The 115008-nt window shown below is 68.7% G+C and carries 109 protein-coding genes, 1 tRNA gene and 1 pseudogene (1 of these 111 only partly in view); 41 read left to right on the top strand and 70 right to left on the bottom strand.

Annotation, left to right across the window (positions count from 1 at the left end; translation table 11 throughout):
* Positions 1-517 carry the 3' portion of an ABC transporter permease gene (locus BS75_RS18730; RefSeq protein ID WP_034089068.1) on the top strand. It extends 275 nt beyond the left edge of the window, so 517 of the gene's 792 nt are visible here — the last part of the coding sequence; its start codon lies beyond the left edge, outside the window; the stop codon is at positions 515-517.
* Between the two features lie 131 nt (positions 518-648).
* Here BS75_RS18730 and BS75_RS18735 read toward each other — a convergent pair whose 3' ends face one another.
* Together BS75_RS18735 and BS75_RS18740 are read right to left on the bottom strand one after the other, a co-directional pair.
* Positions 649-1863 (bottom strand): hypothetical protein, encoded by a 1215-nt coding sequence (locus tag BS75_RS18735; RefSeq protein WP_034089069.1) that lies wholly within the window; start codon positions 1861-1863, stop codon positions 649-651.
* Between the two features lie 377 nt (positions 1864-2240).
* Complete coding sequence (locus tag BS75_RS18740; protein WP_034089070.1) at positions 2241-2831, bottom strand: cysteine hydrolase family protein; 591 nt, start codon at positions 2829-2831, stop codon at positions 2241-2243.
* A 139-nt stretch (positions 2832-2970) separates the two neighbouring features.
* Between BS75_RS18740 and BS75_RS18745 the strand changes: the two genes are divergently transcribed.
* Positions 2971-3954, top strand: a complete 984-nt coding sequence (locus tag BS75_RS18745) for a GlxA family transcriptional regulator (RefSeq protein ID WP_034089071.1) — start codon at positions 2971-2973, stop codon at positions 3952-3954.
* 65 nt (positions 3955-4019) lie between these two features.
* The gene (locus BS75_RS46695; RefSeq protein ID WP_081982428.1) at positions 4020-4820 is read left to right on the top strand and encodes a DUF4253 domain-containing protein; all 801 of its coding nucleotides are present in this window, start codon (positions 4020-4022) and stop codon (positions 4818-4820) included.
* Between the two features lie 155 nt (positions 4821-4975).
* On the opposite strand, the gene BS75_RS18755 is transcribed toward BS75_RS46695, so the two are convergent.
* Together BS75_RS18755 and BS75_RS18760 are read right to left on the bottom strand one after the other, a co-directional pair.
* The gene (locus BS75_RS18755; protein WP_034089072.1) at positions 4976-5944 is read right to left on the bottom strand and encodes an SMP-30/gluconolactonase/LRE family protein; all 969 of its coding nucleotides are present in this window, start codon (positions 5942-5944) and stop codon (positions 4976-4978) included.
* A 253-nt stretch (positions 5945-6197) separates the two neighbouring features.
* Positions 6198-7082, bottom strand: a complete 885-nt coding sequence (locus BS75_RS18760) for a helix-turn-helix domain-containing protein (RefSeq protein ID WP_034093319.1) — start codon at positions 7080-7082, stop codon at positions 6198-6200.
* A 163-nt stretch (positions 7083-7245) separates the two neighbouring features.
* Here BS75_RS18760 and BS75_RS18765 point away from each other — a divergent pair, with 163 nt between their 5' ends.
* The 5 genes from BS75_RS18765 to BS75_RS18780 all read left to right on the top strand — a co-directional run bounded on the left by BS75_RS18765 (position 7246) and on the right by BS75_RS18780 (position 11519).
* Positions 7246-8178 (top strand): LysR family transcriptional regulator, encoded by a 933-nt coding sequence (locus BS75_RS18765; RefSeq protein ID WP_034089073.1) that lies wholly within the window; start codon positions 7246-7248, stop codon positions 8176-8178.
* Positions 8179-8283: 105 nt separating this feature from the next.
* Entirely contained in the window at positions 8284-9012 is a 729-nt protein-coding gene (locus BS75_RS18770; RefSeq protein WP_034089074.1) for a YoaK family protein, read from the top strand.
* 356 nt (positions 9013-9368) lie between these two features.
* Complete coding sequence (locus BS75_RS48335; RefSeq protein WP_152645797.1) at positions 9369-9551, top strand: hypothetical protein; 183 nt, start codon at positions 9369-9371, stop codon at positions 9549-9551.
* Positions 9552-9630: 79 nt separating this feature from the next.
* Positions 9631-10530 carry an ABC transporter ATP-binding protein gene (locus BS75_RS18775; protein ID WP_034089075.1) on the top strand — a complete coding sequence of 300 codons (900 nt, stop codon included), beginning with the start codon at positions 9631-9633 and terminating at the stop codon, positions 10528-10530.
* Positions 10527-11519: an ABC transporter permease subunit gene (locus BS75_RS18780; RefSeq protein WP_034089076.1), complete on the top strand. Its 993-nt coding sequence runs from the start codon at positions 10527-10529 to the stop codon at positions 11517-11519. Before BS75_RS18775 ends, BS75_RS18780 begins: the two co-directional genes overlap by 4 nt.
* A 291-nt stretch (positions 11520-11810) precedes the next feature.
* Here the strand turns inward: BS75_RS18780 and BS75_RS18785 are convergent, their stop codons facing one another.
* On the bottom strand, positions 11811-12710 hold the full coding sequence (locus BS75_RS18785) for a LysR family transcriptional regulator (RefSeq protein WP_034089077.1): 900 nt from the start codon (positions 12708-12710) through the stop codon (positions 11811-11813).
* Between the two features lie 223 nt (positions 12711-12933).
* Between BS75_RS18785 and BS75_RS18790 the strand changes: the two genes are divergently transcribed.
* The 3 genes from BS75_RS18790 (at position 12934) to BS75_RS49370 (ending at position 15140) form a co-directional block, all read left to right on the top strand.
* Entirely contained in the window at positions 12934-13827 is an 894-nt protein-coding gene (locus BS75_RS18790; RefSeq protein ID WP_034089078.1) for a ketopantoate reductase family protein, read from the top strand.
* A complete protein-coding gene (locus BS75_RS50370; protein ID WP_231607825.1) occupies positions 13827-14777 on the top strand; it encodes a VOC family protein in 951 nt (316 codons plus the stop codon). Before BS75_RS18790 ends, BS75_RS50370 begins: the two co-directional genes overlap by 1 nt.
* Before the next feature lie 105 nt (positions 14778-14882).
* Positions 14883-15140 carry a hypothetical protein gene (locus BS75_RS49370; RefSeq protein WP_034089079.1) on the top strand — a complete coding sequence of 86 codons (258 nt, stop codon included), beginning with the start codon at positions 14883-14885 and terminating at the stop codon, positions 15138-15140.
* A gap of 301 nt (positions 15141-15441) precedes the next feature.
* On the opposite strand, the gene BS75_RS18810 is transcribed toward BS75_RS49370, so the two are convergent.
* The 3 genes from BS75_RS18810 to BS75_RS18820 form a co-directional block, all read right to left on the bottom strand.
* Positions 15442-18180 (bottom strand): ATP-binding protein, encoded by a 2739-nt coding sequence (locus BS75_RS18810; protein WP_160312248.1) that lies wholly within the window; start codon positions 18178-18180, stop codon positions 15442-15444.
* A gap of 123 nt (positions 18181-18303) precedes the next feature.
* Positions 18304-21015, bottom strand: a complete 2712-nt coding sequence (locus BS75_RS18815) for a DUF1156 domain-containing protein (protein WP_034093322.1) — start codon at positions 21013-21015, stop codon at positions 18304-18306.
* A 1-nt stretch (position 21016) separates the two neighbouring features.
* Positions 21017-24493, bottom strand: a complete 3477-nt coding sequence (locus BS75_RS18820; RefSeq protein WP_160312247.1) for a helicase-related protein — start codon at positions 24491-24493, stop codon at positions 21017-21019.
* A 746-nt stretch (positions 24494-25239) separates the two neighbouring features.
* Between BS75_RS18820 and BS75_RS46710 the strand changes: the two genes are divergently transcribed.
* The 3 genes from BS75_RS46710 (at position 25240) to BS75_RS46715 (ending at position 28785) form a co-directional block, all read left to right on the top strand.
* Positions 25240-26811 (top strand): AAA family ATPase, encoded by a 1572-nt coding sequence (locus BS75_RS46710; RefSeq protein ID WP_081982432.1) that lies wholly within the window; start codon positions 25240-25242, stop codon positions 26809-26811.
* Between the two features lie 86 nt (positions 26812-26897).
* Positions 26898-27644: an HNH endonuclease gene (locus tag BS75_RS48340; protein WP_152645796.1), complete on the top strand. Its 747-nt coding sequence runs from the start codon at positions 26898-26900 to the stop codon at positions 27642-27644.
* A gap of 553 nt (positions 27645-28197) precedes the next feature.
* Positions 28198-28785 (top strand): endonuclease domain-containing protein, encoded by a 588-nt coding sequence (locus tag BS75_RS46715; RefSeq protein ID WP_034089082.1) that lies wholly within the window; start codon positions 28198-28200, stop codon positions 28783-28785.
* Positions 28786-28979: 194 nt separating this feature from the next.
* Here BS75_RS46715 and BS75_RS18835 read toward each other — a convergent pair whose 3' ends face one another.
* Both BS75_RS18835 and mobF read right to left on the bottom strand, forming a co-directional pair.
* Positions 28980-29180 (bottom strand): hypothetical protein, encoded by a 201-nt coding sequence (locus BS75_RS18835; protein WP_034089083.1) that lies wholly within the window; start codon positions 29178-29180, stop codon positions 28980-28982.
* A gap of 308 nt (positions 29181-29488) precedes the next feature.
* On the bottom strand, positions 29489-34507 hold the full coding sequence (gene mobF / locus BS75_RS51520) for a MobF family relaxase (RefSeq protein ID WP_052069530.1): 5019 nt from the start codon (positions 34505-34507) through the stop codon (positions 29489-29491).
* A gap of 317 nt (positions 34508-34824) precedes the next feature.
* On the opposite strand from mobF, the gene BS75_RS18845 reads away from it, so the two are divergent.
* Positions 34825-35397, top strand: a complete 573-nt coding sequence (locus BS75_RS18845) for a hypothetical protein (protein WP_152645795.1) — start codon at positions 34825-34827, stop codon at positions 35395-35397.
* Positions 35398-35628: 231 nt separating this feature from the next.
* On the opposite strand, the gene BS75_RS44485 is transcribed toward BS75_RS18845, so the two are convergent.
* The 26 genes from BS75_RS44485 to BS75_RS18970 form a co-directional block, all read right to left on the bottom strand.
* Positions 35629-36210, bottom strand: coding sequence for a hypothetical protein (locus BS75_RS44485; RefSeq protein WP_052069531.1), 582 nt, complete (start codon positions 36208-36210; stop codon positions 35629-35631).
* A 115-nt stretch (positions 36211-36325) separates the two neighbouring features.
* Positions 36326-36619 carry a hypothetical protein gene (locus BS75_RS18855; RefSeq protein ID WP_152645794.1) on the bottom strand — a complete coding sequence of 98 codons (294 nt, stop codon included), beginning with the start codon at positions 36617-36619 and terminating at the stop codon, positions 36326-36328.
* Positions 36620-36882: 263 nt separating this feature from the next.
* Positions 36883-37917 carry a helix-turn-helix transcriptional regulator gene (locus tag BS75_RS18860; protein WP_034089086.1) on the bottom strand — a complete coding sequence of 345 codons (1035 nt, stop codon included), beginning with the start codon at positions 37915-37917 and terminating at the stop codon, positions 36883-36885.
* Between the two features lie 191 nt (positions 37918-38108).
* Complete coding sequence (locus BS75_RS43425; RefSeq protein WP_052069532.1) at positions 38109-38900, bottom strand: hypothetical protein; 792 nt, start codon at positions 38898-38900, stop codon at positions 38109-38111.
* Positions 38878-39318, bottom strand: a complete 441-nt coding sequence (locus BS75_RS44490) for a hypothetical protein (protein WP_052069533.1) — start codon at positions 39316-39318, stop codon at positions 38878-38880. Before BS75_RS44490 ends, BS75_RS43425 begins: the two co-directional genes overlap by 23 nt.
* Entirely contained in the window at positions 39315-40163 is an 849-nt protein-coding gene (locus BS75_RS18870; protein WP_052069534.1) for a phosphoadenosine phosphosulfate reductase domain-containing protein, read from the bottom strand. Before BS75_RS18870 ends, BS75_RS44490 begins: the two co-directional genes overlap by 4 nt.
* On the bottom strand, positions 40160-41158 hold the full coding sequence (locus BS75_RS44495; RefSeq protein WP_160312246.1) for a DUF2637 domain-containing protein: 999 nt from the start codon (positions 41156-41158) through the stop codon (positions 40160-40162). Before BS75_RS44495 ends, BS75_RS18870 begins: the two co-directional genes overlap by 4 nt.
* Positions 41159-41237: 79 nt before the next feature.
* Entirely contained in the window at positions 41238-41717 is a 480-nt protein-coding gene (locus BS75_RS50385) for a hypothetical protein (protein WP_231607826.1), read from the bottom strand.
* Positions 41718-41810: 93 nt separating this feature from the next.
* Positions 41811-42326 (bottom strand): hypothetical protein, encoded by a 516-nt coding sequence (locus BS75_RS18885; RefSeq protein WP_034089087.1) that lies wholly within the window; start codon positions 42324-42326, stop codon positions 41811-41813.
* Positions 42327-42609: 283 nt separating this feature from the next.
* On the bottom strand, positions 42610-42864 hold the full coding sequence (locus tag BS75_RS18890; protein WP_034089088.1) for a hypothetical protein: 255 nt from the start codon (positions 42862-42864) through the stop codon (positions 42610-42612).
* 88 nt (positions 42865-42952) lie between these two features.
* Complete coding sequence (locus tag BS75_RS18895; RefSeq protein WP_034089089.1) at positions 42953-44089, bottom strand: hypothetical protein; 1137 nt, start codon at positions 44087-44089, stop codon at positions 42953-42955.
* A 130-nt stretch (positions 44090-44219) separates the two neighbouring features.
* A complete protein-coding gene (locus BS75_RS18900; RefSeq protein ID WP_034089090.1) occupies positions 44220-44744 on the bottom strand; it encodes a hypothetical protein in 525 nt (174 codons plus the stop codon).
* A 70-nt stretch (positions 44745-44814) separates the two neighbouring features.
* Positions 44815-45270, bottom strand: a complete 456-nt coding sequence (locus tag BS75_RS18905; RefSeq protein WP_034089091.1) for a hypothetical protein — start codon at positions 45268-45270, stop codon at positions 44815-44817.
* A 215-nt stretch (positions 45271-45485) separates the two neighbouring features.
* Positions 45486-45764 carry a hypothetical protein gene (locus BS75_RS18910; RefSeq protein WP_034089092.1) on the bottom strand — a complete coding sequence of 93 codons (279 nt, stop codon included), beginning with the start codon at positions 45762-45764 and terminating at the stop codon, positions 45486-45488.
* Between the two features lie 48 nt (positions 45765-45812).
* Positions 45813-46235: a DUF2958 domain-containing protein gene (locus tag BS75_RS44500; protein ID WP_052069536.1), complete on the bottom strand. Its 423-nt coding sequence runs from the start codon at positions 46233-46235 to the stop codon at positions 45813-45815.
* A gap of 436 nt (positions 46236-46671) precedes the next feature.
* On the bottom strand, positions 46672-47586 hold the full coding sequence (locus BS75_RS18920) for a hypothetical protein (RefSeq protein WP_034089093.1): 915 nt from the start codon (positions 47584-47586) through the stop codon (positions 46672-46674).
* 55 nt (positions 47587-47641) lie between these two features.
* A complete protein-coding gene (locus BS75_RS18925; RefSeq protein ID WP_034089094.1) occupies positions 47642-47917 on the bottom strand; it encodes a hypothetical protein in 276 nt (91 codons plus the stop codon).
* A gap of 71 nt (positions 47918-47988) precedes the next feature.
* A complete protein-coding gene (ssb, locus tag BS75_RS18930) occupies positions 47989-48507 on the bottom strand; it encodes a single-stranded DNA-binding protein (protein WP_052069537.1) in 519 nt (172 codons plus the stop codon).
* A gap of 13 nt (positions 48508-48520) precedes the next feature.
* Positions 48521-48805 carry a hypothetical protein gene (locus BS75_RS18935; RefSeq protein WP_034089095.1) on the bottom strand — a complete coding sequence of 95 codons (285 nt, stop codon included), beginning with the start codon at positions 48803-48805 and terminating at the stop codon, positions 48521-48523.
* 426 nt (positions 48806-49231) lie between these two features.
* Positions 49232-49519, bottom strand: a complete 288-nt coding sequence (locus BS75_RS18940) for a hypothetical protein (protein ID WP_034089096.1) — start codon at positions 49517-49519, stop codon at positions 49232-49234.
* A gap of 223 nt (positions 49520-49742) precedes the next feature.
* Positions 49743-50429, bottom strand: coding sequence for a Fic/DOC family protein (locus BS75_RS18945; protein ID WP_063771467.1), 687 nt, complete (start codon positions 50427-50429; stop codon positions 49743-49745).
* A gap of 2 nt (positions 50430-50431) precedes the next feature.
* On the bottom strand, positions 50432-50635 hold the full coding sequence (locus tag BS75_RS18950; protein WP_034089097.1) for an antitoxin VbhA family protein: 204 nt from the start codon (positions 50633-50635) through the stop codon (positions 50432-50434).
* 216 nt (positions 50636-50851) lie between these two features.
* The gene (locus BS75_RS18955) at positions 50852-51526 is read right to left on the bottom strand and encodes a hypothetical protein (RefSeq protein WP_152645793.1); all 675 of its coding nucleotides are present in this window, start codon (positions 51524-51526) and stop codon (positions 50852-50854) included.
* Complete coding sequence (locus BS75_RS18960) at positions 51526-52077, bottom strand: hypothetical protein (protein ID WP_034089099.1); 552 nt, start codon at positions 52075-52077, stop codon at positions 51526-51528. Before BS75_RS18960 ends, BS75_RS18955 begins: the two co-directional genes overlap by 1 nt.
* A gap of 112 nt (positions 52078-52189) precedes the next feature.
* A complete protein-coding gene (locus BS75_RS18965; protein ID WP_034089100.1) occupies positions 52190-53905 on the bottom strand; it encodes a ParB/RepB/Spo0J family partition protein in 1716 nt (571 codons plus the stop codon).
* Positions 53906-54363: 458 nt separating this feature from the next.
* Entirely contained in the window at positions 54364-55062 is a 699-nt protein-coding gene (locus BS75_RS18970) for an HAD family hydrolase (RefSeq protein WP_034089101.1), read from the bottom strand.
* 353 nt (positions 55063-55415) lie between these two features.
* On the opposite strand from BS75_RS18970, the gene BS75_RS18975 reads away from it, so the two are divergent.
* Positions 55416-55934, top strand: a complete 519-nt coding sequence (locus BS75_RS18975; protein WP_408022544.1) for a hypothetical protein — start codon at positions 55416-55418, stop codon at positions 55932-55934.
* Positions 55918-56391 carry an NUDIX hydrolase gene (locus BS75_RS18980; protein WP_034089103.1) on the top strand — a complete coding sequence of 158 codons (474 nt, stop codon included), beginning with the start codon at positions 55918-55920 and terminating at the stop codon, positions 56389-56391. The genes BS75_RS18975 and BS75_RS18980 overlap by 17 nt, the downstream gene beginning before the upstream one ends.
* On the opposite strand, the gene BS75_RS18985 is transcribed toward BS75_RS18980, so the two are convergent.
* The 11 genes from BS75_RS18985 to BS75_RS19035 form a co-directional block, all read right to left on the bottom strand.
* Positions 56358-56984, bottom strand: coding sequence for an HD domain-containing protein (locus BS75_RS18985; protein ID WP_042437628.1), 627 nt, complete (start codon positions 56982-56984; stop codon positions 56358-56360). The two genes, BS75_RS18980 and BS75_RS18985, sit on opposite strands and share 34 nt — an antisense overlap.
* A gap of 26 nt (positions 56985-57010) precedes the next feature.
* A complete protein-coding gene (locus tag BS75_RS46720) occupies positions 57011-58114 on the bottom strand; it encodes an NUDIX domain-containing protein (protein ID WP_052069538.1) in 1104 nt (367 codons plus the stop codon).
* A 127-nt stretch (positions 58115-58241) separates the two neighbouring features.
* Positions 58242-60248, bottom strand: a complete 2007-nt coding sequence (locus BS75_RS18995; protein WP_042437609.1) for an ABC transporter ATP-binding protein — start codon at positions 60246-60248, stop codon at positions 58242-58244.
* 14 nt (positions 60249-60262) lie between these two features.
* Positions 60263-60748, bottom strand: coding sequence for an NUDIX domain-containing protein (locus tag BS75_RS19000; protein WP_034089104.1), 486 nt, complete (start codon positions 60746-60748; stop codon positions 60263-60265).
* A 111-nt stretch (positions 60749-60859) separates the two neighbouring features.
* On the bottom strand, positions 60860-61099 hold the full coding sequence (locus BS75_RS19005; protein WP_034089105.1) for a hypothetical protein: 240 nt from the start codon (positions 61097-61099) through the stop codon (positions 60860-60862).
* A gap of 50 nt (positions 61100-61149) precedes the next feature.
* Positions 61150-62592, bottom strand: a complete 1443-nt coding sequence (locus tag BS75_RS19010; RefSeq protein WP_034089106.1) for a glutamate ligase domain-containing protein — start codon at positions 62590-62592, stop codon at positions 61150-61152.
* A 2-nt stretch (positions 62593-62594) separates the two neighbouring features.
* Entirely contained in the window at positions 62595-63083 is a 489-nt protein-coding gene (locus tag BS75_RS19015) for a hypothetical protein (protein WP_152645792.1), read from the bottom strand.
* Between the two features lie 161 nt (positions 63084-63244).
* A complete protein-coding gene (locus tag BS75_RS19020) occupies positions 63245-64594 on the bottom strand; it encodes a glutamine synthetase family protein (RefSeq protein ID WP_034089108.1) in 1350 nt (449 codons plus the stop codon).
* Between the two features lie 53 nt (positions 64595-64647).
* Positions 64648-66129: an amino acid permease gene (locus BS75_RS19025; RefSeq protein ID WP_034089109.1), complete on the bottom strand. Its 1482-nt coding sequence runs from the start codon at positions 66127-66129 to the stop codon at positions 64648-64650.
* A 104-nt stretch (positions 66130-66233) separates the two neighbouring features.
* The gene (locus BS75_RS19030) at positions 66234-67115 is read right to left on the bottom strand and encodes a hypothetical protein (protein WP_052069539.1); all 882 of its coding nucleotides are present in this window, start codon (positions 67113-67115) and stop codon (positions 66234-66236) included.
* A gap of 98 nt (positions 67116-67213) precedes the next feature.
* The gene (locus BS75_RS19035) at positions 67214-68146 is read right to left on the bottom strand and encodes an SAM-dependent methyltransferase (RefSeq protein WP_052069540.1); all 933 of its coding nucleotides are present in this window, start codon (positions 68144-68146) and stop codon (positions 67214-67216) included.
* 490 nt (positions 68147-68636) lie between these two features.
* Between BS75_RS19035 and BS75_RS19040 the strand changes: the two genes are divergently transcribed.
* Positions 68637-69950: a helix-turn-helix transcriptional regulator gene (locus BS75_RS19040; RefSeq protein WP_160312245.1), complete on the top strand. Its 1314-nt coding sequence runs from the start codon at positions 68637-68639 to the stop codon at positions 69948-69950.
* Here BS75_RS19040 and BS75_RS49375 read toward each other — a convergent pair.
* From BS75_RS49375 to BS75_RS19055, 3 genes are all read right to left on the bottom strand, one after another.
* Positions 69931-71718, bottom strand: a complete 1788-nt coding sequence (locus tag BS75_RS49375) for a S9 family peptidase (RefSeq protein WP_197091951.1) — start codon at positions 71716-71718, stop codon at positions 69931-69933. The genes BS75_RS19040 and BS75_RS49375 overlap by 20 nt on opposite strands.
* 73 nt (positions 71719-71791) lie before the next feature.
* Positions 71792-72478: a RibD family protein gene (locus BS75_RS19050; RefSeq protein WP_034089111.1), complete on the bottom strand. Its 687-nt coding sequence runs from the start codon at positions 72476-72478 to the stop codon at positions 71792-71794.
* 37 nt (positions 72479-72515) lie between these two features.
* Positions 72516-73895: a helix-turn-helix domain-containing protein gene (locus BS75_RS19055; RefSeq protein ID WP_081982437.1), complete on the bottom strand. Its 1380-nt coding sequence runs from the start codon at positions 73893-73895 to the stop codon at positions 72516-72518.
* 182 nt (positions 73896-74077) lie between these two features.
* On the opposite strand from BS75_RS19055, the gene BS75_RS49380 reads away from it, so the two are divergent.
* The 12 genes from BS75_RS49380 (at position 74078) to BS75_RS19105 (ending at position 84896) form a co-directional block, all read left to right on the top strand.
* The gene (locus BS75_RS49380; protein WP_169790776.1) at positions 74078-74218 is read left to right on the top strand and encodes a hypothetical protein; all 141 of its coding nucleotides are present in this window, start codon (positions 74078-74080) and stop codon (positions 74216-74218) included.
* A 14-nt stretch (positions 74219-74232) separates the two neighbouring features.
* On the top strand, positions 74233-75423 hold the full coding sequence (locus tag BS75_RS19060) for a cupin domain-containing protein (RefSeq protein ID WP_034089112.1): 1191 nt from the start codon (positions 74233-74235) through the stop codon (positions 75421-75423).
* Between the two features lie 29 nt (positions 75424-75452).
* On the top strand, positions 75453-76262 hold the full coding sequence (locus BS75_RS19065) for an aldo/keto reductase (protein WP_231607827.1): 810 nt from the start codon (positions 75453-75455) through the stop codon (positions 76260-76262).
* A complete protein-coding gene (locus BS75_RS19070; protein WP_034089114.1) occupies positions 76246-77100 on the top strand; it encodes a hypothetical protein in 855 nt (284 codons plus the stop codon). The genes BS75_RS19065 and BS75_RS19070 overlap by 17 nt, the downstream gene beginning before the upstream one ends.
* Positions 77101-77397: 297 nt before the next feature.
* The gene (locus BS75_RS44510) at positions 77398-78528 is read left to right on the top strand and encodes a radical SAM protein (protein WP_081982438.1); all 1131 of its coding nucleotides are present in this window, start codon (positions 77398-77400) and stop codon (positions 78526-78528) included.
* Entirely contained in the window at positions 78525-79340 is an 816-nt protein-coding gene (locus BS75_RS19080) for an aldo-keto reductase family protein (RefSeq protein WP_034089115.1), read from the top strand. The genes BS75_RS44510 and BS75_RS19080 overlap by 4 nt, the downstream gene beginning before the upstream one ends.
* Positions 79337-79462 carry a hypothetical protein gene (locus BS75_RS51525; protein WP_267970434.1) on the top strand — a complete coding sequence of 42 codons (126 nt, stop codon included), beginning with the start codon at positions 79337-79339 and terminating at the stop codon, positions 79460-79462. Before BS75_RS19080 ends, BS75_RS51525 begins: the two co-directional genes overlap by 4 nt.
* Entirely contained in the window at positions 79459-81171 is a 1713-nt protein-coding gene (locus BS75_RS19085) for a carbamoyltransferase family protein (protein ID WP_034089116.1), read from the top strand. The genes BS75_RS51525 and BS75_RS19085 overlap by 4 nt, the downstream gene beginning before the upstream one ends.
* A gap of 41 nt (positions 81172-81212) precedes the next feature.
* Entirely contained in the window at positions 81213-81974 is a 762-nt protein-coding gene (locus tag BS75_RS19090; RefSeq protein ID WP_034089117.1) for a hypothetical protein, read from the top strand.
* A 110-nt stretch (positions 81975-82084) separates the two neighbouring features.
* Positions 82085-82579, top strand: a complete 495-nt coding sequence (locus BS75_RS19095) for an NUDIX hydrolase (RefSeq protein ID WP_231607828.1) — start codon at positions 82085-82087, stop codon at positions 82577-82579.
* Positions 82580-82966: 387 nt separating this feature from the next.
* Complete coding sequence (serS, locus tag BS75_RS19100; RefSeq protein WP_034089118.1) at positions 82967-84253, top strand: serine--tRNA ligase; 1287 nt, start codon at positions 82967-82969, stop codon at positions 84251-84253.
* A 139-nt stretch (positions 84254-84392) separates the two neighbouring features.
* A complete protein-coding gene (locus tag BS75_RS19105) occupies positions 84393-84896 on the top strand; it encodes a GNAT family N-acetyltransferase (protein ID WP_034089119.1) in 504 nt (167 codons plus the stop codon).
* A gap of 41 nt (positions 84897-84937) precedes the next feature.
* On the opposite strand, the gene BS75_RS19110 is transcribed toward BS75_RS19105, so the two are convergent.
* The 10 genes from BS75_RS19110 to BS75_RS19155 all read right to left on the bottom strand — a co-directional run bounded on the left by BS75_RS19110 (position 84938) and on the right by BS75_RS19155 (position 95667).
* Positions 84938-85186, bottom strand: a complete 249-nt coding sequence (locus BS75_RS19110) for a hypothetical protein (RefSeq protein WP_042437604.1) — start codon at positions 85184-85186, stop codon at positions 84938-84940.
* A gap of 11 nt (positions 85187-85197) precedes the next feature.
* Complete coding sequence (locus tag BS75_RS19115) at positions 85198-86214, bottom strand: DnaB-like helicase N-terminal domain-containing protein (RefSeq protein ID WP_197091952.1); 1017 nt, start codon at positions 86212-86214, stop codon at positions 85198-85200.
* 14 nt (positions 86215-86228) lie between these two features.
* Positions 86229-86900: a hypothetical protein gene (locus tag BS75_RS19120; RefSeq protein ID WP_034089122.1), complete on the bottom strand. Its 672-nt coding sequence runs from the start codon at positions 86898-86900 to the stop codon at positions 86229-86231.
* Positions 86901-87067: 167 nt separating this feature from the next.
* Positions 87068-87874: a hypothetical protein gene (locus tag BS75_RS19125; RefSeq protein WP_152645791.1), complete on the bottom strand. Its 807-nt coding sequence runs from the start codon at positions 87872-87874 to the stop codon at positions 87068-87070.
* On the bottom strand, positions 87871-89676 hold the full coding sequence (locus BS75_RS19130; RefSeq protein WP_034089124.1) for a type IV secretory system conjugative DNA transfer family protein: 1806 nt from the start codon (positions 89674-89676) through the stop codon (positions 87871-87873). Before BS75_RS19130 ends, BS75_RS19125 begins: the two co-directional genes overlap by 4 nt.
* A gap of 1 nt (position 89677) precedes the next feature.
* Positions 89678-91171, bottom strand: coding sequence for a VirB4 family type IV secretion system protein (locus BS75_RS19135; RefSeq protein ID WP_042437602.1), 1494 nt, complete (start codon positions 91169-91171; stop codon positions 89678-89680).
* Positions 91171-92718: an SCO6880 family protein gene (locus BS75_RS19140; RefSeq protein ID WP_034089125.1), complete on the bottom strand. Its 1548-nt coding sequence runs from the start codon at positions 92716-92718 to the stop codon at positions 91171-91173. Before BS75_RS19140 ends, BS75_RS19135 begins: the two co-directional genes overlap by 1 nt.
* Positions 92715-94538 carry a hypothetical protein gene (locus tag BS75_RS19145; RefSeq protein ID WP_034089126.1) on the bottom strand — a complete coding sequence of 608 codons (1824 nt, stop codon included), beginning with the start codon at positions 94536-94538 and terminating at the stop codon, positions 92715-92717. Before BS75_RS19145 ends, BS75_RS19140 begins: the two co-directional genes overlap by 4 nt.
* Positions 94539-94575: 37 nt before the next feature.
* Positions 94576-95046: a hypothetical protein gene (locus tag BS75_RS19150; RefSeq protein WP_152645787.1), complete on the bottom strand. Its 471-nt coding sequence runs from the start codon at positions 95044-95046 to the stop codon at positions 94576-94578.
* Positions 95047-95355: 309 nt separating this feature from the next.
* Positions 95356-95667: a hypothetical protein gene (locus BS75_RS19155; RefSeq protein ID WP_034089128.1), complete on the bottom strand. Its 312-nt coding sequence runs from the start codon at positions 95665-95667 to the stop codon at positions 95356-95358.
* 314 nt (positions 95668-95981) lie between these two features.
* On the opposite strand from BS75_RS19155, the gene BS75_RS19160 reads away from it, so the two are divergent.
* The 4 genes from BS75_RS19160 (at position 95982) to BS75_RS19175 (ending at position 99703) form a co-directional block, all read left to right on the top strand.
* A complete protein-coding gene (locus tag BS75_RS19160; protein ID WP_042437601.1) occupies positions 95982-96461 on the top strand; it encodes a helix-turn-helix domain-containing protein in 480 nt (159 codons plus the stop codon).
* 148 nt (positions 96462-96609) lie between these two features.
* The gene (locus BS75_RS19165; RefSeq protein WP_052069543.1) at positions 96610-97149 is read left to right on the top strand and encodes a hypothetical protein; all 540 of its coding nucleotides are present in this window, start codon (positions 96610-96612) and stop codon (positions 97147-97149) included.
* Positions 97142-98356, top strand: coding sequence for an MAB_1171c family putative transporter (locus BS75_RS19170; protein WP_034089129.1), 1215 nt, complete (start codon positions 97142-97144; stop codon positions 98354-98356). The genes BS75_RS19165 and BS75_RS19170 overlap by 8 nt, the downstream gene beginning before the upstream one ends.
* Before the next feature lie 312 nt (positions 98357-98668).
* Complete coding sequence (locus BS75_RS19175) at positions 98669-99703, top strand: C40 family peptidase (protein ID WP_042437600.1); 1035 nt, start codon at positions 98669-98671, stop codon at positions 99701-99703.
* Positions 99704-100063: 360 nt separating this feature from the next.
* On the opposite strand, the gene BS75_RS19180 is transcribed toward BS75_RS19175, so the two are convergent.
* On the bottom strand, positions 100064-100777 hold the full coding sequence (locus BS75_RS19180) for a hypothetical protein (protein ID WP_152645786.1): 714 nt from the start codon (positions 100775-100777) through the stop codon (positions 100064-100066).
* A gap of 427 nt (positions 100778-101204) precedes the next feature.
* Here BS75_RS19180 and BS75_RS19185 point away from each other — a divergent pair, with 427 nt between their 5' ends.
* Entirely contained in the window at positions 101205-101744 is a 540-nt protein-coding gene (locus tag BS75_RS19185; RefSeq protein ID WP_152645785.1) for a hypothetical protein, read from the top strand.
* Positions 101745-101858: 114 nt separating this feature from the next.
* On the opposite strand, the gene BS75_RS19190 is transcribed toward BS75_RS19185, so the two are convergent.
* From BS75_RS19190 to BS75_RS19195, 3 genes are all read right to left on the bottom strand, one after another.
* Positions 101859-102080, bottom strand: a complete 222-nt coding sequence (locus tag BS75_RS19190; RefSeq protein ID WP_034089133.1) for a hypothetical protein — start codon at positions 102078-102080, stop codon at positions 101859-101861.
* Positions 102081-102224: 144 nt separating this feature from the next.
* The gene (locus BS75_RS48345; RefSeq protein ID WP_152645784.1) at positions 102225-102449 is read right to left on the bottom strand and encodes a hypothetical protein; all 225 of its coding nucleotides are present in this window, start codon (positions 102447-102449) and stop codon (positions 102225-102227) included.
* Positions 102446-102640, bottom strand: a complete 195-nt coding sequence (locus BS75_RS19195) for a helix-turn-helix transcriptional regulator (RefSeq protein WP_034093344.1) — start codon at positions 102638-102640, stop codon at positions 102446-102448. Before BS75_RS19195 ends, BS75_RS48345 begins: the two co-directional genes overlap by 4 nt.
* A 275-nt stretch (positions 102641-102915) precedes the next feature.
* Between BS75_RS19195 and BS75_RS19200 the strand changes: the two genes are divergently transcribed.
* The 3 genes from BS75_RS19200 to BS75_RS19210 all read left to right on the top strand — a co-directional run bounded on the left by BS75_RS19200 (position 102916) and on the right by BS75_RS19210 (position 105621).
* A complete protein-coding gene (locus tag BS75_RS19200) occupies positions 102916-103533 on the top strand; it encodes a hypothetical protein (RefSeq protein WP_152645783.1) in 618 nt (205 codons plus the stop codon).
* Positions 103534-103677: 144 nt separating this feature from the next.
* On the top strand, positions 103678-104199 hold the full coding sequence (locus BS75_RS48350; RefSeq protein WP_152645782.1) for a hypothetical protein: 522 nt from the start codon (positions 103678-103680) through the stop codon (positions 104197-104199).
* Between the two features lie 408 nt (positions 104200-104607).
* Positions 104608-105621 (top strand): tyrosine-type recombinase/integrase, encoded by a 1014-nt coding sequence (locus BS75_RS19210; protein WP_052069544.1) that lies wholly within the window; start codon positions 104608-104610, stop codon positions 105619-105621.
* An 89-nt stretch (positions 105622-105710) separates the two neighbouring features.
* Here BS75_RS19210 and BS75_RS19215 read toward each other — a convergent pair.
* Positions 105711-105784 (bottom strand) — tRNA-Thr (locus tag BS75_RS19215).
* Positions 105785-106139: 355 nt separating this feature from the next.
* On the opposite strand from BS75_RS19215, the gene BS75_RS19220 reads away from it, so the two are divergent.
* From BS75_RS19220 to BS75_RS19230, 3 genes are all read left to right on the top strand, one after another.
* Positions 106140-107252, top strand: coding sequence for an ABC transporter ATP-binding protein (locus BS75_RS19220; protein ID WP_034089136.1), 1113 nt, complete (start codon positions 106140-106142; stop codon positions 107250-107252).
* 172 nt (positions 107253-107424) lie between these two features.
* The gene (locus tag BS75_RS19225) at positions 107425-107871 is read left to right on the top strand and encodes a hypothetical protein (RefSeq protein ID WP_231607829.1); all 447 of its coding nucleotides are present in this window, start codon (positions 107425-107427) and stop codon (positions 107869-107871) included.
* A 325-nt stretch (positions 107872-108196) separates the two neighbouring features.
* Positions 108197-108964: a nucleotidyltransferase family protein gene (locus tag BS75_RS19230; RefSeq protein WP_042437598.1), complete on the top strand. Its 768-nt coding sequence runs from the start codon at positions 108197-108199 to the stop codon at positions 108962-108964.
* 188 nt (positions 108965-109152) lie between these two features.
* Here BS75_RS19230 and BS75_RS19235 read toward each other — a convergent pair whose 3' ends face one another.
* The 5 genes and pseudogenes from BS75_RS19235 to ispD all read right to left on the bottom strand — a co-directional run bounded on the left by BS75_RS19235 (position 109153) and on the right by ispD (position 114921).
* Positions 109153-110715: a DoxX family membrane protein gene (locus BS75_RS19235; protein WP_231607830.1), complete on the bottom strand. Its 1563-nt coding sequence runs from the start codon at positions 110713-110715 to the stop codon at positions 109153-109155.
* 348 nt (positions 110716-111063) lie between these two features.
* On the bottom strand, positions 111064-112029 hold the full coding sequence (gene rlmB, locus BS75_RS19240; protein ID WP_034089137.1) for a 23S rRNA (guanosine(2251)-2'-O)-methyltransferase RlmB: 966 nt from the start codon (positions 112027-112029) through the stop codon (positions 111064-111066).
* A 226-nt stretch (positions 112030-112255) separates the two neighbouring features.
* Positions 112256-113647 carry a cysteine--tRNA ligase gene (cysS, locus tag BS75_RS19245; protein ID WP_034089138.1) on the bottom strand — a complete coding sequence of 464 codons (1392 nt, stop codon included), beginning with the start codon at positions 113645-113647 and terminating at the stop codon, positions 112256-112258.
* A 41-nt stretch (positions 113648-113688) separates the two neighbouring features.
* Positions 113689-114197: pseudogene (gene ispF, locus BS75_RS43430) on the bottom strand (2-C-methyl-D-erythritol 2,4-cyclodiphosphate synthase).
* Entirely contained in the window at positions 114187-114921 is a 735-nt protein-coding gene (gene ispD, locus BS75_RS19255; protein WP_042437596.1) for a 2-C-methyl-D-erythritol 4-phosphate cytidylyltransferase, read from the bottom strand. The pseudogene ispF and the gene ispD overlap by 11 nt, the downstream one beginning before the upstream one ends.
* Positions 114922-115008: the final 87 nt, after the last annotated feature.

Here is a 115008-nt window from a genome sequence, read left to right on the forward strand (position 1 = left end):
CATGACCGAGGGCATCATCGCCCGCTTCCGCACCATGGCCATCCACCGCCCCTCGGTCCTGGTCGGACACGTCGTCGGCAGTGTCCTCCAGTCGATCGCCAGCGTGGTCCTGGTCGGCGCCGTCGCCGTGGCCATCGGCTTCCGCTCCAGCCACGCAACCGCTCTGGACTGGCTCGCGGCGTTCGGGCTGCTCGTCCTCTTCGCCACCGCCCTCACCTGGATCGCCGTGGGCATGGGCCTGATCAGCCCCAACGCCGAGGCCGCCAGCAACAACGCCATGCCGCTGATCCTGCTGCCGCTCCTCTCCAGCGCCTTCACCCCGATCCACTCCATGCCCGGCTGGTTCCAGCCGATCGCCGAGTACCAGCCCTTCACCCCCGCCATCGAAACCCTCCGCGGCCTGCTGCTCGGCACCCACATCGGCAACAACGGCTGGCTCGCCGTCGCCTGGTGCGTCGCCCTCACCGCACTCGGCTACTTCTGGTCGACCTCGAAGTTCAACAGCGACCAGAAGTAACCGCCGTGACAGCGCGGGATCGCGTCCCGCAGCCCGCTCCGCCGCAGAGATCGATCAAGGCCCAGGTCACCGGTACCGTCCCGGTTCACCTGGGCCTTCGTCATTTCCCGCAGTCCGCCGAGCGGTGCGGGTCAGACCTTGAGCGTCGAAGCGCGGTTGTGGAACGGGCAGGCTATCTGCGTCAGTTGGCCCTTGGTGATGGCCGCGGCGGCCTTGGCGGTGCCCGCCGTGCCGGCGGTGGTGGCGCCGCTCCCGAGGAGCTGGAGGATCTCCGTGGACAGCAGGTCCGGCTGGCCCTTGAGGGCGTCGGCGGTGGGCTGGTCGGAAACGAACACCATCTCTGCGGCGATGTTGTCCTGCACGATCCGGGCGAGGTTGTCGAGACTGACGTGGACCGGGTCGGTCGGCGTCTCGGCCGTCATCAGGTTGATCAGGTGCGTGGCCACCTGGCTCTGGTCCATGAAGTTCTGCAGGATGATGCTGTTCTGGTTCTGCACGTAGGTGGTCCAGATGGACAGCACCACCACGTACAGGCCCGACCAGGCCGAACCGAGCTGGTTGCGCCAACGGGTCATCAGCGCACTGACGCCGTCGATCTGCACCCGCGAGGCCCAGTACATGTTGGTGCGGACGCTGGGGTAGACGTCCGCGGTGAAGCTCTCGAAGGACTGCATGTCGAACTCGCGGTTGGCGATCGCGGTCGCGATGTAGGCGTGCGCCTTGTCGAGGATGTAGCGGCAGGAGTCGTACAGGCTGCCGTTGGCGTCGGCGGGCAGGTTGGCGGACGCCAGGGTCTGCCGGGCGGTGTCCAGCGTGGCGGAGAAGGCCTGGAGGTTGCTGATCCAGCTGGTGTTGCCCGGCCCGTTGAACGCGACCATCTGCAGGTCGTGCGGGTCGATGTACTGGGCCTGCGACGTCAGGATGTTGGTGGGGTCGAGCGAGGGCGCGCAGATGGAGAAGATGCCCAGCGGGGTGTGGGCGATGGACTTGGCCAGCGCGAACACCGGATCGACGGGCTGGACGGTCTCCAGCACGGTGCCCTTGCTGACCAGGTAGTACGTACCCCCTGTGCCGTCGTTGTCGACGACGATGACCGGGTTCAGCTGGTTGATCACCTGGGCGCGCAGGGTGTCGTAGTTGTTCTGCATGCTGGTGTCGACGGCCAGCATGTTGTTGCGGGCCTGGCTCTCGGCGACGCTGCCGGCGGCAGTGGCCGGGACACCGGTGGCGGTGGCAGTGGCAGTGGCCGCGTAGGCGCTGGTGCTGTGGCCGGTGAAGCCGGTGAGTGCGGTGGCCGCGCCGACGGCTGCGGCACCACTCAGAACGGATCTGCGGTTGGGCGACACTTTTCATTCCCCCCTCGGATGGATGGGGTCACGGGCCTGCTGTCGGCCCGCGCCCCAGTGCGCGCAGCGCTGTCGCGGCGCGCACTGCTGTCACGATGAACAGTGCTGTCGCTGTGATTGGGCTGTGCGTACCGGGCGGCGCCCAGCCGCGACCAACGGCGGGCGTGCTCCCCCGGGTGTTGCCGGCGCGCCCCCGGGCCCCGGTCCGTCCGCTGCGGAGAACGGGCTCAACGGGGGGTGCGCGCCACGGAACTCCGCAGCGGACGTTGTGTGCGCGGGGCCACCCCTCCGGGCCCCGCGTCAGGCACTACGCGTGACGCGTCGCGCGTCGTGCATCACGCGTCACGCGTCACGCGTCACGCGTCACGCGTCACGCGTCAGGAGAGCTCGGAGCCCTTGGCCACGACGACGCCGTACAGGTCGTTGATGGTGGCGAGCGCGCCCTGGTGCAGCTGCTCGGCGGTGACCTCGCCGGCGGGGGTCTGCAGGGGACGGGTGGCGGAGGCGTCCGCGACGACGGTGGCGTGGTTGCCGCGCAGGAAGGCGCCCTGGGCGGTGAACGCCACGCACATGTGGGTCATGAAACCGGCGATGATCACCTTGCCCTTGCCGGCGTTGTCGACCAGCTCGCCGAGCTCGGTGTCGAGGAACGCGTTCGGCTTGCCCTTGACCACCGTCGGCTCGCCCTGGACCGGGGCGACCCGCGGGTGGATCCGGCCGATCTCCGCGCGGATGTCGTAGGGGGTGCCCTCGCCGCCGTCGTTGATGACGTGGATGACCTTCGCACCCGCGGTGCGGGCGCGGGCCAGCAGGTCGGCGCCGGCCTCCAGCGCGTCGGCCCAGCCGTCGAGCTCCATCACGCCCTGGGTGTAGGTGTTCTGATAGTCGATCAGAATCAGTGTGGAGTCGGCCAGCCGGGCCGGGCTCTGGTCGAAGCTGTTGAGTTCACGCAAGGTCGTCGTCGCCACGTGCTGCACCTTTTCGATTGCCGGTTCGAGCGGACACCACCCACGCTACGATCAACAAAACGTTGACGGCAATGACGTCCAGCTTGCAGAATCGGACATCCGCGCGGCCGCCGTCGCCGCACTCATCCGGGGGCAATCGATGCAGACCAGTGGAGACTTGATCGCCGTCATGCTGTTCCCGGGGGTCGACCTGCTGGACGTCACCGGGCCGCCGGAGGTGTTCTCCCTGCTGCGCCGGGAGGTCCCCGAGGCCGCCGCCTACCGGGTGGTGCTCGCCGCGGAGTCGCTGGAGCCGGTCGTCACGGCAGCCGGAGTGCGGGTGCTGCCGGACGTGACCTTCGAGCAGCTGAAGGACGCCCGGATCAACACCCTCATGGTGCCGGGGTCGGTCGAGACCGATGCCGCCGGTCGCCTCCGCGCGGTCACCCCGCCCGGCGTCGTGGCGTGGACGCACACCCTGGCCGCCCGCTCGGCCCGGGTGGCGTCCGTGTGCGTGGGCGCGCACCTGCTGGCCGCCGCAGGCCTCCTCGACGGCAAGCGCGCGACCACCCACTGGTCCACCGCACCCCAACTCGCGGCCGACTACCCGGCCGTCACCGTGGATCCCGACCCGATCTTCATCCGCCAGGGCAACGTGTGGACCGGCGCGGGGATCACCGCCTGCCTCGACCTGTCGTTGGCGCTGATCACCGAGGACCACGGGGAGCGCGCCGCCCTGGGCGTGGCCCGGCAACTGGTGATGTACCTCAAGCGCACCGGCGGACAGTCCCAGTTCAGCGTGCCGATGGAGCCGATCTCGACCACCCGCCGGATGGAGGGGCTGCGCCACCACATCACCGCGAACCTCACCGCGCCGCTGACCGTGCCGGACCTCGCCCGGCAGGCCAGCGTGAGCGAACGGCAACTGGCCCGGATCTTCAAGACCGAGCTCGGCACGACCCCCGGCGCCTATGTGGAGTCCGCCCGACTGGAAGCCGCGCGCGCCCGCCTGGAATCCACCGACGACACTCTCGAACGCATCGCGGCGACGTGCGGCTTCAACACCATCGACACGTTGATCCGTGCCTTCCGCCGCAAGCTCAACACCACCCCCACCGAATACCGCCGCCGCTTCCACCCCTGACCGCTCCTGCGGTCTGCGCTCGTGTCGTTGACGCCACTGTCAGTGGTGGCACCTACCCTCACTCCATGGCATCCGGCGACACCAGCGGCTTCCGCCTCCCGGCAGGTCTGCCCCCTGGGCACGTCACGCCCTGCGCAGCACCCGCGCTCTGGCTCTCCGACGAACCGGTCACCACCCCGGCGACCTGGTGGGCGCGATGCCAGCAGCAGGCGCGGGAGACCGGCCTGCGGCCCGTGCTCTACTCCTGGCCGAGCCCTCCCGACCACCCCCAACTCCCCGACGACATACCGGAAAGTCAACTGGACGCCGACCTGGAGCGGGCCTGGCGCTCCTACCGCACCCGACAACTGCGCCGACAGGAACTGCCGGTCCGAGCGGACGAGCTCCCCGAGGGCGTCACTCCCTGGGAGGACGACCCAGGGCCGCCCCACGACCAGTGGCCCGGGCTGGCACCCGCCGGCCTCGCCACCGGGATCGACTACCCGGACGACACCGCCTACCTGGCCGTCGAGAAGCTGACGGCCGGTCACCACGGCCTCCGGGGCGCCCACCTCGGCCTGGTCCCGGCGACCCGCAGCAGCGACATCCCGGCGGTCATGGGCTGGCGCTGCGAAGCGCCGCGCGCCTCGCTCTGCAACATGCTCCGCAGCTGGGAGGGCCGCTTCGGCACCCGCGTCGTCGCACTCCAGGGCGCGACGCTCCATGTGTCCGTCACCCGCCCACCGCGGACCCTCGACCACGCCGTACACCTTGCCCTGGAGCACGTCCTCACCGGCGCGGACAACATCAACGACGGAACGACGCCCTTCCCCGTTTACGCCGAATCCCTCGTCGACAACCACCTCTGGTCGTTCTGGTGGGACTGAACCGCCCCGTCAGGACGGGGCGGTGAAGCCGCTGGCCCTGAAGCGGCCGTGGACCGCGAGGTCCAGCAGGAAAGCCAGTTGCTCACCCAGCCTGAGCGGGCAGGACCAGGACGCCGGTGTCGGCGGCCCGGCCGGACCGCCGCCGGCCTGCGGTGCTACTCGTTCAGGTGGGCGATGATCAGGTTGGGGTCGGTGGCCGTGACGTAGGCCGCGCTGTCGATGTAGACGGTGTGGCCGCGCAGGGCGATGGAGGTGGGGTTCTCCAGGCCGTCGGCCGGGGTCAGCACGATGGAGTGGCTGCCGTCGGACTGGACGAGGGCGACCTCGCCGGGGCCGTTGAGGGCAGCCAGGAGCTGGTCGCCGTGGCCGGTGAAAGCGAAGTCGTCGATCCCGGACAGACCGGTGGCCCGGGTCTGGAGCGCACCGGCGCGTCCGTCCCGGAGGATCGGGATGCGCAGGACGGTGCCCTGGTCGAGGTTGGTGACCCAGACCGCCCCGCCGTGGATCTTCAAGCCGTTCGCGCCGAGGAAGCCGGTGGAGGCGAGTTCGGGAGCGGCGGACCACACGGTCGGCGTGCCGCCGGCCACCGGCACGCTCCAGACGGTGCCGAGGACGGAATCGGTGACGTAGAGGGTCCCGCTCCGCGCGTCCAGGGCAAGGCCGTTGGGCAGGCCGGTCGGCGGCAGCGCCGCGATGCGCTGCGGCACGCCACCGGGGCGCAGGCGCCACACGCCGGTCAGATCGGCGGTACCGGTGGCGTAGAGGAAGTACAGGGTGCCGTCGTCGGCGCGGACGATGCCGACCGTCAGGGGGAAGCCCAGGGCCGGCGTGTGGACACCGCCGTCGGCAGGCAGCGGCATGGTCGCCAGGACGTGGATGGACCCGTTCGCGGAGATCCGGGCGACCTGGCGGGCCTCGGCGAAGGTGACGTACTCGCCGCCGCCGGGGGCCAGGGCGATGTTCTCCGGTGTCTGGCCCTTCGCCAGGTCGAAGTGGACGGCGATCCGGGCGCCGCTCAGCGGGGCCGAGGCGGCCGAGGCCGGAACCGGACCGACCGTCACGATCCCGGCGGCGCCGAGGACGGCGGCGACGGCGACGGCGGTCTTGGACAGCTTCTTGAACATGATGCCTTCACTGTTTTCGGGCATGCGGCAACGGTACGCCGACGCACTGGGTCGAGTGGATGGGCGGCTGGAAAGCCCGGATGGATGGCTCGGACGGACGCGCTGTGCGTCCGAAACTTCGTCAGGAAGTGACTTTCGACTGTCGACCGTGCCCGGCCGGGATTTGCACCGCGGTCGCAGTCGTCGGCGCGGTGACTGGTGAACGGTTATCAGTGTCCGGATATCGGACAGCGGTTACGGTTGGCGTACGGGGTCATCCGACGTCGGCCCGGAGCCCGGGTCGCACCGGGTCGCCCTGGGCGATGGCCTGGGCGAGCAGCGCCAGCGCGGTCCGCGAGGGCGAGTCGGCCTCCGTGGTGGCGATCACGATGTTCTGGCCCGGCTCCTGGCTCCAGGTCTGCTGCGTGACGGTCAGCGGACCGACCAGCGGGTGCCGCATCCCGTAGGCGGCGACGGCACCTGCCTTGACCCGGTGATCAGCCCACATCGAGGCGAACTCCGGGCTTTTCGCGCTCAGTTCACCCACCAGCGCGTGCAGCGCGGCATCGTCCGGATACTGGCCCGCCACAAGTCGCAGACTTCCCACCACCGCTCTGGCCTTGCTCGGCCAATCGGCGTACAGGTCACGGGTATGGGCATCGAGGAAGACCAGCCGGGCCATGTTGGGACGCTCCCCCGTCCGGTCCACGGCACCGGGGTCCAGGTGTCCGGCGAACAGGGCATGGCCCAGGCGGTTCCACGCCAGCACGTCACTGCGACGGCCGACCACGATGGCCGGAGCCGCGAGTGCCTCCAGCAGCTGGCCGGTTGCCTGTGTCAGCCGCTCCGGTGCCGGCCGCCGGGCGCGGGCCGGGCCCTTGGCCGACCTGGTCAGGTTGTGCAGGTGCAGCCGCTCGGCCTCGTCCAGCCGCAGGGCCCGGGCGATCGCGTCCAGCACCTCCGGTGAGGCGTTCAGCGACTGCCCCTGCTCCAGCCGGGTGTAGTAGGAGGTGCTCACGCCTGCCAGCAGCGCCAGTTCCTCGCGCCGCAGACCCGGCACCCGCCGCCGCTCCCGATAGGTGGGCACATCGAGATCCTCGGGCCGCAGTTGCGAGCGCCGCGTCTGCAGGAACTCCCCGAGCTGCCCTTTTGCGTTCATGGCTCCGAGTATGGTCCGGGCCGGCACGAGCAGCCTGCCCCTGCTGGGGGTAGGCATCTCCGGGGCGATCGACTGACTCGTGGGCTGCCCGCGTGGTGCGCACCCCTTGCGACAATGAATTCGGGCCGGCGCCTGGTCGGCCGTCGACCGATCGGTAGTACAGATGGAACTGCGTCACCTGCGGTACTTCCTCGCTGTTGCCGAGACCCGCAACTTCACCCGGGCTGCCGCGCGGTGCTTCGTCGCGCAGTCCGCACTGAGCCAGCAGATCGCGCGGCTGGAGAAGGACGTCGGCTCCGAACTGTTCAGCCGGACCAGCCGCTCGGTACGGCTGACCGCCGCCGGTGACCTGCTCGTGCCCTTGGCCCGGCGCATTCTCGCCGACGTGGACCACGCCCAGGAAGAGCTGGACGCGCTGGGCGGCCTGCGCCGCGGACGGCTGCGCCTGGGGCTGGTCCAGACCCTGGCCGGCCCGCTCGACATGGTCGAGGTGATGGCCGAGTACCACGCACGCCACCCCGGCATCGACTACCACATCGTCAACGCCACCAGCACTGACATGGCGGCGGCGGTCGCCTCCGGCGGCCTCGACCTCGCCGTCGTGGGCCTGCGTCCCCAGCAGTTGCCGGAGGGGCTGGACCACCGGGTGCTGGGCAGCGACCCGCTCGTGGTGATCGTCCCAGCCGACCACGGACTGGCGGACCGTGAGGAGGTCGACCTGGCCGAGCTGCCGACGACCCACCAGCTCATCCAGTTCGCCCGGGGCAGCGGGCTGCGTCGTCAGGTCGAGGAGGCCTTTGCCCGCGCGGGCGTCGAACCCGGCCGCAACTTCGAGGTCGCCCAGGTCCACAGCATGATCCGCCTGGCCGCCCGCGGTGTCGGGGTGACCGTCGTGCCACGCTCCTCCGTCCAGGGCCCCAACGCGCTGCTGGGCTCCGGCACCGGCCTGCCCCACGGGGCCCGGATGCTGGCCCTGGCGGACTCCGCTGCCGTGCACCGCATCAGCGTGGTCTACGACAGCAAGCGTCTCTCCTCGGCCGCCGCCGCCTTTCTGGAGGTGGTGGACCACCACCTCCGGCCCGATCAATCGGTATGAGCGATCGCTGCATCTAGATCCATATGTTGGACAGAACAAAAGCATCGACAGAGGCTTGGGGGAAAGCCCGCCGCCCCAAGGGGCCCTGTTGATCGGAACGCACCCATGCCTGTCGTCCTGCGTGACGCATGGACCACCGTGGTCCCCGACCTGAACGACCGGCACGGTCCGCTGCCGCCGCTGATGCTGGCCCTGACCTTGACCACCGGACTCGTCGACGCCTTCAGCTATCTGACCCTCGGGCATGTCTTCGTCGCCAACATGACCGGCAATGTCGTCTTCTCCGGCTTCGCCCTGGTCGGCGCCCCCGGCTTCTCGCTGACCGCCTCGTTGGCAGCCGTCGGCGCCTTCGCAACGGGCGCACTGTTCGGCGGACGGCTCGCCCAACGGGCGCACGCCCACCGCGGCCGACTGCTGCACCGGGCACTCGTCCTGGAGACCCTCCTGGTCGCAGCCGCCTGTGCCGCCGCGCAGATGGCCGACCCCTCCCACGGTGCCGTCCGCTACCTGCTGATCGTGCTGCTCGGCCTCGCCATGGGCGTGCAGAACGCTGCGGCCCGCGCCCTGGCGGTCCCGGACCTGACCACGACCGTGCTGACCCTGACCATCACCGGAATCGCATCCGACAGCCGCCTCGCCGGAGGCCCCGGCAGCCGGGCCGGCCGACGCGTGCTCTCTGCCGCAGCCATGTTCCTCGGCGCCCTCATCGGGGCCCTGGCCGTACTGCACGGCCACCGGTCGATGCCCCTCCTCCTCGCGGCGCTCCTGCTCGCCGCGGCCACTGCCGCCGCATCCACCCTCACCCGCTCCGACCGCTCCTGGACGCAGCCTTGACCCGCTCCCCGCTCGTCGCGTCCTGGCCCACCGCGCCGCTCACCGTGACCGAGGGCAGCGCCCTGCACCTCGCCCCCACGGTCACCGCCCCGGACCGGTTCTCCTGACCACCGTCTCCGACTCCGGCCTGTACTACGCGGCTCTCTGCACTCCTGGTTGGCCACCGGCCCAAGGCAACGTCGATCGACCGGGCGGCCGATGTTCGTCGCCGACCACGCGGCGCACGGCGGCGAGCGCGTCGGCCGGGCTACGGGACCGCTCCGGTGCGCCGGAGTGGCCGAAAGTACGATCCGCTCCACGGCCGACCGTGCTTTCGGCTGATGTGACAGCCCGGCCGCCCGCAGAAGGCTGAGCACATGCCTACCTCACCACCGCTCGGCGTCATCGTCGCCGCTTCGGATCCGACAGGCGTGCACTACAGCCCGCTGTTCTACCTCCTGTGCGGCGTCGTGGTGCTCGCCTGCTTCATCGTCTTCTTCGCCGTGGGCCGCTTTGTGCTCCGGCAGTTGGACCGCCGCTCCCACGGCAGGTCGTCGTGATCCCCATCGAGCGGGAGCAGCTCCGACCGGCGGGTCGGGGTCCTGTCCACGAGAACGTCGCCTCCGACGGAGAGAACACATGACCGCAGTGCTGGAAGCCGATGGGCTGGGCAAGCGGTACGGCCGCCGCCCGGCCCTGACCGGCTGTGACCTGAACATCCCGCAGGGACGGGTCGTCGGCCTGGTGGGGCCCAACGGCGCGGGTAAGTCGACGCTGCTCCAGCTGGCCTGCGGGCTGATCGCACCGACCTCGGGCACGATCCGCGTGCTGGGCGCGCGCCCCGCCGCCGACGCGGCGCTCCTGCCCAAGGTCGGCTTCGTCGCGCAGGACACGCCGGTGTACGCCGGGCTGTCCGTCGCGGAGCACCTGCGCATGGGCGCCAAGCTCAACCCGGCCTGGGACGGGGCACTGGCGCAGCGAAGGATCGAACAGATCGGCCTGGACCCCCGGCAGCGGGCGGGCCGGCTCTCCGGCGGCCAGCGCGCCCAACTCGCCCTGACCATCGCCGTCGCCAAGCGGCCCGAACTGCTGATCTTCGACGAGCCCGCCGCCGCGCTCGATCCCCTGGCCCGGCGCGGGTTCCTGGAGAATCTGATGGAGTTCGTCGCCGACCTGGGTGCCAGTGCCATCCTCTCCTCGCACCTGCTCGCCGATGTGGAACGGGTCTGCGACTACCTGATCGTGCTGGCCGACGCCCGGGTGCAGGTCGCGGGTACGGTGCAGGACCTGCTCGCGAGCCACTACCGGTTCACCGGCGGCCACGGCGATCCCGCCGGTCTTCCGCCAGGGGTCCAGGCCATCGCGGCCGACCGCACCCCGAGCGGGAGCGCCCTGGTCGTGCACGCGGACGGCCCGCTGCCGCCCGTCGACTGGCACGTCGAGAGCATCGAACTCGAAGACCTGGTGCTGGCCTACATGACCAGGGCGAGCGGACCGACCGGCCGTTCAGCAGCGACGGTTTCGGAGGCGCGACGATGATCTGGCTGACCTGGCGCCAGTTCCGCACCCAGGCTCTGGCCGCACTGGCCGCCGTGCTCCTGCTCGGGAGCTACCTGGTGACGCTCGGCCTGCAGATCCGGAGCAAGCACGACAGCGTGCTCTCCCAGTGCCGAAGCCATGGCAACTGCCCTGGACTGCTGGCCTCGTTCACGAGCCAGTACTACGTCCAGGTCTCCCTGCTGAGCTACTTCCTGCTCATCGTCCCGGGCATCCTCGCCATGTTCTGGGGCGTCCCGCTGATCACCCGCGAGCTGGAACTGGGCACCCACCGCCTCGTGTGGAACCAGAGCGTGACCCGCAAGCGGTGGCTGCTCGTCAAGCTCGGCGTCGTGGGCCTGAGCAGCATGGCCGTAGCCGGCCTGCTCAGCCTGCTGCTGACGTGGGCCGCAAGTCCGTTCGACCAGGTCGAGGCGGACAGGTTCACTCCTGCGCTCTTCGCCGCGCGCAATATCGCGCCGGTCGCCTACGCCGCCTTCGCCTGCGCCCTCGGGGTGACCCTGGGACTGTTCATCCGCCGCACTCTGCCGGCCATGGCGCTGGCCGCGGTGCTGTTCGCCGTCGTCCAGATCACCGTCCCCAGCGTGGTCCGACCGGACCTCGTCCCACCCGTCAGGACGTCGGTGCAGCTCACATCGTCGGAGCTCGCGACCGTGAACTTCCTCGGGCAGTACGGGACCGTCGGGGGCCTGAAAGTGCCCAGCGGGGACTGGGTGGTGTCGACCAGCCCCATGTTCAACTCCGCAGGGGAGAGCATCGGCCACTCCGCCATGTACGCGAACTGCATCAACACCTCGGTCCAGTCCGTGACGCTCAGCTGCCTGACCAAGGCGGACCTGCACGTGAACGTGACCGTGCAGCCCGCTCGCCGCTACTGGAGCTTCCAGTGGTACGAGTCGGGGCTCTACGCCCTGACCGCTGTGATCCTGGCGGGCCTGTGCCTCTGGCGGATCCGCGGCCGACTCAACTGATAGCCCCAGGCCCTGTCCGACCCCATCACCGGCTTCGCCGCGTCATGACCGGCACCGCCCAGCCATCGACCGCAGACCGGGACTGGGGCGGGCGACTGCCCCGGGCCGCCCGCGGTCCGCTCCCCGAGGACCAGCTCGCCGCCCAGCGACGGATACGGGCCGAGGTGGTGCCGTGGGCCGGGGAAGCGGGGACCGCCGCGGCCACGGCCGAAGGAGATCCGATCGGCCCGTTCAACGCGTTCGTGCACCGTCCCGCCGCCGCGAGGTGGCGCGACCGACCGATCACCTTCTTCACTGACCGCCCAGGCCGACGCAGTGGTGGGCAACTGTGTCGGCGAAGGCGCGGGCCAGCGGGGAGACAGCGTCCCAGCGGCGGACGGCCCAGCCGGCGGTGAGCGGGGGGAGCGCGGGGATCGGGATGAGCCGCAGGTCGGGGTGGCTGCGGTCGGTCCATTCGGGCAAGGTCGGGACGACCGCGTGACCGAGCCCGAGCTCGGCCAGCAGAATCGCGGTGTCCCAGTCGGTGACGCTGGTGTCGAAGATCGGCCGGATGCCCGATTCGGCGAGCCACGAGCCGAGTTGGGTGCGCGCGGTCGAGTTCTCGGGCAGTCCGATGAGCCGGGCGTCCTGCAGGTCGGCGGGCTCGATGAAGGGCTTGGCAGCGAGCGGGTCACCCGCCGTGACGGCGAGCGACCAGGGCAGGTGGACGACGGGCCGCTGCTCCACGGCACCGCCCTCCCGCCGCAGGGTGATCCAGGCGAGGTCCACCGCGCCGGCGGCGAGCGCGTCGAAGCAGCCACGGCTGGACGTCTCGGTCTGGAATTCGAGGCTGGCCCGCGGAAAGCGCCGACGGAAGTCGACCACGGCGGCAGCCATGAAGTGCCGGACGGTCGTGGCACCGGTGGTGACCCGCACCGATCCGCCCTCCGCACGGGCGAGTTCCTCGATCCGGCGCACGGCCTGATCGATGCGCCCCAGGCCCTCGGTCGCCGCCGCATGCAGCAGCCGCCCTGCCGGGGTCGGCGCCACCCCTCGCGGATGGCGTTCGAGCAGGCTGAGCCCCAGCTCCCGCTCAAGTCGCTTCACGTGCTGGCTGACTGCCGATTGCGTGCAGCCCAGGTCACGGGCGGCGGCGCTCAGCGAACCGGTTCGGCAGACCATCGCGAAGACACGGAGATCGTCAAGAGTCACGAGACCCAAGCTTAAGCTTGGGTTCTTCCCAGTAAACCCGTGGATTGACTTGGGTCCCACCAGGCTTGATCATCGTCCTGGGCCCAGGGCGGCAACCCGCCCGTGTCTCCATCGCGGTCCGGACGCGATCCCGACACGGGCGGGTGTCGACCCGCCACAGGCCCGACCAACTTTCCGGCCTCCCGGACTCTCGACTCCTTGGTTTCCCAGGACAGGAGCACACGTGAGCACAACCAAGCTGACAGTGGCGATTCTCGGCCCCGGCGGTGTCGGCGGCATGATCGGCGCACTGCTCGCCCGCGCCGGACACCGCATCGTCTGCCTGGCCGGGGAGCAGACCGTCACCGTGCTGCGCCAGCAGGGGCTGCGCGTCGACAGCGACCAGTACGGGGAGTTCACCGCGGCGGTGGAGGCCGACACCGAGCTGCGCGAGCCGGTGGACGCCGTCTTCGTGACGGTCAAGCAGACGGCGCTCGCCGAGGCGCTCGACCGCGTCCCGGCCGAGGTGCTCGGCACGGCGGTCGTGGTCCCACTGCTCAACGGCCTCGACCACCTCGCCGTACTGCGCGAGCACTTCCCCTCGGCCCAGGTCGTCGCGGGCACCATCCGGATCGAGGCCACCCGGACCGCACCCGGCCGCATCGTCCACACCACTCCGTTCGCCAACCTCGAACTCGCCGCCCCCGTAGAAGAGTTCGCGGACCATCTGCGGCAGGCCGGCCTGGGCGTGACCCTACGCGAGGACGAGAGCGCGATGCTCTGGGACAAGCTCGCCTTCCTCGCCCCGTTCGCCCTGCTGACCACCCGCCACCGGACCGACGTCGACACCGTCCGTGATCGGCACCGCCCCGAACTGCTCACCGTCCTCGATGAGATCACGGCCGTAGCCCGCGCCGCCGGCACACCGGTGACCGCCGAGGGCTTGCTCTCCTTCTTCGACCGCGTCCCCGGGCCGATGAAGTCCTCGATGCAGCGCGACGCCGAGGCCGGCCGTCCGCTCGAACTCGACGCCATCGGCGGAGCCGTACTCCGCGCCGGAGCCGCCCACGGCATCGCCACCCCGGCCACCGCCCGGCTGGTCGCCGAGGTATCGCAATCCGAACAGCGGGCCTCCTGATGGAGTGGTCCTCCCCCGCACAGTGGCCCCGGATCGAGGAGTTCCTGTCCGCCCGCGGCGCCGACAGGATGCCCCACCCCGGCGGCACGCTCCTGGACCACCTGCGCCGCGTCAACCACCTGCTCTCCACCTGGGGCGCCGAACCGGCCGTCCAGCTCGCGGGGCTGTGCCACGCCGCGTACGGAACGGACGGGTTCGACGGGTCGCTCCTGGACACCGCCGAGCGCCAGGTGCTCGCCGAACTGATCGGCGAACGTGCGGAGAGCCTGGTGTACCTGTACGCGAGCTGCGACCGAGCCGCCGTCTACCCACGCCTGGGCAACGGACACCCCGTGGTCTTCCGCGACCGCTTCACAGGCCGCGAACACACCCCGACCGAGGCGGACGTAGGCGCGGTCCTGGAGATCACGGCCGCCAACGAGCTCGACGTGCTGGCCCACAACGCCGAACTGGCCGAACGCCACGGCCCGTCCCTGTACCGCCTGTTCGCCCGCTCATGCGATCTGCTGTCCGCGCCGGCGTGGAACGCCTGCGCCGAGCAGCTCGTCCGGTACACCCCCGAGCCGGGGATCGCGATCAGCGGCCTGGACCACCTGGTGCTGACCGTCACCGACGTCGAGCGGACCATCGCCTTCTACCAGCGGGTCCTCGGCATGCGACCCGTCACCTTCGGGAACGGGCGCCGCGCGCTGGCCTTCGGCAACAGCAAGATCAACCTCCACCCGGCCAGCCGCGAACTCGTCCCCCACGCCGCCCGACCGACCCCCGGCAGCGCCGACCTCTGCCTGATCACCGAGACCCCGCAGGATCAGGTGCTGGCCCACCTGGCTGCCTGCGGCACACCCTTGGCCGAGGGCCCCGTACCGCGCACCGGCGCCCTCGGCCCGATCCTGAGCACCTATCTGCGCGACCCGGACGGCAACCTGATCGAAATCTCCACCTACACCTGACGCGCCCCCAGGGCGCGAGCGCGGGGGGCAGCACGCCACCGTGTCGTCACCAGTCGCGGATGCACCCAGCCGTCGGCCGCGAGCCCGCGCGACACGGAGAGCCGGGTGGACCAGTCCAGCGACCTCCACCAGGGAGCAGGCCGGTGGGCGGGCGGGGTCCAGATGCTCGTCGCGGATCCGGCGGAAGGTGTCGAGACCGTCCAGATCGGTGAGGTGGACGCACGGGTCGAGTGGAACCACCGAACGCATGACCACCGCCTTCGCGAAGCGGGGCTCACCCACACCGGCCCCGAACGACCAAAGGGGCTTCTGAGCTGCACCTTCATGCAGGGCGGCGACTCAACGGACATGACCCCCGCTTAGAGCGGGCTCAGGTCACACCCCGATCGAATGTCCGGTATGCCCTGAAATTGTGTCCCGATTTGGAGCCCCCTGTCGGGTTCGAACCGACGACCCCCGCTTTACAAGTTTTCCCCGAGCAAGCCCCTGACCTGCATAAATCCAACTGACTGGGCGTCTGACCTGCGAAAATCGCTCTCGGTGACTCTGCCGGGATGCCGTCGTTTCTCACCCTCATGTGTACTGAATCCGTACCCCGAACGGCCCCGCAGACCCACCTGGCGGGTACCTCGCGGGCGCGAAGCCAGGTCACTGTACGGCCGGTCTAACGCACATCGATGTCGAGATCCTCTGTGGCCTCTTCGAGAGGTTCCACCAAGCCATTGCGAAAGGCAACTCGGTTGAACTCCCCTTCAGCATGGATACCAATCTCGATCTTCACCGGGCCTTTTTGCTCCCTGAGCCAGGTGAGGGCTTGATTGAGCCTGAAAAGGCCATCCCGTTCAATAGTGGCCTTAATATCGACCACGCGCACCGAATCGCTCGGTTCGCCAGCCCCAGCAGCGCCAGTGCCTGATGCCTCTCCTTGCGGGCCCGTCGGCGTCGGCTGCGGATCAGACCGCTGCTCAGTCCCTGCCGGTTCGCCTGCTTCGGGAGTGTGAGGTGCCGGCTCGGTAGTCGACTGCAACAGAGCACGAGCGTAGTCGTGCCAAAGGATCGCCGAGTCGTCTGAAAGGTCGATCTCATCAGCCCTGATTCGATCACCGAACCGGACTTGGCGCTTGTCCCTCGGAACGATCTCCTCTTCTTCCCGAGTGAGCCCAACTACGTAACCGAGCTCGGAGGATGAGACCGCACCTGCGATCGCGGAAGCGATGACCTTCTTGTCCCAGAGCTTAGTGAACTCGTAGTAGCTGTAGAACCAGTCCACGAGTTCCGCGCAGGCAACCGCCTTGCGGTCAGGCCCCAACCCTGCGAGGGCGACAAGCTTCGCGGTCGTGATGGACCCGAACACACGCTGACTGAGAGCCTCCACTACCCGCTCATGAAGAGATCGGCCTGCGGCCAGCATCGTCCGGAGATCCGAAGGCTCAAGGACGTAAGGCGTGTCGCCCTTTCGTGAGCGCGTAGGAATAGCGACGGTACCGTATGCGGCGCCAATAGCCGCAGAGCCGTCACGTCGCGCGTTGCCGGCCTTATCCCGGAGTTCCTCGACCTGCTCGGTACTGAAGTTGTACTTTCGAGCCTGACCCAGAAGTGATTCGGCTGCCATACGCAAGCGGATGGCATGACGGGCGATGTCGAACTGGGCCTTGTCCGGGAGCACGAGGGCAAGGCCGTTCCTATAACGCCGAGGGCTTCCCTTACTAACCTGTTCAACGAACTTGGACTGCGGGTCACGATCCTCAGACCAATCCGGATGCAGATACGCGACCGTGAACAGGGGTCGCTCGTCGGCAATACCGCCAGGCGATTCCGGCCACAGGGCCACGCCCTGGCTTCCCTGCAGCTGCTTCTCTAGCTCTGCGCGAACCTCCGTAAGAACTTCCTTGGAATTTAGCTTGCTAGCCTCATCGCGCACGAGCTTCGTCAGGTTGGGAGTTGGCTCGAAACGGTAGCGTCGCCCCGTGTAGTGGAGATAGAGCTCCTCCTCGCGGAGGTCATGCAAACCAGAGATAACAACGTTTCGAGTCAAGCCCGGAACGAGGACGCTTCGCACAAGATCCGATTCGAGGACGCCGCGGTCTTCCCCCTCTCGCGCCCCGAAGCTATACAGCATAATAGCGGTGGCGACACGCGTCCCCACCTGAAGCTGCGCGATCATCGGGCTGTCTGCGCCGAGGGCACGGTCGACCGTCGCACACCCGGCGCCGTCAGAAGTGATGTCGCTCGACAGCACTGACGTATACCGCTCCCTCTCACCAACCTGGGAGAAGAAGGAGCCCCGGGATGCCTCATCCGTGAAATCGATGTCACCTGGCCCGATGAGCGGGCTCTTAGCCCCGTCCCTCCACAAAGCGTGGACGACGGCCGCAAGGAACTGCAACGCACCACGGGTTCGCTGGTATGAAGGCAGCGTCCCCCAACGGTGATACATGAGATCCAGCAGCTCTGGGTGCAGGGGATAGGCAGCCAGGATGCGCTGCTCAAGGGAGTCTGCGGTGACTTCAGCCTCTCGGCGCGCATCGCCACTTTCCGCAGTGGCGAGCAACTGCTTCCGAAGGAGATCGGAATAGGATCGCGCAACCTCCTTGTGGATAGCCTCATCACCGAGTTCTGCGAAGAGCCGACGCTGAACAACCCGGAGAACTTCGTCGCCGGAGACGGGCTCGCGCTTCGCATCAACCCGGGCAACGAGCTTGTCCAGGTCACTCAACAATCCCTCGGCACCAACGGCCTCGCCGACACTCGCCTGAAGGCTATAGACCATCGCAGCCTGCGGCTGAGCGCTGATGGCCTCCGTAAGTGCCTGGACAAAAAGCATTGCCTGGCGACCAGCAGTGGACTCCCCACGCGGAAGCGCCATGGCCTTCTCGACGTAGATCAGAACCTCATCGAGGAGGATAAGGGTCGGCCCGTCGCCAATGACTTGTCGAAGAACATCTCCGCCAGGGGCAGATCCGGTCAGGTCATGCTGCTCTACGAGCTCGTATCGTCCGAGTTGCGCAGCAAGTTCCCCCCAGAGTGTGTGCGTCTCCACGCCCGTTGCTCGCATCGGGGACAGCGGGTCAAGTTCTTCGCCAGACAGCACAGCAATCTGAACGTCGCCAGGGTCGGCAATGTCCTTCAGCTCAGAGCAGGCCCCCACAGAGGCCGCACGGTCACGAGCCAGGTGGAGAAGTGCGACAAGACTGTGAGTCTTGCCGCCGCCAAAGGGGGTGCGGAGTTGCAGGACGTGGGAGCCAGTTCCCCCTGAAAGGACGTCCATGACGTCCCTGAGCAGCTCCCCCATCTTCACAGTGAGGTAGGTCGCCTGGTAGAACCTGCCGGCATCCATGTAGACAGGTGCGATACCTTGCCGGCGCCTGAAGACTCCAGCAAGGTTGGCTGCGTAGGTCCCCATGTCCAGAACGCCTGCGGCCACATCGTCGTGTGGCCGTGCAACCTGTGTCCAAGGCGACAACCGATAACTCGAACTCATAGCGTTCCAACCCCCTGTGCATCAACATTGCGGACGGTCAGCACCTCAGACGAGCCCTCGTTCACCGACGATCGTCTTCCATGACACCAAAAGTCGTTCGGCAGCACTCGACTCTCGGCTTTTTGTTTCGCTTGAGCTAGAGCGCAGTGCCCGCCCGGCCAGGGTCTGGATAACCTGGCGGAGCGCGACAACATCAACGTTCACCGACATCATGTACGGGCGGATGTCCGCCGGCCGATGCTCTGCGCGCCAAAGGACGGCATGCGCGACATCGATGAGAGGCGGAACGGCCGCCGACTCGATCGCGTAGAGCGGCATCGTGCCGCTGGGCTCAGTATCTGGCTGCCCCAATCGAGCATCGTCACCACGGTCTTCGAAGTCTCGGAGAACAACAGTCGATTTGACCTTGGACACGAGCGGGTTCGAACCGGTCGTCAGGCCGCCAGATCCATCGAGGTTGGCACCCGCCATACGGGCGAGGTTATTAGCCTCATCAAAGGGAACGGCCGCATAGCCGTGGGAGAACTGGGCCGCCAAGTAGTAACGGGTAATAGGGTCAGCGCCGGCCAGGCCCTCGACGATCTCGTCAAGCACGCGACTCTGGACCATTTCCAAGAACGTCTCGGCAGGGAGCACCTCGCCGTTGTCCTGTTCGACGCGGTCGTATCGGGTCAGTGCTCGCAGACCAGCCCCTACCGTGGCAATTACCAGATCCGAACCCGTAATGCCCAGCTCTTCCAGGCGCGCTCGCCGCTCCTGAATGATCTGGCCGAGTTCCGCCATGACCTCGGCTTCACTACCTACGCCTGCGTCGGGCTGGCGCTTTCGCGCTACCAGGAAGATAGATGAGGCCAGACTGGCCGTTCCGCGGCCTACGGCTCTTTCGGGCATCTCAGTGTCGAGCGGCCATGCTTCGGTGATCGTGAATCCCGCACCTCTGAGGGCCTCCACCAGGCTGGACCACCCCGAGGTGGTCTTGTGCGCGTATACGCAGACGAGTGGTGCGCCTGGCTTGAGTACCCTGTGTGCTTCCTTGAATGACCTCTCCATGAGGTCTTCGTAGTGTCGGCGAGCATCGATCTTGCTACCGGAGTGGCGATAGGCAGCGACGACTGCCTCGCTCTTCTTCGGAGTCAGCTCCCCACCAAGGTCGGTGGGGTACAGGAAGCCAACCGACCTCTTCAGCCAGACGTAGAAGAAGTCGGAGAGGTCCGCGTACGAGATGTTGTCGTAGTAGGGCGGGTCTGTGATAACCGCGTCCTGTGAGTCGCTGGGCAGCGGTAGGGACGCTGCGGATCCCCGCACGCAGGTGGCAGCAGTGGGGAGCGTCGCCAACCCCTCGATGAGGTCGGCAGTCTCCTTGAGGTACTTACGCACATCCCCGGAGGCCCCCGCGAAGGGGTTAGCCTCAAGAAAGTCCCAGACCATCGGCAGCGCCTGGCGCGCGAAGGTGTTGGTTCCGCCCTCGTTCTTCGTGTCAAGCCGGCAAAGGTTCGACAGACGATCTGCGACTCGGTTCAGTGCCATGGCAAAGGCAGTTGACATCGCACCTGCCCGCCCTGGCTCCATGCCCTGGGCGCAGGCGTTGTCGTGTACTGTGCGGATGCCTGCAGCCAGAGTACTCAGAGCAAGAAGCTGCCTCGGGGTGAACAAGTCGCGGTACTTGGAGAACCCGTAGACCATGCACGTACCGCCCGTGATGCGCATGGTCCCGGGGAGCGGCTCGTCAAGCGGCTCGATCGCCAGTTCCTCAAGGCGCTTCAAGCACGCCGCGTCGTCGGGGAGCTCGTACTCCCCGACTGCCAGGTAGTCTCGCCCTCGCCGACGGCCAAGCTTTGCTGCAAGGGCTGCCAGCGGTGCTGTACCCATTCGCCCCGCTCGGGCCTCGTCCTTGACGTGCTTGCTGGTCACCGGAGCGCCGCAAATGCGGCAGGTCACTTCGCCGCCGCGCGAGCCCTCAGCCGGGTCGAACCCAAGATCAGCCTGTGTCGCCCCCCGGACCACCTCGTAGCTGAGCGACATCGAGTCCTGGTCGACCACCGGCTTGAGCGCGACCAGCCGGTTCTCTTTGCGCCCAAGCCAGGTCTGCCGCACCAGATGAGCATCGTGCTCGGGCGCGGCCGGGTTCGGGCAACGCACCGTACGTGTCCACAGGTACGCGAAGGGAAGGCGTCGCTCGCTCTGTTCGGTACTGAGCTCTTGCTGGCCTGTACCACCATCGACCGTCGGGTAGAAGTCGGACAGGTCACGCCAGGCCGCGTCGATCCAGGTCTGGCCCCACTGGCGCACGTCATCGGCGAGTCCGGGGTACTTCTGCGGAAACTCCATCAGCATCCGCTCGATGAGATGAGCCACCGGGTTCAGCTCATTGGCTGTGACCTCACACCCCAGGCGGAGCGCCTCAAGGGGGATGGCTCCTCCGCCGGAGAAGAGATCCACGACCTTCGGCGGACCGTCCTCGCTGGCCGCGAGCACCTCGTTGCGTGCTGTGCGGATGGCATTGTCGTCGGCACCCCATGTGCAGAGCGCGTCGAAGAAGCTCGACTCCTCCTCTAGGGTGCGGGTCCGGCCCTCGGCCGGCACAAGGGCAGCGTAAACAGCGGCGCGCGAGGCAGCGAGCGGCCGACGAGCCCACCACAGGTGCAAAGAAGCCGGATGGCCGACTCGGCCTCCCACCTTCTCGCTGGCGCTCGTCCGGCTGATGACGTCGATCGGGATGACATCCTCGATGAGCCGCTTGTCCCTGCTGTCCCGCACGCTATGCCTCTCGCTCCGCAGCCCTCGTGTCTACAACCGCGTGTGCTCGAATGCTAGCTCCCGGCACGCGATAGCCAGTAACTTGCCGGATCTCGGAGACGTTCGGCAGCGTGTGGAACGGGTCCTGCACCCGCATCAGCACCGGAGTGGTCGTCGCGCTGTAGACGACGTAAAGCCAGAAGCCAGCCGCCCACCTCTGGGCCGCATACCACTCCGTCCTGTACAGGCCCACGTCCCCGGACGCGGCATCGCGGCCCTTCACCTCGATCCGGCGGACCTGCGTTTCCCCACCCGGAAGGGTTCGTGAGGAGCGGATGTCGAAGCCACTGCCGTCCATCAGGTGCCCGAGGTACTCGGGGGCCCATCCCTGCGCGGCCTCGAAGGCCATCGCGACCGCGACCGCCGCTTCCTCGACCTCCTTGCTGTTGGCACGCATGACGTCGACGTCGGGGTGCTTCGGGGCCCTGGGAGGCACAACAGAGGCGGATCCGAGGTGCGTCACTTTGCCGGGGCGCACCACCCCGAGTCGGCTTAGGGACTCCAGCTTGGAGGCTCGCCGGTGCTTCAGCTCCTTCAGCTGGCGATCGGCGTTGTCACGCTGGAGCCGGTACGAGTCGTCACCGGCAGCTACCTTGCCGTCGTAGGTGTCCCATCGGCTCTCCAGCCGCCGCTTCTGGGCGTCCATCGCCTCCCCAAGATAGGAGGCCCGGAGATTGGCCTGATCCAGACGGCTGTTGCGTTCAGCCGTGCTTCGCGCGAGCTGGATCTCGACGCGAAGCCAGTCGGTGGCACTCTTGATTTTCTCCGGTGGCAGCGTGGCCGCTCCCCGCGCTTCCATGGGATCTGCGGGCGTGAGCGTGTGAAGGACATCCGCCGGGCCGCGGTGAAGGCCGTCGTGGTCCTCTATTACGGCAACGACCTCGGCGAAGGCCAGCTCCGAGGCACCTCGAACGTCCTCCCCGATCACCTCATAGGCGAACAGATGCACGAAGTACGGGGCGCGGGCGCCTGGGTCGACGAACGCCGCAGTTCCCTGTGGGACGTTCTCTGCGGCAAGATCACGTTCCAAGGACTCAGCAAGCGCCGCAAACAGGGGGTGCCCCGGCGAGCACAGCACCGCGTCCTCGTGCTCGACCCGGCTCCGCTCCTCCTTCCTGAACGTAAGCTTGCGGTACTCCGACTCCGGACGACCGCGTCGCTTGACCACCGCAAGGTCCTCACTGCGCAGCGCTACTGGAACATGCTCGATACGGAGCAGCTGGTCGCCTCGGCGCTCGACGCGCAGCCGCTGACGGCTGGCGGCCCTGAGGAAGAACGCTTCCGCGTATTCCGGCATGAGCCGACGCTCGTCGGAGAGGAAGTTCTGGCCTCGCACCCAGTCGATGTCGACATACTTCTTGGCCAGGGCGATGCCTGTTTCCCTCTCGTACTCCGCCAGCTTCTTGGGGTTGAGCCGGTTGATCGCAGCGACGGCAGCATCCCTGTTCGCCCGAGTGGGATTAGCGAGTGTCTCCTTCACCAGCCGCTCAAAGTCGATGCCATTGATCGTCAGGAGCTCGCCGATCACGTCATAGACCCGGCCGTCAAGGTCGGCCCGCATCGCTTCAAGTCGGGCGTGCAGCCGCGCCAGCAGATCGCCCTCCACAGTATTCGTGGCGCAGAAGTTGAAGATCCAGCAGTCAGCGCTCTGCCCGATGCGATGCACCCGACCCATCCGCTGCTCAAGGCGCACCGGGTTCCACGGAAGGTCGTAGTTGATCATGAGATGGCAGAACTGCAGATTGATGCCTTCGCCAGCCGCTTCAGTCGCGATGCAGATCTGCTTGTTCTGCCGGAAGTCCTGCTGGATCCGCTTGCGTTCCGCCGGGGAGTGACCACCGTGAATGGTGCAGACGGAGTACCCCTGCCGCAGGAGGTTCACTTCAAGGTAGTCCAGGGTGTCACGGTGTTCCGTGAAGATAAGGAGCTTGCCGCGGCCATCGCGCAGCTCCTCGAACTCAGCCCGCGCGAGGCACTCCCGCAAAGCCACGAGCTTCCGCTCGTCGCCCTGGCCACGGACCCGGTCAGCGTGAGCGATGAGCTTGCGAAGCTCAGCCACCTCGGCGCGAAGCTGAGAGACCTGCTCAGCACCACTGACCTCGGTGGCAAGCGCGTCATCCACGATCTCGTCGATATCGTCGGACTCCGTCTCGCCGTCGTCGTCGAAGTCCGACGCCGAAGGCATACGTCCCAGGCTGGCAAGGCGCCGGCTTCGATCCGCAGGGGACATGACGGCCAGCTGGTCGACCAGGTCACCCAAGCGGTTGGCGCGTCTCTCCAGCGAGGACTGGATAGCGCCCAGGCTCGACGCGAGTCGGCGCTGGAGAACAGTGCGAGCAAGAGCGACTGCGTTGCCCCGCGACCCTCCGCTGGCCCCTAGATAGGTATTCACATATTCAGTGACGTCCTGGTACAGAGAATATTCTGCGGTCGAGAGCTGGAATGGCTGCGTCCGAACATGCCTGTCGACAAAGAGTGCATGATTATGCTCATCTACGAGATCCTCTTTCTGGCGCCGCAGAAAGTACGGATTCCCGTCGTTGGAAATCTGCTTCTTCACGAGGTCGGGGGTCGAGAACTGGTCAGGATCGAGCAGCCCCAGAAAACGAGTGAACCTGTCCTCGTCACCCGAGTGTGGCGTAGCCGTCAGTAGCAGAAGCCGGTCCGCTTGTTGCGCTACACCTTCCACCAGGACGTATCTCTTCGTCTTCACGATCCGTTCTTCACGACCACGCTTCGTGAATGCTGACGCTTTGTGGGCCTCATCAACAATGACCAGATCCCACTGCGCCCGGAGCAGTTCATCACGGACATCGTCACGCTTGGCGAAATCAATGCTGCTGATAGCCAGAGGGAATCGCTGCCAGGGACTCTGGCCCAATTGATAGCGAACCTGCTCGCCGGAGATAATCTCGAATTGCTCGTCGAATTTGTCCAGCATCTCATCTTGCCACTGAGTGGTCAGCGGCGCGGGACTCAGGATCAGGATTCGCTCAACTGCGCCTCTGAGCTTGAGTTCCTTAAGCAAGAGCCCCGCCATGATCGTCTTGCCGGCTCCAGGGTCGTCCGCAAGCACAAATCGTAGTCGCGGCTGGGGCAGCATGTGCCGATAGACGGCTTCGATCTGATGTGGTAGGCCACGGACTCCACTCATTGAAACGGCGAAGAGCGGATCATGGGCAAAGGCATGTTTGATGCGCTGGGACTCTACCCAAAGGAATAGGTCCTGCGGATCTACAAGTTCGGATTCCGGCGCAGCCTTCGCGAGCGCGGCGTCAAGCTCCGACTCCAGCACCTGGGTTTCATCCGGCGCCCCATTGGCATGACGAACCCTAAGGAGAAAGACGCCATTCCCAATTAGCTCAATGTGTTCCACTCGCACCGGGTGTGCAAAATGACCATCGAGCATGATCAAGCGATTCCTGACCCGCTCGCCCATATCATCCATGGTCTGTCCCTCCGTCACTCCCGTAGCAGCCACGCACTAACCTAGCCGATACCAGCGACATGACAGTGTCATGCCTTCGCCGCAGTCGTGACTCGCAGGGCGATCTACGTCCGCAGGGTGTCTACCAGCTCCGTTCATCACGTAGAGCGGCCGGCCAGGTCGTCTCGGGATGGTCCAGCAGCCTGATGAGGGGTCGCAGGGGACACAAGCCAGCAGCAGGTTGGTCGCCGCGCTGCTTGCGGGGGGCTGATCACCATGCGTACTGGTCCGGTCGTGGCCCCAGCGCCACGGCCCGCGTGGATCCTGATGGCTTCCTCGGCATCTTCCCACGGGCACAGCGCGCGCCGCAGCAGCGCCTGGTCAAGCAGAGCGTTCTGGAGACATCCGATCTCGGGCTGTATGCCGCGGACAGCTTCAAGGCTGTCCCGCCAAACCCTCGACCAATGCGAGCTGATCGGAGACCTTCTCAACTGGCTCCACAACCTGCAGACAGAGAGCTCCCTCGTCCAGCTCCCTATAAAGAGCGTCGGTCTCCGTCGACGGGCCCTGCCCCTGGGCGACAGGCTCCTTGCACGCCTCTCGCAACACCACTTCGCCGACAAGCAGTTCGCAGATCTGGAGGTCAGCGTCGGCTGACGAGACGTGCCTAGCATCTGAACTGACCTGCTGTGGTACGACTGCACGAGTGTGGCAGCGTCGGGCGCAGGGGAACCCGGACGGACAGAGCGGGAGGATTCGTGCAGTTCACGGTCGTGGAACGTGGTGAGGCGCAGCCGAGGGAAGCGCGATCCCAGGCCCTGCTTGTGCGAGACCGTTGGAACGACTTCGGCTTCGTCACCATGTTTCACTTGGTGATCTTCGATGATGCCGGTCACCGGCACGGGATCGGCGAGGTGAAGATCGGCGAGCTTGGGATGCACTCGGGGCTGGACCAGAGCGGTCCAGGGCCCGGCCAAGTCGTGCGAGTACCTGGGGCCTTCGAAGTGCTCAGCGAGCGCCACTTCTCCTTGGGCCAGGACGACTCGTACTACGCACGCCTGCGAGAGCTTGGTGACTCGGTACGCATTTCGGTACTGGGAGGGCTGAAGGACATGGCCTTCGATGAAGGAACCTTCAGCCGCGTCCAGCATGAAAGAGTCGCACGCGAGTCGCTCATGCGCTTTGTGAAGCCGACAGCCGTCGAGGAGCAGTTCCGTCGGATCGCTCAAGGCGGCGTTCGAGTGTCAGGATTCCAAGTGGCCTACGAGACGCCAGTTCCTTCCGGCAGCGGAGGAAATTCGGTAACTCTGCCGTTTGAAGTAACACCAGGATCTCGACCATCCACGAATATTCACGTACTGACCGGTCGCAACAGTGTCGGCAAGTCGTTCGTCCTCCACAGTCTGACCCGCAGCGTTGGAGAATATGATGCCGACCCAGGGGAGGTCGGCCAGGTCATAGAGTACAACCGCGGAACGCGCAGCTCTTTCGCGAATCTGGTCAGCGTCACCTTCAGTGCTTTCGACGAATTCCCTCTTATCAATGAAGCCGACGTAGCTATCTCTTATGCATATGTCGGACTAAGGATTCCGTCTCCTGGATCCGGGACGCCGCGCGTCAAGACCCCTGGGCAGCTCAAGAAGGACTTCGCGGACAGCGTGGAAGCCTGTTTGACTGGGGAGCGGGCCGACCGCTGGACGAAGGCTTTGCAGACCTTGCAGTACTCTGGCAGCGGATTTCTTGACGAGTCCTGGCTGGAGGATTTCCGATCCACGCCAAGTGCCGACGTTCGCCGGAGAAAAGCCCGACAGTTGTTCACCGGTCTCAGCTCTGGTCACAAAATTGTATTGCTGACTCTGACTCGACTGGTAGAGCACGTCACGGAGCGGTCGCTAGTCATTCTTGACGAGCCTGAATCCCATCTACATCCACCCCTGCTAGCTGCATTCATTCGCGCCCTGTCCGACCTGCTCACCGAACGCAACGGGCTGGCTGTGCTCGCCACCCACTCGCCTGTTGTTCTCCAGGAAGTTCCAGCATCCTGTGTCTGGAAGCTCCGGCGTTACGGCGACCAATTGGTGGCCGATCGCCCAACCATTCAAACATTCGGCGAGAACGTAGGTGTATTGACCCATGAGGTCTTCGGATTGGAGGTCACAGACTCCGGATTCCATCGTGACCTGAAGACTGCTGTGCGCCGGGGACTATCGTACGAGCGCATTCTCAGTCGATTCGGGGGTCAGCTTGGCGGAGAAGCCAAGGCCATCGTTCGATCCCTTATCGCCATCCGAGAATCAGGCGAGCCTTTGGGTGGGGAGGGGCAGTCCTGATGTGGCCACTGCCAATTCCCAGCCTCTCCGTCCGCGCAACGTACCTGAAATGCATTAGCAAGTCCGTACCAAAAACCAGAGCACGTTTGGCTGCCCTCGAAGAGGAGGTGGTCAATGCAGCAGACCGCTTTGAGTCGGCAGCCATGCTTGGCCACCTCTATACCTTGGCCGATCTCAAAGATAAACCCGCCGACGAGGTCGACAGGTCCGAGCTGACGAAGAACTACACACGGCGCATGTCACGCAAGGAACACCCGGCGAGGGACGAATACGACAGGATCATGGCGGCAGCACCTTTCGGCCGTTGCCCACTGTGCGGACATCGCGATGTTGGGACCCTCGACCACCAGCTTCCGAAGATGGCCTATCCGCTATTGGCGGTGGTGCCGTTCAATCTTGTCCCAGCATGCCGCAGCTGCAATACCACTAAAGGCGAGAGCAGTCCGACAAGCACCCTAGACCAGACGCTCCATCCCTACTTCGACGATGTCGGAAAAGACCAGTGGCTCTTCGCGCATCTCACCGAAGAACCCCCTGCCTCTGTCGTTTTCTTCGTGTCGCCACCACCTGCATGGGACAGTGTCCTCACCACCCGAGCACTGGGGCACTTCCGGAAGTTCGGGCTGGCCGCCCTCTATGGACCCCAAGCTGCACAGGAGATGAGCAGCCTTCGGTACATCTTGAAACGAAAGCCCCCTTCCATGGTCGGCCCTTACTTGCAGGACGAGGCCGCAGGCTTGGCAGAGGAGAATCCCAACCAGTGGCGGGCTGCGATGTACCAGGCCTTGGCCAGCAGTTCCTGGTACATCAACGGAGGCTTCGCCTTGGAGTAACAGCAAGCTCTCACGAGACCTCAGAGGACGTTCTGAGCCGGCCAGACCGTCTTATGGTCGCCTGATTGTGAGGGTTTGGGGATGACTGCGGCTCCGGATATCGGCAGGCGTCAGCCGTTAACAAAGGAGTCTAACTAAGAGCCAGCACCTCAAGACGCTGGTGCGCGACGCCCGCGACCGCGCCGTAGCGGGCACGGTCGACGTCGTACCTGATGAACCACGGAAGCCGCTGGCCGACAAGACGGCCCAATCTCCCACACCTCCGAGAGCGTCCGCTGGCTGAATCGCCGGGCCGCCGAGCGACAGCGGCTGCGTCCGGCCCGTCCGGTCACAACGGCTTCACGGCTCAGGTGGCCCGCCGCACTGCTGCATGGGGTGCCAGCCTCGCCCGCAGTGGCGTTCGGCCTCTCTCAGCCTCCGGCACCTAGCCGATCGCCTCAGGGTGGACTGGGCCAGTTGTCAGTGCAGCCGGTCATGATGCAAGCGGACTCGTTTACGTAAGGTAATCGAGCGACTACCTTGTGAGGGGCAGTTGGTCGGCAACTCTTCTGTCATGACGCCTGAGTTCGTGCAGCGGGTGCTGGATGCGCGAGCCGTCGTGAGGCGCGACTGTGCGGGGGCCCGCTGTGCAGCCACTGTCGGCTGCGGCGGGCACGTCGCAGCCGGGACACCATCCTGTCGCCAGTGCCTGACCGCCGAGGAGCGGGAAGCCGCGATCTTGCTGCGCCGATGGGCAGAGCCGTTTGTCTACCGCTGGCTGCCACACATCTGGCCAGCATGCTGGTTCTGGCCGCTCCCCAATACGGGCGGATCACACTGGACTTCGGAGACCGCCTCCCTGTTCGACTGGCAGCAGGGTCGCTGCGCCATCTGCGGGTGGCAGGAGGAGCGATACACGCTCCGCCACCGCCGCCAAAAATACGGACTGGTTCAGGACCACGATCACACCACTGGCATGCTGCGCGGCTACCTTTGCATCTGGTGTAATTCGTCCGAAGGTCACTACACCACGGACGGCCGATTTCTGAACTATCGAGTCCGCCCACCTGCCGAATTGCTGGGAATCCGGTTCCGCTACGGCCGCAAGACGCGGGCGGATCAAGAATCGCCGGGCCAGCTTTCTTTCGGTGATGCGTTCTAGCTAGGAGCAAGAATGGGTACGACTCCTCGAACGAGGTCCATCTCGACGGTCGAGGCGCCCCCAGGTTTAACCATGGGGCATCGAACAATCATCGGCAGCCCATCCCTGACACGGCAGGCAGGCGTCTCCGGATTGCCCGGAGGGCGGACCACTGGGCCCGCCCTCGCCAACGCGACGACGGGCGGGCCCTGCCCTCACCCCACTCCGGGCCGATGCTGCGGGCCGAGGAGCCCGAAGCCTGCGCCCACCAGGGCCCCTGTTGTGGCATCGAACTGGCGGTGTACCAGCAGCACAGCCACCAGCACGGCCGCCACTGCAACCACCCGCGTGATCTCTACGGCCACATCCGTCGCCCGGCCTGGCGCGACTGGCTCAACCTGCAAGGTCTCGTTCAATAAGAGCTCCCCGACTCAGGGCCGCCGGTGACGGCCGATCAGTCGGGCGGCGCCGCTCCGGCACCGAGTCTCGCACCGTTCCGGCCGAGATACCGACATGCCAATTTGGCATATCCGCTAATTCAAAGGCTCACGCCTAGCCGTGCAGGCGACCAGTCAGATGCGATCCGCAGCAACAACCTCAGATTCATAGGCAGATTCACAAGAATTCTCTGATACACGGATAGGCATACACGCCCTGCCTGGCTTCATGCGGCTTAGACGCTCGTGTCGCCTCCGGTTTTCAGCATCGCCGCGCTCAGCGTGTCCTAGCGAAGGCGCGGCCCCTGCTGATCTTGGCGGACCTGCGGAGGCTGCTGAACTTGCGGCTGCGGAGCGGCGGAGCGCTGGGCCGGGGCCTGGTTCTGGCGGTCGGCGGACTCGGCCCAGCGAGCAGGCACGCGCCGGACGGTCCGGGTCGTCTGTCCGCCGCGCTGCTGGAGCTGTTCGCGGTGGGCCTGGCGCTCGGCCTGGCGGCCGGCTCGGCGGCGTTCGGCGAGGGTCGGCTGGTGCCGTTCCTCGGCCTGCGGCTGCTGGGGCTGGGTGGCCTCGGTGGTCAGCTGGTGGCGCTCGGCGAGCACCGTGCTGACCTGTTCCGCGAGGTGCTGCTGGGCTAGAGCAGCGTCGTCCAGGCGCGGGAGGCTGGCGAGCCAGGTGGCGCCGGTCCGGGTGACGACGGTGCGCAGGATCTCGGCCTGGTCTGCCTCGGGCAGGACCCGGTAGACGTCGGCGGCGAGCTGGCTGCGGGCCTGCTGGTCGGAGTCCGCAGTGGTGACTGCCGGGGCGTCCGGCGCATTGGCGATGCGTCGGGCGGTGACGGCGGCTGCGGCGGCCTGCCAGTAGGCGTGGTGGCCGGTACGGCCTTCCTCGATGTAGGGGCCGGCGGGTTGGGCGGCGCTGTCGTCAGTGACCTTGTACTGGTCGCGGTAGGCGGCGACGACGGCGAGATGGTGCTGCCACTGGGCAAGCTGGGTGGGGTCCTGCGGGGTGTCGCCGAGGGTCTGGCTCCAATCCGGGCGGTTCTCCACCGTGCGTTCGGCGAGCACCGTGAAGCGGTTGGCGATCAGGGCGGCGCTGTCGGTGAGGTACTCGTGGTGGACCGGGTTGGCTGTGGTGGAGCGCGGGACGGCGCTGATCCAGGCCGGGAGGTCGGCCCGGCCGGAGACGGCGCGGGTGTGGGCGAGTGCCTGCTGCTGGGCGTGCTGGAGCAGTCCGGGCAGCGCGGTGCGGCCGGTCGCCTCGGAGAGGACGGTCTCCGCGGTGGTGCCGGTGTTCTCGATGGTCTTCAGGGTCCAGGCGAGGGTGCGCCACAGCTCGGTTTCGGCGCAGTGGCTCTGCTGGGCGGTGGTGGCCGGGGCATTGGCGGCAAGGTGGCGGCCAATGCGCCAGGCGAGGACCTGGCTGAGGCTGTCGGCGCCGGTGAGCGGGCGGCTCTCGGCGACCTGGCGCAGCAGGGCTGCGGGTTCGTGACCGGCGCTCTCGGCGCGGCGCAGGGCTGCGGTAAGGGCGGGCCAGGTGTTCTCGTTGCGGGCTCGGGTGGCGTGCTCGGCGCCGAGGACGTCGGCGGTCAGGGCTTGGTGGCGCAAGGCTTCGGGGGTGTTCTGGTGGGCTTCGGGGAGGCCCGCGGTGGCCAGGGTGGTGCGGGCGGCGCGGGTCAGGGCGGTGACCGGGTCGCTGGCGGTGGTGGCCTGGGTGGCGGCGGTGGTGAGCAGGGCGGTGGTGTCGTGGCCGGTGCGCTCGGCAGCGGCCAGGGCTCCGGCGAGGTGGGGCCACTGCGGGTGGGCGGTGACCTTGTCGGTGGTGGTGTCTAGCAGGTTGGCGGCGGCGGTGGCGTAGCTCTTGAGGGTGTCGGTGGAGACGTGCGGGTGCGCGTCGGGGGCCTGGGCTGCGGCGGGCGCGATGTGCAAGGCGGCCGGTTGGGCGGTCGCGCTCTCGGGGTCAAATCGGTGGGCGGGCAGGCTGGTGAGCTGCGCGACCAGGGCGGCGTAGCGGGTGGTGTCCGCGGTGGTGGGGGCGTTGAGGTGGGCGGGGGCGGGGCGGTCTTCGGTGATGGTGTTCAGGCGCCAGGCGAGGGCCTGGGCCGGGGAGTCTGCGGTGGCCAGGTCGCCGCGCCAGGTGGCGGCGGCCAGCAGTCGCTCGGGCTGCCAGCCGGCGGCTTCGGCGTTGCGCAGGGCGCGGGCGACGGCGGTGAAGGCGTCGTCGGCGGTGATCTGCTCTGCGAGGGCGGGGCCGAGGAGTCGGTGGACGAGCTGGTGGTAGTACGGGGTGGTCAGGGTCTCGGTGGCGTGCTGGTGGCGGGGTGCCAGGGTGGCCAGGGAGACAGCCTCCTCCTGGGCGTTTCGGATGGTGTCGGTGGCGGAGAGCTGGGCCCCCTCGCGACCCAGCACGCGCTCCAGCACCTCGCGGGCGGCGAAGGTGTCGGGGTCGTGCTTGGGCAGGTCGAGCTGGTCGTCGGTGTCGAACGGCAGCAGGTCGTGGGTGGCGGTGTAGATGGTGGTCTTGTGGCGGGCGCGGGTGAGCTGGACGTAAAGGTCCTCGCGGCTCATATCCTCGGTGACCAGCGGGTGGGCGGTGTCGACGGTGCCGCCCTGGGAGCGCATGACGGTGGAGGCGTAGAGCAGCTGGACGTGGGCGCCGACGTACTCGGAGGGCAGGGTCAGGCGTCCGCGGTGGCCCATGTGGCGGACCTTGAGGGAGCCGTCCTCGTGGCGCTTGAGGACCTGCCAGGCGTCGCCGTTCTTGACGAAGTCGCGGCCCCGGGCGGTGGTGAGCTTGCGGTTGTTGTCGCGGGTGACGATCCAGTCGCCCTTGCCCGCGCGGTTGCCGTCGCGCAGCAGGACGCCGTCAGCTTCAACCTGGCCGGCGGCCACGCGCTCGTCGCGGGCGCGGGCCGACAGGGCGGTCACGTCGGTGTTGGAGGCGGCGCTGATCAGGGTGGTCTTGCCCGCGAGCATGTCGGCTTTCCAGCCCTCGTAGGCGGCCTCGACCATCGCGGTGCGCGAGCCCCCGAGGACTCGGTTGTTGGCGAGGTAGAAGTCCAGGCCGCCGCCGTCGCCCACGCGGATCTTGAGCGTGGCGTCGGCTTCGGCCTTGTTGCTGAAGCGGTGGAGGTGGCTGAGCTCGACGGCGCCGGCCTGGGCGGCGATCAGGCGCAGCGCGCCGCCGGATTCGACGGAGCTGAGCTGGCGGTAGTCGCCGAGCAGGCGCACGGTCGCGCCGCGGTCGGCGGCGATCCGCACGAGGTTGTCCAGGTTGAAGGTGCCCGCCATCCCGGCCTCGTCCACCAGGACGACGTCACCGGGGCGCAGGGCGAATGAGGCCCGGTGGGCGGGCACGTTCTTGCCACTGTTGAGCTGGGCGGCGTACGTGCCGCCCGTGTACTCCCAGAGGAACTTGTGGAGGTTCTCGGCGGGCTGCTTGAGGTCGGCGGCCAGGACGGCGGCGGCTGCGGCGGAGGTGGCGAGCGGGACGACGCGCTGTCCGGCCTGGGCGGCGACGTGGACGTACGCCTGCATCGCGGTGGTCTTGCCGGAGCCGGCCGGGCCAAGGCCGACGGACAGCAGCCGCGTGTCGGTGGCGAACGCGGTGACGAGGGCGCGCTGGCCCTCGTCCAGGGCGCGGTTGCGGGCCTCGAACCCGTCGATGGCGGCGCCGACGAACGCGGCGGACAGCCTGGCGGTGGTGGGGGTGGTGGCCGCGGTGACGAGCCGATTCTCGGCATCGATGATGTTGCGGCTGGTGTAGCGGGCGGAGGCGTGCTGGACGAACACGCTGTCGCCATTGGAGCGCCGCAGTTCCTCGGGTTCGGTCAGCAGCGCGGGGGCGTCGACGCGGATGCTGTGGACCGGGGAGACGGCTTCGGTGACGATCGCCTCGACCAGCGCCTGGTGCTCGGCGGCGTCGGTGGTGGGGTGCTCGGAGCGGGCCAGGCGCTCGGCGTGGGCGCGCAGGTTCCACACCGTCCACACCGCCCGCTCCCCGGAGACGGCGGTGATCACGGCGGCGGCCAGGGTCGGGATCTCGACCGGCTCCTGCTCACCGTCCTCGGCGGTTACGGGGGTGCTTCCGGCGGCGGGGACGGCCGCCATGACGCGGGCGATGACGTCCTCGCCGTGGGCGGCGGTGACGGTCTGGGCCCAGTCGGCGCGCATCTCCTGGAGGGAGCGGGCGGCCTTCTTGCCCTCGCGGGTATCGAGGTTGGCCTGGCGGGCGAGCTGGTGGGTCATGCCCCGGGAGGGGTCGTGCCCGTGGTCGCGGCGGTACTCGCGCAGCAGTTGCTCGTAGCGGGCTTCGATATCGGTCCGGCGGGAGGAGAAGTGCGTGATCGCCTCGACGGGGACGCCGACGATCTCGCGCACCGGCTGGCGCTTGGTGACGGCGTCCTCGCGGGCCTCGAAGGTGACGCCGAGGCGCGCGGACAGCTCGCTCTCGAAGCGGGAGTTGTAGAACTCGGAGGCCGCCACCGTCATGGCGTAGAGGGCGCGGGCGTCCAGCGAGCGCCACTTGCCGTCCACGCCCATGACCTTCGAGGAGATGGCGACGTGCGTGTGGAGATTGGGATCGCCGGCCCGCGAATCGAAGTGGTCGAAGGCGACCGCGATCAGGCCCCTGGTCTCGATCTGGGCCTGGCCGGTGCTGCCGGTGCGGGTGAACGCGGCGTGCTCTTCGAGCATCGCGAACGCGGCGTCGCGGGCCGCTTCGTGGGCCTCGCGCACGGCGGCGCGGACTTCCTCGCGCTGGTCCAGCGCCCACAGCACGGCGGCGGACTTGACCGGCGCGAAGACGACGTCGAAGCCCGCGACCGCGGCGCGCTGCCGGGTCGACTCCTCACGCTGGACCTTCTTGATCTCGGCCTGGGTGGGCGTGCGGCGGGCCTGCTTCTCGATGACGGCCAGGCGCTTGTCGACGCGCTCGTTGAAGGGGTCGAGTGCCTTGTACTCGGGGAAGGCGCGGCCCAGGGTCGCGGCCTTGATCGCAGCGGCGCGTACGGCCTTGAGCTGGTCGTCGTTCATGTCGGCGCGCACGTTGGCGGCCAGGTGCTCGGCGATGATCCGCTCGGCGTCGGGGTGCTGTCCGAGGCCGTACAGGAGCTTCATCTGCTCTTCGGTCACGGTGGTGCCGTCGAGCCCGAGCAGGGGGGCACCTCGCCCGAGCCAGATGCCCGGCGGGTTGCCCTTCTGCGTGTAGTACTCGGCTGCCGACTGTCCCCGCTGACGCTGTACGTCGCCGCCCGCGACCTGGCGCGTCAGGTAGGTGTAGCCGCCGGAGGTGAGCTTGTGGATGGTCATCAACGCGACCACCCCGCAACGCTCGGGGCCAGGGCACGGCAAAGCGCGAAGGCTATATCAGCCCCGCTATTTCTGCGTACCCACTCGATGTCATGCAGATACTTTATCCCCCGCACAGCGGACCATGCTCAGAATATCTGCAAGAGGTGTCTGGATCGCTCCTTCTGGCTGGCATATGGCCAGGCCAGAGGCACTTCAGTGGCTCGCAAGTGACTTCCGTCTCGGTATTTCTATCTCTATTTCTCGTTGTTTATCAGTGTCTCTCATCGGGGGTTTCAGGGGCTTGTCACCTGGGGTTTTCGGGTTATGGTTCAGGCATGAGTGGACGAATTTCGATGTCGCGGGCCGCTGCGGTCCGGGCGGCACAGGATGCGAAGGCGAGGCGGGACGCGGAGCGTCTTCGCCGCGAGAAGCAGGTGGAGTCGGCGCTGGCCGACTTCTACGAGCAGAGGGGGCGCGCTGAGTCGCTCCGGTCGACCGCGAGTGCTCGGGCGGCGAAGATCGTGGCGGACGCTGAGGCCGCTGCGCAGAAGCCGGAACGGCTGGCACGAGCAGCCATCGCGGTGCTTCAGGATCTCGGCGAGACTCGCGATCAGATCGCGGAGCTGACGGGCCTGGCCTTGGCGGAGGTGAGGACGGCTCTGGCGGAGGCTACGGCTGTCGGCCCCGGGCAGCCGGTGGCGGAGGACGGCGGCTCGACTCCGGCGGAGTCGCTGGGTGAGGTGACTGGGGCCAGCGAGGCTGAGGCGGGCGAGCACACTCGCGCGTTGGTCGACACGGCCGAGCCGTCAGCAGCCAGTGCCGTGGCGGCGACCGAACGGCCGCGTGCGGCTGCGGACTCCCCTGTGTCGGCTCATGTCGCGTCGGGGCCGTCGGCGATGACCACGTGAGGCTGGAATCCGGCTGGTGCTCACAGCAGCGGCCGGCGTGTTGCAGAGCTGCGAAAGCGCCGCCACCTCGACTCCTCCGAGGTGGCGGCGCTTTGGCGTCCGCTGCGAAAGCGATGGTGTCGGTCGGCGGCACCGTCGTCTCAGCGGTCACCGCAGAGCGGTATCTCCGCGGGGATCGGTACTGCGCCCGTCGTTCCCTGTTCCAGGTCCCTCGCTGTCGCGGGCTGGGGGCTAGCAGCCGTGCGAGTCAAGGATCTGCCGGGAGGCACCATCTGCCGGGGTGAGCTGGTGCAAGCCTCCGGCGACGGCATGGTCAAGACGCAGGGGTGGGAACGTCGTGTCGAGCGGGACGACGGTCATCCAGCCGGCGTCGGAGATGGTGGTGACGTTCGGCTTCCCGGTTCCGTACGGGCTGTTGTGCAGGCAGCGGCCCGGACCACCGAGCTGGCGGTCATAGCGGGCCATCGGGTCTGGAAAAACCCAGGTGGCGAAGGCACTGGCCTGGCTGCCGATGCACACGAGTGCGGCAACGGCCACTCCGACGTGCCACCAGCGCGCGCCGTAGCGGCGGAACACTGCCGCGGCCACGGCGTACGTGGCCAGGAACCCGATGAGCCCGGCGGCTGCGATGGCGACGTACGCCCAGAGCCGATGGTCGTCCAAGAACCTGGAAGTGAGCGCGACCCAGGCAGCCACAAGCGCCAGCATCAGGGTTGCGGCCCCGCCGAGCGCACCCGCGACCGGCGAGTAGCTGGGGTTCCCATGGCGGTCGGGCTCAACCGGAACGCGCGCGGTCAGAAGGGTGGGCGGCATGTGCTACTTCCTGATCTCGGCGTTTCGTAGCCGAACGATACTAAGTCACTGGGGCCATCGTCCTACGAAGACCCCGCCACCCCACGCCGAGGCGGCGGCGCTTCGCGTGCGAGAGCTACTGGCCAACCGTCCGTCGCGCGTGTGCTTCGTCCAGGAATCGGCGGTACCACCTGGGGGACAGGGCACGCTCACCACGGACACGTGCAGCGCTCAGCAGGTACCCCCCGACCACCGCCGCGAGACCTGCGGACGCTACGAGGATGAAGCCGACCATGGACGCCGCGCTCGAACCCGGGATGGTGGCCAGCAGGAGCACGCTGCCGACCATGCCGATCCCGAAGATCGTCCAGCAGATCGCGAGGCGTCTCCACAGGGGTGAGCCCATTGCCCACCATCGCAGTACGGCCATGGGGGGAACTCCTTGGGGATGGAAGCTGAGCGCCGACCAGTCACGGCCACGATCGCGGATCGTCCGACTTACCGGGGCCGGCGCTTCCTCGGTCCGGTGGCGGAGGCGGCTTGCCACGCGATTCTACCGGCGAGGGCGCGCGGAACGTGCCCCGAGCTGGTACCGCCTCGGTAACTGCTCAAGGGCGCCGAAGCGGCCGTGAACGGCTACGGTGCCGCCGACCGTCTCCGGTCGGCGGCACCGTAGCCGTTGCGTGGGTGCGGCTACTTACTGCGCGTCGTCGCGGGGCTATTCCAGAAGGCGTCGAACACCTTGGGGTCGTAGCGCTTGCCGTCCTCGGTGTCGATCGGGGGCGGTACCGGCCGATCAGGGTCGGCGGCTTCCTCGGCGCGGCTGAGCCGGTGGGTGATTGCGCTGGCGGTGACGCCGTAGTAGGCGGCCAGTTCGGTGGCGGATCGCAGGGGGCCGGCGAGCCACACGCGGTGTTCCACGGTGCCGTTGGGGTCGTAGCCGAACTCGCGGAGCCGGGCGTTCTGCTCCGCGGTGGGCTTGCCGCTGGCGGGCAGGTAGCCGAGGTCAACCAGGACCGCTCGCTGGTCGTCGGTGAGCGGTCCGCTCTTCGGAAGGTAGCCGAGTTCCCAGAGCGCTGGGAGGAGTGCCTGCGCAGGCCAGACCCGTGCCCGGCCGACCTTGCCGCTGCTCAGCGAGGCGATCTCGGGGCGGCGGACCAGCGACTTGACCGCCTCCTTGCCCTTGCCGGTCAGCCGCTCGATGGTGGCCGTGGTGAGGACATCGACCACCGGCGCGTCGGTCGGGGCTTCGGCACCGGCCGAGGGCTCGACGGTGCCGCGCGGACCGGAGCGTCCGGCGCTTGCGCTCAGCCACGCCTTCACGTCGCCCCATCGACGTGTGCCGAGAGAGTCGGCGGGCGGGAACGGCCTGCGGCGGCTGGCCTTGTAGAGCGACGGGTACGCGCTGAGGGTGTTGCGCTTGATGCCGGTGCGGCTCGCGATCTCGGCGATGGTGAGCCGGTCGTCGTCGTCGCCCGGCAGTTCCGAGACGTCGACGCGGGCGGCCTGGTTGTCAGCCATCCACGTCGCGCAGGCGTCGCGCGGGAACCTCTGCTCGCCGTGCGCCCCGGGGGCACCGGCGTCGGGCCAGTCCGGGAGCTTGGTGAGGCGACGGACGGTGGCCTCGGACAGCCCGGTGACGCTGACGATGTCGGCGACACTGAGGATGTCGGTCGGAGCGGCGGCCAGGCGCTCCGCGAGCGTCAGGGCCGTCGGAGCGGCGGGCATCGGTGGTCTCCTTCGGGTGAGGCCGGAGGGAGTGGCTGCCTCCCCCATCCGACATGGACTAATCTACCTGCGCGAAGTGGCGGTCTTTCGGGATCGGTGTCTTCGTGGGAGGGGGCCGGTGGCTTGCCCAGCCGATCCATCGAGGTCGGCACGGTTTCGGCCGTGCCGCCGGTCCCCGACTTTCGCTGCGGTCAGGCCGCGAGCGTGATCATGCCCGGTGGCGTCGGGGTGATCTGGTGGTGCAGCCGATCCCACCAGGCGCCGAACGCCGGCCGCTCCTTGGGCTGGACTCCAGCCGGTGCGAGAGCAAGGCTCATCTCGATCGCGGGGTATCCGCCGGTGCGGGGGATGATCTCGGCCCGGGTGATGCCGTGCCTGTCCGTGGTGGTGCGTCCGTACGCCAGCGTGTTGAGGACGAACCGGGCGTCGTCGTGGTGGCCGGTGAACTTGGTGCGGACGCTGCGCCAGGCCGCCCCCTTGGCCGTGGGGTCGTCGCGGCGGGGGTGAATGATCCTGCGGACCTCGTAGACACTCCATCGCTGGCGTCGAAGGTGTTGCTCGAACTCGGCGAGGACCTCGATCAGCCCGTGGTTTCGGGCGAGGTCCTGGGCGGCGACGGTGCCGTAGAGCTTCGAGCGAGCGTTGAGCGCGAGGGCGGTGTACTCCAGCGCGAGTGCCTGGGCGCCGATGGCGGGCTCGGCCCGCCATCGCTCGATGAGGTCCGCGCGTCCGCGACGGCCGGCGGAGAACGGACAGTATCCGCACGCGCTCCTCGACCATCGCTCGCCGAACTGGTCGAACAGGTACTGGTCGCACTGGTGGCGGTCCCAGTGCCAGTCGTCAATCAGCGGGTACTCAGGCAGGCGGCCGATCGCGGTGAAGCCCTCGTCGCGTGCTGCCCTGCTCAGCTCCTCTGCGGCGAAGCCGAGGACGTGCCGGAACGGTCGGCCGCCGAACTCGTCAGCCAGCCATCTGTCGAGCACCTCGCCTTTCGCTCGCTGGCTGGCTGCACAGTCTGCGCTTGGCCGCGACCTGGGGCACGGTGCCGCTGGCACGCAGCTCGTCGGAGAGCCGCCACGGCCCCCGCATGATCAGTTTTCTGGGGTTGCGGGAGTCGTCCAGCACGGTGCAGCCGCCCTGCTGGCTGGTGCGGCTCACCTGGACGAAGCGCGTGCCGGTGCTCCGCATCAGCGGGAGCAGATGGTCCTCGTTGAGTCGCCGGGTGACGTCCGGCTCGTCGCCGGTCATCGCGGTGAGCACGGTCAGCCGGGCCAGCGGGAAATCGCGGCTGGCTGGTTCGCTGAGCCAGCGGGTCAGTATGGACGCACTGTCCAGGCCCATTCCGTAGCTCAGCACCACAGGAAGGGCGGTCTCCGGGCCTACGGGGCTGCTGCGGATCATGCGGCACAGCCCTCCGTACGGTGCGGGAGCGTGAGGGTTCCGGGTCCGTACGGCCGGAGGGCTCGTACGGGGTCGTCGTCCGTACGCTCTGCGGCCTCGATGATCTCGGCCATGGAGAGGTCGCGGCGGAAGGGCTGGCCGATCTCGTCCTCGACCAGGGCGTAGTCGAGTGCGGTGTCGGGTGCCAGCCGTGCGGCGGTGATGAGGTGGCGGCGGCCGGCGAACGGGCACAGCTTGCAGGACAGGCGGGGTAGGTGCTGGTAAGCCGGGTGTGGGGGGATGCCGCTGTCCCGTACGGTCTTCCACACAGCGTCGGTGCTGAGTTCGTGGATGGGCAGCCATGTGGTGATCTGGCGTCGGCCGGAGCTGGCCCCGCGGTCAACGGCGACGGCTTGGCGCCGTCGTCGTACGGGGCTCTCAGCGGCGCGCACTCCGAGCGCGGTGACGATGTGCGCGGGCCTGCCGGGGATGGCGAGTCGGCTGGTCAGCTCGGTGTAGAACTTCCTGGCCACGTCTCGCTTCAAGTACGAGCGGCAGAACGGAGTGCTGGGACCGGGCCAACGGCCGCGTGCACGGACCAGGTCGAGCAGGCCGCCGCGCTCGCGGCGTCGGACCTCGAAGGGCAGTCCGTACGCGGCTGCCTGGTCAGCGGCGAGGACGGGGACTCCGCCCCACTCGGCGTCGCCCAGATCCAGGTGGAGCACGACGGTGCGCTCCAGCATCTCCTCGGTGGCGGTGGTGGCCCACAGGTGGAGGCTCGCGGCGCTGTCCTTGCCTCCGCTGTTGTTCCACACGTAGGCGTCGGCGTCACGCAACTGCGGCGGTATGTGGAGGGTGGTGCTCACGTGCGGGTTCCTCGAACGGGTTGGGTGCGGGCTGGGCGTTGGGCGGTGCGGGTTGGGCGTCTTCGGTGTCGCGGGGTGTGGATCGCAGTGAGGTGCTGCTGGGCGCCCGTACGGTCGGGCAGCTCGGCCACAGCGGGGGCAGGAGCGGGAGGGCGGCAGAGTGTGCGGGCCTCGGATACGCGCTTCTCACACCACGACCGGCTGTAGCCGGTCGCGCGTTGCAGCTTGGGATAGTCGGGGACCCACGTGGGGTCTGTACGCATCTGGGCGAGCAGGTCGGTCAAGACACGCGCCCGGCTGGGCCGGTACTGCGGGGGCAGGGACTCGGCGGGCTCGTCCTGCTCGGCCGGCTCGTCCTCGGGTTCGTCTTCCGAGATGGCGGGCTCGGCCTCGTCCTCCGGTTCGACCGGTTCGGTGTCGTTCTTCGGCTGAACCGGTTCCGGGTCGTCGTCCGCCTCGGTGGCGGGGGTTTCGGCTTCCGTGGTGCCAGGAGCCGGGTGCTCGTCCTCGGTGTCCGCGCCAGGGGCTTCAGGTTCGGCGTTCAACGGGAAGGCCGGGCGGCTCTCGATGATGCCCGCCGCGGCGCCGAAGGCGAGGCTGGGCCAGGCGGCCATGACGTATCCCCAGGGTGTGGATTGTGCGACGGCTAGGTTGGCGGCCAGGCTCATGACGATGCCGAGCGCCAGGACGCAGCGCGGCCAGCGGTCGGGCTGGCGGTACCGCCTGCGGCGGCGGATCTCGGAGACGGAGCCGAGGGCCATCAGCTCGACGCTGACGGCGATGGCGAAGGCGACCCAGCCGGTCTGGCCGGCCCGGATGGAGGTCTGGACGACGTGGGTGAAGCTCACCGCGAAGGCGGCTATGCCGAGAACGCCGACGACGAGGTTGGCCGTGAGAGCGTCGGCGTCACGGGGCTGGTGCCAGCGTGGGGGCGGTGCCGCTGTCGCGCCTGCGCGCGGTGGTGGTGTGCTGGGTTTGGTCGCGGACGGGGTCACGTGGTCTCTCGGGTTCGTGGGAGGTGCGGCCCGGTTGCCCTCCGGGCCGCACCTGTTCGTGTGTCGGGGTGGGGTCTGGTCAGTGGGCGGTGCGCAGGTGGCGGCGGCGTTCCTCGTCCACATGGCCCTTGCCGAGGGACCTGAACGACCAGGTGCCGCAGGTGCACGCGGCCTTGGAGTACGCACGACCGGGGCACCCCGCTACGAGGGGCTTGCCGCTGCTGGTGTGCTTGTGCTCGGGCGGGCACGGCGTGCCGTCGGCGTGGTGGTCGGTGCGGGCCGCGGTGAACCTGGGCGCGGGGGTGGGCTTCGGCTGCCGGGCCCGGAGCGGGCCCGGCTTGCCGTTGCTGCCGCTGCGGCTGAGGGCTTCCTGCTCGGCGTCCCATTCCGCTTCGGTCTGGGCGTCGCCGACCACCACGGGTTCGGCGTGGTCGAACCAGGTCTCCCAGTCACCGGTAACGATGCGCTCGGCCTCGGGCTGGGCCGCCTTGCGGGTGGGGGCGAGGATCGGCACCAGGTGCACGGTGATGACGTCGACGGGGACGAGGTACTTCGGCATGCTGCTGGCTCCTGCGGTGCGCGGGGGTAGGGGCCTGGTGTCTGACCGGGCCTCGGCGCGGTCCGGAAGGTGTCCGGGCCGCACCGGGGCGGGTCAGGACGCGGCGGCGCCGGCCAGGTGCTCCCAGTGGCTGCCGTTCCAGAACTGGGCCGCTGCGCCCGGGGTGCGCGGTAGTCCGAGGGCTCCCCGTAGACGGCGGCGGTCGTCCGTGGTGGCGGGCATCGTGATGGCCCCGCTGATCGTGGCGGTGCCGTTCGGGGCGACTTCGCGGAGCAGGGTGCGCCCGTGGAGTGCCTGGGCGCGGAGCAAGCGGCTGACGTTGAACTCCTCGATCAGCAGGTCCAGCAGCAGGGAGAGGCTGACCGGCTGGTGCTCCAGACGGCAGGCGTCGGCGAACTGGGCGAAGTCGTCCGCCGGGAAGTCCCCGTGGGGCACGAACTCGGTGGTGTCCCCGTCGCCGTAGTTCTCGGCGAAGCCGATCGTGCGGCCTTCGAGGCTGAGGGTGGCCTGGAACGGCGTCCCGCGGAGCAGCTCCAGCTCCCGGCAGCTGGTGACCTCGTAGCGGGGGTGGTCGGGGGCCTGGAGCCCGGTGTGGGGCAGGGTGGGCACGGTGGTTCTCCTGGGTGTGACGGGTGAAGGTGGCTGCGGAGGGGCGCCGCGCGGGGTTGGCCGTGGTGCGGGGTCGATCCCCGCAGCTCGGCACCCGGGCCGGTGGGCCGCCCGCTGCGGGGCCGGTAGAGGCCGGCGGGCGGTACGGCGGGTAGTGCTGTGGTGGGAGAGCAGCGGGAGGGGTTCGGCCGTGGTGCGGGGTCGATCCCCGCAGCTCGGCTCCCCGGCCAGTGGGCCGCCCGGCTTCGCGCTGGGCGGCCGGTGGTCCGGCTGACCGGGCCGGTCAGAACGGCTGCGGCGTGAATTCCCTGATGACCTTCTCGATGCCGCTGGTCGTCTTCTGGAGTTGGTCACGGGCCTCGGCCGCGCGGTCGTCGCACAACTCGAAGTAGCGGACTTCGTCCTGGGAATCGACGGGGAAGCCCTCGCGGCATGGGTCGTAGGTGGGCAGGGCCGCGCGGAGCTTGTCCTCCCAGTCCTCCTCGAAGGTGGTGACCTCGGCGACGAGATCGCGCAGGCGGTCAGTGATGGCGCTCATGGTGGGGTCTCCCGGGGTCGCGCTGGGGTGTGGCGGCTGGTCGGTGCCGGGGTCGCCGCCCGGCCACGGTGGGCCGGGCGGCGGGCGGTCACAGGGAGGCGGCCAGCTCCATGGCGCGAATGCCGAGCGATTCGAGTTCGGCGGCCTCGTCAGCATCGGAGAGGGTCTGGGCAACGGAGGTGACGGCGTGCATGACGCCACCGGCGGACAGGTCCGCGCCCTGGATGAAGTGGGCGAAGATGTCGCGCCGACGGCCCTCGGTGAACCTCAGCGTCTGGCTGACGTTGGTGATCACTGCTTCGGGGTCGGCGATCCGGGTGGTCGCCGTCTCCTCGATGGAACGCAGGTACCGGGTGATGTAGTTACGGTCAAGGAAACATCGGACCGCGTCGGTGGTCTTGGAGGTGATGAGGCTGAGCGTGCGGGCCTGGGTCTGGTCGCTCCACCGGACCACCCCGTCCTCCTCGCGCCCGCCGACGTGCACCGACTTCATGGCATCCCGGGTGATCGTCGCTCCGTTGTTGCAGACCTGGAAGACCAGTCGGGGCACGATACGGAACGCGCCGCACCCGGTCTCGCTGTTGCTGATCTCGAACCCGGCGAAGACGGTCGGGTTGTCCGCGCCGCTCGCGCCGCTGAACGGGCTGCGGTAGTTGCGCAGCAACTCGGGCGCGTAGGCGCGGATTTCATCGGCGACGACGCGGACGTACATCTTGCGGTCGGTCAGGTCGCAGCTGTCGATGCGGACGGCCACACCAGCGGTGGTGATGCCTTCGAGCGCGGCGGTCAGCACGTCGAGATTGTCGATGATCCGGTATCCGTTGCTGAGGAAGGCACGGGCGACGTTGCCCTCCTCGCCGCCGCCGGGGCGCAGGGCGCGAACCATGAACGACTTGTCGGTGCGGGCGAGCCAACCGTTGACGTTGCTGTCCCACAGCTCGGGGGCCTCGACGCGGGTCTTGCGCAAGTAGTTGGTCGGGATGCCGAGCTTCTCAGCCAGCCCAGCCTCAGCGACGCCGGTCGGCCGGAAGACGTCCGGAACGCTGGTGACCCCGTCGGGGGTCAGCTCGTGCTCGGTGCCGTCGATCACCAGGCGGCCACCGTCGGCGCGGATGCCGGAGGCCGGTGCGATCACGTCGAGCTTGCGCTTCTGCTCATCCCACAGCACGTCGGCGATCTCGCGCAGGCCAGCATTTCGGGTCGGGGTCTTCAGGGAGATGGTCAAGGTGATTCCCTTCGCAGTGTCTTCCGTGGGTGCCGATCGGGGTTGCCCTCCCCGACCAACAAGACAAGTATATATCAGTAAGGGTTTTTAGGCAACTTCCTGGAGATGGGTCACCCCCGGGGAGCGGCGGTCAGCACTTCATCGCCGCCAGGTCGGCCATGTCGCGGAAGTGGGCCACGGTGACCATGTCCGCCCAGCGTCGGGCGCTGGTGGCCGACGCTGCGGCGCGCGCCGACCAGTAGGCCCCTGCGGTCACGCCGGGTCGGATCACAAGGTCCGGGCTGATCACGAAATGGCTTCCGGACAGGTAGACGTCACGCCATATCGAGCCCATGGCGTGGAGCGCGGCGACGAAACTCCAGCGCAACTGGGCGTGCATGGTGAGCCTGCGGTCCGTGAGTCCCGCGCTGACCTCGCGGGTGCCTTCCTCCAGGAAGGCGTCAAGCGCGACCAGTGCTCGGCATGCACTGCCCCAATCGCCCACGGTCAGCGGCTCGACGGCGGGCAGGGTGGCCAGCTCCCCGGGGGCGACGTGCCCGACCACGTCGGCGGCGCGGTCGAAGCGCGTGCCGACGTCTGCCAGGACGGACAGGACTCGCCGGGAGCGGGCGGGCTGGTCGCAGGTGAGGACGTGCTGAACGTCGATGATCTTCATGGGGATTCCTTACGGGTGCGAGATGGCGGGCGGGACCGGCCCGGCGGGACTGCCGGGCCGGTCGGCAGGGTCAGCGGGGCAGGCCGGCGGTCCGGAGCAGGCCCGCGAAGCTGCGGGCGACGGCGGGGAGGTCATCGCGGTCGCGCGTCCACGTCGGTGCGCCCTGGCAGCGGTTCTGTGCGGCGGGCTCGGCGTAGATCGGGCCGTGGTATAGGGCGTAGTCCTCGCCGGGGGCGGGGATGCGCAGTTCCCAGGTGCCCAGCTCGTCGCACATGATCTGAACCGCCCAGGTCCGGGCCTCGTGGACGATCACGACGGTCCGGGGCGCGCGGGGGATGCCGAGTTCGGTGAGCCGGTGGTCGAGATCGAGCGCCACGGCAAGGCGCTCGGCGTAGGGGAGTTCGGCGACCGCCTCGGGGGTGAGCCAGCACCAAGCGCATCCGGGGCCGTCGGTGTGGCCGCACTCGGCCCGCTTGTCGTCGTTGATCTCCTGGAGACGGGCCATGTCGAGAGTCGCCGTGGTCATTCGAGCGCCTTCCGGTCGGGTTCTTCGTGGGCGGCGGCCGGGGTTGCCCTCCCCGACCAACAAGACAAGTTTATATCAGTGATGGTTTTCAGGCAAGTCCGAGGGCAGACCTTCCCCATGTCGGAAGAATGACTGACGTACCGTCACTTACGAGCGCATACGTCCACCTTCGCCCCCGATGGCGGCACCAGCACCGCCACCGGGAGCACTGGCCGTCAGAGGTCGTCGGTCTCGGCGAGTCGCTCGTAGGCGGCGTCCTCGCGATAGCGAAAGTAGGCCGAGTGGGTCAGCGCCTCGCGGTCACCGGGAACCTTGAGGCCGTCGGCGAGGTGGAGCAGCGCGGTGATCACGTCGCGGATGATCACCGACGCGCCCTCCGGCTTGGCGGGCTCGCCTTCGTAGGGGCCCGGCGCGAACGCGAGGAAGGCATGGACCGCCACCAGAGCGGCGTCAGCGCACTCGTCGGCGGTGCGCGCGGGAACAAGGGCGGTCACGTGGATCTCCGTAGTCGTCGGCTGAATCGGGGGTCGGGGCGCGTCGGACTACTCGGCCAGGGCGGGGATGCTGGCGGCGCGCGTGGGGGTGAAGTGGAGATCGCGCTCCACGATGATCGGAACCGCCACCTGCCCCTGACACGCCGACGGCGTGACACAGAGCTCCTCCAGCTCCACCAGGTGGATGTAACCCCATTCGCCGGTCGGGTAGTTGACCCGCGCCCACCCGAACGCCAGGCCGGTGGATGGGTCCACCTCGGCGATGTACCAGTCGGAGCCGCCAGTGAAGTAGTGGATGTGGAAGACCTTGTCTCCGACCGGCTGATCCTCGGTCGCATACAGCCCTGGGATCTTGGCGAGTTCGGCGAACGGCGGATAGAACGCGTGCCCCCTGATGTGGCGGTTCTGCTCAGGCATCGCACCCCAGGCCCAGGTGCCGGGTTCGATGTTTGCGCTGTTCAGGTCGGTCATATGCTGCCTCTCGACACGGTGCTCGTGGGCCAGGCTGCGGGTTGCCCTCCCGCCGACCTGATGACATAAGTCTATAGCATTGAGGGTTTTTAGGCAAGTCCGAGGGGTGTGGCCCCCTCACGCCGGATAGCCGACTGACAGACCGTCAGTTACGAGGGCGCACCTCCCCCGTCCCCCTGACAGGCGCCCGGGGTCCGGGGCTGAGAGGCCGCCCGGGTCAAGGGCCGGCCGAAGGCCGGTGGCGAGCCACGCGACCGAAGGGAGCGCCCTTGACGCGGGCGGCCGGCCCCGGAGAATCAGGGCCGCGCAGGGGGCCGGGGGAACCGCGCAGCGGGGCGCCCGGAAAAAGGCCAGCCGCGCCGCAGGCGCGCCCGCTCCCCGCCGCCCCCGGCTGCGGCACCGGGCCTTCGCTCCGGTGGTGGTGCCGCAGTGGGTGTCAGGCTGGGGCCGGGGCGGCTTCCTCCTCTGCGGGGATCTCCACGGCGAGTGACGGATGGGTGATGGCGATTCGCCGCAGGTGGTTGCGGGCGTCGGCGCGGGCGGCCAGGCTGGGCGAATCGCGGGCGGCCTCGGCGAGGTACTGGGTGAAGGTGGCGAGCGCCGCTGTGGTGTACAGGGTGATCCGGCGGGGCTGGAAGACGGCCGCGGGGTCGCCGAGGCGGCGGGCGGCCGACCATGCCCGGTAGACCTCTTGGTCGCCGGGGGTGAGTGGCTGGTGTCCGGCGAGTCGCCCGCTGAGCCAGTCGGCCAGATATCCGCCGACCTCGGCGGTCGCGGTGGGGCTGGCCTCGGGGGTGTGCAGCCGGGTCCATCGGTCGAGCTGGGTCTCCAGCGCGGACAGCCGCTTGACGGCGGGCCGCAGGTGGTCGGCTTCGCGGGTGATCATCGAGAGTTGGTCAGGGGCGACGGACCGCAGGTAGCGGGCGTGCTGGGTGTGTCGCTGGGGGTCGGCGCGGTGGTTGGCGATGATCGTTTGTCCGATGTCGCGGGCGCGGGTTCGGGCGGCCTCGGTGGCCAGCTCGTAGGTGTTCCGGTGGAGCTGCTCCCAGGGGTCGCGGTGGCCGGTCGTCCCCGGGGGCGGGATGGTGATGCCGTCGTAGATCCATGAGTTGTGGACGGCGAGGCGATCGGTGTAGCCGCTGGGATTCTCGGTCGGGTCGTAGCGGCCGGAGGTCAGGCGCAGTCGGGTGTAGGCGTCGGGGTCGTCGCGTTCGCCGGGGGCGGCTTCGGGGTGGAGGGTGATGGTTCCGGTCACGTAGGGAGCGCGGACGGTGTAGTAGGTGAGGCCGGTCTGCCCGTACTCGACTTCGTAGCGCAGGAGCAACCGCGAGGCAGTGTGGGTGGTGATCAAGGGCTCTCCGGGTGGCCGACCGGGCGCGGTGGCCCGGTCGGCTCGGGGGTCGCAGTCAGCGGCGGACGGCGGACGGGTTGGGCAGGACGGGAGGGATGCCGTGCTGCTCGGCAACGCTGTTGATCTGCGTCGGCAGTCGCATGACGACGGTCTGAAGCCACAGCAGGCCGACGACGACCGCGAGCATGAGGTAGACGGTCAGCAACTGGTTTCGCAGTGCGCACACCGCGCCGATGCCGGTGAGGGCGAGGACGGCGGCGAACAGTGCGCGCTGGATCGTGTTGATGGTGCGGGTGAGGCTGGCCTTCGGGGATGTCGGCGCGTCGCTCACGGGCGAACCTTTCATCGGTGGGGTTCGGCGGGAGCCGGGCGGGGCGCCGGTTGCGCCCCGCCCGGGTCGGATCATGCCGTGGCCGGGATCGACCAGGCGTTCACGGCGGGCGGGGTGGTGGGCATGGGCGGCCACTGCTGCGCGGGCGCCGAGCCCTGGGCAGGCGGCGACCACGGCTGCGCGGGGGCTCCGGTCGGCTGAGCGGGCGGCTGGCCGGCCGTTCGGCCGCCGGACTTGGTGATCGTGGCCGAAGCGAACCGGAGCGTCGGGCCGATCTCTTCGATCAGCAGCTCGGTGTAGACGCGGCGGGGTCCGTCGCTCGGCTGCTGAACGCGCTGCTTGAGCGCGCCGGAGGCATGCACGCGGGTGCCCTTGGTGAGCGACTCAGCGATGTTCTCGGCATACTGTCGCCACGCCACACACGGCATGTAGAGGGTGTCACCGTCGCGCCAGCGCCGGTTCGCGGCGTCGTAGGTCTTCTCGTTCGCGATCACGGTGAAGTTGACCACCGCCGCGCCGCCGTCCGTGTACTTGAGTACGGGGTCGTCCGCGAGGTTGCCCGTGATGGTGATCTTGGTCTCGCCTGCCATGGTGCTGCTCCTCTTAGCGCTCGATGTGGGCGCCGCCGCGCGGGCCCAGGGCGATCCGGACGTCAGGACCGCCGTCGAACGGCACACCCACACCGGCCATCTCTTCCGCGTCGGCGAGCATGCGCCCGTCAGTGATCGCGTAGAGGTCGACCCAGGACTGCCCGTTGCAGCCGCTGTAGGGATCGCGTGCCCGCGCCCGCAGCCGGTCCGCCGCTTGGCGGATCGACATGAGGGCCTCGGGGCCGGTGCTGCCGGAGGAGGGGGTGGTGAAGTACGCGATGTAGCGGGGGTTCGCCATGTCCGCCTCCGGTGTGCTGTGGTCTCCGTTCGTCGGTCGGGGGTACCATCCCCTCCCAACAAGAACAATACTATAGCATTGAGGGTTTTTAGGCAAGTCCGAGGGGTGTGGCCCCCTCACGCCGGATAGCCGACTGACAGACCGTCAGTTACGAGGGCGCACCTCCCCCGTCCCCCTGACAGGCGCCCGGGGTCCGGGGCTGAGAGGCCGCCCGGGTCAAGGGCCGGCCGAAGGCCGGTGGCGAGCCACGCGACCGAAGGGAGCGCCCTTGACGCGGGCGGCCGGCCCCGGAGAATCAGGGCCGCGCAGGGGGCCGGGGGAACCGCGCAGCGGGGCGCCCGGAAAAAGGCCAGCCGCGCCGCAGGCGCGCCCGCTCCCCGCCGCCCCCGGCTGCGGCACCACCACCGCCACTGGGAACACCGATCATCAGAAGCTACGCGTGGTGTCGAACAGATCCGCATCTACAGCGGGGCAGATCGGCATGGTCACGGTTCGTTGGTCGGGGCCGGGGCGACCTACAAGCCAGTGTGCCGTGAGGTGCTGGGCGTGCTGGCACTCGGGGTTGTGCTCGTCGCCGACGGCGGGGCGTTCGGGGGCATCGCGGTGCTCGTCCGGCTCCGGGAAGAAGAGAAGGGGTTCCGGTTGCGGGGCGATCCTCGACCTGCGGACCAGGGCCAGCAGGGGCTCCGGGCGGTTCTCGGTGTCCGACGGCAACGGCGCTCCTTGGTTCGATGGGCTTGGGTGAGCGTAGTCAGCGGTGGTGGACGCTGGGCACCTTCGGTGGAGAGGTCACGCTGGCTCGGCCTGTGCTTTAGCCTGGAGGTCCGCTGCCCCTCCGTTCGCGGGGGTGCCGTGGTCTCTGGCCGGTGGATGCGTGCCAACGCCCTTCGGGGTACCCGCTCGCGGGTGTGTCCACCGGCCTTCTGCGTGTCTGCGGTCAGCGGCGGATGGTCGGCCGGTTGACCGGCTGGACCGGCGGCGGGGGCTGGATCAGCGGTGCTGGGGTTTGCACCGGGGGCCTGGCGGCCGGACTCGTCGGCCGGGCGGGCTGCTGCTCGGTGAGGTCGGCCAGCATGGCGCGCAGCGGCCCGGCGTTGCCGTTGAACGAGGCGATCGACGCGAGGGTGTTGCGGTCGGGGTCGAGCCGGGTCCAGTCGACGGGGTGACCGGCGTCGGCCGCGAGCTGGCCGAGGAACGCGCGCTGAGTGCGGCCGTTGCCTTCGCGGAACGGGTGCAGCGCGTTGACGTCACCGTAGAGGTCGGCGAGGCCGGTGAGGAAGCTGTCCCGGTCGAGACCCTGGAGGTGGTTCTGGCGCCGGGCGAGGCGCCCGAAGGTGTCGGCGGCGAAGTCCGGGATCATCCGGACGAGGCAGAACTGCGTGGTGTCCTTGGCGATCTCGATGGAACGGGTCTGCCCGGCCCACGGGTAGATGCTGCCGAAGATCTCGCGGTGGAACGCTTGGAGGTGGGCGAGGTCGTAGTTGCCCGGGATCGGCCGCTCGGCGAGCCGGGTGAGCCTGGCCGCTGTGATGTCGGCCTCGGCTGCGGCGAGGGCTTGGGGGTCGGTGATGCCGAGGCGGTTGCGCAGGACTCCGCTCGCCGGGTCGGCGTAGGGGTCGGCCATGGTCAGTCGGCCGGCTGCTGGTCGTCCGGAACCCGGTGGCGGGCCTCGGCGCGGGCAACGAGTTCGTCGGCGGAGATCCGGCCGGCGACGTAGGCCGCGGCGTCGTCGTCGTAGGCCGCGGTGGTGCTGAGGCCCTCGGCTCGCACGGAGGCGGAGGCGGAGCCGACCGCTCGGCGGCGGTCCTCGGGGGTGGTCGGGTCGTGCATCGTCGATTCTCCTTGGTTAACGGCGGCGAGCGCAGTCGTTCACATCAGCTTACGTGGGTGCGGTGGCGAGCGCCCTGTTCCCAGGGGGGCGGGCGATGCGCACGGCCGGGCGGGCGCGGCAGGTGGCCGGCCCGCTCGGTGGTCGCGGGCGTGGGGGAGGGGGCTCGATGCCCCCTCCCCCACGATGCCGCGCGCCGCCCGGGTCGGGCGGCAGGATCAGGCGGCGAGCAGCTGTTGCAGGTCCGCCGGATCGGCCAGCGGCGTAACGCTGGCGACGGCGCTACCGGTGCCAATGAGGGCGGCTTGTACGGCCGCCCGGCCCCGCTCGCGGCTCAGCTTCTCCTGAAGCGCCGCCGCTTCGGTCTCCATCTCTCGGATGGCTTCCTGGTGGCGGCGGTGTCGCGCTGGGGCATGCTCCTGGTCGTGGGCACGGCGCAGCTCGGCGGCCCAAGGTCGGGAGAGCATGTGCCGGGTGATCGTGTAGACGATGGCTGCGGTCCTGCGCCGCGTGCCCTCGGGTGCCTCGGGCGCGTAGGTGCCGCCGCTCTCCCGCCGGACCACCAGCCACCAGGGGCCGGTGGGCTTCATCGCCTCGGCGTGGAAGCTGGCCCGGTCGGCGAGTTGGACGCCGAAGACGGTCGGCGAGTCCTCGAAGTGGTGGATAAACGGACTCCGCTCGGGCTTGCCGTAGGTGATCTCCATGGAGTCCCCGTCGCAGCAGTCATGGTGGTAGTGCCCCGACTCCCACCCCACCGTGATAGTGCCCTTCAGCTCCGCGATCCGGTACAGGGCGGCTCCCTGTCCCCAGTCCAGGGTGATCGTGGCATGCATGCCGTAGCCGCCCGGGGTGGTGAGGGTGACGTACTGAGGGGCGGTCGGTCGGATGTCCATCACGCCGCCGCCTTCGCGATCGCCGGACCCGCGAAGTCCTCGAAGTGGGGCAGGGCTCCGGCGGCGAGGTCCTCGACGGCGGGCAGGTTGCTCCAGTGCGAGGCGGCGTGCTTGTAGGCGGTGGCCCAGAGGTTGAGCTGGTCGGTAAAAGCGGGCAGGTCGGTGACCACGGTCAGCAGGCCGCCGAGACTGACGCGCAGCTGCGGCGCTCCGGTCGGGCTGGCCGCGCCGGTGAGCGCGTTCACCGCCGCCGGTCGCACCGGGTTGTTCAGACGGACGTGCCCCGACACCTGGCTCTCGGGCTCCGGGATCGTCCCGGTCTCGACACCCGCGAACAGGGCATCGGCCTGGTCGGCGGCGGCCGACCACGCGGTGTACGCCTCGTAGGCGGGCTGAGGGTGTGCAATGCGGACCCGGGCGGAGGGCATGGTCAGCAGGATGGTCCGGGCGATCAGCACGGCACGGGCCTCATGGCGGCCAGCGAGGTGCACGGCAAGGTCGGTCCGGACGGCGGGCGGTCGGCGGTCAGTGGTGGCGAGATACAGGTGCACGCGGAACTCTCCCGGTCTGGGTGACGTGGTCGTGGGGCCGGGGGTGTCCGGTGCCATCGGACACCCCCGGCGTTGAGCTGGAAGGCGGGACGGGCGTCGCCCCTCCCCTGGACTAGGCCGCGATCGGCTCGCTGATCTCCGGGTAGCGGTCCTCCCAGTCGACCACGCACTCCCCCTCTCCCGCCTCGCCGTTCAGCTCATCCGGCTCGTCGTCCGCTACGGCCTCCAGGTGCCTGATCAGCTCGGCGATCGGGTGATCGTCAGAACCCTCGGCGTCGGGGTCGTCCTCTTCCTGGAAGGTCTCCGCGTCCTGCTCGTCCACCAGTTCCGCACCCGTGCTCTCGCCCTCGTCCTCCAGGTGCTCGTCATCCGGCACCTGGTCCTCCTGCTCTCCCTCCTGTTCCTCGGGCTCCTCGGCCGCCGCCTGCCTGGCGGCCTCCGCCTCCTCCGCCACCTTGGCAGCCGCACGTGCTTCTGCCTCTGCGATCTTGGCTCGCAGCGAGGCGATCAGGTCCGCCTCCGGCTCCGTCAGGTCGTAGCCGTAGTCCATGAGGAACTCCAGCCACTCGACTGCTGCGGACTTCTTGCCGTGGCCCAAGGCGACGTGTTGCATTGCACGCTCGCCACGGGCGGCGACCATCGCGAGCAGCACCAGCGGTAGCCGCGCCTCAGCCATCCGTCCGATGAACCGCCCGAACCGATCAGCGCGCTCGTCGTCGCCCGGCACGCGGAGGAACTCCAGCGCCTCGGGGCCGCTCTCATCGGCTCCAGCCTGGTAGAGCATTGCGAGGACCTTCCGGGTCATCCCCTTCGGCACCTTCTTCGAACGGCACAGCTCCTGGATGAACTCGCACCGCACCTCGGCGGCCATCTTCAGCGCTTCCCGGCGCTCGTTGGCCGCCTGCTCCGCTGCTTCAATGGCGGCCTCCTGCGCCGCGCTGCGGAAGCGGTACCCGAAAGGCACCTGGTGCCCGTACTTGTGGGGGTCGCGACACAGGAACGTGGCCTTAAGATCGCCCGGCTGGTACTCGTTGAAGTAGGCGACGTTTCCGGGGCACGACTTGTGGTTCTCCGGGGTCAGTGCGACTCCGTCGGAGTCGGCCAGATTGGACAGCCGGACCTCCTTGGAACCGCCCCAGCTCAGCTCGCGCGGTTCGCCGACAATGACGACACCAGCGGACTTGAGGGCCCGCGTGGTCTCCTCCCGGAGCACGGCCCGTTCCGCTTTCTGTCGCTCCTTCCGGAGAGCCCAGCTCAGCGTCCCGCCCTTCGCAATCGTTTCGAGCAGGCGCTTGTACGCCTTCGGGTCGCCCTCGAACTCGGCAATCGCCTCGGCGTCCTCCAGCGTCATGGTGCCCTTGTCCACGGCGGACCTGGCGGCCTTGGGCATCGCAGCCAGCGCGATCGAGGCTCGGACCTTCTTCGGGTCCTGAGCGACCCGGGTAGCGATCTGCTCGTCATCGAGGCCGAGTTCGATGGACAGTTGCGCGAAGGCGTCGGCGATCTCGCTCGCCCGCATGTCCATGCGGTGGAGGTTCTCGACCAACTGTCCAACGATGCGCGCCTCCTCGGCGGACAGATCGTTGCGGACGATGAGGTCAACGTTCCGCCCGGCCTCGATCGAGCCCTTCGCCCGCCGGTTGCCGAGGATGATCGCGAAGCCATCCTCGTGCGGCGCGGCGATGACCGGCTGGTAGAGGCCGTTCTCTTTGATCGAGCCGACGAACTCGGCGTCCAGCTCCACCGGGCGGACGTTGCGCGTGAAGACCAGCTCGTTCGGATCGAAGTCCTCGATGAGCTGCTTCGCAGGGGCAACAACGGTAGTCACATGTCCTCCAACAGGCGCGTGGTCTCTGTCCGTTGATCGGGGGTGCCATCCCCTCCCAACAAGACCAATACTATAGCACCAAGGGTTTTATGTCAACTCTTCAAAGTCGTCGCACATGTCGGTTCCATGATCATTTATGGGCGGGCGGAAGGTACGGCGGCGCGCCTGACCAGCCCATACACACCTCCCCCGTCCCCCTGATAGCTGCCATGGGTCCGGGGCTGAGAGGCTGCCCGGGTCAAGGGTCGGCCGAAGGCCGGTGGCGTGCCACGCGACCGAAGGGAGCGCCCTTGACGCGGGCGGCCGGCCCCGGATACTTGGCCGCGGAAGGGGGACGGGGGAATCACCCGCCCGCTGTCGCAATCGGTTCGCCTTGGTCGGCTGCGACTGCGGCGTCCTCCGGGCGAGCAGCCTTCTCCGCTCAGGACGGCCAGACGGCCAGCAGCTCCGCCGGATGGTCAGCCAGCTGCATCGGCCAGCAGCCGGAGGTGGTCGAGAAGAGAAGCAGTGCCCGTCAGGTCAGCAATCACCGCATCGGCACCGGCCGAGCGTAGTTCAGCAGCTGTATGAACCCCGGTGGAGACAGCGACGACTTGGGCGCCGTTCGTCAGCGCGGCCTCAACGTCCCGCGGCGTATCACCGAACACAACGACGGGCGTGGCCGTGGAGACTCCGTAGGCAACCTGGACACGATGCCGGGCGATCGGGACGAGCGCGGCGCGTTCGAGCTGGTCTTCGCCATACGCACCCACCGCTAGGTCCACGAAAGAGTCGAGGCCAAAAGCAGCTAGCTTCATGTGTGCGTTGGCACGGATGTTGCCGGTCAACACCGAGGATATGATGCCCGACTCCTCAGCAACGGCGGCGAGTATCGCCCGCACCCCGGCCAGTTCGTGGCCCCGTCGGCGAAGCTCCTCAGCTCGCTCGCGCCCAGCCGCTTCCAGTGCTTGTCGCACGGCCTCCCAGTCCGGCGCCGGGACCTGGTGCCGCGAGAACAGCGAGGTCATGATCATTCGGTCTGTCTGCCCGTCGGTAACCGGCGGCACCGAGGGCGCTCGGCCAGTCACAGTCTCGAAGGCGGCGGAGTAGATCTCCTTGCTCACACCCGCGTTGTCGATGAGCGTGTGGTCGATGTCCCACAGAATGATCAGCGGCATACCACCAGCGTAGGCAGCAGATCCGTTGCCCATCGGCTCCACCGCGTCCCCGGACGTCCTTGCGAGTCCCCGCCCCGTCCGCTTGGATATGCAATGTGAACGACCGACTGCGCTCCGCACTCGCCCAGCGCCAGGTCTCCCCCGAGGATCTTGCGGCCCTATGTGCGGTGGACCCCAAGACCGTGGGTCGGTGGTTAGCGGGTCGCGTCCCCCAGCAGCGCCATCAGTGGAACGTCGCGAACCACCTCAAGATGGACGCGACGTACCTTTGGCCACCGCCACCCTCGACGGTCGGCGCAACGGGCGCACTCAGCGGGCCAGGCTTGGTTGCCGCATACCCTGATCGCGCCAGCGTGCCCCGGGAGGTATGGCTCTCCCTCCTGCTGGAAACAGCAGCGCAACTCGACGTCCTGGTCTTCAGCGGCACGTTCTTCGCCCAGTCGAACCCGCGAATAGCCACGATGCTCGCCCAGCGCGCAGCGGAAGGAGTACAGGTCCGACTGTGCTTCGGCGACCCGCACGGCCAGGCCGTGGCCATCAGAGGCCGGGAAGAGGGCATCGGTGACACCCTCGCGGCGAAGGTCCGCGCTTCCCTGACCTACTACCGGCCGCTGCTGGCGACGCCCGGCTGCGAGGTCCGCCTCCACGACACCACCCTGTACAACTCGCTGTTCCGCTATGACAACGACCTGCTCGTCAACCCCCACGTCTGGGGCCGCCCAGCGAGTGCCAACCCCCTGCTACACCTCCAGAAGACCGACGATAGCGGCTGGTTCGAGGGATACGCTCAGAGCTTCGAGGCGGTCTGGAACGTCGCGAGACCGTGGGCAGATGACGATGAGGAGAACACCCCGCATGGGACGCAGGACTGAGTACTACGGCGACCCCGCCGCACCTGCGGCCAACTCCCTTGTACCCGCTAGCAACTTGCTGGTGCAGAACGCGGCCGGCGAGATCCTCCTCCAGCGCAGGCGCGACACCGGGCAGTGGGCACTGCCCGGCGGCAAGCAGGACATCGGCGAGTCCGCCGCCGACTGCGCGGTGCGCGAGTGCGAGGAGGAGACCGGCATCAAGGCCGAAGTCACCGGTCTCTTGGGGGTCTACTCCAACCCCGCGCATATCGTCGTCTACAGCAGCAACGGCGAAGCACGCCAGCAGTTCGAGGTCGCCTACATCGGCCGTCCGATCAGCGGCACCCCCACCGTCAACGACGAGGCCGACGGTGTGCGCTGGGTGAGGCCGGATGACCTGGACGAATACGACATCCACCCGAGCATGCGCGAGCAGATCGGCCACTACCTGAGCGGCCAGTACCCCTGCCTGGGCTGACTGCCTGCGGCGGCGAGCCGCATCTCGGTGCGGGCCACCGCAGCGTCGATCTCCGGCCGGGCCCGTTGGATGAACCGGCCCACCAGCGTGTCGGCCCCGTACCGGCCGACGATCTCCGCGACCCGGTTCCGGGCACTGGTCGGCATCCCGTCGGGGGTCGTGGTCATGTCGCAGAAGATCAGGGCATCCACGAGCACTTGGTCGTCGAGCATCGGGAACTCCCGTGTCAGATGCCCGCGCAGTCCGCGTTCCTCAGCCTCCAGCAGAGCCAACGAGTGGTTGGCCACCAGCCGAACCAGCCGCTGGTCCGCGCGGTGCTCGTCACGCAGGAAACGTGCTCCGTCCAGGGGATGGAAGCCTGCCAGGGCCAGACGGGGTGCGTAGCCGACATCATGGAGCACGGCAGCCGCGACCAGCAGGCCATCGTCCGGCCCGGCGACCGCAGCCAGCAGCGCGGCCTGGCGCGCCACCCCCTGGGAGTGCGACCACCGCCTGGGCAGGGTAGCCGCCAGCTCTTGCTCGGCGATCCGCCGCGCCCACCGGGGCAAGGTCTCCGTCACGCTGTCGGCCTTCCCGTCCGGCTGCGGTTCCATGCGCTGCATGGCGGCATCCAGACGCATCAGCTCCCTCGGACGCAGCGGCCTTCGAGGAGTTCGATCGGTCCGGTCCCAGCCACACGAGCGGTCAGGCAGGCGCGCACACGGGCTGCGGACTGGGGGGCCAGCAGTTCCTCAGCCTCGGGGAGGCCGCACATCCGCCACTCGCCGAGTTCTGTCTCCTGAAGACGGATCCTGGTGAGTTCGTCAGCGGTGACGGTGCCACCGTCGAAGATGTAGGCGAGCCGCGTGGGGCGTTCGCCTGGCGGGTTCGACCAGTCCAAGGCAAGGAGCGAGCCCGGCGTGCGGTCCAAGCCGAGCTCTTCGGCGATCTCGCGCCGAGCAGCCCGCCGGGGCATCTCGATGGTCGGCTCTACCTTGCCGCCGGGCAGCAGCCAGTGGTCCGGATCCGGCCCGGCCGACCGCGCGAGGAGCACCCGGCCCTGCGCGTCGGTGAACAGCTGGCGGGCGGAGGCGATGATCCTGTGCCGGGTCGCGGCATAGGTGGCTGGCTCCATGAGGAGCTTGCCGCGCCGGCCCGAGTCGGGGATCAGGGCTTGGGCCTGCCGCTGGCCGTCGGGCAGCTGGCGGACCTCGTCCCGGGACAGCAGTCCTGCGGTCATGCCGGTCGGCCAGCTGTCCTCCAGCTCGACCGTCGACCCGGCGGTGCCGACGGCAAGACAGGCGGCCACGCGTCGCGACAGCCGCTCCGGCAGTGCCGCCCTGGCCTGGCCGGGACCGAGGAAGCCGTACCCGGTGATCTCCGCTTCCTGAAGTCGGATTGCTGACAGCTGCCCGCTGGAGAGCGGGGCGGCCCAATACAGCAGTGCGGCGACAGGGGGTCGGCCACGGCGCAGCGCCCAGTCGACCCCGGCCAGGCCCGTCAGCTCGACGGTGATGCCGAGCTCCTCCCGGACTTCGCGCACTGCGGCCTGCCTCGGACTCTCTCCGTTCTCGATCCCGCCGCCGGGCAGCCCGATCGGCCGCTCCGAGTCGTAACCGAGGCGCACCAGCAGCAACCGGCCGTCTCTGGTGGGCAGCAGGACCGCAGCTGCCGCCCACAGGCCGTAGCGCCCGGTGTCGGCGGCGCCGGGTGCGCTGACCGCCGGCTCACCTGGGCGGATCACAGCTGTTCCTCGGAGGAAGCGGTCTCTGCCATCGCGTGGAGATCCAGTTCCGCAACCGCAGGGCAGTAGTGGAAGGCAGCGAGCGAGTGCTTGGTGCGCACGAAGGGGATTCCTTCCGTGTGGCTGATCAGGACATGGCAGAGCTCGGGCGGCTGTCGCGGGCCTGCTGAGGTACTTCGAACTGGTACTGCCGGGCTTGGAGCAGGTAGGACTCGCGGTACTGGGTGGTTGGCTGCTGTGCCATCAGCTCCTCGTGGGTGCCCTGCTCAATCAGGCGGCCGTGGTCGAGCACATAAATGTGGTCGGCCTTGGCGGTGGCGGCCAGGCGGTGGGTGATCAGAACCACGGTTGCACCGAGGTTCGTCAGCTCGCGGATGCGCTCGAACGCCTCGACCTCCGCTCGGGCATCGAGGGCGGAGGTGGGCTCGTCCACGATCACTAGGTGCGGCAATCGGCCGCTTGGATCGCAGGTGGTGACCCGCAGGTGGGTGCGGGCGAGGGCCACCTTCTGCCACTGCCCGCCGGACAGGTTGACCCCGCCCTCGAAGCCCTTGTAGACGAGCGTGTTCCAGCCCCGCCGCAGGCCCTCAATCACACTGGTCAAGTCGGCGTAGGCGGCGGAGGCGTCGAGCTGCTCCTGGCCGATATCCTGCTCGGGCCGACCCAGCAGCAGATTGGCCAGAACAGTGAACTGCCAGCGCTGGAAGTTCTGGGCGAACAGGGCGACCGATGAGAAGAGCTGGTCGCGGTCGGCGCCGGCGATGTCGACCCCGTCCCACAAGATCCGTCCTGCATGGGGCTGGTAGACGCCGGACAGCAGGTTGACCAGGGTGCTCTTGCCTGAGCCGTTGTCACCTACCAGCGCGACGACTGTGCCGCGCGGGATCTCCAGACTGACCTTGTCGAGCGCGGGAGTGTCGCGGCCGGTGTAGGTGAAGGAGACGTCCTCCACCCGGATGACGGCAGGACGCTGGGGCAGTTCGGTGCCGCCGGTGGGGATGGCTCGCTCTGCGCCCTCGCGGTGCAGTGCGTCCAGGTCCCTGACGAACAGGGCGTCCTCGTACAGGCTGTTCACCTGGGACACCAGGGTGCTGATGCTGCCTGATCCGCTGCGGATCGCCAGGACCGCTGTGCCGGCCACCGCGAGCGGCATAGATCCGTCTGCCACGAGGACCCCGAGAAGCGCATACGCCCCCACCAGGGCCATGCCCGCCAGCGCCGCGGTGAGGACGTCGGTCCGGGCCTTGGCACCAGCTAGACGGGCCTGCTCGTGCGCGGCCTCGGCTGCCATGGCCTCGTAGTGCCGCAGCACGAACGGGCCCGATGCGTGGACCCGCAGTTCTGCGGCCGACCACGGGTGCACCAGCATGTCCGCCAGGAGGGCGGCGGCCCGGGAGTGCTGCAACCACGCCCGCCGCGAGGCGTAGCGGCGCCGGGCGGTGCGCACGGCGCCCCAGCCGCGCGGCGCGCAGATCAGGAGCAGCATGGGCAGCAGCGCAGGGTGCAGGACGGACAGCACGCTAGCCACGGATATGAGGCTGAAGCTGGAGGTCAGCAGGGTGGTGGCCTGCCCTGTCAAGTGCTGGACGGAGGTCGCCCCGAACCGTGCGGAGTCCACGGCGGACAAGAACTCCGGGTCCTCGATCGCTTCGAGTTCGGTGCGGCTGACGATCTTCAGGAAGTCGGCGGTGGCCTGCTCGAAGACGGCCGGCTCCAGGCGGCCGGTCGCCCAGGTGGAGGCGGTGGCCATCAGTGCTGACAGTCCCGCGACCACCCCGGCCAACAGGACGGCGGGCAGCGCGGTGTGCAGCGCGTGGTGAACGGTGCCAGCCGACAGCAAGGCGCGCAACGCCCGGTTGGTGGCCAGCAAGCCGACCGCCGAGGCCACGCCCCGCAGCACCTCCGCCGTCAGTAGGACGATCAGGGCGGTTCGGTCCGCCCGCCAGGACATCCGGCTCGCCAGGCGGAGCATGCCGGGCAGCTGACGGGCTATGGCCCAGAACGTGAGCCCGCCACTGGCCAGTTCGTGTTTCGCCCAGCCGTAGTCGTAGCGCATCGGGCCGCCGAACAGCAGTTCCTCGCTGTCGCCGTGTGCTGTGGCGGCGCCCTGGGTGCGGGAGTCGGAGGACGTCATGTCGCCTGGCCGGTTCATCGGCGGACCAGGGCGCGGGGGTCAGCTCCCTCGTCGAAGCCGTGGGTGGAGAAGCCGCGGCCGCCGTTCAGGTAGGCCACCAGCGCGGCGTAAGAGGTCGGGAACATCGGCATCGGCAGGTTGTCGGTAGGTGTCCAGATGGCGGCGAGGTGCTTGGTGGGCTCTGCGTTGACCAGCTCACCGCTCCACGTCGTGGCGGCGAAGATGTGCAGCAGGAAGGGGCCCTGACCGTCCCAGCCCGCCTTGACCTGGATGGTGTGTACGAGCCGCAGGTCAGCGGCGGCCACCACCAGGCCGGTCTCCTCACGAAGTTCGCGGGCCGCGGCCTCGTCCAGCGCCCGGTCGGTGACCTCGGCCTTGCCGCCGGGAATGGTCCAGGTCGGCTCGGCCGCCCAACCGGCGTTCGCGTAGTGGATCGTGACGACCTTGTCGACGGCGGTGTCGTGAACAATCACGCTGACGGCCTGACGCAGACTGAGCATCGCTTGGTCTCCTGGTTGTCCAAGGGCGGGTGCCGGACGGATCGAGCAGGGCAAGGTGCAGTTCCACGGTGGCAGGGCAAGCACCGTCCGTGGGGCCGCTCGTGCTTGCTGTCACCCCATCGTGCGAACGTCGGTTCGATCGACGGCGAGACGGGCGCCGGTCCGGCCACTGCCGAGTCGGCGGGGGACGGGAAGGCGCGGCGCAAAGAACAACACGTCGGTGTCGGCAAGCTGGGCGGGCTGCCAGGCATCCGGCCTCCAAGCTCCGGGCTGCCTCACAGGCATCGTCTGGGTTTCGGCTGAGCCGGTCAGGGCCGTTTCGGGCTGGGTCTCGTCGGCGTGGTCGGTCATGCGTGTCGGGTCCTTCAAGGTCGTTGGGGTAGGACCGCGTGGGGGCGCGGCTATAGGTCTTGCGGAACCGGGACACCGGGCGCGCCGAGGGCGAACAGCAGACGGGGACCGAGTCGCACGGTGTGACCGGTGCCGATCAGCAGGACGGTGTCGCCGGGGTGGGCGAGTTTGACGAGGAGATGCTCGATGCCAGCAGCAGGAAGGTCGTCTCCCGGCAGGTCGAGGGTGTGGACATGGTTGTCCAGGCCGCTGACGGCGGCGGCGCGGGCCATCGCGTCGGTGCCGGTAGACAGGTCGGGGGTGTCGGCTCGGCGTCGGTCGTGCAGCGGCAGCAGGACCAGTTCGTCAGCGGTGGCCAACTGACCACCGATGGCCCTGGCCTGGGCATTCGTGCGGGACCAGTGGGAGGGCTCGTAGACGGCGACGATCCGGCCGGTCGCCAGGGTGCGGGCGGCGGTGAGGTCGTCGGCGATCTCAGCGGGGTGTCGAGCCAGGGATTCCACCACCGTGACGCCTTCCTGACGACCTAGGACGGTCAGGGACCGTTCGATACCCCGGTACTGCTCCAGGCCGCGTGCCACATCGCTGGCTGCGGAGTCGAGAGCGAGGGCGCCGGCCATGGCCAGGGCTGCGGCTTTGGCGGCGTGGCGGCCGGGTGGCAGCAGGCGTAGTGCGTGGGTCTTGCCGTCCCAGTGGTGCAGCGTCAGGGTGCTGCCGTTCTTGTCCGTGGCGAGTTTGGTGATCCGCAGGTCGCTACCGCGGCCTTGGCCGACGCTCACCACGCGTGGGCCCGGCTTCTGCTTGGCCAGACGTTGGGCGAGTTGGGCGCAGCCGGTGTCCCAGGTGGGGAGGACGACGATCTGGCTGCGGCGAGCCAGCGCTTCCAGCTCGTCCAGCGCGGTCTCGTGGTCGTCGTGGTGGGGCGGATTCGCCGTGACCGCGGTGATCACGGTCAGGGTGGGCTCGCAGCACTCGCCGGGGTCGGCCTCTGGGCCGAGCTCGGCGATCAGCAGGTCGCCGCCGCTGTGGTGCCCGGCCGGTCGCCCGACGGGCGGAGTCAGCAGCGCCCATGCCGGATTGCGGTAGCCAAGGGCGCGGGTGAGCGCTCCGGCGGTGTGCGTGGTGCTGTGGCTGCCCGCTACTGCGATCGAGGTCGGGGTGGCGGCGAGCAGCAGTCCGAGCGCTTCCGTGTGGTCAAGGATCGGCAGGCACATCTCGCGGGCCCGCGTGGTCTCCGCCTGGCGGGGCAGGGAGTTCGCGGCCGAGACGAGAGCGGACATGTCGGCGCGGACGTGACCGCGGTCGTGTCCAGGCACGACGCCGATCCCGAGATCCGCCAGGTGCGCGGGGATGTCCTGAGGGTGGGCGCACCCGGTGAGGCGGGCGCCGCGCTCGCGCAGCAGCTGGGCCAGGCCCGGCATGCCCGCATCGCCGATCCCGATCAGGTGCGGGCTTGCAAGCAGAGCGGGCCCGGTGTAGTCGACGGGGTGCATGCTCAACTCCTCGGTTGCGGGAATGCGATGGCCGGGGCGGCGGCCTCGGCATGTTCGACGAGCGTGATCAGGGAGCGCAGCGCAGCCGCGGGCTCGGCGATGGCGGCCGTGATGAAGGGGATGCGCGGGTCGGTCAGGTGCAGGGCGCGGCGGACGGCGGCCGTGGCGGCGGGCCGTAACGTGTCGGGCTGGTCAATGACCACGGCCAGGGGGATGCCACGCCGGTGCAGGAATTCGGTCGCGGCCAGGGAGTACCCGGGGACTTGCGGGTCTACGACTACCAGGGCGGCGTCGACGGCGGTCAGCAACTCGTCCCAGCGAAACCAGAGCCGTTCCTCGTCCGGGACGGCGAACAGCGTCACGGCCGCCCGTGCAAGGGTGATGCGGCCCAGGCCGAGCGTCACCGTCGCGTCGGGGTCCTCGCCAAGTCCGCTGCCGGGGGCGGTGACGGCCAGCAGTTCGGTGACTGGGCTCAGCTCGGCGTCGCTCAAGGTGCTCGCCAGGGTGTGAGCGGTTCCGGGCGGCCCGGCTACGAGGACTGCCAGGGATGGGTACCGGTCGAGGAGCAGGCAATCGTCGGCGGACGGTTGGTGAAATCTCAACGGGTCTTCCTGCGTCGGGTCGGAGGGAGGAGTGGCTGGCGGTGGCCAGGTCATGCCTGGTCGAATCCGCGCGCGACTTCGAGGTCACTGACGTGCTGGTCGTGGAACCGCAGTTCGGCGTCGGCCGCCAGCGTGTAGTGGGTGATGACCTGTTCGCCGAACAGCTTGACGGCGAGGCTGCTGTTCTCGAAGGTGTCGACAGCCTCGCCGAGCGAGACCGGCACCAGGGGAGCTGCGGTCGCGCGGTAGGCGTCGCCGGATACCGGCGCGGGCGGGGCCAGGTGATACTCGATCCCCCACCGGGAGGCTGCCGCGGCTGCGGCGACCAGCAGGTACGGGTTGGCGTCCGCTCCGGGCAGTCGCAGTTCCAGGTGCAGGCCCGGTCCGTGCCCGACCACCCGCACCGCACACGAGCGGTTGTCCCGGCCCCAGGCGAACCGAGTCGGCGCGAAGCTGTGGTCGCGGTACCGCTTGTAGGAGTTGACGTATGGGGCGAGGAACGGCATCAGGTCCGGGAGCGCATCGAGCAGTCCGGCCACCACATGCTCGCCCAGCGGCGACAGTTCATCGGGCCACTGTGGGTGAGCGAGTACGGGCTTGCCCTCGCGCCACAGCGACAGGTGCAGATGCAGTCCCGAGGCCGTTGAGTCGTCGGGGGCCGCCATGAAGGTCGCGGCCATGCCGTGCCGGGCGGCGATCGTGCGCGCCGCTTCCTTGAACAGCACGTGCTGCTCGCACGCCTCCAGCGCATCGCCGTACGGGAAGGTGACCTCCAGCTGGCCTGGCGCGCCCTCGGCCTTGATCGCCTCCACCGGCAGGTCGGCGTAGGACAGTGAGGACATCAGCCGGGCGGTGAACTGGGCCACCTCCATCGGTATGTCGAAGGCGTAGTCCCGCCCCGGGCCGGTCGCCGGCCGCCGGGTGCGTGCCCCCGCGCCCTGCTGCCGCGCCTGGTCGTCGTCTTCGGCGTGGTAGACCACGAACTCGGCCTCCAGACCGACCCGTAGCTCCAGGCCGATCTCGGCCAGGGCGGCGATCTGCTCGCGCAGCACCGTGGCCGGGGCAACCGGCAGGCGTTGCCCCGTGGCGTCCAGCGGGTCGGCGAGCACCAGCACCGTGTGCGGAACCCACGGCACCACCCGCGCCGACCGCAGGTCGGGGGCCAGACCGACGTCCGGGTACCCGTCTCGCCACCAGCTTTCGTCGGGCACCATGCCCAGGTCGGTGGCCAGCAGGTATCCGCAGCCCTCCATGTGCATCACTTCGTCCAGCAGTTGATCCACCACGCTGGACGCCGGGAAGGTCTTTCCGCGCAGTCGGCCCTGGAGGTCGATGGTCGCGATCCGCACCCGGCGCGTATCGCCGAACCGCACCGCCTCACGGAACTGGACCGGCGTCACCCTGCCGTGGGGCCGGGTGCCCCTCGCTGGCTGGGGCATCGGTGCGGTGGCCATCACACGACCTCGGCTTCGAGCTCAGCCATCGCCCGGTCGGCGCGCGGGACGCTGTACCGCGGGCCGCTCTTGCGGAAGCTGACCTCGGCGCCGACCAGGACCAGCACGAGCACCACCCCGGCGTAGTTGAACGTGTTCTGGGTCACGGGCGAGACCTGCGGCAGGCAGAACAGCACCGTCACGCAGGCCACCCACACCACAGCCACCACGCCGATCGGCCTGCTCCAGCCGCCCAGGTTCCACGGACCTGGCTTGAACCGCCGCCCGGCGCGCAGCCGCAGAAACACCGGGATCGCGATCGCCGGGGTGATGCCGATGACGTTGATGGAGGTGACCGCCGCGTACGCGGTCGGGGAGTACAGCACCGGCAGGGTCAGCACCAGCGCCGCCACCACCGACAGCCAGACCGCGGCCACTGGTGTGGCGGTGGTCGGCGAGACCTTGCGCCACCATGCGGAGCCCGGCAGCGCGCCGTCGCGGGAGAAGGCGAACGCCATGCGGGAGGCGGCGGCGACCTCGGCCGCGCCGCAGAACAGCTGGGCGCCGATCACGATCAGCATCAGCAGCTTCGCGCCGGTCGGGCCGAGCGCGTCCAGGAAGATCTGCGCGGGCGGCACCCCGGTCGCGGTGCCGACGGTGCCGGCGTAGTTCTGGATGGCGAAGGTGAGCCCGGCCAGCAGGACCAGGCCGGCGATCCAGGACACCCAGATCGAGCGGACGATCCCGCGCGGTGCCGCCACCGACGCCCGCGTCGTCTCCTCGGACAGGTGCGCCGAGGCGTCGTAGCCGCTGAAGGTGTACTGCGCCATCAGCAGGCCGATGCCCACGACGTAGACCGGGTTGTGCCAGCCCGTCTGGTTGACGAAGTGGGTGAAGACGAACGCCGCGGACTGGTGGTGGGCCGGCACGAGGGCCAGCACGCCGACGATCACGGCCACCCCGGCCAAGTGCCAGACCACCGAGACGCCGTTCAGCACGCTGACCAGCCTCACACCGCGCAGGTTCACCAGCGCGTGCAGCAGCAGGATGACGGCGAAGATCAGGAACAGCTTCCCGGGCGTCGGAGTGAAGGAGAACTGCATCTGCAACAGCGCCCCGGTGAACTGGCTTGCCCCGTAGTCGATCCCGGCGATGGCGCCCAACAAGCCGAGCAAATTGAGCCAGCCGGTGTACCAGCCCCACTTCGGCCCGCCAAGGGTGTGCGCCTGGTAGTACAGGGCACCGGAGGTCGGATACGCGGAGGTGACCTCCGCGAACGCCAAGCCCAGCAAAAGGACCATGAAGCCGACCCCGGCCCAGCCCCACAGCATCACCGCGGGGCCGCCAGTGGTCATCCCGAATCCGTAGAGCGTCATGCAGCCGGACAGGATCGAGATCACGGAGAAGGACACGGCGAAGTTCCCGAAGGAGCCCATCCGGCGAACCAGGACCGGCGTGTACCCCAGGGACTTCAGATGGGAGTCGTCGTCCCCAACGTTCACGGGGGCAGCGCGGTGCGAGCGAGACATCAGTTGCTCCAACAAGGTTTCAGGGAAAGGGAAGTAGACGCAAGAGCCGTATCGGGACCCGTCGTGTGGCTCCGGGCTCAGGCGCGGGACGCCGCGGCGAGGGACTGGCGACGGGCGTTCAGCAGCAGGTCGTGACCGCCGCCAGGAATGTCCGCCAAGGCCTCCCAGGGCTCCCGGGAGCCGAGCGCGCCCAGGGCCTCGAAGACCTGGGCCGCCTGCGCCTTGCGGTTGCCGGCCCACAAGGCGTGGGCGAGGTGGCTCAGGTCGGAGACCGAGCGTGCCTCGCTCGACTGCCCGAGGAACCACCCGGCCCAGGCCCGCTCGGTATCCCGCTCGCACGGTTCACGCAGCCACTGGTTGCGCAGCAGCGCACCCCCGCCTGGGTCGGCGCGGATCCGCTCCACGTGCAGGTAGAGCGGAAGCAGCCGCAGCGGCGAACCGGCGGGGGCGTGCCCCAGCAGCCAGCTCGCGAACTCCCACGCGTCCCCCGACCGGCCTTGGCGCAGCCACCACCGCAGCATCCGGTGGTGTCCTTCGCGGCTGTAGGGGTCGCGTCGCTGGAGCTGTGACAGCAGCCACCACGGACCCTCGCCCAGCATCCGGTCGGGCGGCCCGCCGCGTTGCTCCGGGAACCTTCGGCCCGGGTCGAGGACGGCCAGCTCCAACAGAGCCACCCACGGAACGGGATCGGCCGGTGCGATCCGCGCCGCGTGCCAGCACTCCTCGCGGGCCGCCTCGTGCATCGGGCGGGCCTGAGCGTGGTCGGCCCGAGCAGCGGCCAGCGCCCGCAGCACCGCCACCCGCGCCCGCAGCACGGCAAGGTCGATACTGCCCGGATCCTCCCGGGCCCAGTGCTCCAGCACATCCGAGCGCGCCACCGCCCCCGCCAGCACCTGGCTGCGCGTGGTGCGCAGTGGCTGGTCGCGCCCGCTGCGTGCCAGCAGCTCGCGGGTGGACATCCACCGCCCCGCCTGGAGATCGGCCACCGCACCGCGTAGCTGGCCGTCGAGTCCGGCAGGATGGAAAACCACTTCGTCCTGACGCCCGGCGACCGCCATCACCGCGCCCCGCCCGCGGCCGGCAGGCCCAGTCGGCCGAGCGCGCCGTACCGGGACACCGTCACGTCGTCCAGTTCGCTGAGTGCTTCGACGTCGGGCCGCCACTGGTTGACCATCGTCAATCCGGGGTCGGCGAGCTCCACGCTGCTCATAAGCGCGGCGAGCCGCTCCCGGCTTCGGGGGAAGATCTTGATCCCGTGGGACTGATAGATCGCGCTGATCGTCTGCCACGTTGCCGGAGCGAAGTCCGCGGTGGCGTGGGAGACGATCAGCCATGAGCCCGGCGGTAGACCCTGCATCAGCTCGGCGAGAAGTGCCTGCGGGTCCTCCTCGTCCGAGATGTATTCCAGCAACGATTCCAGGACGACCGCCACCGGGCGCGCCGGGGTGAGCAGCGAGCGCACAGCGGTGGAGGCGAGGATGTGCTGTGGATCGCTCAGCCGACCGCGTGTAACCGTCAACTGGTCCGGATGGCCGACTAGTTCGGCTCGCAGGTGGCTCAGAACGATTAGGTCGTGCTCCACGTGCACCACCCGCGCCCCCGACGCCTCCTCCCGGACCACTCCATGCAGGTGCGGCCGGGACGGCAGGCCGGCCCCGATGATCAGGTAGTCCTGAACCTGCACGTCCCGGGCCAGGTGCCGGAGCGCGCGCACCACGAACCGCCGACGAGCTTGCAGAGCCTTCGCGAGCGTGGGTGTGGCCTTGGCCAGCTGATCCGCAGCCGCCCGGTCGACGGGGAACGCGTCCTTGCCGCCGACGAGGTGGTTGTCGATCCGGGCCGGGACCGGCCGCCCGGTGCCCAGGTCTGAGCCGGGCACCCAGCCACAGAGGTAGGTCAGGATCGGAGCAGCCGTCGGACTGGCGCCAGCCAATGGCTCCACACAGCGTGCCTGGGATGGTGTCTGCTGCCGCTTCTGAAGCGTGGCCATGGTGTCCTCGGCGATTTCTGGGCCTTCGGGGGTGGGGCTTAGTGCACCCGCACACCGCGGAGCGGGTCCGCGGTGTGCAGGCTTTCGGATGGGGTGGGCCGCGCCCTTCGCGCGATGAGCGCGGCCCGTTCTTCCTGCTGCGGCGCCAAGCTGGTGGAACGCGACCACAGCAGGAGACCTTCAGCTGTCCATCGACGTCGAACTTCATGCTGTCGGTGGATCGATGGACGGGGTCACCGCAGAGCGGGACGAGTTTGGGACGTCCTGGGACGTCTTGCAGGTTGGTATGGGGAGAGATAGGCAACATGCCGTCATGGCATCGGACGGACGACCTGGTCAGCCGTCGATCGCGATTCCTTCGACAGATCAAAGAGAACCACTGCCAAGTTGGCTGAAACAGAGCAGACTTGCTGCATACATGTGGCGTGCATGCGACAAAGTCGCGGCTGAGCTGTGGTGTTGCGGGAGTAAGAAGTTCAGGAGGCAGCCGATGGTCGTCAACAGGAGGCCAGACCTGGTGGCCCAGCGGGAGCTGGTCGGCCACACCCAGGAGACCCTCGCGGCCTCACTCGGAGTAGACCGGTCTACAGTCCACCGTTGGGAGAGCGGGAAGGGTGCCCCTCGTCCATGGCTTCGGCCCCTGCTTGCCGCAGAGCTGCGCATTACTACGACGCAGCTGAACGCACTGCTGGCGACCGACCAAGAAGGAAGCGACGTAGCTGATCCGCGAGCACCGGCAGTGATCTCCGAGCGTGTTGCTGAAGCCGGCGAACTACATCTGGCCGAAAGCGAGATGCACGTAGCGGACTGGGCATCCGGTTTCAAGACCCCAGCGACCCTGCTGACGGACGGCCGTCCTTGGGTGACGCCCGACGACGTCGCCGTGGCGGACAGCATGCTCGCAATGTTCCGCCAGCTCGACCATACGCACGGCGCTGGCCCCTTCGCCGCTCAGGTGACCGCCTATATCGACACCGAGCTCGCGGCGCTGCTCTCCCGACCCGCCGCGAGCGAGGACACGGTGCACGCCAGGGCCCGTGTAGCCACTGGCTTCCTGGAGTTGGCCGGCTACCAGGCCGTCGATGTCGGGGATCCAAACCGCGCCCGGGCGTACTACCTCCGGGCGTTGGCGTTGACGAGCGCGACTCACAACCAGGCATATGGGGCCTACCTCGTCGCGGTGAACCTCGGGCACCTGGCTCTGCACGGCCTCCAGCCGCGCACCGCCCTGCACTGGGCCGAGTCTGCGGCAACAGCAGCTAGCACTGCGGCGAGTCCCGCGACGCGAGCCGCCATCACCGCGGTACGAGCACGGGCCCACGCTCGGATGGGCCAGGAGCAGGAAGCTACCGCGCTGATCCTCCAGGCGGAGCAACTGCTCAGCTCGTCGGTTCCCGCAGACGAACCGTCGTGGATCAGGTACTTCACCCCCGCTTACCTGGCGGACGAGGTTGCACACTGCCTGCACGACCTCGGCCGCTCCCCGGCCGCCCGGGGCCACCTCGCGGACGCCATCCAGGGCGTGGGGCGCGACAAGGTGCGACGCCTGGCGATCGACGCTGCCCTGCTCGCCTCGACGTGGCTGCGTTCGGGCGACATCGACCAGGCGTGTGCCGCCGGCCTCGATGCGGTGAACTACGCAGCCAGAACCTCATCCGGGCGCTGCATCCAGCGCGTCGCTGACGTCCTGGCCGGGCTCGACGCCCATGCCGACTACGCGCCGGTAGCCGAGCTGCGCGAGTACGCACGCTCCGTCCTACCGGCTGCGGACCGGGCAGCGGCGGCTACGGCTCGCGGCGCATGAGTCCTTCGTAGAAGTCGAGCTCGGCCTCCAGGGCGCGCTCCAACGCGGCCGGCGCGGACAGGTAGTGGCCGACGCCCTCCAGGAAGAGGGTCTCGTGGGCGTGACCGAGTGCCGCAAGATCGTCCGAGAACCGACGGGCGTCCTCCGCAGCGGCGATCTCGTCAGCGGTACCGTGGATCAGCAGCACCGGGATGTGCATAGCCTCGGCGCGGACTTCACCGGCCCGGCCAGCCAGGATGGCTGCGTGTGGCCGCTGGAAGCGGGGGACGGCCTTCTCCCAGCGCGCCGGGTCGATGATCGCGGAAGTGGCGGTAGCCGCCGTGAACGGGCCTTGTCGGCAGGCAGCCTGCAGAGCGGTATATCCGCCCGCGCTGGCTCCGGAAATGAAGACGGCCTCACGTAGCACTTTGCCGCTCTCCAGCAGGTGGCGGGCTACGGTCGCGCAGTCCTCCACGTCGTACTCGCCCCAGTGGCCGTGCAGGGATTGTCGGAAGGCCCGGCCCTGGCCGGTGCTGCCGCGATAGGCCACTTCCGCCACGGCGAAGCCTCGGCTGACGAAGAACTGCACAGTCCAGTCCAGGCGCAGTGGGACGTCGTCGGTGGGGCCTGGGTGGGCGCGGACGATCAGTGGGGCAGGCTGTCCTCGGTCGGGCTGATGCAGCAGGTAGCGGATGGGGAGTCGGCCCGAGCGGGCGGTCCGAATGGCGGGGGGCGGGGTGGTGGACAGTACAGAGATGTCGTTGGTGCTGGAGCCGATCGATACCGCCGGTTGCCCTCCGGGTCGGCCGAGGTCGACCGTTCGTACGGACGGTCGACTGGTGGGGGTTGATCCGATGAGGAACACGTGGTCGCCGAGCGTGGCAACGTATGGCTTGACCGAGGTCACGTTGGTGGCGGGCCGGGTCAGCAGCCCATCGCGGTCCATAGCCACCAGTTCGGTGCGGATGCCGTCGTGGACCGTCAGCACGATCTGCCCGGAGTCGGTGAAGGCGTACGACCTGTACCCGCCCTCCCAGGGAGCAGGCGCGCAGTCGGCGTCCATCGGCGCTACCGGCTCCACAGCCTCGCCTGTCCAGCGGTAGAGGTTCCACCATCCGGTGCGGTCAGACATGAAGTACAGCTGCCCGCCGGGGCCCCAGAGTGGCTGGACCACGGCTTCCCGGTCGCTGCCGGCCAGCAGGTGCCCTGGGCCCGTCTGGTCGGGCAGCGAGTCGATCAGCATGAGCCTCGTGGAGTCCCACGGCATCCGGTCGGAGTCCCACTCCAGATAGGCGAGCGTGCCGCCGTGCAGCTGCGGGGCGGCGAGGAATCCGGTAGAGCTGACCAGCACCCGAACTTCGCCGTCCTGGGCGATCTCAACGATCTGGTCGCCGTCGTCGGTCCCTCGGACAGCGAGCAGGGTCTCCCCAGCGTGGTGCAACTCGCCGTACAGGTAGTCATCAGCCACAGCGACCGCCGGCTCCGTTCCCCCGTCGGGCCGGAGCCGGTAGACCTTGTTGTCCTCGCCAACGACCCACTGAGCGTTCGCGGCAATGGCGAAGGAGCCACCGCCGTACGCGTGAAGCCAGCCACCCACCGACATTCCAGGCGGAGTTTGTGCCCGGGGCGGAGCGTTACGGCCTGCGCGCATCAACCGGCGGGCCCCGCCCATGTCGGGGTCGGACTGGAGCCACCACAGGGCGCCGTCCGCAGTCAGCAGTTCATCGTGCGACACCTGCTTGCGGGCCACCCACTGCGCCGTGAGCGGCCCACCGTCCTCGCCGGTCATCCGTTCCCCTTGGCCGTCACCGTGCCCGGGCTCGAAGGCTACCGATCCGGCGGGCACGGCCGAAGGGAAGGGCTCAGGCGTCGCTGCTCTCCTTCGGAGCGTAGCGCAGCAGGACGACGTCGCCGACTGGTTGGGCCTCGATCAGCTTCAGTCGGCGGGTGCTACCGCCAGGGAACTGCGCGGGCTGGACGAACCGCGGTGCGGCGGCGTCGCCGACGAGCAGGGGCGCGACGGCAATGTGTACCTCGTCGGCCAAGCCCTGGGAGAGAAACTGGGTGTGGATGGAGCTGCCGCCCTCGACCATCAGGCGCTTGACGCCGCGGGTGGCCAGGTCTTCGAGGAGCGCACCGAAGTCCACGGTCGGACCGGTGCTGACGATGTCGGCGAGTCCGCCCAGGCTCTCGCGCAGCTTCGACGCGGCAGCGTCGGTGGTGTAGACAACCTTCTTGTCACCGAAGTGCCAGAACTTGAGGTCACGGTCGAGGTCGCCGCTCGCGGAGATGGTGACCTTGAGGGGATACTCGGACTTGCCTGCGGCGATGCGCTCCTCGCGGCGCTTGTCGCTGTAGACGAGCAGCCTCGGGTTGTCGCTGCGCAGGGTGTTGCCGCCGATGAGGATGGCGTCCGATTCGGATCGGACCTGGTCCACGCGGTCGAAGTCCTCGGCATTCGACAGGAGCAGGCGCTGCGGAGAGCTGTCGTCGATGTAGCCATCGATGGAGGTGGCAACGCTCAGCAGGACGAAGGGGCGGTCGGCCATCGTGCGATCCGTTCTCTCGGCGTGAAGTCCACCCTGATCAGACTTCATGGAACATCATGCTGTCGAGTGCTGCCTGAAACTGGCTCACTTCAGAAACAGCGCGCCATGGTTGGAGCAGGGCGTCCAGTGCAGCCAGCTCGCTGAAGATCCGGGCCGATCCAGTTACGGCACCGATCGACAGGGCTTCAGTGGCGGTGGCGGCAGCCAGTTCCGGGCCGACCGCGTGGAGCTGGGCGACGGCGGACCGGGCGAGGTAGACGCCTCGGTCACGACGGTATGAGGCCGGCAGCGCACGGATGGCCCGCTCAAAGCCGATCACCGCCGCCTCGTGGTGGCCCAGGGCGGACAGGGAGCGTGCTCGCTGCGCCTCCACATAGGCCGCGTTCATCCAGCGTCCCCGGCCGATCGCCTCCTCGTGCTCTCCGCTGACCAGGACGAGGGCCTGATCGTAGGCCCTCTGGGACGAGAGTTCGTCGCCGAGCAGTGCGTGGCCGTGCGCGCCGTAGACCGCGCCCATGGCGCTGAGCCGGCTGTCCGGGTGGGCCAACCGTTGTGCGGCATCGGCGAGGTCGACTGCATCGAGCGATTCCTGCATGTCACCGGCGAGTTGGGACTTCCGCGCCATGACGTAGGTCGTCAGGTCAGCGTCTCCGGCGCCGTTGGACCAGTCGACCGCCCGATCTGCCCAGTACTGGGCGGCAGGGTGATCACCGCTGTCCTGGTACAGCCAGCTACAGAACTCCGCGTACTCGGCCTGGACTTGCAGGAGGTCTCGGCGATCGCGACCGTTCGCCTCACGGCGAAGATGCTGCACGAGACGGATGTGTCCCTGCGCGGTGGCGATGACGTTGCGGGGGCCGAGTACGTTGTCGCACTCGGCGAGCGATCGCCGCAGGGTCCGCATGTTCTCTACCGGGTTCACGTCAGGCGAGAGAGCGGGTGGGGCCATCTGTAACGAAGGAGCGGCGTTTCCGGAGAGCACTGCCCCGCCGACCGCTGCTGTGATCCCGCGCAGCAGAGCTCTGCGCGGCATGGCCACGAAGATGATCTTTCCGTCTGATGTTCGGCAGCCGACCCGGACTTCTCCGCTCATGAGCGCCATGGAGGCACCAGCGGGCAGCATGTCGGCCAGGGGCTCCCTGTGCTGGGGTGTGCTCGCAGGGCTGGAAGGCTTGCGCCTGGCGGGGGGTGGTGGAGGGTCCGGCTGGGTGGACGGCGTGAGTAGCTCCGTCAGCTCATCCGGGCTCACCCGCAGCAGTGCGGCGAGCTTCGGCCTCTGCCACGGCCGCGGCTCGCCATCGCCGCGCTCCCATCGGCCCACCGTCGAGCGCTCGACGCCGGACGCTTCGGCCAAGGACTCTTGCGTGAAGCCCGCGCCCTTCCGGTGCTGGATGAACCGCTCGCGTCTGCGCCCCATCGGCCACCACCCCCAACTGCGCCAAACCGTCCGTTGGCAGAACGTGCCAGGCCGCGCCTGGGTTTCCCCCAGGGATGCCACAACAGTGCATCAATTCTGCTCTGTTCAATGACCGTTCGCAGCGATTCCCTGGTTCTCGCCGGTCAGCCCGGCGAACACCCGATGGAAGGAAGGTCAACGGCATGGAAAGCACCTCGCCTGCTGTCCAGGACGACAACGGAGGCGGCCTCCTGCTCGCCGCCCGCAAGATCCGGGCCGCGCGTTCCCGCGCGGATGTCCCCTCCGACAACACGGGCGGCAAGTCCGACCAGAACGACACCTGAGTCGGACGCCCACGATGCATGACACCGCTTCGTGGGCGGTGTGCCTGGGTGGGGACCAGTTCCTCACCCAGGCGCTCCACCGCTCCTACGTCGTCGTTCCCGCCAAAGAGGCGGACGCCGGTCCCCTGCTGTCCTGGGACGACCTGAACACGATCCTCGCCACCCACCGCATCGAGTCGCCCCGGCTGCGGCTGTCGGTGGACGGGCAGACCGTACCCGTCGGCCAGTACTCGACCCCCATCGCCAACCGGCGCGGGGTGACCTGGAACCGGATGCACCCGGCCCAGCTCCACGCCAGTCTCGCCGGTGGCGCCTCGCTGGTGGTGGACGCCATCGACGAGATCCATCCGCCGGTCCGCGCCGCCGCCGAAGCGCTGGAGCGCTTCATCGGCACACCTGTGCAGACGAACGCCTACGCCTCGTGGACCGAGCAAGAGGGCTTCGGTCGGCACTGGGACGACCACGCGGTGGTCGTGGTCCAGCAGTACGGGGCGAAGCGCTGGCGCCTGTGGGAGCCGACCCGGCAGGCACCCACCTTCCGCGACGTGGACGCCCCCGAGGAACCCGAGGGCGAGCCGGTCGCGGACTTCATCCTCAACCCGGGCGATGTCCTGTACCTGCCGCGCGGATGGTGGCACAGCGTCACCGCTGACCAGGGCACCGAGTCGCTACACCTCACCTTCGGACTCGTGGCCCAGACCGGGGCCACGCTCCTTGGCTGGCTGGTGGACGAACTGCACGAGAGCCCTGTTATCCGGACGGACATCCCGCTCCACGCCGACGTGCAGGAGAAGGCCGCCTACCTGGACGACCTGCGAGCCGCGGTGCTGACCGCGCTGTCGGACCCCGATCTGGTCGACCGCTGGGCGCGGTCCTCCGGCACCACCCACTTCGGCCGACCAGCACCGTCCCTGCCGTACGTGAGCTCTCTCCCCGCCGAGAGGGAGATCGCGGTGCGGATCACCGCCCCGCGCGCCGAGGTCACCAGCAACCCGACCGCCGGGACCGTCACCCTGTCCGCCGCCGGAACCGCATGGGACTTCTCCGACCGCGCCGCACCCATCCTGCAAACCCTGCTGACCGGCAGCACGGTCAGCATCGGGGAACTTGCCGACGCCGCCCACCTGGAGGCCAAGGACGTGGCCAGCGTCCTAACCGTCCTCGTCCAGGGCCAAGCCCTGGCCGTCGTCAGGGCCGGCCGATGAGCCCCGAACTCGGCCTGGGGACCTACCGGGTGCGCGCCGTCAGCGACGCGGCGCGCACCACCCTCATGGCCGGGGCTCAGTGGATCGACACCGCCCCCAACTACGCCCACGGCCGGGCACACCTCGACCTCGCCTCGGTTCTCGCCGAGTACCCAACCGCCAAGGTGACGACAAAGACCGGCTTCCACCCGAACAGCCGCCACAGCATCGCCCCCGCGGACGTCCGCGCCCAGACCGAGGAATCGCTCGCCGTTCTCGGTCGAGCCGACATCGTCTTCGTCCACAACCCCGAGCGGTCCAGCCACGACCGGGAGCAACTGCACCACAACCTCCGGGCCGCGTTCGCCGTGCTGGAGGAATTCGCGCACGCCGGCCGCATCGGGGGCTACGGCGTCGCCACCTGGTCCGGCTTCACCACGCAGGCGTTCACCATCGCCGAACTGACTGAACTGGCCAGCCAAGCGGCCGGATCGGCGGCCCACCACCTCATCGGTGTGCAGATGCCGGTCAGTCTCGTCGTGGCCGAGCCCATCGCCCAGGCCCTCAACGGAGACGGCCCCCTTGTTCACGCCCGACACGCAGGAATCACCACCTTCGCATCCGCCCCCCTCCACGGTGGCGAACTGCCCAGCCTCATGACACCCGAACTGGTGAACCTCATCCAACCGGGATCGACCCCGCACACCGCCGCGTTCCAGCTCATCGGAGCGTGCCCGGCGCTGGACGTCGTCCTCACGTCGACCAGCACCAGCCAGCATTGGGACGATGCCAGGGAGGCTCTCGCCAAGCCGATCCCAGAACAGCGACTCAGGACGGTACTCGATGTCCTTTCAGCCTGATGCCGACACCCGGGAGAACCTGCTGGCCGCGCACGCCAAGGTCGCAGCGTTCCTCGGCCTCGCCTGCACCGGACCGCCGATCTTCGGCACCTCTGGCACTACCGTCGGATGCGCAGCCGACTTTGTCTGGCTCCGCGTCTCCAGAAGCAGCCGCAAGCGAGCGCCGCGGCCGGCCGGCCAGGGTGCCCTCGGCGCAGAGCAGATCCTCTCCGCCGCCATCCCTCGGCCCCGGCTCCACAGCACTGTGGACTGGACCGATAGCTCCTGGTTCTACCAGGCCGACGTCTTCGATCTGGTGGGGCCGGCGATCTCTTCAACGCCGGACCTTCGAGCCGACCCCGGCTTGGACGACGGCTGGTGGGCCGCACTGAGCGGCGCCCTCGCCGACATCGCGACCGTGACTGCGCCGAGTGCGAAGATCACCCTGCGCCAGGCATGGGTCGAAGAGGTCTTCCCGAAATACCTCGGCATCCCGGCCCCGGCCGACGTCGAGCGCACCGTCGGCCATGGTGACCTCCAGTGGGCCAACCTGACCGCCGGGCCACTCCAGATCCTTGACTGGGAGCGCTGGGGCCTCGTTCCAGTCGGCTACGACCCCGCGGTTCTGTGGGTCAGCAGCCTCCTCGTACCCGTCGTCGCGGACCGAGTCCTGGTCGAGTTCTCCGACATCCTGGACACCCCGGCCGGCCGTGTCGGACAGCTGGTCGCTCTCGCGGAGATGCTTCAGGCCGTCGACCGCGGCCACTACCCGCAGTTGGCAACCATCCTGGCTGATCGCGCGCGTGACCTCACTGGGGTCCCCCTCCCGCAGAATGCCCTTTCCAAGGGTGCTCGGTAGCTCATGCACCGGACGGGCCATTCATAGCCAGCTCCCTGATCTTCCATTTGTGGCGTCGGTGAGGCGACGTACTACACGCGCTGACTTGACTGAAAACGTCTCGGGACGTCTCTAGAACGTCCCGGAACGTGGTTGGAACGTGCTCGGTCGGACCGGCAAGATCGAGCGCTGCCGTAGCGCCGACGACTCCAGACGCCCGGAGCCAGGACTGCGGCACCTACTTTCTCGCCCGCAAGCCCGACTCGTGCAGCTCCCTCTCCCTGAGCAAGATTCATTCCTTCCGAAAGACAGGTGGCCATGAAGCACGAGGCGCAACAAACACCGCTGAAGGTAATGGACAACCGATACTCGCCCGGCATGCGCAAATGGAACCTCCGGTTCGGCATCACGTCCCGCTGCAATATCCGCTGCCAGTACTGCCTGCCTGAGGGAAAGCAGGGTGTGATCGTCCAGCCTTCGCTGAAGGAGGCGATCGAGGTCCTTCAGGCCGGCTACGACATCGGCTTCCGGCGGGTCCACTACACCGGCGGGGAACCCACCGTTCGACGGGACTTCGTGGAGATGCTCCGCGCGGGCAAGGAGATCGGCTACGACCAGCAGATCGTCACAACCAACGGCTACCGCCTGCACCACTTCATCGAGGAGGCGATCGACGCCGGCCTGACCCGCGCGATCATCAGCATCGACACCCTGGATGAGCAGCGCAACCAGGACATCACCCGTCGAGGCTTCCACGCTGACACCCTGCGCAGCATCGAGCGATCGGTCGAGCTGCTGCCGACCCTGACCAAGATCTCGTGCGTGACGATGCGCGACACCCTGCACGAGCTGCCCGCGTTCATCGAGTACGCCCGGCAGTTGAACAACAGCGGCGGGGCAGGCCAGTTGGCGATCAAGCTGAACCAGTTCTTCCCCTCGAACCCCGCACAGCTCGGCGCTGAAGGCGAGGCGTTCTGGAAGGACCAGTTCGTGGAGGAGCCGGCGATCCTCGAAGCGCTCGCCAGGGCGGGTGAACTGCGCCCGGTGCGGCGGGAGTCGATAGAGGGCGACAACCCGAGCTACAACTACTACGAGATCGGCGACACCGGCGTGAAGGTCGCGGTGCTCGCGATGTTCTCCTGGGACTACCCGTGCGGCGGCTGCTGGAAGCTGCGGATCAGCCCGAACGGGATGACGACGGTCTGCATCAGCCAGAAAAACCCGCCGATCCTGTGGGGAATGTCGCTGGACGAGAAGCGCGAGACGTTCAAGCGCCTGACCGGCTACCGCGACAGCGAACAGTTCGACATCGACAACCCGAACCGCAAGCACTACCGCGACCAGCTCGGCGAGCTGCGGTTCGACAAGGTCGTCGGCCCGCAGAAGACGATCGCGCACTTCCGCACCATCCTCACCCGCGAGGCCTTGGAAGCGCGGGGTGAGATGTGACGGACGTGGACCGCCTGTGCTTCGGCACCTCGACGTTCGTCGCCGGCCGTCTGCTCCCCGGCAAGGACTCGCGGCCCGGCCTGGCTGCGCTGCGCGCCGCGCTGGACGCCGGGATCCGCACGATCCACTCCAATCCACACCTCGGCACGCAGTGGGCGGTACGGGAGGTACTGGACGAGGTCGGCCCGGTCGCCGGGCTCCGTCACCTGATCAAGGCGGAGTGCCCGTTGCGAGGCGATCTCGAAGCACGCATCAGCACCGCCATCGAGATGTCCACCGGGCAGTTGGGCATCAGCCGGATCGACGCGCTGGTTCTGCAAGTCGATCTCAAACGCACGGAGCGGACTGAACTGCTCAACGACCAAGTAGCGTTGGGCAACTTCTACAGGACCGGCGCGCGGGTGGCGTTCGCTTCCGGCCGCATCGGTGCGGTCTACGCCTACTGCCACGGCCCGGCAGCCGTCCGCGCCGCTCTGCGCGAGGAGCCGATCACGGCCATCGCCGCCCAATACCACCTCGCCTCACCCTGGCCGATCTCCCATCTCGCCCAGATCACCCGGGCCGGCCGCAGCTTCGTCGGGATGTCGCCGCTCAACCGCGGTGCCCTGATCGACCCGCTCTCCCGCACCGCGAGCTCCAGACTCCGCCCACTCACCTGGGCGCTGCGCGACCCCCGCGTGGAGACCGTGGCCATCACCATGTCCTCGCCGGATCACGTCCACGAGGTGATCGACACCGCCCAGCACACGCAACGATCAAGGCCGTCCGACCCTCACGCCGGCGGCACCGCGCTCAAGGAGACCGTCCTGTGATTGACCTCGCCCGGCTGTGGACGGACCCCGAGAGTCATGTCCGGGCCGACAGCGCGATCTGCATCCCCAGAGACCTGCGCCCGTGCATCGGCGGCCAGGACTCGATCGGCAGGCGCGGTTGACTCTGACCCTGGGGCTGAACTTCGGCACCCACGACGCGGCCGCGGCCATCGTTCACAACGGGACGGTGGTCGCCGCCGTCGAAGAGGAGCGCCTGAACCGTATCAAGAACACGAAGGTGTTCCCCGAACAGGCAATCCGGGCTTGCCTGGACGTGGCTGGCGCCCACCCGCAGGACCTCGACCAGGCAGCGCTGTTCGTTGACCCGAAGCTTCACCTACTCCTGGCGCCGTCGAACCTGCGTTACGGCACTCCGGCGTCGATCGGCTCGCTGCTGTCTGACCTGGACAAGTACCGCACGCGCCGCCGGCTTCCCCACGCGATTCGCCGCAGCGGCCTCTTACCAGTGCACTTACCGCTCGTTCCCGTGGCGCACCACCGTGCGCACGCTGCCAGCGCCTACCTGACCTCCCCGTTCGATGACGCCTTGGTCGTCACCCTCGACGGCCGCGGCGAGTACGAGACCGCCGCAATCTACGACGGCATCGACGGCCGGATGACGAGGCAGCACCACATCGTCTATCCGCACTCGTTCGGATACCTGTACAGCGCGCTGACCCGGTACCTGGGCTTCCGGCCGCAGAGCGACGAGTACAAAGTGATGGGTCTGGCGGCGTACGGAGGCCCGCGGTACCTGGATCAGATCCAGCGCCTCGCCTGGTTGGACGAGCGCACCGGCCAGCTGCACCTGAACCTGCGCTACTTCGACCACCACCGCCGGCCCAGTGCCCAGCGCAGCCTGTACAGCCCGGCTCTGGTCGAGCTTCTCGGGCCGCCCAGGGGCCCTGATGACGCGATCACCGATCGGCACCGCGACATCGCCCGCGCGCTGCAGCACCTCCTGGAGCAGTTGGTCGGCTCCTACCTCGCGTTCGCGCAGCGCCTCGTACCGCGTCGATCGCTGTGCCTGGCCGGCGGCGTCGCGCTCAACTGCGTCGCCAATGCCGCAGTGATCGCTTCGGGTCGGTTCGACCGGATCTTCATCCAGCCCGCAGCAGGTGACGCCGGGACCTCCGCCGGCGCGGCGCTGGTCTCCGGGGCCAGCCCGGTCCGGCACCCTTTGCAGCACACGTTCCTCGGCCCCACCTACGAGGCGGACACAATCCGCGCGGCCCTGAGCAGCATCCCCGCCGATCGGTACCGGGTGCGTCACACGGCTGAGCCGCACCGGGAGGCCGCGCGGCTACTGAGAGCAGAGAAGGTGATCGGCTGGTTCCAGGGCCGGATGGAGTTCGGTCCGCGAGCGCTGGGAGCCCGCAGCATCCTGGCCTCCCCCCAGCACGCCGCGACCGCCAACCGGATCAACGCCATGATCAAGCAGCGGGAGGCGTTTCGACCGTTCGCGCCGGCCGTACTGGCTGAGCACGCCGACGACTTCTTCGCCCTGCCGTCGGCCGGTGAACTCGTGTACCCGTACATGCTGGCGACCGGCACCGTGCGCCAGCAGCAGCGGGCACTGCTTCCCGCAGTCGTCCACGTGGACGGGTCCGCCCGCGTCCAGACGGTGCATCGGCGCACGAACCCCCTGCTGTGGAACGTCATCGACGCGTACCACCAGCTTTCGGGGCTGCCTGTCTTGCTGAACACCAGCTTCAACGGCGCGGACGAGCCGATCGTCTGCACCCCGAGCGATGCGGTCAGCACCTTCCTGCGCTGCGGTCTGGACGCACTCGTGGCCGGCCCGTACGTCATCGAGGAGATCACCCGTTGAACCGCCCCAGCAGCATCATCCCTGCCCCCTTACGCCTAGCGGTGGAACGAGAGTTCGGCCCTGTCCTCCGCCTCTCGGAGCGACCAGGCGGCCACACACCCGGCATCAGCGCCGTACTCACCCTGGCCAACCGACGCGTCTTCCTCAAGGCGATAGAGGTCTGCCACCCGCTCTCGAAGGACCACCAGCTGGAGGCCGGGATCAACTCCGTCCTGCCGCCCGGCCTCGGACCCCGGTTGCTGTGGTCCGACACCGTGGGTGGCTGGCTCGCCCTCGTCTTCGAGTTCGTCGACGGTCGCCACCCCGATCTCAGCCCACGCTCACCGGACGTCCCCATGGTCTTGGAGAAGATCAGCATGCTGATCGACTTCCTGACCCCCAGCCCGTACGCCGATGCCGCTGCGATCAGCGACCACCGCGCCTACCGGACGGCGCCGATGGAACTCCTTACCGGTGACACGCTGCTTCACTGCTCCCCCCGACCGGACAATCTGATCATCAACAGCGAGGTCCACGTGGTCGACTGGGGTTCCAGCCGCGTGGGGGCGGGCTGGTTGGTGGTCGCATTCATGGTGCCGCACTTCATCGTGGCTGGACACAGCCCCCGCAGCGCTGAAGCACTCGCCCGCACTGTCCCAGCCTTCCGGGCAGCCTCCCAGAAGGCCGTGGCGACCGTCGCGCAGGTCCTGGCGACCTACTGGGGCAGCCGCATCGACCACTACCCGCCCGGTGCTTTGTACGACTACCGCGTCCGGGCCGCCCACGCTGCCGGCAGCTGGGCGGCGCACTGCAACACGCCGTAGATGGTCGGCCTGCGGCGGTCCCCGCCGCAGGCCGACTACGGCACGAGAATGATCCTCAACCCGCATAGGCCCAGCTCACCGCCGAGCTGTCCGGATCTGAGGAGCAACACGTGCACCGCAACATCCCGCCATCCGACCTTGCCCCCGTGGAGGATGCCGCTCGTGACGGCATCGAGCGCTTCGGGGCCGGGTGTCTGATCCGTGACGGTGACCGGATCCTCCTGCTCAGACGGAAGCAGGGCGACTGCATGGAGGGCCTGTACGAGCTTCCATCCGGTGGTGTGGAGCCCGGTGAAAGCGTGGAGGAGGCCGCCCGGCGGGAGACCATGGAGGAGAGCGGCCTGGCGGTAACGATCACCGGCTACCTCGGCTCCGTCGATTTCACCAACCGCAAGGGGCAGCGGGGCCGGCAGTACGCCTTCACCGCCACTGCGGCGAGCACCGAGCCCATCATCTTGAGCGAGCACGACGACTTCGTCTGGGCCAAGCCGGATGCCCTGCCGGATGTCTCGGACGCTGTGCGCAGTCTGATCGCGCTGGACGAGAGGATCCGATCGACCTCGGCAACCGGCTGTGCGGGCGCCTCCGGCAGCGGAGGCCGCTGAGCTGGGAGGCTCCAGGCTATGACGACAGTCCGCCATTACTCAGGGTGATCGGCTGAATCTGGACGGCGATTCTGCGTTGCTCGTGGCGTGCAGGGCGTTCTATCCTCTGGACAACGCGCTGACGGAGACAAGTAGCCGCAGGGCACGCGAGCCAAGAGAGCTGCTGGCAGCTGAGAAGGCAGCCTCGCGTCCTGCTGCGAATCCCCTCCCGAGTGCGGGGAGGAACGGCCGGAAGCGGCCCAATGCCCCGCCGGTTCGCTCCCGTTATCGAGCTGTCGAGGCCGCTGCCTTCGGGTGGCGGCGAAGGCGTGGTGGCACCGCGAGTTCCCTTCTCGCCCACGCCCCCAAGGGATCACGTCGAACTCCGACTGATCGATGGGACCCGAAATGCTGGACATCACCTTGATCCGCGAGCATCCCCAACGCGTCGAGCGCGCGCTGGCCAAGCGAGCCGTTCGCATCGACCTCACCGCCTTCCTCGCCCTGGACGAGAAGTACCGGCATGGCACGACCGAGGTGGAAGCGCTACGCGCCGACCGCAAGCAGATCTCTCGCGAGATCGCGCGGCTGGACTCGGCGGACCCGGCCGCCGTCGCCAAGCGCGCCGAGGCAACCGAGCTCGGCACCCGTATCGCCGCACTTGAGGAGCAGCTCACCAGCCTGACCGGGGAGCGTCAGGCGTTCCTCGACCAGCTGCCCAACCTGCCCGACGAGGACGTGCCGACCGGCGGCAAGGAACAGAACGAGGTCGTCCGTGAGCACGGCACCCGGCCGGAATTCGACTTCGAGCCGCGCAACCACGTCGATCTGGCCCGGCAGCTCGGGCTGATCGACTACGAGCGCGGCGTCAAGCTCGGCGGCACCGGCAACTGGGTCTACCGCGGGAACGGCGCCCTGCTGGAGTGGGCGCTGCTCAACTTCTTCATCGAGACCCACGTCCAGGACGGCTACGAGCTCGTCCTGCCGCCCCATCTGTTGACCTATCAGGCTGGCTACACCGCAGGTCAGTTCCCCAAGTTCGCCGAAGACGTCTTCGCGTTGGAGCAGGGCTCGGCCGGACCGCAGCGATTCCTGCTGCCGACCTCGGAGACCGCCCTGGTCAACCTCCACCGCGACGAGGTCCTGACGGAGACCGAGCTGCCCCGCAAGTACGTCGCCTACTCGCCCTGCTACAGGCGCGAGGCCGGCAGCTACCGCTCCGCCGACCGTGGAACCCTTCGCGGCCACCAGTTCAACAAGGTCGAGATGTTCCAGTTCGCGCATCCCGATGCTTCTGAACTCGCCCACGAGGAGCTCCTGGCCAAGGCAGCCACGTTGGTCGAGGCACTCGGCCTGCACCACCGGATCACCCGGCTGGCTGCCGAGGACACCAGCGCCGCGATGGCCAAGACCTTCGACGTCGAGGTCTGGCTGCCCAGTATCGGTGGCTACGTCGAGGTGAGCTCGGTGTCGAACGCCCGGGACTATCAGGCCCGCCGCGGCAACATCCGCTACCGCCCCGCAGCGGGGAAGTCCGGCTACGTGCACACCCTCAACGGCTCCGGGCTGGCCACCAGCCGCCTCGTACCGGCCCTGCTGGAGCAGCACCAGCAGCCCGACGGCACCGTCACAGTGCCGAAGGTGCTGCAACGCTGGCTCGGCCGCGAGTCCCTGGCTCCAGCAACGGCCAGCTAGCCGTATCCGCTGCTGGCTCGGCAAGCCAGACATCGTTCTACGGTGCAGGTGAGGATCCCGCCTGGGCCCCGCTAACGCGGCGGCCCAGGCAGTCCGGCACTGACGGGCTGAGTCAGGTCGACAAGGCAGTATCGAGCACATGACGCCGCCCAGACTTGCCCGCGCCTCTGCCGCCGCAGCTGCTCTCTCTGCCGTTCCGTACGACCACCCCGATGCCCGCCGACTCACCTCTGCCCTCCACGCCGAGCAGCTCAGCACGTACGGATTCGCCGACGACCCACACGCCAGCCAACCGGAACACTTCGCCCCACCGAACGGCCTCTTCCTCATCGCCCATGCGGAAGGACACGATGGAGCCCTCGGATGCGGGGGCTGGCACCTGGTTGATCCCGACACCGTGGAGATCAAACGCATGTACGTCGACCCGGCGGCCCGTGGCCTCGCCCTCGGAAGCCGGATTCTCCGAACCCTGGAGCGCGAGGCAGTCGAGCACGGCGCCCGGCGAGCCATCCTGGAGACCGGCAACCAGAACCTGGCCGCACTGGCGCTCTACCGACACCTCGGCTACCAAGCGATCCCGTCCTACGTCCCCGGCCGTCGACCGACGGTCAACCGCGCCATGGCAAGGGAACTCATGGCGTAACACCCCAAGCCTCTGCCACCCGCTGCTCGCTTCGACGCCAATCAGCTGGATTTGCGCCGCACCGCCAGGTCGGCGATTCGCATGTTCTCCGCCATGAGGTCCAGTCCTTCAGCGACATCAGCTCGGGTGACCTCCCACCAGCCGGCACGGTCGAAGATCCACCAGGACTCCCGATGCCGGACGAAGTCACGGATCGTCTCGCTCAGGAACTGGGCGCTTCCATCAGCGAGGGCTACGTCCATGGCAGCGTGGCTGACGTCGGCAAGCAATCCCGCTTCCGAGTTGGTCATCGCGGTCCCCCTCACGGCCGAATTATCGGCTGAATGGTCGGCGCCTGCTGGACTGGCGGGGGTTGCAGGAGAGGTGCCGACTCCACTTGCGGGACCGGTGGAGTTGACCGCACGTCAAGGGTTGCCTTGGGCTCCGCACCTGCCATTCGGGCGGAGGCATCGATGTTGCCGAAGTCACTCGCGAGTTTCGCCCGGATGTCCTCGGCCATGATCTCCCCGGAGAGTTCGACCGCGGCGCCGACTACGACGGCTGTGGTGGCGAGCCGAGTGAGGTAGTCGGGACGTTCCTCGACGCTCACCTCGACCGTGACCTCGTAGGTCTGCGGGTCCTGCTGGTAGACCTGCCACTCGACGGTCAGCTGGTCGACCGGCTCGTCTCGCTCGGCAACGACCACGATGGCCTCGTATACCTCGCGGCGTGGGCCTTCTTCGAACACCTCCGGGTAGAGCCAGTCACTCACTTCTCTTATCTGCTCGGGGTGCTGGAGAAGGTCCGCGAGCACCGCGTCCTGACGCTCAAGGCGTACCTCGACCCGGACCTCCTGCTCACCGGCTGCCCAGGGTCGGGCCTCGTACGGAGCGGGTGCCGACTCGTTGAGTCGGGCTACGGGAACGGTGTGCTCAGTGCGGCGCATCGCCTGGGCAAGGCGGTCGAGAACCGGATCCGGCCCGCGCAGGCCAGAGGTGGTTGTCCGGATACGCTCGACGTGGAGTTCGAGGTCCCGGCGAACTGCCGCCTCTTGGACCATCCGGGCGTAGCTGACGATGTTCTCGGGCCGAGGTGCGGCGTCGGCGAGCTGGCGCAGGTAGTCGGCGTTGACTCCGCTGATAGCCGTGCGCTGGGCGATCAGCTCGGGCAGCCGGGCAGCCGATGTCGTCGGATCGCTGGTACGCGACTCGATCAACGCGGTCAGTAGGGCGCGGTGGGTGGGGTGGGCCATGCGGTCCGGGGTGAGGTAGGCGATGTCGTCAAGACGCTGGCGGTCGCGTAGTGCCGCGCCGATGACGGCCTGCTCGGCGCGGAGCACGAGATCGGGGTGGGTCATCGGTTCGTCCTCGACGTCGATCCGGTTGTCGCTTTCCTATAGCGGCGGGCGGCGTCATCGGCGGCGGCCATCCGGGTAGCCGCGTCTTCGAGCCGCTCCAGCAGCTCCTCGTTGACGACGCGCAGCCAGTCACGGCTGACCTCGACGGCCCACCAGGTGTCGGCGAATTTCACGTACTCGGGGATGCCGGGGCTGATCGGTGTGGCCAGGCCGCGGGCTCGCGCGTCGTCCATCTGTGCTGCGGTGAGGCGGTCCGGGCTGCCAGCCTCGGCAGTGTCCGCGTGTGCGGCCAGCAGTCGGCTGGGAATCCCGGCCCAGGGGTCGGCGTCGGTCCAGCGCCGTAGAAGGTCAGGGGACTCGGCTGCCCGGAACTCGGGGCCGCGGTGCCCGGTGCGGCAGGCGGTGGCGTAGACGGCGGTGGCGTTGGCGACCACCGTGCGCAGCTCCGTGTGCCAGTAGCGGGCGGCCTGGCCAACCTGCTGTTCAGGGGCAGCGCCGTAGATCTCCTCACGCCAGACCTTGAGCGCCCAGAGTTCCTCTATCAGTCCGGTGTGTTCCGCCCAGCATTGCGGCAGCCTGGACTCCACGGACAGCTCGTAGCGGTCGTGGAGCCAGGTCACCCAGTCGCAGAGGCCGCCCCATGCTGAGATCCGCTCCGGACCGGTCATGGTGTGCCACTCCACCAGTCGGCGGGGCTGCTCCGACGTAGCAGCGGCGATGGTCGGCGCCGTGGAGGTGGCTCGCTTCGCAGACCGGGGTCGGCGAATGTGCGTCCGGTGCTTCACTCGCCCGATGGGCACGATGGCTGGCTCTGTCATGTCTGGTCCTGGTGCACCTAGTGGTGCAGTCTCGGTTGCTGAACGGGCTGGGGCTGTATCGGAGGTGGCGTGAGAGGCAGCAGCGTGCTGGAGACAACCGTGTTCGGAGCAGGTTGCGGTTGTGGTGGTGCGGCGTTAGCGAGAATCAGCCGCTGATCCTCCGTTATCAGGCGCTCTGCGCAGTCCAGTGCCGTGAAGGCGTCGCTCGGGGTGACTAGCAGTCGACCCAGATAGGCACGTTCGCGCTCAGTCCCTGTCCAAGCGGCGGACGCCAGGTTCAGCGCTTCGGACTTCCGCTGGTACGTGGCCAGCACGGAATCGGGACTCACCGGTTCGTCAGCCTGTGCCAGGTTGAGCATCGCCTCGTACAGCCCGTACCGGGTGTGAGTGGTGAAGGTGTCGACTGGCAGCCAGGCTCCCAAGCCGACCAGTTCGTTGGGCCGTTGCGCGAGGTAGGCCAGGAGCAGGTTCTCCTGGTCTGCACGCGGCATGCGCCACTCGCTCAGCGGCGTGAAGGGAACGGCGTCGGTCAGGGCGCGGTGGTTCGACCATGCCTTGGTGGAGTAGTCCGAGGAAACGATCTCCGAGTGGCCGGAGCCGCTGATGTAGACCAGTGGCTCCTCGGATTGGTTCCACTCGCCCGGCCAGTAGCTGGATCCGTCGATCCCTTGGATCGCGCCACTCCAGTAGAGGGTGTAGTCGAGGTCCGCGTCGTCATCTCTGAAGTTGTCGCGCCCGTCGGCCATGCGCTGTGCGAAACGGGCGTTCCACCCCTGACCTGCCGGTGCTGGAGTGGGAGGTCCCCATGGATCCTCGGCCGTCACGCTGCCTCCTTGCCAAAGGTCTCGGTGCGGTACTCGCGCGCCCACGAGATCGACTCCTCGTAGGCGGCCCGGTCGGGGCTCTCGTAGTGACGTTGCATGCGGAGCTTGGCGATGGGGGTGGTGGCATGGATGACCAGGGCCTCGCGGCGTTCCTCGTCCAGGGTGCGGATTTCGTCCGGGGTGACGGTCTTGCGGTCCTGGAGGGTGGTCTGCATCGTGGTGCCGTGGCTGCCGCTCTGGTAGGTCGTCAAGGACTCGCGGTAGACCCCGGCGAGCTTGGAGAACTCTTCGAGTTCGTCGCCGCCAAGGCCGCCGAGTGCGATCTTGACGGTGGAGCTGCCCCAGAGCATCTCCGCTCCTTCACGGCCCCACGTCTTACGGGCCTGAGCCATGTTCTGGAGCACGGCGACGACGTAGATGCCCGAGCCACCGGCGAAGCTCATCAGATCGGGGAGGTTGGGCAGCGGGCTGACGTTGGCGACCTCGTCCAGCAGCGCTCCCAGCGGCGGGTCGAGCCGACCGCCGGGTGCCCGGTCAGCGAGGCGCTTGGCGGTGCCGAAGACCTCGGAGACGAACGCGGTGATCAGTGGCGCCAGCGCGGTGGCCTCTTCTTTGTCCACCAGCAGGTAAACGGTGCCGTTGCTCCGCAGCCAGTCCTCGATGTCGATGCCCTCGCCGGCCTTGGGAACGAAGGTTGCACGGGCCAGCGGCGAGAACAGTGGGGTGAGCGCGGTTTGCACGGTCGCAAACAGGTTCGCGCGAGTGTCACCGGGGTTGCGGTAGAGGCCGTCGAGCATCTCGGCGACACCGGGCTCCGCGCGGTTGGACTCGGCGAGCAGCTTGATGGGTTCCTCGATGTGGGCGTTGAAGCCCCAGCGCAGGACGTCCTCCATGCTGCGGCCGGTGATAGCAGCGGCATGCAGCCAACCGGCCAACAGGCTTGTCGCAGTGGCGCCGAAGAAGCCGGCGCCGGAACTGTCGGTGGTCTCGCTCTTGCCGATCTTGACCATGAGGTCCGCGCGCTGCATCGCCTTGCCGAAGTCGGCGCATCCGCTGGTGGGCGACCACTGCACCCGGTCCGGCCACTCGACCATACCGGTGGGCACCATCGCCATGCTCGGGCCCAGGGCTCGCCGGGCCAGCACGGTCGCGTCGAGCACGTCGCCTCGCACGCTGGTGACCAGCATGGGGCCCTTCCAAGCCCGGATCCAAGGGATGATCACCTGGGAGGTCTTGCCCTGTCGTGGCGCGGCGAGCATCAGCACCGAGTTCTCGACGCAGACCCACAGCAGCATTCCCGCCATGGTCCAGCCGAGGCGCACCGCGACGTCGTCGGCGGTGAACCGGCGGCCCTTCAGCGAAGGTCGCACGATGGTCCCGCGCTTGGTCACTGCCTTGGCGGACAGCGTCTTCGCCAGCTGCGCCGGGGACGCGAATCCCCTCACCGACTGGTTGCGGCGCAGACGACGGATCACGGCGCCGGCGGCAACGCTCATCGTGCAGACCACGATGGAAGCGGCGACCGCGAAGCCGACCGGTCCGGGGAGGTTCTTGCGGACTTCTTCGGGCCACGCCTGCTTGGGATCGTCCAGGTGGTGGGGGATCTGCTTGGCGACGGCGAAGGCTTTCCCGAATGAGACGCTGGGCCAGGCCGCGTGGGTGATCAGGCCAGCGATCTGCCCGGTGGCCCAGGTGCCGACGGTGATGGTGACGAACAGGAGGATCAGCAGGACAATCAGGTAGTCCGCTGGCCCGTCCAGCACCGGCCGCCGGGCGACGGTGGAGTTGGAGGCGGAGGCCATTTCACACAGCCATCCGCTCGTTGGTGTAGTACAACTGGCGCTCTATCGGGCTGAGGATGGTCTGGACCACATGACTGGAGGACCGGCCGATCTTCCAGATCGCTCGACCGATTTGCTCACCAGACCAGCTGGCGATGTGCGCGCACTCCGTGTCGGTCAAGCCGATCGCATCGCGGGTCATCGCCAGCGGTGCAGTGTCCTGGCGCAGGCAAATCCGCACGTCGCAGCTGGCGATCAAGTTCCGGGCGATGCTGACCTCTTCGCTACCCTGGGCGCCGACAGCCTCGAAGTCCGACAACCTGTGGGTGCTGAGCACCTGGATGGTGCCCTGAGCGCGGGAGAGCCGGAGGTCCGAGTCGAGCTTGCGAATCATGGCCGGCACGCGCATCGCTCGCCACAACTCGTCGCGCACGACCAGGCGCACTGGGCCGCCGGGCTCGTCGATCGCGGCTTGACCCCAACTGCTGACGCAGGCGAGGGTCATGGCCACGGTCTCGTCACCGCGGCCGTCGATCCGGGACAGGTCAACGGTCTGGATCGGCGCGGCGAAGTCGGGCCGGACCGTGGTGGGGCCGTCAAACAACCCGCTGAGGGAGCCGCGAACCATGTTGCCGAGTGCATCGGCGGCTGGGCGGATCATCTCCCGCAGTTCGGTCACGTCGGCGCGGCGGACGCGCAGGTCCTCGGCCATCTCGGGCAGAGGATCCCGGAGCAGAGCCCAGACCTGTGGGATCGTCGGGTCGGTGAGGTAGCTGGCGCCGGTCGCCTGGCCGGAGGCGTGCTGGATGGCCAGGGAGAGGGCGGCTTCCTCCGTGGGCGTCAGGTTGCGGCCAAGACGCATCACCAGCAGGGAAGACAGCAAGGTGATCCGGCGACGGTGGACTTCGTCCAGACGCTCGCGAAGCTCCTCCGGGTCGGTGGGCAGGTTGCGACCGAGCGGTCCGGCGTCCAGTGGGTTGAGCCGGTTCCGGAGCCCGGGTCCGAGCTCGACAGGGGCGATGCCGAACGCTCTGGCCAGTCCGGCGTACTCGTTCTTGATGTCGCCAAGGATGAACGCGCGAACGCCGTAGGCAGCCAGGCGGGTCACCAGGGCCTTGATGGTCGCGCTCTTACCAGTGCCGGGAACTCCGGTGATCAAGAGGTTGGGGTTCGTGATGAGCCCTCTGTGAAGCCACTCGATCGGATGGCAGGAGAATGCACCGCCCGCCAGACAGTCGACGCCGATGTAGGCGCCGGCCGGGGGCATGGAGGCCCCGTACAGCCAGGGGTACAGCCCCTGGACCTGCCCGGTGCTGCCCCTGAACACAGGGGCGTTCGGCATCCGGGGTGCCCGCCCGGCGTAAGGGCGCGCGTAGCCGCGTCGGGGCGCGACCGGTTCCCGGCGCTGCCTCGGCTTCTTCGTCGCAGTGGGCTTATGGGAGAGGGGGGCCGGGCGGCCGAGCACCTCGGTCAGGTCGAGGACAGGGAGGTCGGCGGCGTTGCGTCGGCGGCGCATCAGGCCACCCGCTTCTTGGGCAGGCCCATGCCGACCGGCAGCGCGCCGAGGGCGAACCCGACGTCCTGGGCGAGCCACATCCGCTGGAGTTCGATGCGACCCTGGTTGGCGTCGGCCTCCAGGGCCGCGCAGGCATCTTCGAGGTCGGCGAGGTCGGTCACGGTGACGGTGCAGTAGGCGGTGTAGCGCACCAGGCCGTGGCCAGCGGCGCGTTCTTGGTCCTGGGCCTCAGCGTGGCGCAGGGCCGCCTTCTCATGCTCCGGGATGATCTGGCCGGTCTTGTGCCGCATGCTGACGGCGACCTCACGGGCGGTGCGTTCCTGCATCACCTCGCGCTCGGCAGCTCGGGGACCGCGGGGCTCGATGTGGATGTTGAGGCTGCGGCGGTACTGGCCTTCGCCCAGCAGCGGGGCGAGCGCGGTCGAGTACACCTTGGTCTTCGGCCAGTTGCGGACGCTGTAGGTGACTGACCGGGCACCGTCGTGGTCGTAGCGGCCACGCCAACTCTCAGCAGCGGAGGGGCCCGCCGCTGCGGGGTCGACCCCTGCCTCAAAGGGGACTCCGTGTCCGCGGAACTCAGCCGCGGTGGCTGCTGCCTTCCGCTCTGCGAGCATTCGGCTGCTGTGGGGGTCGAAGGCGGTGCGCAGAACCTCGGCGAGTTCGCGGGGGTTGAGCCAGCTCTCGACCTGGAGGTCCGCGGAGGCTATCGAGGACGTCAGGGCCCGGAGGTGACGGGTCAGGACGGCAGCGGCTCCCGCGTTGCCGCCACCGGCTGCCTTGATGGGTCCGGCCGCGCGGGCGGCGTCCATCGTGATCGCGAGGTACGCCTCCCGCTGGCTGGTGGCCAGGGTGGCGGTGGAGAGCAGCGACTTGGTGATGTCCACCGCGACGGCGGGCGCGTCGTTGGCGACGTGGTCGGTGTGCCAACGCTGGAGCGCTGCGCCGGACTCCGGGACCAGGCGCTGGAGGGCCTGAATCCGAATGATCGGATTTCCCTCGGTGCACTGGCTGTTGAGCAGCTGGCCCCAGTTGGCCACGCGCTGGTCGCGCCGGTGGGAGTCGACCAGGCCGATGCCGGGGAAACGCACCTTGGCGACCGCGGTGAAGGTGCGGTCGAGCTGGTGGTGGATCACGGCGATCGGGTCGCCACTGCCGCTGCCGCTCTCTGCTTCGAGAATCGCCAGAGGGGCGAGGATGCCAGGCAGGTCCATCTTCGGCTCGTCCGTGGCGGCGTTGCGCGGTGCGAAGGCGCCGGAGAGGAAACGATTCTGCCCGCGGAAGCGGAGGATTTCGAACGACACGAAGGCGACCGCCCATTCGTCAACGGTGCGGCCGGCGATGCGGACGTACGCGAGTAGGAAGAGGAGAAGGGACAGGGGCCAGGTCACGATGCCGGCCCGGACGTACGAGATAGCGAACGGCCAGATCGCCGCGAGGACGGCGCTGCCGAGCATGGCGGCTCGCTGGACGCTGAGGCCGAAGAGGAAAGCGACCTTCTCCTGTTGCCATCCGAAGTACGTGCGAGTGGGGGCCGTCTCGGCGCTCACGACTTGTCGCCTCCTTCGGGCTGGTCAGGGTTGGTGGTGGCGGGTGGTGTGCCCTGGGCGGGCGGAGTGGTGGGGCGCTCGGCCGATGCCGCATCGGGCCGTGCCGGACGGGGGCGGTCGACCGGGGCCGTCACCGGTGCGGCTGCCGCCTGGTCCGGGACCGCCACGGGTCGGGCGCTGGTTGCCGGCCGCGTCGCGTTGAGCGGGGATGCACCGGAGGTTGACCCGGCCGTGGGAGCCTGGGGCTGTGTCGGCGCGGTACCGGACCCGGTGAACGCGGTACCCGCAGTGCCCGGCGGGGGTGTCCTGGGCGAGGAGCCCGCTGCGGAGCCGGTCTGCGGAGCCGGACCTGCCAGGGGTGCGACGCTGGCCACCGTGGCGGAAGCGGCGGGCGGGCCTGCGGGCACAGGGGGCATCTCGATCGTGGGCGGGTCGCTTTGCGAAGTGCCGGTGACCGGTAGGTCCGGGGTGCTGTCCTGGAGCGCCTGAGGGTGGTCGGGCTGCTGACCAGCTGGCTCCGTCGGCTCGGCTTGCGGCTCCTGCCGACCTGGCGCGTCCGGCTGGTCCGGCTGGGCTCCGCGTGTGGGCAGCGGCGCGCCCGCGTGACGGTTGACGTAACCGGCTGGCTGGGCCGCGTACGGATTCGCGCCCTGCACGCCCGCGTGTCCGGCCATCTTCTCCATGCCGCCCGCCAACGAGTTGACGGCCTGCTGGGCAAGTTTCACGCCGGCAGCAGCGGCCAAGCCGATCGGACCGGCAGCGGCACCTGCACCTCCGGCCGCCGCACCCGCACCTCCGGCTCCACCGGAAGCGGCCCCACCGGCAGCGCCTCCGCCCTTTCCGGCGAAGCTGCTCATCGTACGGCTGGCGCTGTCCTGGCCGAAGGTGTCCGGGGAAGGGCCGGACGCTTGCCCGCCGCCCGCACTGAGACGGCCCCCGGCGAATCCGAGTAGCGCGGCCAGGCCCGCACCGCCGCCGACCTGAACACTGGCGAAGGTGAAGAACCGGGCGATGGAAGGCCAGGCCAATGCTGCGAGCAGCAGCACGAGCATGCCGGAGAGTGTGGTGGACAGGTCCTGCGAGTCGCCTGCCATGCCGAAGCCGAGTGCGAAGACCAAGGCGACGATCGGCTTCAGAATGATCAGCTGGACAGTTGAACTGACCAGCTTGCTCCACCAGGATTTCGTGGACTCGGAGACCTGACCGGCCGCCGAGATCGGCGACGTGGCCACCAACACGGCGATGGCCGCGTTGCGCATCAGCATCTCGAACCACAAGACGATGGTCAGCAAAATGCCCAAGATCGCGAAGATCAACAACAGGGACGCGCTGCCGCCTGGACTCCACGCGATCAGCTTGGAGATCTTGTCGCTGAACGCCTGCTGGCTGTCGAAGGTGGAATCAACGATGAACTTCGTGACTTCGTCGCTCGCGACCAGCGCGGTGGAGGCGATCGTCAGGGTGAGCATGAAGGCGAGTGCCGCCTTGCCAACGCCAACGAGGGCAGTGGCCATAGCGGAGCCGTCGTGCGTGACGGCGGTCCGGATCACCTGGCCGATGAGGAGCAGCGAGGCGACAAGGCTCGCCAACCCCAGGGATATCGCGTAGACGCTGCGGATACCGTGCGAGGTGAGGTCGATCGGCGGGATCTTCACGAAGGCCGTAGCGAAGCTCTTGAGCACTTCGGTGCACGCGTCGGCAAAGGACTTGCATATGGAGTCCCAGGCCGAGGTCGCCAGGCTGCTGACAGCATCTCCGCCGAGCGTGCTGAGCACGGGGCCGGTGACACAGCCGACGGGGTCAGTCAGGCCGCAGGGCATGTCGCCTCCCGACTGTCGATGTGTGCGCGGGCCGGGGTCATTGCTTCAGCTCCTGCCAGCCGTACGCCGATGCCTGGACGGACCCTGGCTCGGCGACGAGGCTGCTGTAGTCGGTGGTGTCGCTGCCGGAGGGGGCCGGGATCTTCCAGTCACCCGAGGCCGCCCAGTGCAGCTGGAGGGGGTAGACCCCCATGCGCGTCTGCGGCTCCTGCGAGGGCGAGCTGGTGGTGTAGGTGGCCAGCAGCAGCACCTGGACGTTGTCGGCGGAAGTCGAGCGCAGCTGGTACTCGACGGGTGCGAGGATCACTGACGCGCCGGCTGGAACCGGGCCGTCGACTGCCAGACCGAGTGCTTTGCGGGCGCTGATGGGCCCGACCGCAAGCTGCTGCGGGGCAGCAGACCATGAAGGGTCGGCGATCAGTCGGCCAACGGCAGCGGCTCGGTCGGGGTCGAGCGTGGAGCCGATTTGGCGCCAGTACTCGACGGCGGCCGAGACAGCGCCGATCATGGAATGGGGGTATCCGACGGAGACCCCGTTGATCAGCTTGTCTCCCTGGATGAGCTGCAACGGACCTGTGTCGCCGGGAGCGGGCGACCCGCCCGGGTTGACTCCGGTGACCGATCCGGGCGGTGGGATCGCGGCCGGCGGAGCGTAGCTCCTGGGCCCGTGAGGGCCACTGCCGGACTCGATCGCAACACCGACGGCGACGAAGACCAAGAGGCCGACGACCGCGAGGAGAAGGAACGGGAGAACCCGGCGACGCGGGCGGTGATCGAGGAATTGGTTGCTCATGGGATGCTCGCAGAATCGTTTCTGCTACGCCGCTGCGCCGAAGACGGTGTTGACCACCGGGATCGCGCAGGCAGTGACGATGACGCCACCCAGGGACCAGACCAGGGCCCTCTTGCCCTTCTCCGCACTGTCCGGCCGGTTGCTGAGGTGACCGACAGACATCAGGCCACCGGACACGACGGCAGCGATGGCGCACGCGATAAGCGATCCCCACTTCGCGTAGGAGAGCAGCAGGTTCGCACCCTTCGAGCCGTTGGTCGGGTCGGCTGGTGCGGGATTCTGGATGTCGGCGAGCAAGATGTGCGCCGACTGGACAAGGTGCAGAGAGGTAGACAAACCGGGCTCCTAATTCGGGCGCGCCGCTGCACGGCGAGGCCGGCTCGGCTACGGGAGGTCGCCTCCGCAGTGAGCGGACAGGCGGACGGTGGGGAATCGCCCGCTTGCTTCGAGGTACGCGCTGAACAGCTGCGATTTACTCTGGCTAACGAGGTGATGAGCAAAGATACGCAGGAGTGAACGGTGTTCGTCAACTAGAATCACTGTGACCAGCCTCACGTCGCCACGCTCTGTTTACAGTGGCTAATGAGTGTCACTGTGCGCGACCATGAGAGGTCGTCACATTCACGTGGAAGAGGGGGGCCGCCAAGGCCATGACCGACGAAGAGACCCCGAGCGACGAACACACCCCGAAGCGGGACCAGTCGAGCACGATCGCCGCCCGACTTGAGCACCTGTTCAAGGTCGTCCATCCAGCCGACCGCGGGCCATACAGCAATGCGGAGGTCGCGGAGCGGATCAACACCGACGCCGGCGAGCAGATCCTCTCCGCCACCTACCTGTGGCAGCTGAAGACGGGCAAGCGCACCGACCCAACCCACAGCCGACTCACCGCCATCGCCAAGTTCTTCGGCGTATCGCCGATGTACTTCTACGAGGACGAGGCGGCCGAGCGCGCCAACGAGCAACTGAGAGTGCTCTCGGCCTTGCGCGACGAAGGAGTGCGGAAGCTGGTCCTGCGGGCGGATGGCCTTTCACCGCGCGGGCTGGCCGGAATCGCGCAGATGATCGAGGCGGCACGGACCGTAGAGGGCCTGCCCGACGGCGGCGACGCAGAGCAATCGGGCAAGTAGCACTCACCTCATCCAATCATCACAATTCAACACCGCTGACCAACGCAGCGCGATCGTTCGCATACGCTGATTGCCGGTCCGGGTGAAGAGCCCCGGTTCTGTGCCACTGCTTTGACCTGAGGCTTCGGCTTCAACGGGAAGGCTTGTCATGCGCGAGTTGAGGCGATTGCGCGCGTCCTGCTACGAACTGGTCCGAGGGCTGCCCGTGCCGCAGCCCTTCGACCTGCGGCAGTTCCTTGCGGGCGTCAGCGCACAGCGTGGTCGGCATATCCAGCTGATGCTCGTGCCGGGCCTGGCTGCGGGTGACGGGTTTCCCTACGGCTGGTGGGCGAAGCTGGACCACGAGGACCGGATCTACGCCGAGCACGACACCTCTCCGCTTCACCGTGCAGCGATCGCCCTTCACGAGGTCGGTCACATCCTCTGGAACCACTCCCCCGACGCAGTTCTCGACACCGAGGTTCTGCGCCAGGCCCTTCCCGATCTTGAACCGGCGGCACTCGCGCACATGTTCGCGGCCCGGCACGGCTACTCCAGGCTTGAAGAGCGGCAAGCCGAGATGGTCGGCGCCGTGCTGATCGAACGGGCGGGCATCGGGCATGTTCGTGTGGACGGCAAGCCCTCGAAGCTCATCGACCGCCTAGGCGAGGCGCTCGGCCATCCCCTGCGGGACGAGCGCTGTGATTGAGCACGTCGCCATCGCGCTGCTCTGGCTCATGGTGCTCTGGCGGCTGCCCTGCACCCGGCGGTCACCGATCAAGCGCTCTCTCTGGTGGGCACTGGTCTGGCTCGCTCTGGCACTGACCGCTCACCTGCCGTCCTCGATCGCGGCCTTCGACCACTTCGCCGGCATCGCCAACCTGTCCGGACTGATCTTCTACAGCATGGGCATCTGCTCGGGCGCCGCCATGCTGGACTGGGTCAGTGCGATGAGCCCGGCGGCCAGGGCGCATGCGATGCTCCGCTTCCGTCGCCCCCTCGCGGCAGCCTCGATCACTCTGCTCGCCACGTTGTTCGTCGTCGCTCCACGCGCGGAGGCCCGCGAGTTCGTAGTGGCGGCCGAGGGTGACAAGGCCGCGATCCTCGCGGTAGGGATTTTCGAGGTGTACTTCGGCTATGCCATGATCGCGGCCAGCCGCATGCTGTGGACTGCCCGAGGGAAGGCCGCTTCGCGGTGCCTGAGCACGGGTGTGTGGCTCATGCTGGCCGGAACGCTCTCCAACTCGCTCTTCGCGGTGGGGCGGTGCGCGCTCTTTGCGGCCTGGCTGGTCGGGCTTCGAGTGCCCGGCGGGAACAACCTCGCGCTGGTTGACACCCGGGCGCCGTTGATCCTCGCGGTCCTGCTGATGGTGCTCGGCATCTCCGTGCCGACGATAGAAGCAGGTCTGCACGGCCTGGCCAAGCTGCGCGCGCTACTTGCCCTGCGTCCGCTCTGGAGCGAGCTGACCACCTCGGCGCCCGGCGTGGTCCTTGGCACTCCACCGACCCTGCTCCACGACCTCGGCGGGACCCGCTACCTCAGCATCCGACTGCTTCGGCGAACCATCGAAATCAGGGATGCCGCCCTGCTGCTGCGGGGGCACGTCAGCTGCCAGGACTGGCAGGAAATCAGGTCACGCCTGGCTGCGGCCGGCCTGCGCGATGACGACTTCGAGGCGGCAGCGCAGGCAGTGTGGATCGGGCTCGGCCTGCAAGCCCGCAAACGAGGTGCCACCCCGCACGAGGGCCCTGCACACCTCCCTCCCCACGGGGCCGCCGAGCTGACTGATGAGGCCCGGTGGTTGCGACGAGTCGCTGCTGCCCGAAAGTCTCCCGTCGTACGGGATGCCCTCGCGGCCCTTGGAAACCAGGCCGACCGCGCTCCGCTCACCCCGATCGGCTCTCCGCTCCACTGAAGCACGGCGCGGATTCGGTGAGCGTTCCTCGTCCCAGCTCATCGAGTCACGCGGGCGGCGGGAACCCCGCCGGGTGCTTTCGGATTCGCACGGGTCCGACACTCGCCAGCCGCGCGCCGCACGGAAGGCCAATGAGCCACATCTTCACTTCAGCTGACATGTAGTCCAGCTCACATCAACTTCAGTTGCTCCCCTGTGGCAACTTGAGCTTATGGTTGGCGCAGTTCAAATTAGCTGAAGTAAATTCTCCCGAGTCGACCAGCTGTTGCCTCCGGGCCACTGCGCCTCGGGCCCGGTCCGCAGGGGTGGTCCATGAAGAAACTCGTGCAGGTTTGCGCTGCGGGCGCTGCCGTCCCGTTCGGCCTGGTGTTCTGCATCGCCCTGACGGCAGGCGGCGCCTCGGCCGTGAGCCCCAGCCTCAACCTCGGGGGCCTCGGCTGCGTGACACCCGTAGCACCCGGAACGGCCACCGCAGATGGTCAGTCGCTGACGAGCGAGCAGATCAACAACGCCACGATCATCTACCAGGTCGCCAACAGCCTCGGCCTCCCGCCACAGGCGGCGGTGATCGCCATCGCGACCGCCATGCAGGAAAGCAGCCTGATCAACAGGCCGGACGGCGACTTGGATTCCGTTGGACTGTTCCAGCAGCGCCCGTCGCAGGGGTGGGGCTCACCGGCCCAACTCGTTGACCCGGTCTACGCCTCGAAGGCGTTCTACGCCGCCCTCGTGAAGGTGCCGGGCTGGGAAGCCATGTCGGTCGCCCAAGCCGCCCAGCGCGTACAGGGAAGCCTCTATCCGGACGCCTACGCGAAGTGGGAGGACCTGGCGAAACGACTGGTCGGAACGGTGAGCGGCGGCGCGGCGAACTGCGCGGGCGCCACCGGCGACGGCAACGGTCAGGCGATCACCAACCCCGTCGCCCTTCCGGCGGGCTTCTCCCTACCAGCAGGCACACCGGTCCAGGTCGTCACGGCAATTCAGTTCGCCGCCAGCAAACTGGGCATGCCGTACCAGTGGGGCGGCACCGGAAACCCCAGCTACGACTGCTCTGGCCTGATGATGGCCGCATACGCAGCAGCCGGGATCGCGATCGACCGCACCACCTACCAGCAGGTGTACGACGGAACGCCCGTCTATTCGGCCACCCAGCTCAAGCCCGGCGACTTGATCTTCACGGCCGGCTCGGACGGCACGCCCACCAACCCCGGCCACGTTGGCATGTTTTTGGGGTCTGACCTGGTCCTTGATGCCCCACGCACGGGCGAGGACATCGAGATCACCCACTTCAGCGGCGGGTACTGGGACGCCCAAGCGGTGGCGTTCCGCCGAATCGTCCCGTCCTGATGTAGGGACTTCATCGCACCTTGCGCTTTCTCATTGGTTCTTCGCCTACTTTGCGCGGGGCGAAGAACCGCGGCGGCAGCTGCGGTTGTGGAGCGCTTCTCTGACGATACCGGTCTCCCGGACGGAGGGTCACTCGATCCGGGGGAGTTCTGGCGGGCCGCTCAGAGCCTGGTACCGGGTGAAGGCTTCCCGGGCGCCGGGCACGTAGGTCGTACTGCGGATCGCATCCCGGAGTTCGGCGCTCATGGGGCGGACACCGGACCGGCTGTTTCCAGAGCAACGCGCGCCCGGCCCATTTACGGCTGGACGCACAGGTGGTGCTCTGGAGCTGAGATGGTGCTGGGCCGGGCGGGCCGGCCATCAGACGACGTTCAACGCCTCCAGGATCGAGCGCTGCTGCTCGGGGATGGCGAAGCCGCACTCATCGAGATTCCGGAGGGTGTGCCCGCTCATGCAGTGGTAGCACGCGGCCTCCGCGGCCTCCGCCCCAACGGGTGCGTCGCAGTGGATCAGGAGTCCCGCCCACATGCCCGGGAAGATCGGACGGGCGCACCCGGGGCATGAGGTGAACTCCGCGAACCGCCAGTCTTCATGCGGCACAGCGGGGTCGAGCCAGGGGATCAGCTCCTCGATCACCTCCCCCGCGTCCGTCCACAGGTGCATCGGTAGTTCCGCACGACGCAGGTAGTGGATTCCGTCGGGCCCGATTTCCGCCAGGCCGAGGACAAGTTCACCCACGTCGGATTCCGGGGAGTTGGGGATGAAAGCGAGCACCCGCTCCTCACTCCCGGCATCGAACTGCCCGTGCGGGGTGTCGGCGCGAAGCGCCCGGGCCAGCCGCCGCAGCGCCTGGCCGTTGTCGTCGTTGCGCAGGCGCACCTGCCAGACGTCGGCGGCGCCCTCGCAGTCGGCGGGCGACACGGTCAGCTGGATGCTGTTGCCGATGACGCGCAGGTCGATGTGGTGAAGCCCCTCATGATTGTTCAGCGCGGTGGCGTACCACTCGCCCGTAGGCCAGATGTCCATGCGGCCAACCCCGGTGCGGCGGGATTTATTGGCCTTGCGTCGTCCCATGGCCGGTCAACGACCGCGCAGCCCTTCCCCAGCGTCGGCCAAGCGGGGGACACCTCGATTTGATCCGACCTAGGCGCAGGGGCCGGGCGGACGGGATGTGTACAGGCTGCCGCGCGGAGGCTTCACCGTGAGGCGCACGGGTCATGGGTTTTCGTGCCGGACAGCCAGGGCCTGGGGCGCCGACGCGCGGCGCCAGGGGCCTGGCGCCAGCAGTGCCTGGTCTGGTCCTCGCCCCGTCCCAACCCCGGGCCCGGCTAAGGTCGCTCCGCCGCGGGACAGCCCCGTCAGCTTCAAGTGGCGCAACCTCGCCGCGATCGAATGGTACGGAGGTCACTCCAGACCATTTGACAAGCACGCTCTCGGCCCTGTCCAATGATGCGGAGATGTATCCATGCCATTGGGGGCTGACGTGACGAAAATGCCGAACTTGGACGAGCTGGTCGAGTTGCTGCACGAGATCGAGCAGGAGCAGCAAGGGCTGCGCGGTAAGCACGCGCACCTCATGCGCACGATCGTCCACAAGGCCGGAGGCGTTAACCAGGCCGCGGAGCTGCTCGGCCTTGACCCCAAGACCGTTCGGGCACGCGAGCGGGCAGCCGGCCTGTCGCTCATTCTCTACCGCGGCTCCAACACGGCGAAGGTCGACCTCGACGGGCGGGTGTACGGCGAGACTGGCCAGGGCGAGGACAGCGATGCGCAGCGGGAGGCAGACCGGAAGTGGTTCAACTTGTCCCGGACCAACGAGGAGTTGTTGCACTTGGTCGTCTACGTTGCTGATGGCACAGTGGTGCGAGCCCGCGAGGTCGAGGGCGAATGGGAGTGGAACGAGGACGGCAAGGCCGCCCTGCCGGTCGGCCCCCCGCTCACCTCGGCCGAGTTGGCGCAGAAGTACCCGACGTTCCCCTTCACCATCGGCGACGAGCTGCCCATGATCCGCGGCAAGATTCGCGAGTACGTCACCCTGTAGCCCGTACGAGACACGGCCGTGAAAGATCGCCAACCAGAGCTACCTAGTTGGACCAAGCAGAAGGCCGGTGGCCTCACCGTTCAACGGTGAGGCCACCGGCCTTCTGCTTGGCGCTCACTCCCTTGCGAGCGTTCCCCTGTCCGTCGCGGCCCAATCGGCTGGGCGCGGCTCACCTCCCGAGGATGGCCACTGCACGCGCACTCCTCCGGGGCGGACATCCATGATCAGGCCGCGAAGGTACCGGCCAGAGCCGTCCTTGGTGGTCGATATCCAGTGGCGGCCGATCCAGGCGTTCGGCGGCTGCTCGGCGTAGCGGTCCTGGGTGAAGTTCTGCATGTTGATCTCCTGCGGTGGCTGGGCTTTGGACTCCGGGGCCGTGCTGACTGGGCGCCCGGCGCCGTCAGGGAGGTCGGGGTGACCGAGAAGCTTCACCCAGATCCGTTGGACAGCCAGCGGATAGATGGGCCGGTCCGTCCTGAGTCATCGCGCATCTCCGTTCCAGCCACGGCTGTCACGCGTAATACCGGTCGTCGCCCACAACCGCACATCCGCTGGCCGATACCGCCGGACTTCGTCCTCGATGTACTTGGGGCCGATGCCGGCCGTGCCCAGATCCCGGAGCTCCGCGGCTGTGAAGCCGAGGTAGGAGGCGGCATCCTCCACGGACCACCAGGGACGGCGAACCAGGTTGCTCGATCGCTTCATCGCGCGCTCCCCGCGTCGGAGGAACGGGTTTCCAGCCACTGCCGCACGTCGAGCGGGTCGTACCGCCGATGCCTGCCCACCTTGTAGGAGCGCGGGCCGGTGCCCTTCCAGTTCATCTGGTAGATCGACTGCTCCGGCACGCCCAGGAACTCCGCGAGTTCCTTCAAGGTCCACAACCTGTCCGTACTCATGAGTACACATCTCATCTCGTTCGTCACTTCGGCGACTGGAGTCGCCGTTTGAACAACCGAGATCAGCATCATGTGCCACCCCCCGAGTTGTCAATATGACTTCGTTATTCGCCGAATCGGCGAGCCTGGCCATGGCCAGAGTGTCACGCTGGCGGCAAACGCCGCGACGGGCCGCCAGTCGCCGAATCGGCGCGACCACCCCCCGCATGAAGTCGCCGATTGCGCGATTGCGAGATGATGAGTAGAGTCGCCGATACGACGAGCAAGGAGGCCAGATGTCGAGCGGCTCAGCTCCACCGACCTTGTCGGTGAGCGATGCGGCAGCACTCCGACTTCGGGATGCCCGGACAAGGCGCGGGTGGACCACGAAGCAGCTGGCAGCCGCATGCGCCAAAGCTGGCGCCGCAAAGCTCACGTTCGCCGTACTGAACAACATCGAGACCGGGCGCCGGGACGCGAATGGTGTTCGGAAACGCGAGTTGACCCTTGACGAAGTCGTGGCCCTGGCGGTGGTTCTGGACATCTCGCCCATCCACCTGATGGGCCTGCCCGACGACGTCGAGCCGGGGACAGCTCTACTGCTGACCTCCGAGAGGACGGTCAGCGACCGCGAGTTGCTACTGGACTGGATTCGCGGGCAACGAGTGTTGCCTGAGACCGACTCCCGCCAGTTCTACTCAGCGGCCGTTCAGCAGATGCCATCCCCGGATGACAAGCAGTCAATCGCCGAGCTCACGCGGTCCGTACTTCAGGACCGGGCAGCGGAGTTGACGACCTCGTTCAACCAGGAGATGGCGGCGACCTTGGAGAAGATCACTGCTGCCGTCGAGGCCGGCGCGAGCCCGGAGGATCTCGCGGCGCTGGTACGGCTACGCGGGGAAGCCGACACGTAATCGGCCGCAGCACAAAGCATGCGCACGGCATCGCCGCGGCGCCATTTCAGAGAACCCGTTTGCGGAATCACACGATCCCGCACACGTACGGGCAGAGAAGAGGATAAGTCATGACATGTACGCACCAGAGATTGGCACGACACTATGCCTACCGCAGGTATCGAGGACCGCGCTAAGCACGCGGACTACCAGAAGGCCGTCGAACGCGCCCGCGCAGCCGGCCGCACCCCGCCGGGCCGCTTCCGCGTCCGCTGGCGCGACGAGACCGGTTCCCTCCGCACCTTGACCGTGGCGACGCGCCACCTTGCGATGGCCGCGCGAGACGATCTCACTCACGGCTGGGCACCGATGACACTGGAGCGCCTAGTCGATATGTGGGCCGCAGTGCCGCTGGCGACAAGGCACCCCGGGCCGCCGCGGCTGCCCAACCGCAAGCCGCTCGACCGGCACGTGCTGCCACGCCACGGAGGCAAGCTCGCCGTCACCATCACCCGAGCGGACGTTGAACGTCTGGTGCTGGCGCTTCGCGCCGATCACAACCTGAGCCCCTCCACGATCAACAGCGTCGTCGGGACGCTCAAGCGCGCCTTGGAATTCGGCGTCCGATACGGACACCTGCCCAGCAACCCCGCGCTGGGCGTCCGACCGATCCGACAGCTGGCCTGACACGGACCGCTGGCCCGTCCAACCGCCCGAGGCGATCGTCGCTCTGGCGTAGCTGGCGAACCCCGCAAGACCATACAACCCGAAACGCGGCAGAAGCCGCTCATCCAAACGGGCAGAAAGAAGGAATGAACATGACCATGAACATTGCGAGCGAGACCCAGGTGATATATGTCCCGTGTATGGATAGAAGACCGCGTTAACCAGTCCGAGTACAAGGTTTCAGCCGCGAAGGCCAAGTCAACTGGCCGCAAGCCGCCGGGCCGCTTTCGTGTCCGGTGGTACGACCCGGACGGGAAAGCCAGGGCCCTCACCTTCCTCCGGAAGGTGGACGCTGAGGCTAAGCGGACAAATATTGAAAGCTCCTTGGGCCTGGGGACGTACCGAGACCCGGGTTCCGGACGGACCAAGATGGCGGAGATTGCCGAAGCGTGGCTGGCTTCCAAAGTAGATCTCCGGCGTTCGACGCGCAGCCGCTACCGCGGCGTCCTGGATTTCCACGTCATCCCCCGTTGGGGCACCACCGCCGTTGCCCGCGTCCAACATGAAGATATCGTGACCTGGCTGGCCAACCTCATGGCGGATTCCGTCGCGTCAGGCAAGCCATTGAGTGCCACCACCATCAGGAAGATCTATGTCGTCCTGAAGGGAGTGCTCGGGTACGCGGTCCGCACCAAGAAGATCGCCAGCAACCCCGCCATCGGTGTTCCACTGCCCCGTTACACCCCCGCCGAGCACGTCTATCTAAGCGACGTACAGGTGGAGGCCCTCGCAGAGGCGTGTGGAGAATATCGGGCACTCATTCTTTTCCTGGCCTACACGGGTGTTCGCTGGGGAGAAGCCACGGCGGTGCAAATCAGGCACGTGGACTTGAAAACCCGCCGGGTTCGGATTGCCCAAGCCTGGGGCTACGAAAGAGGAAAACTCTACCTCGAAGACAGTCCCAAGAACCATGAGCGCAGGTCGGTCCCCATCCCAGCATTCCTGGTGAAGGAACTGGCACTCGTCATCGCCGACCGTGGCCCCAACGAGTACCTCTTCACTGCCCCGAAGGGGGGCACCTTGATGATCCGGAATTTCATGCGGCGGCATTTCAAGGCAGCCACCGTGGCGGCAGGACTAGGCGATCTCGGAGTCACGCTCCACAAGCTCCGGCATACAGCTGCATCGCTGGCGATTGCCAGTGGCGCGGATGTGAAGGTCGTCCAGACCATGCTCGGCCACAAGACCGCGACGCTCACCCTGGACACGTACGGTCACCTCTGGCCTGACCGGCTGGACGAGGTCTCCGACCGTCTCGACGCTCAGCGAACCAAGTCGCTGGAGAAGGCGCGAAAGAAGGCCGAGAAGGCCGCGAGGCGTGCGCAGCAGCTGGCGGAGGAACTTGCAGCCCTGGAAGCCGGGGAACAGCCCGCCGCGGCCTGATGTGTACTGAATGTGTACGGGAAGCAGGTTGGGGGCCGGTCCATGATCGGACCGGCCCCCAACTTCCTCGCCAGGAAGGCGAGTTGTAGAGCCCCCTGTCGGGTTCGAACCGACGACCCCCGCTTTACAAGAGCGGTGCTCTGGCCAACTGAGCTAAGGAGGCGCGGTACCCGTCCGCAGCGTGCCACGGCGGGACCAGAGTGCAGTGTAGCGAACAGGAAGGGGCGTACGTCAGGTTCATCGGGGCGGGTGCAGTGAATGTGCCCGGCGTCACTTGCGGTAGTTTTGTCCGATTTCATCCGTACATAAGATCGACAGATGAACAGATTCGGTCGCGCAGGGGTACTGACAAGACCGCTTCGTACCGGTACCGTCACCAGCAGTCTGCCCGACCGGTGGACTAGACCTCTCCGATCTCCGCGCCGCTCCGGCGGGTTGGCACGGCGCTTCGGACAGGACGACATCCGCCTTTACTCGGATCGTCCGGCACGTTCCTGCCGGTGAAGGAGAGCACAGACATGCCTACGGTGACTTTCGACCAGGCCACCCGGATCTACCCCGGCGGCACGAAGCCCGCCGTCGACGCCCTGAACCTGGACATAGCCGACGGCGAGTTCCTCGTCCTCGTCGGCCCCTCCGGCTGCGGCAAGTCGACCAGCCTGCGGATGCTCGCGGGCCTGGAGGACGTGAACGGCGGCGCCATCCGCATCGGCGACCGCGACGTCACCCACCTCCCCCCCAAGGACCGGAACATCGCCATGGTGTTCCAGAACTACGCGCTGTACCCGCACATGACCGTCGCCGACAACATGGGCTTCGCCCTGAAGATCGCCGGCGTCAACAAGGCGGAGATCCGCAAGAAGGTCGAGGAGGCGGGCAAGATCCTCGACCTCACCGAGTACCTCGACCGCAAGCCGAAGGCGCTCTCCGGCGGTCAGCGCCAGCGTGTCGCCATGGGCCGCGCGATCGTCCGCGAGCCGCAGGTCTTCCTCATGGACGAGCCGCTGTCCAACCTGGACGCCAAGCTCCGCGTGCAGACCCGCACCCAGATCGCCTCGCTGCAGCGCCGCCTCGGCATCACCACCGTCTACGTCACCCACGACCAGGTCGAGGCCATGACCATGGGCGACCGGGTCGCGGTCCTCAAGGACGGCCTGCTCCAGCAGGTGGACACCCCCCGCAACATGTACGACCGCCCCGCGAACCTCTTCGTGGCCGGCTTCATCGGCTCCCCCGCGATGAACCTGATCGAGGTCCCGCTGGTCGACGGCGGCTGCCAGTTCGGCACCTCGCTGATCGAGATCTCCCGCGAGGCCGTGGCCCAGGCCGCCGACGCGGGCGACACCACGGTCACCATCGGCGTCCGCCCCGAGCACCTGGACCTGGTCTCCGAGGGCGACGCGCTCGGCAAGGGCGGCGCCGGTCTGGCCGTCACCGTCAACGTCGTCGAGGAGCTGGGCGCGGACGGCTACGTCTACGGCAGCGCCCGCGTCGGCGACGCCGAGAAGGACCTGGTGGTCCGGGTCAACGGCCGCTCCGTCCCGCTCAAGGGCGACGTCCTGAACGTCGTCCCGCGCGCCGGCGAGGTCCACGTCTTCTCGACGTCGACCGGTCTGCGCCTCAGCAACTGACGCCTGCGCGTTCAGCGTCGCCCAGCAGTGATGCCGGCGCCCCGGCGGGGAGTCCCCGCCGGGGCACCGGCATGTCGGGCAACGGTCGCACGCCGAAAAACACCTGTCGGGCCGTCACTCGTCCGAGTGACTAAATGTCGCCATGTCATTACTCATCGCTAGCATCAGCCTCGTGAAGCAGCTAGCGCGCCGTCTCGGCAGAACCCTCGCCTTCCTCCTGCCCGTCGTCCTCGTGACGACCGGCACCCTCGCGGTGACCCGCGTGTCCTGGACCCCTGTGGCCGGTGGCACCAGCGGAAACGGGGGTGAGCAGCAGGTCCTCGCCGCCAACGCGACGTCCCCGCAGAGTGCGGACAACGCTGCCGCCGCCCCGCAGGACGTCCTTCGCGACCGGCTGGTCCAGCAGTTGGACCGGTCGAACCCCGGCACGGCCCTGGACTCGCTCCAGCAGGCCATGCAGCAGCAGCCCTCGCTCACCCGCTACTGCACCGCCATCGCCCGCGACCTCGGACAGGCCGCAGTGCGCAAGTACCACGGTGACGTCCAGCGTGCGCAGTCCTTCGCGCGCCCCGTGTGCGACGGGTCCTTCGCCGCCGGGACGATGGCGGACGCGGGCTGACCGCAGCAGCGATGCGGCAGCGCCGCAGCAGTACGTCAGCAGGGCGTCCACGTCGGACGCGACCCGAACGGCAACCGGGCCGGAGCGGAGTCCCCACGGGCTCCGCTCCGGCCCGCTGACATACGCCGACGACCCACCTCCGCCCGCCGACCGGCCCCGGGCGCCACCCGGGCGCCAGCTGCGCTTCCCACGGGGACGGCGCCGACACGGCGCGGGCGCGACGCGAGCGCCGGGCGGGCACAGCGCGCGCTCGGCGCGGGCATCCGCCGGGGCGGCGGCCCGGCGGATGCCCGCGCCGGTCGTCTTCTGCCCGTAGGGTGCTCCCATGACCGCTGACCTCATCCCCTCCACCGAGGGTTCTCCGCTGGCCTCGCCGCCCGTCACTCAGGCAGTGATCCTGGCCGGCGGTCAGGGCTCCCGCCTCCGCCCCTACACCGACACCCGCCCCAAGCCGATGATCGAGATCCCCGGCACGGGCGTCCCCATCATCGGCCACCAGCTCCAGTGGCTGGCCGAGGAGGGCGTCACCGATGTCGTCATCTCCTGCGGTCACCTGGCCGAGGTGCTGCAGACCTGGTTGAAGGAGACGGAGCTCCCGCTCAACGTCACCACCGTGGTCGAGTCCGAACCCCTCGGCCGCGGCGGCGGCCTGAAGTTCGCGGCCGCCTCGCTCCCCCGCCCGGACCAGCCCTGGTACGCCACCAACGGCGACATCTGGACCCGGTTCCGGCTCCGCGACATGGCGGACTTCCACTCGGAACGCGACGCCCACGCCACCCTCGCGCTGGCCCGCCCCCGGCTGCCCTGGGGCACCGTCGACACCGACCAGTTCGGCAACATCCTCGACTTCATCGAGGCCCCGCCGTCGCCGTACCTGATCAACGCCGGCGTCTACGTCTTCTCCTCCGCCTTCGCGCGCATGCTGCCCGATCGCGGTGACCACGAGCGGAGCACCTTCCCCCGGCTCGCGCGCGAGCGCCGGCTCTCCGGCTGGGAGCTCCCCCAGGGCGTCTACTGGCGCGCCATCGACACCGCCAAGGACCTCACCGAGGCCGCCAAGGAGCTCGCCGCCACCCGCGCCACCATCGACTGACGGCCCGTCGACGGCACCACCGGCACCGGAACGACAACGGCCCCGTACGGACAGACCTGCTGTCCGTACGGGGCCGTGCACGCTGTCCCGGAGCCCCTGCTGACGGTGCCCGGCCCGACTCGGGAGTCAGGCCGACCCAGTAGTCAGGCGACCCAGTAGTCAGGCCGCCTCGGCGCTCAGGCCGACGCTCAGCCCAGGAGGCCGCCGAGTACGCCGTTGCTGCCCGTCGGTGCGGAGCTCGGCGAACCACTGTGGTGGTGCGTCGGCGCGGAGGAGCCGCTGCCGCCCGAGCCGGAGCCCGTGCCGCTCCTGGTGCCGGTCGAACCCGTTCCGGTGCCCGAACTCCGGCTGCCGGCACCGGAACCGCTGGTCCCGCCCCCGGTGGCGCCGGCGCTGTGGTGCTTCGCCGCGGCATGGTGCGAGGCGTTCGGCGAGGCGTCCGGCGAGGGCGTCGCCTTCTTGACCGCAGTCGCACTGCCGTGCGCGGACGGCTTGCTGGTCGGCCACATCGGGTTCGGGTAGTTGGTCGGCAGCGCGGTCGCGCCCGGGAGGACGGTGGTGGTGCTGACCGTCTGGCTGCTCCGGACGGTCGCGCCCAGCATCGAACCCAGCAGCAGGGTGCTGCCGGTGACCAGGGTCGCCACCACGAAGCCCCGGCGCAGCACCCGCCGCCGCAGCGCCCAGATCGGCGCGCGCTCCCCGCCGAGCCGCCGCCACGCCTCGATGGCGAGTCGGCCGTCCAGCGAGAACAGCGGTGCCCCGGCCAGCAACAGCGGGCTCCAGGCCGCCAGATAGATGATCTCCGGCGCGTTGTAGACCGGAGCGGCCCGCCAACTGACCGTCACCAGCAGCACGACCGCCAGCACCATGCCCACGGCGGCGGCGAACCGCTGCCAGAGGCCGAAGACGCAGAGCACGCCGACGACGATCTCGACGAAGGCCACCCCGAGCCCGGAGCCCACCGGGTGGGTGAGCGCCATGTCCAGCAGCGGACGGGCGAGCGGCCAGGGGTGCAGCGACTGCAGCCAGTGCATCATCGAGCCACGGGCACCGCCGTCGAAGTAGACCGGGTCGCAGAGCTTGTTGAAGCCGGCGTAGATCGAGATGCCGCCGAGGAACAGCCGCAGCGGCAGCAGCACCAGGCCGAGGTCGACCCGCCGCCCCGGGTACCAGGCGTGCCGGACCGCCTCGCCCGGCTCACGCGGACCGCCGCTGCGGTACTCAGGCTCGAACTCGCGGTCGTCACCCGGCCCGTAGCGCGGACGGAAGCCCGGCTCACGGCCCTCGGCGCCGACCCCGCCGACAGCCCCGGCGCCGTACGCCGCACCGGCGTACTCACGGCCGTCCACCGCGGTCCGGTCGACGTGGTCGGCCTGGTCGGGAAAGCCGAACGGCCGCTGCATCACCTGCGTCGCGTCGGCCGGTTGCTGACGCGGCAGCACGGTGTGCCCGGTGCCGCCCTGCTGGACGGCGTCGAGCAGCGCGGGGGCCGCTCCGCCGGTCCAGGTGATCGGGGTGACCCGGGGCTTCCGGCGCGGCGGCGGGGCGTCGTCGGAGGCAAGTCCGCCGACGACCGGCGCGCCCGCCCCGACAAGTGCGGGAAAGGCTGGAATGATCAGGATCGGCTGGGTGTCCTCGCCCGCAGCCAGGGCAGTCAACGGTCCGGAGTCGATGAACGGGCTCACCGGAGCGCCCAGGCGCACTCGGAAGCTCGCCGTCGTGGTGTTGAGCCGGGCCGGATCGGTCGGCACCTTCACCGAGTACAGCCCCGGGTCTGCCTCTATCCCCTCGGCGGATGCCCCCTGAGGGCGGGTACGTGTTCTGGTGTCCACGCATCACTAACCGCCCGAGGGACCGTTTGGACACCCTCTCGCGCAAGACTTGACGGCGACACCCGCCGTCCTGGTGCCTGGCAATACCCGTGGTGCGCCTGGGAACGACGGGACAGGGTGGCTCGGCCGACCGCCGAGGCCGCCTCCGCTCCACCGTCGCCCCGCAGGCGCTCCAAGCTTGCTCCGCCGACGAACGAAGTCGGAACGGCAGAGCGGCCGCCCGGGTGACGGATCACCCGGACGGCCGCTCCCGCTCACGACCGACGGCTATCGCTTGTTGCGGAGCCGCGCGGCCTCGTAGAGGACGATGCCGGCGGCGACGCCCGCGTTCAGCGACTCGGCCACACCGGGCATCGGGATCCGGACGGTCAGGTCACAGGTCTCCGAGACCAGCCGGGACAGGCCCTTGCCCTCGGAACCGATGACGATCACCACCGGGCCGGTCAGCGCCTCCAGGTCGCTCAGCTCGGCGTCGCCGTCGGCCGCCAGGCCCACCACGAAGCAGCCGGCCTTCTGGTAGGCCTCCAGCGTCCGGGTCATGTTGGTCATCCGGGCCACCGGCACCCGGGCCGCCGCACCGGAGGAGGTCTTCCAGGCGCCGGCCGTCATCCCGGCGGCCCGCCGCTCGGGGATGACCACGCCGTGGCCGTCGAAGGCGGCGACGGAGCGGACGATGGCCCCGAGGTTGCGCGAGTCGGTGATCCCGTCCAGCGCGACGATCAGCGGGTCCTCGTGGTTCTGGGCCGCCAGCGCGAGCAGGTCGTCCGGGTGCGCGTACTCGTACGGCGGCACCTGGAGGATCAGGCCCTGGTGGTTGTGGCCCTCGGCCAGGTTGTCGAGCTGCTGGCGCGGGGCCTCCATCAGCGGCACGCCGCGCTCGTTGGCGTAGGTCAGCGCCTCGCGCACCCGCTCGTCGTTGTCGATGAACTGCTGGACGTAGAGCGCCGAGGCCGGCACCCCGCCCTGCAGCGCCTCCACCACCGAGTTGCGGCCGTAGACCAGCTCGGAGCTCGCCTTGCCGCCGCGCCGGGCGCTGCCGCGCGACTTGTTGCCCGCGGCGCGCTTGGCGGCCGAGTTGGCCATCCGGTTCTTCTTGTGACCCTTGCGCTCGGAGGCGGGCGGCGTCGGGCCCTTGCCCTCCAGAGCCTTCCGGCTGTGGCCACCGGTACCGACCGACGGGCCCTTCTTGGAGCCGGGGTTGCGGCGGTTCCTGCGCTGGCTGTTGCCGGCCATCAGTACGGTCCTGCTTTCGTTCGTGGTGCGTGGTGGTGGAGGCCGAGTCGGCCCGGTCCACGGCACCGTCCGGGTGAACCGGACGGCGCCGCCGGGACTCGGCCGACGACCCTGGCCTCGGCTCGGTCAGCGGTCAGGCGGTCAGCGGTCAAGCTGTCAGCCGTGGAGCGGTCGGTCCTGGCGACCGCGCACTGCTGGTGAGTGCACGGTCTGGTGAGTGCGGCGGTCAGCCGAGGGTCCAGCGGGAGGCGCCCTCGGCCCGGTCCTCGATGACCAGCCCGGCCTCGCCGAGCCGGTCCCTGATGGCGTCGGAGGTGGCGTAGTCCTTGCGCTCGCGCGCGGCCTGACGCTGCTCCAGCACCAGCTTGACCAGGGCATCGACCACTCCGTGCAGGTCCTCGCCCTGCTGCGGACCGGCCCACATCGGGTCCAGCGGGTCGAGACCCAGCACCCCGAGCATCGCACGGACCTCGGCCAGACGCGCTACCGCGTTCTCCTTGTCGTCCGCCGCGAGCGCCGCATTGCCCTGCCGAACGGCCGTGTGGACGATCGCCAGCGCCTGCGGGACGCCGAAGTCGTCGTCCATCGCCTCGGCGAAGGCCGGCGGCACCTGCGGGGCCGGCTCGACCGCGCCGTGCTGCTCGGTGACGCGCTGGGCGAAGCCCTCGATCCGGGCGAAGGCGGTCTCGGCCTCGCGCAGCGCCTCCTCGCTGTACTCGATCATCGAGCGGTAGTGCGGGGTGCCCAGGTAGTAGCGCAGCACGATCGGCCGCCACCTCTGCAGCATCTCGGAGACCAGCACCGAGTTGCCGAGCGACTTGCTCATCTTCTCGCCGCTGAGCGTCACCCAGGCGTTGTGCAGCCAGTAGCTCGCGAAGTCGTCGCCGAAGGCCTTGGACTGGGCGATCTCGTTCTCGTGGTGCGGGAAGATCAGGTCGCGCCCGCCGCCGTGGATGTCGAAGGCGGAGCCGAGGTACTTGTGCGCCATGGCCGAGCACTCCAGGTGCCAGCCGGGGCGGCCGCGGCCCCAGGGGGTCTCCCAGCTGGGCTCGCCGGGCTTGACCGACTTCCACATGGCGAAGTCGCGCTGGTCCCGCTTGCCGGTCTCGCCGTCGCTCTCGGGCTGCCGCAGGTCCTCCAGCTTCTGGTGCGAGAGGGCGAGGTAGTCCGGGTACGAGGTGACGCTGAAGTAGACGTTGCCCTCGGACTCGTAGGCGTGGCCGCGCTCGATCAGACCGCGCATCATCTCGATCATCTCCGGGACGTGCCCGGTCGCCCGGGGCTCCCCGGTCGGCGGCAGGCAGCCCAGCGCCGTGTAACCGTCGTTGAAGGCGCGCTCATTGGTGTAGCCGATCTGCCACCAGGGCCGACCGCCCTCCCGCGACTTCCAGATGATCTTGTCGTCGATGTCGGTGACATTGCGCACAAAGGTCACGTCGTAGCCCCGGTAGGCGAACCAACGACGCATCACGTCGAAGTTCAGCCCGGACCGGATGTGGCCGATGTGCGGGGCGGCCTGCACGGTCGCGCCGCACAGGTAGATCGAGACGCAGCCCGGCACGAGCGGGACGAAGTCGCGTACCTGGCTGGCGCTGGTGTCGTACAGGCGAATAGTCACAGCGTCAAGCGTAGTGGGAAGCAGGGGGTGCCCAGTGCCCGTCAGTACACCAAGGCGGTGGCAATTGCGACGAGCCCCTCGGCGCGGCCGGTGAGGCCGAGCCCGTCGGAGGTGGTCCCGGCCACCGAGACGGGGCGCCCAGCGCCTCGGAGAGCACCGCCTGCGCCTCCTCGCGCCGCTTACCGATCTTTGGTCTGATGCCGATGACCTGCACCGCGACATTGCCGATCTCGAATCCGGCCGCCCGGACGATCCGTCCGGCCTCGGTCAGCAGCCGCACTCCGGAGGCGCCGGCCCACTCCGGGCGGTCGGTGCCGAAGTGCGTGCCGAGGTCGCCGACCCCGGCGGCGGAGAAAAGTGCGTCGCAGGCGGCATGGGCCACCACATCGCCGTCCGAGTGGCCGGCGAGGCCGTGCTCGTAGCCCTCCCAGCGCAGCCCGGCCACCCACAGCTCGCGCCCGGCCGCGAAGGCGTGGACGTCGGTGCCGATGCCGGTGCGCGGCAGCCGGAACTGCCTGCCGCCCGGGGGACCGTCGAGATCAGAAGTCATCCTGCGCCCTCCTCCGGGCCAGAACCGCCTCGGCCAGGACCAGGTCCAGCGGGCGGGTGACCTTGAAGGCCTCCTCGTGCCCGGGGACCACCACCACCTCGCCGCCGTAGTGCTCGACCAGGCCGGCGTCGTCGGTGGCGTCCAGGGCGTCAGCGAGCGCCCGGTCGTGGACCTGCTGCAGCAGCTCGCGGCGGAAGCCCTGCGGCGTCTGCACCGCGCGCAGCGTGGAGCGGTCCGGGGTGCCCAGCACCGGCTCCGGCCGTCCGGGCCCGGAGGCCGGGCCGACCAGCTTGACCGTGTCCGCCAGCGGGACGCCGGGGACGACCGCGCCGGCCCCCTCCGCGACCGCGCGGGCGACCGCGTCCACCACGTCCACCGGGACCAGCGGGCGGGCGGCGTCGTGCACCAGCACCACGTCCACCTGCGGCGGCAGCGCGGCCAGGCCGAGCCGGACCGACTCCTGCCGGGTGGCGCCGCCGGCGACCACCTTGATGTCGGGCCCGTCCGCGCCCTCCGGGCGGGCGCCGTCCAGCAGCGCGCGCACCTGGGCGACGCCGTCGGACGGGGCGACCACGACGACCAGCGTCACGGCACGGGAGCGGGCGAGCGCGCGGACGGCGTGGACCAGCAGCGGGACGCCGCCGAGTTCACGCAGGGCCTTGGGGGCGCCCGGGCCCAGTCGCTCGCCCCGGCCTGCGGCGGGGACCACTGCTGCGGCGTTCAGGGTTTTGTTCCTTCAACGAAGTGGGTATGGCCAAGTCGTGCCGGGCCTAGCGCCTTCCGTGGAGCTCGACCCTGCTCGTCCCGGCAC

Origin of the sequence: Streptacidiphilus albus JL83 (assembly GCF_000744705.1) — a bacterium.
In the GTDB taxonomy this organism is placed as follows: domain Bacteria; phylum Actinomycetota; class Actinomycetes; order Streptomycetales; family Streptomycetaceae; genus Streptacidiphilus; species Streptacidiphilus albus.

What these genes read in the sequence shown, in the direction of transcription:
- BS75_RS18745 (WP_034089071.1), top strand. Translation starts at nt 2,971, where the DNA reads ATGCAGACCAGTGGAGACTTGATCGCCGTCATGCTGTTCCCGGGGGTC.
- BS75_RS46695 (WP_081982428.1), top strand. Translation starts at nt 4,020, where the DNA reads ATGGCATCCGGCGACACCAGCGGCTTCCGCCTCCCGGCAGGTCTGCCC.
- BS75_RS18755 (WP_034089072.1), bottom strand. Translation starts at nt 5,944, where the DNA reads ATGTTCAAGAAGCTGTCCAAGACCGCCGTCGCCGTCGCCGCCGTCCTC.
- BS75_RS18760 (WP_034093319.1), bottom strand. Translation starts at nt 7,082, where the DNA reads ATGAACGCAAAAGGGCAGCTCGGGGAGTTCCTGCAGACGCGGCGCTCG.
- BS75_RS18765 (WP_034089073.1), top strand. Translation starts at nt 7,246, where the DNA reads ATGGAACTGCGTCACCTGCGGTACTTCCTCGCTGTTGCCGAGACCCGC.
- BS75_RS18770 (WP_034089074.1), top strand. Translation starts at nt 8,284, where the DNA reads ATGCCTGTCGTCCTGCGTGACGCATGGACCACCGTGGTCCCCGACCTG.
- BS75_RS48335 (WP_152645797.1), top strand. Translation starts at nt 9,369, where the DNA reads ATGCCTACCTCACCACCGCTCGGCGTCATCGTCGCCGCTTCGGATCCG.
- BS75_RS18775 (WP_034089075.1), top strand. Translation starts at nt 9,631, where the DNA reads ATGACCGCAGTGCTGGAAGCCGATGGGCTGGGCAAGCGGTACGGCCGC.
- BS75_RS18780 (WP_034089076.1), top strand. Translation starts at nt 10,527, where the DNA reads ATGATCTGGCTGACCTGGCGCCAGTTCCGCACCCAGGCTCTGGCCGCA.
- BS75_RS50370 (WP_231607825.1), top strand. Translation starts at nt 13,827, where the DNA reads ATGGAGTGGTCCTCCCCCGCACAGTGGCCCCGGATCGAGGAGTTCCTG.
- BS75_RS18810 (WP_160312248.1), bottom strand. Translation starts at nt 18,180, where the DNA reads ATGGGGACCTACGCAGCCAACCTTGCTGGAGTCTTCAGGCGCCGGCAA.
- BS75_RS18820 (WP_160312247.1), bottom strand. Translation starts at nt 24,493, where the DNA reads ATGGGCGAGCGGGTCAGGAATCGCTTGATCATGCTCGATGGTCATTTT.
- BS75_RS46715 (WP_034089082.1), top strand. Translation starts at nt 28,198, where the DNA reads ATGACGCCTGAGTTCGTGCAGCGGGTGCTGGATGCGCGAGCCGTCGTG.
- mobF (WP_052069530.1), bottom strand. Translation starts at nt 34,507, where the DNA reads ATGACCATCCACAAGCTCACCTCCGGCGGCTACACCTACCTGACGCGC.
- BS75_RS18845 (WP_152645795.1), top strand. Translation starts at nt 34,825, where the DNA reads ATGAGTGGACGAATTTCGATGTCGCGGGCCGCTGCGGTCCGGGCGGCA.
- BS75_RS44485 (WP_052069531.1), bottom strand. Translation starts at nt 36,210, where the DNA reads ATGCCGCCCACCCTTCTGACCGCGCGCGTTCCGGTTGAGCCCGACCGC.
- BS75_RS18855 (WP_152645794.1), bottom strand. Translation starts at nt 36,619, where the DNA reads ATGGCCGTACTGCGATGGTGGGCAATGGGCTCACCCCTGTGGAGACGC.
- BS75_RS18860 (WP_034089086.1), bottom strand. Translation starts at nt 37,917, where the DNA reads ATGCCCGCCGCTCCGACGGCCCTGACGCTCGCGGAGCGCCTGGCCGCC.
- BS75_RS44490 (WP_052069533.1), bottom strand. Translation starts at nt 39,318, where the DNA reads ATGATCCGCAGCAGCCCCGTAGGCCCGGAGACCGCCCTTCCTGTGGTG.
- BS75_RS50385 (WP_231607826.1), bottom strand. Translation starts at nt 41,717, where the DNA reads ATGCCGAAGTACCTCGTCCCCGTCGACGTCATCACCGTGCACCTGGTG.
- BS75_RS18890 (WP_034089088.1), bottom strand. Translation starts at nt 42,864, where the DNA reads ATGAGCGCCATCACTGACCGCCTGCGCGATCTCGTCGCCGAGGTCACC.
- BS75_RS18900 (WP_034089090.1), bottom strand. Translation starts at nt 44,744, where the DNA reads ATGAAGATCATCGACGTTCAGCACGTCCTCACCTGCGACCAGCCCGCC.
- BS75_RS18905 (WP_034089091.1), bottom strand. Translation starts at nt 45,270, where the DNA reads ATGACCACGGCGACTCTCGACATGGCCCGTCTCCAGGAGATCAACGAC.
- BS75_RS44500 (WP_052069536.1), bottom strand. Translation starts at nt 46,235, where the DNA reads ATGACCGACCTGAACAGCGCAAACATCGAACCCGGCACCTGGGCCTGG.
- ssb (WP_052069537.1), bottom strand. Translation starts at nt 48,507, where the DNA reads ATGGCAGGCGAGACCAAGATCACCATCACGGGCAACCTCGCGGACGAC.
- BS75_RS18935 (WP_034089095.1), bottom strand. Translation starts at nt 48,805, where the DNA reads ATGGCGAACCCCCGCTACATCGCGTACTTCACCACCCCCTCCTCCGGC.
- BS75_RS18945 (WP_063771467.1), bottom strand. Translation starts at nt 50,429, where the DNA reads ATGGCCGACCCCTACGCCGACCCGGCGAGCGGAGTCCTGCGCAACCGC.
- BS75_RS18950 (WP_034089097.1), bottom strand. Translation starts at nt 50,635, where the DNA reads ATGCACGACCCGACCACCCCCGAGGACCGCCGCCGAGCGGTCGGCTCC.
- BS75_RS18955 (WP_152645793.1), bottom strand. Translation starts at nt 51,526, where the DNA reads ATGGACATCCGACCGACCGCCCCTCAGTACGTCACCCTCACCACCCCG.
- BS75_RS18970 (WP_034089101.1), bottom strand. Translation starts at nt 55,062, where the DNA reads ATGCCGCTGATCATTCTGTGGGACATCGACCACACGCTCATCGACAAC.
- BS75_RS18980 (WP_034089103.1), top strand. Translation starts at nt 55,918, where the DNA reads ATGGGACGCAGGACTGAGTACTACGGCGACCCCGCCGCACCTGCGGCC.
- BS75_RS18985 (WP_042437628.1), bottom strand. Translation starts at nt 56,984, where the DNA reads ATGGAACCGCAGCCGGACGGGAAGGCCGACAGCGTGACGGAGACCTTG.
- BS75_RS18995 (WP_042437609.1), bottom strand. Translation starts at nt 60,248, where the DNA reads ATGACGTCCTCCGACTCCCGCACCCAGGGCGCCGCCACAGCACACGGC.
- BS75_RS19000 (WP_034089104.1), bottom strand. Translation starts at nt 60,748, where the DNA reads ATGCTCAGTCTGCGTCAGGCCGTCAGCGTGATTGTTCACGACACCGCC.
- BS75_RS19005 (WP_034089105.1), bottom strand. Translation starts at nt 61,099, where the DNA reads ATGACCGACCACGCCGACGAGACCCAGCCCGAAACGGCCCTGACCGGC.
- BS75_RS19010 (WP_034089106.1), bottom strand. Translation starts at nt 62,592, where the DNA reads ATGCACCCCGTCGACTACACCGGGCCCGCTCTGCTTGCAAGCCCGCAC.
- BS75_RS19030 (WP_052069539.1), bottom strand. Translation starts at nt 67,115, where the DNA reads ATGTCCACCCGCGAGCTGCTGGCACGCAGCGGGCGCGACCAGCCACTG.
- BS75_RS19035 (WP_052069540.1), bottom strand. Translation starts at nt 68,146, where the DNA reads ATGGCCACGCTTCAGAAGCGGCAGCAGACACCATCCCAGGCACGCTGT.
- BS75_RS19040 (WP_160312245.1), top strand. Translation starts at nt 68,637, where the DNA reads ATGGTCGTCAACAGGAGGCCAGACCTGGTGGCCCAGCGGGAGCTGGTC.
- BS75_RS49375 (WP_197091951.1), bottom strand. Translation starts at nt 71,718, where the DNA reads ATGACCGGCGAGGACGGTGGGCCGCTCACGGCGCAGTGGGTGGCCCGC.
- BS75_RS19050 (WP_034089111.1), bottom strand. Translation starts at nt 72,478, where the DNA reads ATGGCCGACCGCCCCTTCGTCCTGCTGAGCGTTGCCACCTCCATCGAT.
- BS75_RS19055 (WP_081982437.1), bottom strand. Translation starts at nt 73,895, where the DNA reads ATGGGGCGCAGACGCGAGCGGTTCATCCAGCACCGGAAGGGCGCGGGC.
- BS75_RS49380 (WP_169790776.1), top strand. Translation starts at nt 74,078, where the DNA reads ATGGAAAGCACCTCGCCTGCTGTCCAGGACGACAACGGAGGCGGCCTC.
- BS75_RS19060 (WP_034089112.1), top strand. Translation starts at nt 74,233, where the DNA reads ATGCATGACACCGCTTCGTGGGCGGTGTGCCTGGGTGGGGACCAGTTC.
- BS75_RS19070 (WP_034089114.1), top strand. Translation starts at nt 76,246, where the DNA reads ATGTCCTTTCAGCCTGATGCCGACACCCGGGAGAACCTGCTGGCCGCG.
- BS75_RS44510 (WP_081982438.1), top strand. Translation starts at nt 77,398, where the DNA reads ATGAAGCACGAGGCGCAACAAACACCGCTGAAGGTAATGGACAACCGA.
- serS (WP_034089118.1), top strand. Translation starts at nt 82,967, where the DNA reads ATGCTGGACATCACCTTGATCCGCGAGCATCCCCAACGCGTCGAGCGC.
- BS75_RS19105 (WP_034089119.1), top strand. Translation starts at nt 84,393, where the DNA reads ATGACGCCGCCCAGACTTGCCCGCGCCTCTGCCGCCGCAGCTGCTCTC.
- BS75_RS19110 (WP_042437604.1), bottom strand. Translation starts at nt 85,186, where the DNA reads ATGACCAACTCGGAAGCGGGATTGCTTGCCGACGTCAGCCACGCTGCC.
- BS75_RS19120 (WP_034089122.1), bottom strand. Translation starts at nt 86,900, where the DNA reads ATGACCGGTCCGGAGCGGATCTCAGCATGGGGCGGCCTCTGCGACTGG.
- BS75_RS19130 (WP_034089124.1), bottom strand. Translation starts at nt 89,676, where the DNA reads ATGGCCTCCGCCTCCAACTCCACCGTCGCCCGGCGGCCGGTGCTGGAC.
- BS75_RS19135 (WP_042437602.1), bottom strand. Translation starts at nt 91,171, where the DNA reads ATGCGCCGCCGACGCAACGCCGCCGACCTCCCTGTCCTCGACCTGACC.
- BS75_RS19145 (WP_034089126.1), bottom strand. Translation starts at nt 94,538, where the DNA reads ATGCCCTGCGGCCTGACTGACCCCGTCGGCTGTGTCACCGGCCCCGTG.
- BS75_RS19150 (WP_152645787.1), bottom strand. Translation starts at nt 95,046, where the DNA reads ATGATCGGCGCTGTCTCGGCCGCCGTCGAGTACTGGCGCCAAATCGGC.
- BS75_RS19160 (WP_042437601.1), top strand. Translation starts at nt 95,982, where the DNA reads ATGACCGACGAAGAGACCCCGAGCGACGAACACACCCCGAAGCGGGAC.
- BS75_RS19165 (WP_052069543.1), top strand. Translation starts at nt 96,610, where the DNA reads ATGCGCGAGTTGAGGCGATTGCGCGCGTCCTGCTACGAACTGGTCCGA.
- BS75_RS19175 (WP_042437600.1), top strand. Translation starts at nt 98,669, where the DNA reads ATGAAGAAACTCGTGCAGGTTTGCGCTGCGGGCGCTGCCGTCCCGTTC.
- BS75_RS19180 (WP_152645786.1), bottom strand. Translation starts at nt 100,777, where the DNA reads ATGGGACGACGCAAGGCCAATAAATCCCGCCGCACCGGGGTTGGCCGC.
- BS75_RS19190 (WP_034089133.1), bottom strand. Translation starts at nt 102,080, where the DNA reads ATGCAGAACTTCACCCAGGACCGCTACGCCGAGCAGCCGCCGAACGCC.
- BS75_RS48345 (WP_152645784.1), bottom strand. Translation starts at nt 102,449, where the DNA reads ATGAAGCGATCGAGCAACCTGGTTCGCCGTCCCTGGTGGTCCGTGGAG.
- BS75_RS19195 (WP_034093344.1), bottom strand. Translation starts at nt 102,640, where the DNA reads ATGAGTACGGACAGGTTGTGGACCTTGAAGGAACTCGCGGAGTTCCTG.
- BS75_RS19200 (WP_152645783.1), top strand. Translation starts at nt 102,916, where the DNA reads ATGTCGAGCGGCTCAGCTCCACCGACCTTGTCGGTGAGCGATGCGGCA.
- BS75_RS48350 (WP_152645782.1), top strand. Translation starts at nt 103,678, where the DNA reads ATGCCTACCGCAGGTATCGAGGACCGCGCTAAGCACGCGGACTACCAG.
- BS75_RS19210 (WP_052069544.1), top strand. Translation starts at nt 104,608, where the DNA reads ATGGCGGAGATTGCCGAAGCGTGGCTGGCTTCCAAAGTAGATCTCCGG.
- BS75_RS19220 (WP_034089136.1), top strand. Translation starts at nt 106,140, where the DNA reads ATGCCTACGGTGACTTTCGACCAGGCCACCCGGATCTACCCCGGCGGC.
- BS75_RS19230 (WP_042437598.1), top strand. Translation starts at nt 108,197, where the DNA reads ATGACCGCTGACCTCATCCCCTCCACCGAGGGTTCTCCGCTGGCCTCG.
- rlmB (WP_034089137.1), bottom strand. Translation starts at nt 112,029, where the DNA reads ATGGCCGGCAACAGCCAGCGCAGGAACCGCCGCAACCCCGGCTCCAAG.